Genomic DNA, 110,238 nt, shown 5'->3' on the forward strand with positions numbered 1-110,238 from the left:
GGTGGTGGCTTCAGTCTTAGCCATGGTTCAGTTCCTCCACCTTCTTGCCACGCTTGGCGGCAATCTTCGCCGGCGAGTGCATGTCGCCCAGGCCCTTGAGCGTGGCGCGAACGAGGTTGATGGGGTTGCGCGAACCGACGGCCTTGGCCAGCACGTTCTTCACGCCAACCGCTTCCAGGACAGCGCGCATCGCGCCGCCGGCGATCACGCCGGTACCTTCGGAAGCCGGCTGCATGAACACGCGGGCTGCGCCGTGGCCGGCCTTGACCGAGTGCCACAGGGTGCCGTTGTTCAGGTCGACGTTGTTCATGCTCTTGCGGGCATATTCCATCGACTTCTGGATGGCGACCGGCACTTCGCGTGCCTTGCCGTAACCGAAACCGACCTTGCCGTTGCCGTCGCCCACCACCGTCAGTGCGGTGAAGGTGAACTGGCGACCGCCCTTGACGGTCTTGCTGACGCGGTTGACCGCGATCAGCTTCTCGATCATGCCATCGTCGATCTCTTCGCGGTTGCGGTCGCGATCACGACCCCGCGGTGCACGTTGTTCTTCTGCCATTTCGAATACTCGTTAGTTGAAAGGATTTGCGGCGTGGCCGCTTATGGTTGTGATTTACCGCGGGTGTTTCGCCAGCCCGGGAACCCGAAGCCGCGCCCGACACAGACCCGTGTCGGCGGGGAAAGTTCTGGGTGGGGCCGAGGCCCCACCCATTCAAGCTTAGAACTGCAGGCCGCCCTCGCGAGCGGCATCGGCCAGCGCCTTGATGCGACCGTGGTAGCGGTAGCCCGAGCGGTCGAATGCGACCTTCTCGATACCCGCAGCCTTGGCCTTCTCGGCGATCGCGCGACCAACCTTGATGGCAGCGTCGGAGTTCTTGCCGTTCTTCAGGCCTTCCTTGACGTCGGCCTGGACGGTCGAAGCCGAAGCCAGGACCTTGGAACCGTCGGCGGTGAAGACCTGGGCGTACAGGTGCTGACCGGTGCGCAGCACCGTCAGGCGCGGCACGCCGAGTTCGCGGATGTGCGAACGGGTGGACTTGGCGCGGCGCAGGCGAGCAATGTTCTTGTTCATTTCTATGTCTCCGAAAGCTGAAGGACCGATTAGGCCTTCTTGGCTTCCTTGCGGATGATGACTTCGCCGGCGTACTTCACGCCCTTGCCCTTGTACGGCTCCGGCGGACGGAAGCCGCGGATCTTGGCCGCAACTTCACCGACGCGCTGCTTGTCCGCGCCCTGGACCAGGATCTCGGTCTGGGTCGGGGTGGCGATGGTGATGCCTTCCGGGGCCTGGAACAGGACCGGGTGGGAGAAACCGAGCGACAGGCTCAGGTCCTTGCCCTGCATGGCGGCACGGTAACCGACGCCGACCAGCTCGAGCTTGCGCTCGAAGCCTTCCGACACGCCCTTCACCAGGTTGGCGAGGATGGCGCGCAGGGTACCGGTCAGCGGGATCAGCGCGGCGTCTTCGGTCGAGAACACGGCGTGGCCGTCTTCAACCTTGACTGCGATGGCGGCGGGCTTGGCGACCGACAGGGTGCCCTTCGGGCCCTTGGCGCTGATCGACTCAGCCTGGATGTTCAGCTCGACGCCCTTCGGGAGGGCAACCGGCTTCTTGGCAACTCGGGACATGTCTATTCCTCCCTTAAGCCACGAAGCACAGGACTTCACCGCCGACGCCCTGCTGGCGCGCCTGCGCATCGGTCATGATGCCCTTCGAGGTGGAGATGATGGCGATGCCGAGGCCGCCCAGGACCTTGGGCAGCTCGGACTTGCCGCGGTACTGGCGCAGGCCCGAACGGGAGAAGCGCTCAAGGCGCTCGATCACCGGCTTGCCTTCGTAGTACTTCAGCGAGATTTCGAGTTCGGACTTGCCGGCGCTGACCGGGGTCACGCGCGAATCAAGAATGTAGCCTTCGTCCTTGAGGACCTTGGCGATCGCGATCTTGATGTTGGACGACGGCATCTTCACCGTCTGCTTGCGAACAGCGGCCGCATTCTTGATGCGGACCAGCATGTCGGCGATGGGATCAGTCATGCTCATGATTAATTACCTATGAGTAGCACCGATATCCGCGGGATTGCGAATTCAGTTGTATGCCCGTGAGGGCGGCGGAACATTCAGCAAATACGGGCCGAAATGGGGTAAACCCACAAACGACCGGCACCCCGCCCTTCCGGCCGGAGTGCCTTGGAACGAGCGAGCCGGCAAGTCTAGCAGACTTGCCGGCGCGTTTTGTTACCAGCTGGCCTTGCGCAGACCCGGAACGTCGCCGTTCATGGTCGCCTTGCGCAGCATGTTGCGGCCGAGGCCGAACTTGCGGTAGACGCCACGCGGACGGCCCGAGAGCACGCAACGGGTGCGCTGGCGGCTCGGCGAGGAGTCACGCGGCAGCTTCTGCAGCTTGACCACTGCATCCATCTTGTCCTCGTACGAGGCAGTCTGGCTGGAGATGATCTTCTTCAGTGCTTCGCGCTTGCTGCCGTGCTGCTTGGCAAGCTTGGCCCGCTTGATCTCGCGGTTGACCATGGAGGTCTTAGCCATTGTGTCAGTCCTATTGGATCAGTTGCGGAACGGGAAGCGGAACGCTTCCAGCAGTGCCTTGGCTTCGGCGTCGGTCTTCGCGGTCGTGGTGATCGCGATGTCCATGCCGCGCAGGGCGTCGACCTGGTCGAAGTCGATTTCCGGGAAGATGATCTGTTCCTTCACGCCCATGTTGTAGTTGCCACGGCCGTCGAACGAACGACCGGACACGCCGCGGAAGTCACGCACGCGGGGCAGCGAGATGTTGATCAGGCGGTCCAGGAACTCGAACATCTGGGCGCGGCGCAGCGTCACCTTGCAACCGATCGGCCAACCATCGCGGATCTTGAACGAAGCCACCGACACGCGGGACTTGGTCACGATCGGCTTCTGGCCAGCGATCTTGGTCAGGTCGGCAACGGCGTTTTCCAGGATCTTCTTGTTGGTCGCGGCTTCGCCGACGCCCATGTTGATCGTGATCTTGGAAAGGCGCGGCACTTCCATCGGGTTCTTGTAACCGAACTTCTTGGTCAGCGACGGGACGACTTCGTCCTTGTAGAACTTTTCAAGCCGGGTGGTCATATCAGCATTCCTTAGGCGTCAACCGCCTCACCGCTGGAGCGGAACACACGCAGTTTGCGTCCATCCTCCAGCACCTTGAAACCGATGCGCTCGCCCTTGCCAGTGGCAGGGTTGAAAAGCATCACGTTGGAAATGTGGATCGGCGCTTCGCGCTCGACCACGCCGCCAGGCTGTCCAGCCTGCGGGTTCGGCTTGGTGTGGCGCTTGACGATGTTGATGTTCGACACGACGACCTTCTCGCCGAGTACGCGCACAACGTCGCCCTTCTTGCCCTTGTCCTTGCCGGCGGTGACGATCACCTGATCGCCCTTGCGGATACGGTTCATATAAATTCCTCCGCTCAGAGCACTTCAGGAGCGAGCGAGACGATCTTCATGAACTTCTCGGTACGCAGCTCACGGGTCACAGGCCCGAAGATGCGGGTACCGATCGGTTCCTGCTTGTTGTTCAGGAGCACGGCGGCATTGCCGTCGAAGCGGATCAGCGAACCGTCCGGGCGACGAACGCCCTTGCGGGTGCGGACCACGACGGCGTCATAGACGTCGCCCTTCTTGACCTTGCCACGCGGGATCGCGTCCTTCACGGTGACCTTGATGATGTCGCCGATGCCGGCGTAACGGCGCTTGGAGCCGCCGAGCACCTTAATGCACATCACTTCCTTGGCACCGGAATTGTCGGCGACGTCGAGGTAGCTTTGCATCTGGATCATGGTTCAGCCTCCTCTTATTCGGCCGCGCGGCTGACGATTTCAACCACGCTCCAGTTCTTGGTCTTGGACATCGGAGCAATCTCCTTCACTCGCACGATATCGCCTTCCTTGCAGGCGTTATCGGCGTCATGGGCGTGGAGCTTGGTCGAGCGACGGATGTACTTGCCGTACAGCGCGTGCTTGACCTGGCGCTCGACGAGCACGGTGACGGTCTTGTCCATCTTGTTGCTGACGACCCGGCCTTCAACCGTGCGCAGCGCCTTGTCTGTATTGTTGTCGGTCATTGCAGGGTCCTTACTTCTTCTCGCCGAGCAGCATGTTGACGCGAGCGATCTCGCGGCGCACACGGCGTGCATCGTGGGTCTTGGCGAGCTGGCCAGTGGCCTTCTGCATGCGGAGGGCGAAGCCCTCCTTGTGCAGCTCGACCAGGTGGGCCTTCAGTTCGTCGGCCGACTTCTCGCGAAGTTGCTTGAGTTCCATTAGCGCACCGTCCGGGTAACGAAAGTGGTGGTCACCGAGAGCTTGGCGGCGGCCAGACGGAACGCTTCACGCGCCACGTCTTCTGCAACACCTTCGATCTCGTAAATCATGCGACCAGGCTGGATCTGTGCGACCCAGTACTCGACGTTGCCCTTACCGGAGCCCATTCGGACTTCGATCGGCTTCTTGGTGATCGGCTTGTCGGGGAACACGCGGATCCACATCTTGCCGCCACGCTTGACGTAACGGCTGATGGAACGACGTGCTGCCTCGATCTGGCGCGCGGTCAGCTGACCGTGCGCCGTAGCCTTAAGGCCGTATTCGCCGAAGCTGACGGCATTGCCGTTCCAGCTCAGGCCCTCATTGCGGCCCTTGTGTACCTTGCGGTACTTGGTTCGCTTGGGTTGCAACATGGCGGATTACCTCTGTTCGCGGGCCGAACGGCCCGGACGGTCGCTGCGATCACCGCGGTCACCACGGTCACCGCGATCGCTGCGCGGCGAATCGTCCTGCTTTTCCTGGCCGACCTGGGAGAAATCGAAGATCTCGCCCTTGTAGACCCATACCTTGATGCCGATGATGCCGTAGGTCGTCTTGGCTTCAGCGAAGCCATAGTCGATGTCGGCACGCAGCGTGTGAAGCGGAACGCGACCTTCGCGGTACCACTCCGAACGCGCGATCTCGGCGCCATTCAGACGGCCGGCGACGTTGACCTTGATGCCGAGGGCACCCAGGCGCATCGCGTTGCCGACAGCGCGCTTCATCGCGCGGCGGAACATGATGCGGCGCTCCAGCTGCTGGGCGATCGACTCGGCGACCAGCTGCGCGTCGAGTTCCGGCTTGCGGACCTCGGTCACGTTGATGTGCGCCGGAACGCCCATCACCGTGCTCACTTCCTTGCGCAGCTTTTCGATATCCTCACCACGCTTGCCGATCACCACGCCCGGACGGGCGGTGTGGATCGTCACGCGGGCGTTGTTCGCCGGACGCTCGATGAAGATCTTGGAGATGCCGGCCTGAGCCAGCTTCTTGCGCAGCAGGTCGCGGACCTTGAGGTCCGCCGCCAGGAACTCGGCGTACTGCTTCTTGTTGGCAAACCACTTGGAATTCCAATCCTTGGAGATGCCAAGGCGGATGCCAGTCGGATGTACTTTATGACCCATTGTCTGACTCCGCCTTACTTGCCCGCGCCAACAACCACAGTGATGTGGCTGGTGCGCTTGAGGATGCGGGTGCCGCGGCCCTTTGCACGCGCCATGAAGCGCTTCAGTGCGGGACCTTCGTCAACCATGATGGTCTTGACCTTGAGCTCGTCGATGTCGGCGCCCTGGTTGTTCTCGGCATTGGCGATGGCGGACTCGACGACCTTGCGGATCATCTGGGCAGCCTTCTTGTCCGAGAACTTCAGCAGGTTGATGGCGCGTTCGGCCGAGAGACCACGAACCTGGTCAGCGACCAGACGGGCCTTCTGCGGGGAGATGCGCGCGGTGCGCAGGATGGCTTTCGCTTCCATGGTCATCTCCTTACTTGCCCGACTTCTTGTCGCCGCCGTGACCCTTGAAGGTACGGGTCAGGGCGAACTCGCCAAGCTTGTGGCCAACCATGTTCTCGTTGACGAGCACCGGAATATGGTTCTTGCCGTTGTGCACGGCGATGGTGAAACCCACCATCTCCGGCAGGATCATCGAACGACGCGACCAGGTCTTGATCGGCTTCTTGTTGTTACCCGCGGTCTCGACCTTCTTGATCAGATGGTGGTCGACGAACGGGCCTTTCTTCAGTGAACGTGCCATGGCCGATTAGCTCCTGCGATCGCGCACGATGAACTGCTGGGTGCGCTTGTTCTTGCGGGTCTTGTAACCCTTGGTCGGAACACCCCACGGGGTGACCGGGTGCGGGTTGCCCTGACCAGCCTTGGCCTCACCACCGCCGTGCGGATGGTCGACCGGGTTCATGGCCGCACCGCGAACGGTCGGACGGACGCCGCGCCAGCGCTTGGCGCCAGCCTTGCCCAGCTTCTCGAGGTTGTGCTCGTCGTTGCCGACTTCGCCGATGGTGGCGCGGCACTCGGCCGGCACCTTGCGCATTTCGCCGGAGCGAAGACGCAGCGTGGCGTAGCCCTGCTCGCGAGCGATCAGCTGCACGCCAGCGCCTGCGGCGCGGGCCAGCTGGGCGCCCTTGCCCGGCTTCATCTCGATGCAATGCACGGTGGAACCGACCGGGATGTTGGTCAGCGGCAGCGTGTTGCCGACCTTGATCGGGGCGTCACGGCCCGCGATCACCTGGTCACCGTCCTTCAGGCCCTTGGGGGCGATGATGTAACGGCGCTCACCGTCGACGTAGCACAGCAGCGCGATGTGAGCGGTGCGGTTCGGGTCGTATTCGATGCGCTCGACACGCGCCGGAATGCCTTCCTTGTCGCGCTTGAAGTCGATGATGCGGTAATGCTGCTTGTGACCACCGCCGACGTGGCGGGTGGTGATCCGGCCGTGGTGGTTACGACCGCCGGTCTTGCCCTGCTTCTCGACGAGCGCCGCGTGCGGCGCGCCCTTGTGCAGGCCCGGGGTCACCACGCGAACCGCGCTGCGGCGGCCGGGGGAGGTGGGCTTGAAAGTCATCAATGCCATGGGTCTTTCCTCAGGCCTTGGCCATCACGTCGATCGACTGGCCTTCGGCCAGCGTCACGTACGCCTTGCGCCAGTCGCCGCGGCTGCCAGAGCGGAACTTGAAGGACTTGTTCTTGCCCTTCACGTTGACCACGTTGACTGCCTCGACCTTGACTTCGAACAGCTTTTCCACGGCGACCTTGATGTCGGCCTTGGTAGCGTCCGTCGCGACTTCGAAGACGTATTGGTTGGAAACTTCCTGCAGACGTGCGGTCTTTTCGGACACGCGCGGCGCACGGATGATGTTGTAGAGCTTGGCCTCGTTCATGCCAGCCACTCCTCGATCTTCTTGACGGCGTCAGCGGTGACCACGACCGAATCGGCGCCGACGAGGCTGACCGGATCCAGGCCCTGGACGTCACGCACTTCGACGTACGGCAGGTTGCGAGCCGAGAGATACAGGTTCTCGGAAGCGTCCTCGGTGACGATCAGCGGACGACGACCGACTTCCAGGCCCTTGAGCTTGGCGATCAGGCCCTGCGTCTTCGGCGCGTCGAGGTCGAACGACTCGACGACCATGATGCGGCCCTGGCGATTGAGCTCGGACAGGATCGCGGCCATCGCGGCGCGGTACATCTTGCGGTTGACCTTCTGCGCGAAGCTGCGCGGCTTGGCCGCGAAGGTCACGCCGCCGCCGACGAAGATCGGAGCCGTCAGCGCGCCATGACGCGCACCGCCGCCCTTCTGCTTCTTCGACTTCTTGGTGGTGCCGTTGACTTCCGAACGGGTCTTCTGCGCCTTGGTACCGGCACGACCGGCATTGCGGTAGGCAACGACCACCTGGTGGACCAGGTCTTCGCTGAATTCGCGGCCGAAGATCGCGTCGGAGACCGACAGCGTCTTGGTGCTGTTATTGATGGCGAGTTCCATCGTCATCTCTCCTTATGCCTTGCTCGAGGGACGCACGATGACGTCGCCGCCCGGCGCGCCCGGCACCGCACCCTTGATCGCGATCAGGCCACGCTCTGCGTCGACCTTGACCACTTCCAGGCGCTGCGTGCTCTGGGTAACCGCGCCCATGTGGCCGGCCATCTTCTTGCCCGGGAACACACGGCCCGGCGTCTGGCGCTGGCCGATGGAGCCCGGCGAGCGGTGCGACAGCGAGTTACCGTGCGTCGCGTCGCCCATGGTGAAGTTCCAGCGCTTGATCGTGCCCTGGAAGCCCTTGCCCTTGGTGACGCCCTGGACATCGACCAGCTGGCCGGCTTCGAAGATGTCGGCCTTGATCTCGCCGCCGATTTCGAAACCGTTGATCTGGTCGTCTTCAACACGCAGTTCCCACAGGCCACGACCGGCTTCAACCTTCGCCTTGGCGAGGTGACCGGCTTCGGGCTTGTTGATGAGCGCAGCGCGGCGCACACCGACAGTCACCTGCACGGCGCTGTAGCCGTCGGTTTCCTGGGTCTTGATCTGGGTGATCCGGTTCGGGGTGGCCTCGATGAGGGTCACGGGAACCGACTTGCCGTCTTCAGTGAAGAAGCGGCTCATGCCGGCCTTGCGACCGACGATGCCCAACGAATATTTCTTCGCGGTCATGGTGGTGGCCTCAGGTCAGCTTGATCTGCACGTCAACGCCAGCCGCGAGCTCGAGCTTCATCAGCGCGTCCACGGTCTTGTCGTTGGGGTCAACGATGTCCAGCACGCGCTTGTGCGTGCGGGTCTCGTACTGGTCACGCGCATCCTTGTCGGCATGCGGCGAAACGAGGATGGTGTAACGCTCGATCTTGGTCGGCAGCGGGATCGGGCCGCGCACTTGCGCGCCGGTCCGCTTGGCCGTCTCGACGATCTCGCTGGCCGAGCGGTCGATCAGGCGATGATCGTACGCTTTGAGCCGGATTCGGATCTTTTGGTCCGCCATGACGGAATTCCTTACGTTAAAAGAGCGACGGGCCGGCTTCTGGGTGTGCCGAACCCCTGGAATACGCAAACACCCCGGAGCTGCACCCTCGCTCCGGAGCTTCCCTGCCTCAAAAAACAAGGCAGACCGGTTTCCCGATCCGCCCAGACGGTGGAGTAGAACGCACGAAGCGCCCCGTTTAGCGTTCCTTGGAAGCCCGAGGGCCCAGAACGTACGGAGCGTTGCCGTGCGACATGTCCATGTCTGGCGAATACGAGGCGCGTCCTGCACCTCATTTCGCTGGTTGCGGGGCCTTCTTGAAGGAAGGTCCGCAGTGGTCGTGCATTCTAACCGGATATCCACAGGTTGTGCAAGCACGAACCGGGAACCCGGGAGAAGGGGGCATTCAGCCCCCCCTCCCCTGCCGCTATGCCAGCCGGGGTATTACTTGATGATCTTCGCCACGACGCCGGCGCCGACGGTGCGGCCGCCTTCGCGGATTGCGAAGCGCAGGCCTTCGTCCATCGCGACCGGGTTGATCAGTGAGACGACCATCTTGATGTTGTCGCCCGGCATGACCATCTCGACGCCTTCCGGCAGCGTCACTGCGCCGGTGATGTCGGTCGTGCGGAAGTAGAACTGCGGACGGTAGCCCTTGAAGAACGGGGTGTGACGGCCGCCCTCGTCCTTCGACAGCACGTACACCTCGGCTTCGAACTCGGTGTGCGGGGTGATCGAACCCGGCTTGCACAGCACCTGGCCGCGCTCGACGTCGTCACGCTTGGTGCCGCGCAGCAGCAGACCGGCGTTGTCGCCTGCCTGACCCTGGTCGAGCAGCTTGCGGAACATCTCGACGCCGGTGACGGTCGTCTTCTGGGTCGGACGGATACCGACGATTTCGATTTCGTCGCCGACCTTGATGATGCCGCGCTCGATACGGCCGGTCACCACGGTGCCGCGGCCCGAGATCGAGAACACGTCTTCCACCGGCATCAGGAACGCCTTGTCGACGTCACGCTGCGGCTCCGGGATGAAGGTGTCGAGCGCGTCGACCAGCTTCAGGATCGCCGGCACGCCGATTTCCGACTGGTCGCCTTCCAGCGCCAGACGGGCCGAACCGTGGATGATCGGGGTGTCGTCGCCCGGGAAGTCGTACTTCGACAGCAGCTCACGGACTTCCATCTCGACCAGCTCGAGCAGCTCGGCGTCGTCGACCATGTCGGCCTTGTTCAGGAACACGACGATGTACGGCACGCCGACCTGGCGCGACAGCAGGATGTGCTCGCGCGTCTGCGGCATCGGGCCGTCAGCGGCCGAGCACACCAGGATCGCGCCGTCCATCTGCGCCGCACCCGTGATCATGTTCTTCACGTAGTCGGCGTGGCCCGGGCAGTCCACGTGTGCGTAGTGGCGGTTCGGGCTCTCGTACTCGACGTGTGCGGTCGAGATCGTGATGCCGCGAGCCTTCTCTTCCGGCGCCGCGTCGATCGCGTCGTACGCCTTGAACTCGCCACCGAAACGCTCCGCGCCCACCTTCGTCAGTGCCGCCGTCAGCGTCGTCTTGCCGTGGTCGACGTGACCGATCGTGCCCACGTTCACGTGCGGCTTGGTGCGCTCAAACTTACCCTTGGCCATGATTGTCTCTCTTTAAAGTTTATTGCTTGTTCTGTGGTAACGAGGCGCCGGCGAGGGCCGGCGCCACGGGGACTTCAATTAACCGCCCTTCTTCATCACCGCATCGGCGATGTTGTTCGGGGCTTCGGCGTAATGGTCGAACTCCATCGTGAACGTCGCGCGACCCTGGGTCAGCGAACGGATCGTGGTGGCGTAACCGAACATCTCACCCAGCGGCACCATCGCGTTGATGGTCTTGCCCGACGGCGTGTCGTCCTGGCCCTGGAGCAGGCCGCGACGACGGCTCAGGTCGCCCATCACGTCGCCGACGTACTCTTCCGGCGTCACGACTTCGACCTTCATCATCGGCTCGAGCAGGACCGGATCGGCCTTGCGGAAGCCTTCCTTGAACGCCATCGACGAGGCGAGCTTGAACGCCATTTCCGACGAGTCGACGTCGTGGTAGGAACCGAACACGAGCTTGACCTTCACGCCCACGACCGGGAAGCCGGCCAGCGGACCGCTGGTGATCGTCTCGCGCAGGCCCTTCTCGACCGCCGGGATGAACTCCTTCGGAATCACGCCGCCGGTGATGTCGTTGACGAACAGGAAATCGTTCTCGACATCCTCGTTGGCACGATCGGCTTCGTTCATCGGCGACAGCTCGATGACGACGTGGCCGTACTGGCCCTTACCGCCCGACTGCTTGGCGTGCTTGTAGTCCGACTTGACGTCCGACTTGCGGATGGTCTCGCGGTACGCCACCTGCGGCTTGCCGACATTGGCCTCGACATTGAACTCGCGACGCATGCGGTCGACGATGATGTCCAGGTGCAACTCGCCCATGCCGGCGATGATGGTCTGGCCCGACTCTTCGTCCGTGCGAACGCGGAACGAGGGATCTTCCTGCGCCAGACGGCCCAGGGCCATGCCCATCTTTTCCTGGTCGGACTTGGTCTTCGGTTCGACCGCCATCGAGATGACGGGCTCCGGGAAGATCATGCGCTCGAGGGTGATGACGTGATCCTGCGCGCACAGCGTGTCGCCGGTGGTCACGTCCTTCAGGCCCACGGCCGCGGCGATGTCGCCGGCGCGGACTTCCTTGATCTCGTCACGCTGGTTGGCGTGCATCTGCAGGATGCGGCCCACGCGCTCCTTCTTCGACTTGACCGGGTTGTACACCTGGTCGCCGGAGTTGAGCACGCCCGAGTAGACGCGGAAGAAGGTCAGCGAACCGACGAACGGGTCGGTCATGATCTTGAAGGCAAGCGCGGAGAACGGCTCGGTGTCGAGCGCCTTGCGGGTGTCTTCCTTCTCGTCTTCGTCGATGCCCTGGACCGGCGGACGGTCGGCCGGCGACGGCAGCAGGTTGATCACGCCGTCGAGCATGGCCTGCACGCCCTTGTTCTTGAAGGCCGAGCCGCAGAAGACAGGCACGATCTCGACGCGCAGCGTGCGCTCGCGCAGACCAGCAACGATCTCCACTTCGCTCAGCTCGCCTTCGTTGAGGTACTTGTCCATCAGCTCTTCGGACGCTTCGGCGGCGGCTTCGATCATGAAGCTGCGCGCTGCCTCGGCCTTGGCCTGCAGGTCCGCCGGGATCTCGCGGTACTCGAACACGGTGCCCTGCGAGGCGACATCCCAGTGGATGGCCTTCATCTTGAGCAGGTCGACCACGCCTTCGAAGCCGTCTTCGGCGCCGATCGGCACCTGCATCGGCACGGCGTAGGCGCCCAGGCGCGAACGCAGCTGCTCAACGACCTTGTCGAAGTTGGCGCCGGTACGGTCCATCTTGTTGACGAATGCCATGCGCGGCACCGAGTACTTGTTGGCCTGACGCCACACGGTCTCGGACTGCGGCTGCACGCCACCGACGGCGCACAGCACGAACACCGCACCGTCGAGCACGCGCAGCGAACGCTCGACTTCGATGGTGAAGTCGACGTGGCCAGGGGTGTCGATGATGTTGAAGCGGTGCTCAGGCAAGGACTTGTCCATGCCCTTCCAGAACGCGGTCGTAGCGGCCGACGTAATGGTGATGCCGCGCTCCTGCTCCTGTTCCATCCAGTCCATCGTCGCTGCACCTTCGTGCACTTCGCCGATCTTGTGGCTGACACCGGTGTAGAACAGGATGCGTTCGGACGTGGTGGTCTTGCCGGCATCGATGTGGGCCATGATGCCGAAGTTGCGGTAACGCTCGATGGGAGTGGTGCGAGCCACGGGACCCTCTCGTAAGTTTTCGAATTCCAGATGGCCGGACGCCGCCTCAAAGGCGGCCTCCGGTTCGCATGGCGGCTTTCTCGCCGCCGCGGCAGCACATGTCGTGCTGCTGAGTGGGACGACCCCCTATATGGGGGCGCCCGGCTCAGATCACCAGCGGTAGTGGGCGAACGCCTTGTTCGCTTCCGCCATGCGGTGGGTTTCTTCGCGCTTCTTGATGGCGCCGCCGCGGCTTTCCGAGGCGTCGATCAGTTCGGCAGCGAGCTTGCGCGGCATGGTGTTCTCGCCGCGCTTGCGCGCCGACTCGATCAGCCAGCGCATTGCCAGCGCCATGCGACGCGAAGCACGGACTTCGACCGGCACCTGGTAGGTGGCACCGCCGACGCGACGCGACTTCACTTCGACCGCAGGCGAAACGTTGCCCAGTGCCTTCTCGACGAGCTCGAGGGCATTGGGGTTCTTCTCGCTGATGACATCCATCGCGCCGTAGACGATCTTCTCGGCGACCGACTTCTTGCCGCTCTGCATGACCATGTTGATGAAACGGGCGATCGTCTCGCTGCCGTGCTTGGGGTCCGGCAGGACCGAACGCTGAGGGGTGGAACCTTTACGCGACATGGTGCGTACCTATTCTCGTGATTCTTGTACGGAGACCGAAACGGTCGTCCGGCTTAGGACTTCGGACGCTTGGCGCCGTACTTGGAGCGGCTCTGGCGACGCTTGGCGACACCGGCGGCATCGAGCGAGCCACGCACGGTGTGGTAGCGCACGCCCGGCAGGTCCTTGACGCGACCGCCGCGGATCAGCACGACCGAGTGCTCCTGAAGGTTGTGGCCTTCGCCGCCGATGTACGAGATGACCTCGTAACCGTTGGTCAGGCGCACCTTGGCGACCTTACGCAGAGCCGAGTTCGGCTTCTTCGGGGTCGTGGTGTACACGCGGGTGCAAACGCCACGACGCTGCGGGCAGTTCGCGAGCGCCGGCGAGGCACTCTTGTAGGTGGTCGCCTGCCGCGGCTTGCGGACCAGCTGATTGATCGTCGCCATCTGGAACTCTTTGAAGAAGGCCTGGATTGGCCTTTCGTGGAAAAACGAACGGCACGCCGGGGCAACCCGGCATACCGAGACGAAAAAGTATAGCCCGCGTCCGACGTCACCGTCAACGCGAGCTAAACCGTGTGTTCCGCCCGGGCCGCCGAAGGCAGCCTGCGAGGTCGGAACTTCACTGCGATCCCGCCCATCCTGGGCCGAACACGAGGCGCATCCTGCATCCTCATTTCGTGATCTGGACGACCCCACGAGGGGGCTGTCGGTATTTCCGTAATTGTAACCGGATTTGCCGCGCCAATCCAAGCCGGCCAGGCCAATCCGGGGTGGGAACAGGGCGGGAAATTCCCGCCCTGCCCCGTCTGCTGCTTACGAGGCGCTCGAGTCGCCTTCGACCTCGGCCACTTCCGCGGCGACCGGCTCGATCGCCGAAGCGACCGGTGCCGACAGCGCTTCCATTTCCGAGTCGGTCAGGCCCGACGCGTTCTTGCGACGCAGCGTGTGGTACGCCAGACCGGTACCGGCCGGGATCAGGCGACCGACGATCACGTTCTCCTTCAGGCCGCGCAGACCGTCACGGGTGCCGCGGACGGCAGCCTCGGTCAGGACGCGGGTGGTCTCCTGGAAGGAGGCCGCCGAGATGAACGACTCGGTCGCCAGCGAGGCCTTGGTGATGCCCAGCAGGACCGGCTCGTAGCCGGCAAGGATCTCGTTGCGACCGGCCAGGCGGGCGTTCTCTTCGATGAGACGCTGACGCTCGACCTGCTCGCCGTTGAGGAACTTGCTGTCGCCCTGGTCGGTGATCTCGACCTTGCGCAGCATCTGGCGAACGATCACCTCGATGTGCTTGTCGTTGATCTTCACGCCCTGCAGGCGGTAGACGTCCTGGATTTCCTTGGTCAGGTACACGGCCAGCGGCTCGACACCAAGCAGGCGCAGGATGTCCTGCGGGCTCGGCTCGCCGTCCACCACGGTCTCGCCCTTCTCCACGTGCTCGCCTTCGAACACGATGATCTGGCGGTACTTGGGGATCAGCTCTTCGTGCTCGTTGCCGTCGGTGTCCTTGATGATCAGGCGCTGCTTGCCCTTGGTGTCCTTACCGAAGGAGACGATGCCCGAACGCTCGGCCCAGGACCGCCGGGTCCTTGGGCTTGCGCGCTTCGAACAGGTCGGCAACGCGCGGCAGACCACCGGTGATGTCGCGGGTCTTGGACGCTTCCTGCGGGATCTTGGCGACCACGTCGCCCACGCCGACCGGCGCGCCGTCCTGCAGGTTGACGATCGAGCGCGGCGGCAGCAGGTACTGCGCCGGCAGGTCGGTACCCGGAATCGACAGGTCCTTGCCGTTCTTGTCGACGATGCGGACGATCGGACGCAGGTCCTTGCCCTGCGAACCGCGACGCTTCGGATCGGTGATCTCGCGCGAGGCCAGGCCGGTCAGTTCGTCGGTCTTCTCGATCACGGTCACGCCATCGACGAAGTCGATGAAGCGAACGAAACCGGCGACTTCCGAAACGATCGGGTGGTTATGCGGATCCCAGCTGGCCACGGTCTGGCCGGCCTTGATCGAAGCGCCGTCCTTGACGTTGACGGTGGCGCCGTACGGCAGCTTGTAGCGCTCGCGCTCACGGCCATGGCCGTCGAGCACCGACAACTCGCCCGAACGCGACACCGCGACCAGGTGGCCGCCGGCGTGATCGACGTGCTTGAGGTTGTTGAACTTGATGCTACCGGTGGTCTTGACCGTGACGTTGTCGATGGCGGCGGCACGCGATGCGGCACCACCGATGTGGAACGTACGCATGGTCAGCTGCGTACCCGGCTCACCGATCGACTGCGCGGCGACAACGCCGACCGCTTCGCCGTGGTTGACCAGGTGACCGCGACCGAGGTCGCGACCGTAGCAGTGGGCGCAGACACCGAACGAGCTGCGGCAGGTGATCGTCGAACGGACCTTGATCGACTGCACGCTGGCGTCGTCGAGCTTCTGCACCCAACCCTCGTCGAGCAGGGTGTTGCGGGTGACGATCGGCTCTTCGTCGTTGCCCGGCAGGAACACGTCCTCGGCCACGACGCGACCCAGCACGCGGTCGCGCAGCGGCTCGACCACGTCGCCGCCTTCCACGATCGGAGTCATGGTCAGGCCTTCCAGCGTGCCGCAATCGTCCTCGGTGATCACCACGTCCTGCGCCACGTCGACGAGGCGACGGGTCAGGTAACCGGAGTTCGCCGTCTTCAGCGCGGTATCGGCCAGGCCCTTACGGGCACCGTGGGTCGAGATGAAGTACTGGAGAACGTTCAGGCCTTCGCGGAAGTTCGCGGTGATGGGCGTCTCGATGATCGAGCCGTCCGGCTTGGCCATCAGGCCGCGCATACCTGCGAGCTGACGGATCTGGGCCTGCGAACCACGGGCGCCGGAGTCGGCCATGATGTAGATCGAGTTCATCGACTTCTGGTCGATGGTCTCGCCCTTGGCGTTGAGCACCTTCTCGGTGCCGATCGCGTCCATCATCGCCTTGGCCACGCGCTCGTTCGTGCGCGACCAGATGTCGACGACCTTGTTGTAACGCTCGCCGGCGGTGACCAGGCCCGACTGGTACTGCTCCTGGATTTCCAGGACCTCGGCTTCCGCCTCGGCCAGGATGCCCTTCTTCTCGACCGGGATCAGCATGTCGTCGATGCCGATGGAGACGCCGGCGCGGGTCGCGTAGGCGAAGCCGGTGTACATCAGCTTGTCGGCGAACACGACCGTGTCCTTCAGGCCGAGCATGCGGTAGCAGGAGTTGATCAGTCGGCTGATGTTCTTCTTGGTCAGCTCGACGTTGGCCAGCGCGAACGGCAGGCCCTCCGGCAGGATCTCGCGCAGCAGGGCGCGACCCACGGTCGTGTCGACGATCGAGGTCTTCTGCTCACTGGTGCCGTCGTCGTTGTTCACCGTCTCGGTGATGCGGACCTTGCACTTGGCGTGCAGCTGCACGACGCGGTTGTCGTAGGCGCGCTTGACTTCGGCGACGTTGGCGAACGCCATGCCCTCGCCTGCCTTGTTCTCAAGGCCGCGGGTCATGTAGTACAGGCCCAGAACGACGTCCTGCGACGGCACGATGATCGGCTCGCCGTTGGCCGGCGACAGGATGTTGTTGGACGCCATCATCAGCGCACGCGCTTCCAGCTGGGCTTCCAGCGAGAGCGGCACGTGGACGGCCATCTGGTCACCGTCGAAGTCGGCGTTGAACGCGGTGCAGACCAGCGGGTGCAGCTGGATCGCCTTGCCTTCGATCAGCACCGGCTCGAACGCCTGAATGCCCAGGCGGTGCAGCGTCGGTGCGCGGTTCAGCAGGACCGGATGCTCGCGGATCACCTCTTCGAGGATGTCCCACACCTCGGCCTCTTCGCGCTCGACGAGCTTCTTGGCGGCCTTGATGGTGGTGGCCAGGCCACGGCGCTGCAGCTTGGCGAAGATGAAGGGCTTGAACAGCTCGAGCGCCATCTTCTTCGGCAGGCCGCACTCGTGCAGGCGCAGCGTCGGGCCGACCACGATGACCGAACGGCCCGAGTAGTCGACGCGCTTGCCCAGCAGGTTCTGGCGGAAACGACCCTGCTTGCCCTTGATCATGTCGGCGAGCGACTTGAGCGGGCGCTTGTTGGTGCCGGTGATGGCACGGCCGCGACGGCCGTTGTCCATCAGCGCGTCAACCGACTCCTGCAGCATGCGCTTCTCGTTGCGCACGATGATGTCGGGCGCATTGAGTTCGAGCAGGCGACGCAGGCGGTTGTTGCGGTTGATGACGCGGCGGTACAGGTCATTGAGGTCGGAGGTCGCGAAGCGGCCGCCGTCCAGCGGAACCAGCGGACGCAGGTCCGGCGGCAGCACCGGCAGCACGGTCATGACCATCCACTCCGGGCGGTTGCCCGACTCGAGGAAGGCTTCGACCAGCTTGATGCGCTTGGTGAGGCGCTTGAGCTTGGTTTCGCTGTTGGTCGAGGAGATCTCTTCCTTCAGCTGGACCATCTCCGACTGCAGGTCGATCGTGCGCAGCAGCTCGTAAACGGCCTCGGCGCCCATGGCGGCCTCGAAGTCGTCGCCGTGCTCCTGGCGCGCCTGCAGGAACTGCTCTTCGGTCAGCAGGTTGCCGCGCTCGAGCGCGGTCAGGCCCGGCTCGGTGACGACGTACGCTTCGAAGTACAGGATGCGCTCGATGTCACGCAGGGTCATGTCCAGCATCAGGCCGATGCGCGAGGGCAGCGACTTGAGGAACCAGATGTGCGCGACCGGCGAAGCCAGGTCGATGTGGCCCATGCGCTCGCGACGGACCTTGGCCAGGGTGACCTCGGTGCCGCACTTCTCGCAGACGACGCCGCGGTGCTTCATGCGCTTGTACTTGCCGCACAGGCACTCGTAGTCCTTGATCGGACCGAAGATGGCGGCGCAGAACAGGCCGTCACGCTCGGGCTTGAACGTGCGGTAGTTGATCGTTTCCGGCTTCTTCACTTCGCCGAACGACCACGAACGGATCAGGTCGGGCGAAGCCAGCGCGATCTTGATCGCATCGAAGTCGATGGTCTGTCGCTGCTGGTTGAACAGATTCAGAAGGTCTTTCATGGTTTTCTCCGGGAATCGGGAATAGAGATCGGGGAAGCGTCAGATCGGGCTTCTGGGCGGGAGCCGGTCGCTTGCGCGATGGCCGGCTCCCTTCCGGACTGCCCTGAGTTTCCTCAGTTCTCTTCCAGCTCCATGTTGATCGCGAGCGAGCGGATTTCCTTCACAAGCACGTTGAAGGACTCCGGCATGCCGGCGACCATTTCGTACTCGCCGTCGACGATGTTCTTGTACATCTGGTTGCGGCCCTGCACGTCGTCGGACTTCACCGTCAGCATTTCCTGCAGGGTGTAGGCCGCGCCGTAGGCTTCCAGCGCCCAGACTTCCATCTCACCGAAGCGCTGGCCACCGAACTGCGCCTTGCCGCCCAGCGGCTGCTGGGTGACGAGCGAGTACGGACCAGTGGAACGGGCGTGCATCTTGTCGTCGACCAGGTGGTTCAGCTTCAGCATGTGCATGTAGCCGACCGTGACCGGACGCTCGAACGACTCACCGGTGCGACCGTCGAACAGCATGGTCTGGCCGCTGGTGGGCAGGTCGGCGAGCTCGAGCATGCGCTTGATCTCCGACTCGGCGGCACCGTCGAACACCGGGGTTGCCATCGGCACGCCATCGCACAGGTTCTTGGCGAGCGTCAGCAGCTCCTCGTCGCTGAACTGGGTCAGGTCGACGCGGTCACCGGCGATCTTGGTGTCGTGGTTGTAGATGTCGTCGAGGAACTGACGCAGCTCGGAGACCTTCTGCTGTGCTTCCAGCATGCGCTGGATCTTCTGGCCCAGGCCCTTTGCGGCCCAGCCCAGATGCACTTCGAGGATCTGGCCGATGTTCATACGCGACGGCACGCCCAGCGGATTGAGCACGATGTCGACGGTCTGGCCGTCGGCGGCGTACGGCATGTCCTGCACCGGCACGATGGTCGACACGACACCCTTGTTGCCGTGGCGGCCGGCCATCTTGTCGCCCGGCTGGATGCGGCGCTTCACCGCGAGGAACACCTTCACCATCTTCAGCACGCCCGGTGCGAGGTCATCGCCCTGGGTGATCTTGCCGCGCTTGTCGGCGAAGCGCTTCTCGAACTCGGCCTTGTGGACCTCGATCTGCTTCTGCGCGCGCTCGATGGCTTCGACCGCTTCCTCGTCCTTCATGCGCAGGGTGAACCAGTCCTTGCGGGACAGGCCTTCCAGCACGAGCGAGGTGACGGTGTCGCCCTTCTTCAGGCCACCGCCGCCGTTGGCGACGCGACCGATCAGCTGAGTGCGCAGGCGGTCATAGATGGCCGCTTCGAGGATGCGGTACTGGTCGTCGAAGTCCTTCTTGACGCGACGGATCTCGTATTCCTCGATCTGGCGCGCGCGCTTGTCCTTCTCGATGCCGTCGCGGGTGAAGACCTGCACGTCGATGACGGTGCCGTCCATGCCCGGCGGAACGCGCAGCGAGCTGTCCTTAACGTCGGAGGCCTTCTCGCCGAAGATCGCGCGAAGCAGCTTCTCTTCCGGGGTCAGCTGCGACTCGCCCTTCGGCGTGACCTTGCCGACCAGGATGTCGCCGGCACGCACTTCGGCGCCGATGTAGACCACGCCCGACTCGTCGAGGCGGTTGAGGGCCTGCTCGGAGACGTTCGGGATGTCGGCGGAGATTTCCTCCGGTCCCAGCTTGGTGTCGCGGGCGACGCAGGTCAGCTCTTCGATGTGGATCGTGGTGTAACGATCCTGCTCGACCACGCGCTCGGAGAGCAGGATCGAGTCCTCGAAGTTGTAGCCGTTCCACGGCATGAACGCGACCAGCATGTTCTGGCCGAGCGCGAGCTCGCCGATGTCGGTCGACGGACCGTCCGCCAGCACGTCGCCGCGCGCAACCACGTCACCGACGTTCACCAGCGGACGCTGGTTGATGCAGGTGTTCTGGTTGGAGCGGGTGTACTTGATCAGGGTGTAGATGTCGACGCCGGCATCGGTCTCGCCAACGATTTCCTTCTCGTTGACCTTGACCACGATGCGGCCTGCGTCGATCTGCTCGATCACGCCACCACGACGGGCATTGACGGTCACGCCCGAGTCACGCGCCACGGCGCGCTCGATGCCGGTACCGACCAGCGGCTTCTGCGCACGCAGCGTCGGCACGGCCTGGCGCTGCATGTTGGCGCCCATCAGTGCGCGGTTGGCGTCGTCGTGCTCGAGGAACGGCACCAGGGCCGCAGCGACCGACACGGTCTGCATCGGCGAGACGTCCATGAAGTGGATCTCGCTCGGCGGACGCAGCATCGACTCGCCCTCGTAACGGCAGGCGACGAACTGGGCGGTGATGTTGTTGTCGTCGTCGGTCGGTGCATTGGCCTGGGCGATGACGTACTCGTTCTCTTCGATCGCCGACAGGTACTCGACGGCGTCGGTGACGCGGCCGTCGATGACCTTGCGGTACGGCGTCTCGAGGAAGCCGTAGCGGTTGGTGCGGGCGAACACGGCGAGCGAGTTGATCAGGCCGATGTTCGGGCCTTCCGGCGTCTCGATGGTGCAGACGCGGCCGTAGTGGGTCGGGTGGACGTCGCGGACTTCGAAGCCGGCGCGCTCACGGGTCAGGCCGCCAGGGCCTAGGGCCGAGACGCGACGCTTGTGGGTGACTTCCGACAGCGGGTTGTTCTGGTCCATGAACTGCGACAGCTGCGAGGAGCCGAAGAACTCCTTGATCGCGGCGGCCACCGGCTTGGCGTTGATCAGCTCCTGCGGGGTCAGGCCTTCGGACTCGGCCATCGACAGGCGCTCCTTGACCGCGCGCTCGACGCGGACCAGGCCGACGCGGAACACGTTCTCGGCCATTTCGCCGACCGAACGCACGCGACGGTTGCCCAGGTGGTCGATGTCGTCGACGGTGCCGCGACCGTTGCGGATCTCGGTCAGCACACGGATCACGTCGAGGATGTCGGACGTGGCGCCGTTGGCGTTGCGCAGGCGCACCGACTCCTCGTCCTTGCGCTCGGCAAAGTACTTGGCGTCATAGAGCACCGAAGCGCCCTCGGTTTCCTTGCGGCCGAGGCGACGGTTGAACTTCATCCGGCCCACGGCCGACAGGTCGTAGCGCTCGAAGGTGAAGAACAGGTTGTGGAACAGGTTCTGCGCGGCGTCCTTGGTCGGCGGCTCGCCCGGACGCATCATGCGGTAGATCTCGACCAGCGCTTCCAGCTGCGTCTTCGACGGATCGATGCGCAGGGTGTTGGACAGGTAGGCGCCACGATCGAGGTCGTTCACCCACAGGGTGCCGACCGCGTCGATGCCGGCCTTGCGGAACGAGGCCAGCTGGTCTTCGTTGATCTCGTCGTTGGCCGTGGCCAGCAGTTCGCCGGTCTTCGAGTCGACGACGTCGTGCGACAGGATGCGGCCCACCAGGTAGCTGTCCGGCACGGCCAGGGCGGCAATACCCGAGGCCTCCAGTTGCTTGACGTGGCGCGCGGTGATGCGCTTGCCGGCCTCGACGATGATCTTGTCGCCGTCGGCCAGGTCGAAGTCGAGCGTTTCACCGCGCAGGCGCTCGGAGACCAGCTCCCACTGCACGCCCTCGGGCATGATGTGGAAGGTGTTGATCTCGAAGAACTCGCGCAGCATTTCTTCGTTGTTGTAGCCCAGTGCGCGCAGCAGCACGGTCACCGGCAGCTTGCGGCGACGGTCGATACGGGTGAACAGCGCATCCTTCGGGTCGAACTCGAAGTCGAGCCAGGAACCGCGGTAAGGAATGATGCGGGCGCTGTACAGCAGCTTGCCCGAGCTGTGGGTCTTGCCGCGGTCGTGGTCGAAGAACACGCCCGGGCTGCGGTGCAGCTGCGAGACGATGACGCGCTCGGTGCCGTTGACGATGAAGGTGCCGTTGTCGGTCATGAGCGGAATCTCGCCCATGTAGACCTCCTGCTCCTTCACGTACTTGATGGCCTTGGTCGACGACTCACGGTCGTAGATCACCAGGCGCACGGTCACGCGCAGCGGGGCGCCGTAGGAGAGGCCGCGGTTACGGCACTCGCGCTCATCGAACGGCGGATCGCCCAGCTTGTAGCCGACGTATTCCAGCGCGGCATTGCCGCTGTAGCTGGCGATCGGGAACACCGACTTCAGGGCCGCGTGCAGGCCGCGGTCGGCGCGCTTGGCCGGATCGATGTTTTCCTGCAGGAACTCGCGGTACGAGTCGACCTGGATGGCCAGCAGGAAGGGAATTTCGAGGATGGATTTGCGCTTGCCGAAATCCTTGCGAATTCGCTTCTTTTCGGTGAACGAGTAGATGGCCTTGGAGGCCGTCGTCATGGAAGCTGTGGTCATGGTGAGCTACCGCCTCGGAGATTTTCGGTGGTTCGCCTGCGCGGCAAACCGGGGGATCAAAATTGCCAGTGGGAAGTCGCTGGTATTGCCGGCACCAGCACGCCTTCTCCCGCTACTTCCGACTGTCAACTCGTTGGGTAACGCTTGTTTCCGCCGCCCCTTGAAGGCATCCCTTCAAGAACGGCCAAAGGCCGGGGACTTTCGTCCCCAGCCTCAGGTGGTCGCCAGTACTACGCTCTTAACCAAGAGCCGGCGACACAAGTACTGAATTACTTCAGCTCGACCGATGCGCCGGCAGCCTCGAGGTCCTTCTTGAACTTCTCGGCGTCGTCCTTCGAGACGGCTTCCTTGACGGTCTGCGGAGCACCCTCGACGAGGTCCTTCGCTTCCTTCAGGCCCAGGCCGGTGATGGCGCGGACGGCCTTGATGACTTCGACCTTCTTCTCGCCGGCAGCCTTCAGGATGACGTTGAACTCGGTCTGCTCTTCGACGACGGCGGCGGCAACGGCCGGGCCGGCAGCGACGACCGGAGCGGCGGCGGAGACGCCGAACTTCTCTTCGATCGCCTTGACCAGCTCCATCACCTCGAGAAGGGTCTTCTCGGCAATGGCGTCGACGATCTGTTCGTTGGACAGGGACATGTTATTAACCTCTGGAAATTGATCTTACGAATCGATTAGTAAAGCGAGCTTCGAAACGGGTCGGCGGGACGTTAGATAACGTGTTACGCCGGTTCCGCCACTGCTTCGGCTTCGGCGTCGGCAACATCGCCACCGCCCTGCTTGTCGGCCACTGCCTTGACGGCGCGGGCGAACATCGTTGCCGGCTCGTTGAGGACGCGGGCCAGCATGGCCAGAGCCTGTTCGAGGGTCGGCAGCGAAGCGAGGACTTCGACGTGGCTGGCCGGATAAACCTGGCCACCCATCGCGACGACCTTGGCCTGCAGCTTGTCGTTACCCTTGGCGAATTCCTTGATCAGACGACCGGCAGCGCCGGGTTCTTCCATCGAGAATGCGTACAGCAGCGGACCGGTGAGCACGTCTTTCGCGCACTCGTACTCGGTACCGACGACGGCGCGCGAAGCCAGGGTGTTCTTGACAACTTTCAAGAAAACGCCGGTTTCACGAGCCTTCTTGCGCATCGCGGTCATCTGACTGACCGTGGTGCCCGCGTACTCGACAGCAATCAAGGAGTGGGCCTTGGCGGCGACTTCTGCCAGCTCGGCTACTACTTCTTGCTTCTGGGACAGATTGAGAGCCATTGCACTCCTCCAAATGAACTCCGCTTACGGCTCCTGCCGCTTGCGGTCCTGGGCGATACCGTCCCTGGCATCGGGGATGCGCGAACATCCCGGTGGTGGCCACTCCAGAAAGATTTCCAGAAGGCACCATCTACGCAGGCTGACCCGAACGAGTCCGGATTAAGCAGCCCCGCTTCCACCGACGGCGATTCCTTGCCATGTCGAGCATCCATGCCCGTCGCCGGTAGGCGCTGACCGCACCTGCGGTCTTTGACGGCTATCGCTTCGAACCCGAAGGTCTTGGCGATGCCCTCAAAATTTTGTCTCCGGCGTGTTCCCCGGAGACGTGTTTCTTACTGACGCTCGCGCAAGCGCGAGCGCCTTGCATCACTTGAGCGTCAGCGTGCCCTCGTCCACGGCAACGCCGGGGCCCATGGTGGTGCTGATCGAGATCTTCTGCAGGTACTGGCCCTTGGCGGACGACGGCTTGGCCTTGATCAGGTCGAGCAGCAGCGCGGTCAGGTTTTCCTTCAGCGAGGCGTCTTCGAAGGAAGCCTTGCCGATGGTGCAGTGGATGATGCCGGCCTTGTCGGTGCGGTAACGCACCTGGCCGCCCTTGGCGTTCTTGACGGCTTCGGCCGGGTTCGGCGAAACGGTGCCGACCTTCGGGTTCGGCATCAGGCCACGCGGGCCGAGCACCTGGCCCAGCTTACCGACGACGCGCATGGCGTCCGGGGTGGCGATGACGACGTCGTAGTTCAGGTCGCCGGCCATCATCTTCTCGGCCAGGTCGTCCATGCCCACGGCTTCGGCGCCAGCGGCGATGGCTTCGTCAGCCTTCGCACCGGCGGGGGCGAACACCGCCACGCGCACCGACTTGCCGGTACCGGCCGGCAGCACGGTCGAACCGCGAACCTGCTGGTCGGACTTCTTCGCGTCCACGCCCAGGCGCACGGCAACGTCGACGGACTCGACGAACTTGGCCTTGGTGGCGGTCTTCACGATCTTGAGTGCGTCGTCGATGGCGTAGGTCTTGCCCGGGACAACTGCGGCCTTGATGGCCTTTTCGCGCTTGGTCATTGCCATGTCTTAACCCTCCACCACCAGACCCATGCTGCGGGCCGAACCCGCAATCGTCTTGACCGCTGCATCCAGGTCGGCTGCCGTGAGGTCAGCTTCCTTCTGCTTGGCAATCGCTTCGAGCTGGGCGCGGGTGACCTTGCCCACCTTCTCGGTGTTCGGGCGCTTGGAGCCCGAGGCGATGCCGGCGGCCTTCTTCAGCAGCACCGAAGCCGGGGTCGACTTGGTGATGAAGGTGAAGGTACGGTCCGAGTACGCGGTGATGATGACCGGCGTCGGCAGACCCGGCTCGAGCTTGGAGGTCGCGGCGTTGAATGCCTTGCAGAACTCCATGATGTTCAGGCCGCGCTGGCCCAGGGCCGGGCCGACGGGCGGCGACGGGTTGGCCTGGCCGGCCTTGACCTGCAACTTGATGTAACCGACTACTTTCTTAGCCATTTCTCTCTCTCCGGGTGCAAACGCCTGGACTTCAGGCTCCCCATCGCGCCGGGAAAATCACGTGTCCCGACATCACGTTGTTAGTAACTTGTTCTGCAGCACGCCAACGGCCGCCATGCGGCGGCCGGGGCTTCTGGATCGCGCTAAAAGCGGCGAGCCAGCAAGTATATCAGCAATTTAGCGCCGGAAGCCAGGCTCCGGCGCCGAGCCGGGTCAGGCCTTCTCGACCTGCCCGAATTCCAGCTCGACCGGGGTCGAGCGGCCGAAGATGAGCACGGCCACGCGCAGGCGGCTCTTCTCGTAGTTGATCTCTTCGACCACGCCGTTGAAGTCGTTGAACGGGCCGTCGATGACCCGGACCATCTCGCCCGGCTCGAACAGCACCTTGGGCTTGGGCTTCTCGACGCCTTCCTGCACGCGCTGCAGGATCATGTCGGCCTCGTGGTCGGCGATCGGCAGCGGGCGGTCGGCGGTGCCGCCGATGAAGCCCATCACCTTCGGGGTCTCCTTGACCAGGTGCCAGCTCTCGTTGTCCATGCGCGGGATGCCCGCTTCGTCATGGGTCGCGATCTGGACCAGGACATAGCCCGGGAAGAACTTGCGCTCGGAACGACGCTTCTGGCCGGAGCGCATTTCCACGACTTCTTCGGTCGGGACCAGCACTTCGCCGAAACGCTCCTGCATGCCGTCGCGAACGATACGGTCACGCAGCGCCTGTGCCACGGACTTCTCGAAGCCCGAGTAGGCATGTACCACGTACCAACGCTTATGCACTTCGCTCATTTCTTCAGCGCCCCAGCAGGAACTTGACTGCGGCCTGGATCACCACGTCGAAACCGGCCAGGATCAGGCTCAGCACGGCGACGGCAATCATGACCACCCAGGTGGTGCGCATGGCTTCCTGGCGGGTCGGCCAGACAACCTTGCGCAGCTCGAAGCGCGATTCAGACAGGAATTCGCGGGTTTGCAGGCCCTTGGAGCTGGTCAGGAACACACCGGCACCCAGGACCAGGCCGCCAGCGACGGCCAGGGCGCGCAGCGCGCCGGCCCACTGGTCGAAGTAGATGTAGGCGGCCACGCCCGCAGCGACCAGCAGCACGGCAAGTGCGTACTTGACGATGTCGCCGGCGGAGGAGGATCCGTGTTGTTCGACCTTGCTGTTCATCCGATCCATCGCGCAGCGGTGAGGCCACGTCTGTAGGTGGTACGACCCGACCACGGATGACCGGGGCTGTGCGGAAGCGCCCGCATGTAGTGGCACGCCAGGAGGGACTCGAACCCCCAACCTGCGGTTTTGGAGACCGCTGCTCTGCCAATTGAGCTACTGGCGTACATCGATAAAGCTTAACGGATTTGCCTGAAGCGGGGTTGGACCCGGATTCAGCACCGAAGTTCAGACTCCCTTAGACGGCGACGGCGAGCCGCTGCCGACTCGCCGGGAAGTCCACAACATCTACGGCTAAACGAACAAATCCGGGCGCGCTCTCGCGCGCCCGGATCAAATCATTACTTGATGATCTTCGCCACGACGCCGGCGCCGACGGTGCGGCCGCCTTCGCGGATTGCGAAGCGCAGGCCTTCGTCCATCGCGACCGGGTTGATCAGTGAGACGACCATCTTGATGTTGTCGCCCGGCATGACCATCTCGACGCCTTCCGGCAGCGTCACTGCGCCGGTGATGTCGGTCGTGCGGAAGTAGAACTGCGGACGGTAGCCCTTGAAGAACGGGGTGTGACGGCCGCCCTCGTCCTTCGACAGCACGTACACCTCGGCTTCGAACTCGGTGTGCGGGGTGATCGAACCCGGCTTGCACAGCACCTGGCCGCGCTCGACGTCGTCACGCTTGGTGCCGCGCAGCAGCAGACCGGCGTTGTCGCCTGCCTGACCCTGGTCGAGCAGCTTGCGGAACATCTCGACGCCGGTGACGGTCGTCTTCTGGGTCGGACGGATACCGACGATTTCGATTTCGTCGCCGACCTTGATGATGCCGCGCTCGATACGGCCGGTCACCACGGTGCCGCGGCCCGAGATCGAGAACACGTCTTCCACCGGCATCAGGAACGCCTTGTCGACGTCACGCTGCGGCTCCGGGATGAAGGTGTCGAGCGCGTCGACCAGCTTCAGGATCGCCGGCACGCCGATTTCCGACTGGTCGCCTTCCAGCGCCAGACGGGCCGAACCGTGGATGATCGGGGTGTCGTCGCCCGGGAAGTCGTACTTCGACAGCAGCTCACGGACTTCCATCTCGACCAGCTCGAGCAGCTCGGCGTCGTCGACCATGTCGGCCTTGTTCAGGAACACGACGATGTACGGCACGCCGACCTGGCGCGACAGCAGGATGTGCTCGCGCGTCTGCGGCATCGGGCCGTCAGCGGCCGAGCACACCAGGATCGCGCCGTCCATCTGCGCCGCACCCGTGATCATGTTCTTCACGTAGTCGGCGTGGCCCGGGCAGTCCACGTGTGCGTAGTGGCGGTTCGGGCTCTCGTACTCGACGTGTGCGGTCGAGATCGTGATGCCGCGAGCCTTCTCTTCCGGCGCCGCGTCGATCGCGTCGTACGCCTTGAACTCGCCACCGAAACGCTCCGCGCCCACCTTCGTCAGTGCCGCCGTCAGCGTCGTCTTGCCGTGGTCGACGTGACCGATCGTGCCCACGTTCACGTGCGGCTTGGTGCGCTCAAACTTACCCTTGGCCATGACAGTCGACTCTCGCTTGTAGGACGGAATTACGTTGGTGGATCGCTTGTAGTGGTGCTCACGAAAGGAATCGAACCTTCGACCTCCTCCTTACCAAGGAGGTGCTCTACCGACTGAGCTACGTGAGCAGATTGTGCCTAGCAGGTGGGACGTCGCGGCGTTCAATGGAGCGGGAGACGGGAATCGAACCCGCACCATCAGCTTGGAAGGCTGAGGTTCTACCGTTGAACTACTCCCGCGCCGGAACCTACCTGCTTGGGTACTGCGCCGATGGTTGGTAACGCCACCGGTTTGTTGCCTGTTGCTACCGCTTGTTCACTGCCGACCTTGCGACCGGATGAATCTGGTGGAGGGAGGTGGATTCGAACCACCGAAGGCGTAAGCCAGCAGATTTACAGTCTGCCCCCGTTGGCCGCTTGGGTATCCCTCCAAAAGAGCCAGCAATTTTGGGACCGACCGACGAGGTTGTCAACGATGTTTACACATCTATTTTCAACATAGCGGCAAAATCTCATCAAAACGCTGCCCGCAAGCCCGAAGGCGAGCGGACGGACACTCAGACGTTGAAGCGGAAGTGCAGCACGTCGCCTTCCTGGACGCGGTATTCCTTGCCTTCCAGGCGCAGGCGACCGGCGTCGCGGGCACCGGACTCGCCTTTGTACTTGATGTAGTCGTCATACGCGATGGTTTCGGCGCGGATGAAGCCCTTTTCAAAGTCGGTGTGGATCACCGCGGCGGCCTGCGGCGCGGTCGAACCGGACTTCACCGTCCAGGCGCGGACTTCCTTCACGCCGGCGGTGAAGTAGGTCTGCAGGCCCAGCAGCTTGTAGGCGGCGCGGATCACCCGGTTCAGGCCCGGCTCGTCGAGGCCAAGGTCGGTCAGGAAGGCGTCGCGGTCGGCGTCCTCGAGCTGGCTGAGCTCCTCCTCGATCGCCGCGCACACCGGCACCACCTCGGCGCCCTCGCCCACCGCGCGCTCGCGCACGCGTCCAGGTGCGGGTTGTCGTGGAAACCGTCCTCGAGGACGTTGGCGACGTACATGACCGGTTTGAGGGTCAGCAGGAACAGGTCGCGCACCTGCAGGCGGTCGTCTTCCGACAGGCCCAGCGCGCGCGCCGGCTTGCCCGAATCCAGCCCGGCGCGGACACGGCCCAGCACCTCGACGCGGATCTTGGCGTCCTTGTCGCCGGTCTTGGCGGTGCGCTCGGCGCGCTGCAGGGCCTTTTCGACCGATTCCAGGTCGGCCCAGGGCCAGCTCGGTATCGATCGTCTCGATGTCGGCGATCGGGTCGACCTTGTTGTTGACGTGGATGACGTCCGGATTCTCGAAGCAGCGCACCACGTGGGTGATCGCGTCGACCTCGCGGATATGGGCCAGGAACTTGTTACCCAGGCCCTCGCCGCTGGCGGCACCGGCGACCAGGCCGGCGATGTCGACGAACTCGACCGCGGTGGGGATGCACTTCTGCGGCTTGACGATCTCTGACAGCGCGATCAGGCGCGGATCGGGCACCGGCACCACGCCGACGTTGGGTTCGATCGTGCAGAACGGGAAGTTGGCCGCCGCGATGCCGGCCTTGGTCAGGGCGTTGAAGAGGGTCGACTTGCCGACGTTAGGCAGGCCGACGATGCCGCATTTGATGCCCATGACGCTTTCTCGCTCTGTTGCAGTACCGGCAGCGCCGGCACCAGGAATGGGGGTGGAACTCAGGCCCGCGGCGTGTGCAGCCGCTTCATGGCCTCGTTGAAGTCGCCGGTGACCGCCAGGGGCAGTACGTCCTGGGCGTCGTCGATGGCGCGCAGGATCATCGCCTCGTCGGCGCTGCCGGGACGGCCCAGCACCCAGGAGGTGACGCGATCCTTGTGGCCCGGATGGCCAATGCCGATGCGCAGGCGGTGGTACTTGCCGTGGCCGAGCAGCTGGCTGATGTCGCGCAGGCCGTTCTGGCCGCCATGACCACCGTCGAACTTGATGCGGGCGACGCCGGCGTCGAGGTCGAGCTCATCGTGGCAGACCAGCATCTGCTCCGGCTCGATCTTCCAGTAGCGCAGGGCCGCGGTGACGGACTTGCCGGACAGGTTCATGAAAGTGGCCGGCTTGAGCAGCCAGACCGGCTGGCCGGCGATGTCGACCTTGCAGGTCTCGCCGAACAGCTTGGATTCCAGACCAAAGCGGCCGCCCAGGCGTGAAGCCAGGGCGTCCACAAACCAGAACCCGGCGTTGTGCCGGGTCCGGAGGTGTTCGGCTCCGGGATTTCCCAGGCCGACAATGAGGCGCAGACCAGCAGCCATCAGAGAATCTCACGCAGTGGCCTGCCCGCGGTTGCGGGCAGGCGCACGGGACGTGATTACTTCTCGTCCTTCTTGGCGGCCTTGGTCGCCGGCACTTCGGCCGGGGTCTCTTCCGAGGTTTCCTCGGATTCGACGCGACCGTGCTTGGCCATCACGACGGCAACGTCGTGTTCCTTGCCCAGCTTCAGTTCCGGCAGCTCGACGCCCTTGGGCAGCTTGATGTCCGACAGGTGCACCACGTCGCCGACGGCCAGCTTGGCCAGGTCGACTTCGATGAACTCCGGCAGGTCCTTGGGCAGGCAGCTGACGGTGACTTCGTTGAGCTCGTGGGTGATGACCACGTCGGCGGCCTTGCCGGCCGGCGAGCTGTCCTGGTTGAGGAAGTGCAGCGGCACGGCAGCCTTCAGCGCCTGGTTCAGATCAACGCGCTGGAAGTCCAGGTGCATGATGATCTGCTTGAACGGATGGCGCTGCATGTCACGCAGCAGGACCGGCTCGGCCTTGCCGTCGATCTCGAGGGTCAGGATCGAGGAGTAGAACCACTCGTTCTGCTGGGCCAGCCAGGTCTTCTCGTGGTCGAGCTGGATGGGCTGCGGCGCGGACTTGCCGCCGTAGACGATGGCCGGGATGCTGGCGGCATGACGAAGACGGCGGCTCGCACCCTTCCCTTCGACGCTGCGGCCAGTGGCCTTGAGGATGTGTTCAGACATTTGGATTACTCACTTTTACTGCTATGAACCCGTCTCGCGACGGGGATGAACGCTCACCCGCGACCAGGTGAGCGGCGTTTGCGGCAACGACCGGAGCCGTCGCCGCGAATTCTTAGTCCACGTACAACGAGCTGACCGATTCACCGAAGGCAACGCGGCGGATCGTTTCAGCCAACAGCTCGGCAACGCTGAGCTGGCGGATCTTGTTGCAGGCCTTGGCCGCGTCCGACAGGCGGATGGTGTCGGTCACCACCAGCTCGTCGAGCTGCGACTTGGTCACGTTGTCGATCGCCGCGCCCGACAGCACCGGGTGGGTGCAGTAGGCGGCGACCTTGACCGCGCCGCGCTGCTTGAGGGCAGCGGCGGCAGCGCACAACGTGCCGGCGGTGTCGACGATGTCGTCGACCAGGACGCAGGTCTTGCCTTCGACGTCACCGATGATGTTCATCACCGTGGAGACGTTGGCGCGCGGGCGGCGCTTGTCGATGATCGCCAGGTCGGCATCGTCGAGGCGCTTGGCGATCGCGCGGGCGCGGACCACGCCACCCACGTCAGGCGAGACCACCACCATGTTGTCGGTGCCGTGCGCGCGCCAGATGTCGGCGAGCAGCAGCGGCGAGGCATACACGTTGTCGACCGGGATATCGAAGAAACCCTGGATCTGGTCGGCGTGCAGGTCGACCGTCAACACGCGATCGGTACCGACCGCGCTGAACATCTTTGCCGCCACCTTGGCGGTGATCGGCACGCGCGAGGAACGCGGGCGGCGATCCTGGCGGGCGTAACCGAAGTACGGCACCACCGCGGTCACGCTGGCCACCGAGGCGCGCTTGAGCGCATCCACCAGCACCAGCAGTTCCATGAAATTCTCGGCCGTGGGCGCGTTCGTCGGCTGGATCACGAACACTTCCTGGCGGCGCACGTTCTCTTCGATCTCGACCTGCACCTCGCCGTCCGAGAAACGGCTGACGAGAGCCTTGCCCAGGCGGATGCCGAGCTCCTTGCACACCGCGTCGGCCAGCGGGCGGTTGGCATTGCCGCTGAAAATCAGCAGGTTCCGATCGTTTTGCACAGTGCTCTCCGCTTCGCTCTGACCGTGGCGGTTATCCGGGGGCGTCCGCACCGGAAAGGCCGCTGCGGTCCGCAATGAATTGGCAGGGGCGGTAGGATTCGAACCTACGGATGCCAGGATCAAAACCTGGTGCCTTGGGCCTCTTGGCGACGCCCCTGCATGAGGTACATGAGGTCCATTCCGGCGGGGACTGCAGCAGGAATGAGCCGGAGCCTGATTCGGCCGCTACTCGCTCCCCGCTCCTTCCCACCTGCTTCGCGCCTCCAGCAGCGGCGAGCGCGAGGCTCCCGTTGCCAGCCAGGCCCGAAGACCCTGCGGTAGTGCCACCAGTGCCGCCTCGGCGTCCTCGCGTGATGCGAATTCGACGAAACAGCCGCTGCCAGACCCGGTCAGGCGCGGCGAGCCGATCTGCGAAAGTGCTGCAAACACCGCCTCTACGGCGGGTTCGCGCACGCGCAATACCGGCTCGAACGCATTCCCGAGCGGCACACCCGAAACGAAGTCCGCTATTGTCGCGGGCGCGGCATCACGCGTCAATTCAGGGGCACGGAACAACGCTGCGGTCGGCGCGTGCACGCCGGGGTCGGCCAGCACGTACCAGGCCGGCGCCAGATCGATCGGGGTGAGCTTCTCCCCCACCCCTTCGGCCCAGGCATCGCGACCGCGGACGAACACCGGCACGTCGGCACCGAGCTGCAGCCCCAGGGCGGCCAGGCGGTCCTCGCCGAGCGCGGTGCCCCAAAGGGCATCGAGTGCGACCATAACGGTCGCCGCATCGGACGAACCACCGCCGAACCCGCCGCCCGACGGGATGCGCTTTTCGACGACGATGTCGGCACCATACGGGCTGTTAGATTCCAATTGCAGCAACTTGGCGGCGCGGACCGTGAGGTCGTCGGCCTCGGCCACGCCTGGCGCGCTGGCGCCATGGCGGCGGATCTGGCCGTCGTCACGGACCCGCAACCGGATCGAGTCGCCCCAGTCGAGCAAGCGGAACACCGTCTGCAGGAGGTGGTAGCCATCGTCTCGACGCCCGGTGATACGGAGGAACAGGTTCAGCTTGGCGGGGGCCGGCCACAGCGACCACCCAGCCTGGTTCCCAACTTCAGACATCGCCGAACTCATTGCCTCATGACTCACTGGGGCGCGCCGAGCGACCACTGATCGACGATCAGGCGGACCTTGGCCTGGCCGCGCGTGGCCACCAGCCGGGCCGGCATGACCGGGCCAGCCGAGGCCGGCTGCCACTCCTGGTATTCGATCAGCCAGCCGGCCTGTTGCAGGCGCGACGGCAGGTTGCCGGCGCCGTACTCGACCTTCGCCGGGCCGTACTCGGCCGAGGTCGCACCGATGCCACGCACCCAGTCCGAGAGCGCGCGCACGGGGATGTCCCAGCCGGTCGTTGCCTGCAGCATGGATTCGACGTCCGCGCTCTCGCGCGTCCCGCCTTCGACACCCTCCAGGCGCGCACCGGCTGCGTCGCCGCTGAGGCGCCAGCTCTGGCGGGTCACCGGGGCGCTCAGCGAGATCGCATAGCGGCCCTGCGTCTGTTGCCAGTCGATGCGGCCGCTGCCGCCCTGCTTGCCGTTGGAGACGGCAATGCGGCCCGACAGCGACCACTCGCCGACATCACCGCGGCGCTGGTCGTTGGCCTGCGCCTGGACCGGGTCGACCGGCACGGCCGGGGCGCGGGTCGGGCTCGACACGCAGCCGGCCAGCACCGTCATGGACAACGCGGCCACACACAACGAGTAGCGGATCTTCATGCGCCGGTCTTCTCCAGCGCGCGCTTGAGCGAGCGGTTGTCCGGATCGAGCTTGCGCGACTGGTCGAAGTACTTGCGTGCTTCATCCTTGCGACCGGTCACCCACAACACTTCCGCAAGGTGCGCGGCGATCTCGGCGTCCTTCTGCAAGGTCAGGGCGCGGCGCAGTTCGACCAGTGCCTCCTCGTTGCGACCGAGTCGATAGAGCACCCAGCCGTAACTGTCGATGATCGCGGGATTGTCGGGTTCGGCGGTGCGCGCGCGTTCGATCAGCTGCAGGGCTTCCTGGTAGCGCGTGGTGCGGTCTGCCAGGGTGTAGCCCAGCGCGTTGAGCGCGGCGACGTTGTCCGGTTCGGCCACCAGGATCTTGCGCAGGTCGGCTTCGGCACGCGCGACATCGTCATGACGCTCCCAGCCCAGGGCGCGCGCGTAGAGAACTTCCGGATCGTCGGGGAATGCCGCCAGGCCGCGCGCGTAGGCGTCGAGTTCGCCGGGCTGGTCCTTGTCCTTCTCGCGCAGCGCCGCCTCCAGCAGGTAGGCATCGCGACGGGATTCGTCGTCGGCGGCAGCATCGGCCTGCAGTTCGCGCAGCAGCTTGTAGGCCTCGGCGTCGCGGTTGAGCTCGTGCAGCACGTTGGCGCTGCGCAGGCGCGCCGTCCAGCGCTGTTCGCCACCAGGCACACCGCCGTACCAGTCCAGCGCTTCGTCGAAGCGGTCGAGGAACTCGGCCATCTGGCCCAGCAGCAGGCGTCGCTGCGGGTCGGGCTTGGACGCGCTGGTGCGAAGCTCTTCGTACAACCGCGTCAGCGACTGCTTGTCCTCGCTCTGGGCCAGCAATGCCGCGCGCAGTGCATAGGTCTGGTCGTCCTGCGGCCCCTTGGCGAGCACCGCTTCGGCCGCGGGGTAATCGCCCAGGCGGTGGTATTCGTCGGCCAGGGCGCGGCGCAGATCACGGTCGTCACCGGCCTGCTCCGACAGCGATGCCAGCAGCTTGCGGGCCTCGTCGTCCTTGCCTGCCTCGCGCAGCTGGCTGGCGCGCAGCAGACCGACGCGGGCCTCACCCGGGAAGCGTTCGACCACTTCGGCGACGATGCGCTCGACCAGCTCGGGCTGTTCCAGGCCCTGCGCCAGCCCGCCAAAGGCCAGCCAGGCCGGCAGCTTGTTGGGGATGCTGCCGTCCTTGACCAGTCGCTCGAGCAGGCGCGCCGATTGCTTTGGGTCGCGCGCACCACCGCTGAGCACCCCCAGCGCCTGGCGCCAGCCGCTGTCGCCCGGCGCCTGCAGCAACTGCTTGAGGTACTTGCGGGCGGCACGTTCGTCGCCGCGGCGGATCGCCAGGACGGCTTCGGCCGCCGCCAGGTTCAGGCCTTCGCCTCCCTGCTGGCGCCACAGCGCCAGAGCCTCGGCGGCGCGCTTGTCGTCCTTGGCGAGCAGGGCGATGCGGGTCGCGCGTTCGGCCAGGGCGACATCGTCGGCGGCGCGGGCGGCGTCCAGGTAGGACTTGGCGGCCTCGTCCAGCCGCCCCGACTGCAGGGCGAACTCACCGGCCAGCAGCGGCTCGAGCGAGGCCTCGGTGGGGTCGGTGACGGGGCCGGGCTTTGCCACTTTCTCCGCGGCCGCCAGCGGTCCGGCGGCCAGCAGGGCGACAAGAATGAAACAGTACGTGCGCAAGGCAACGGGCATCGATCAAGCCTGCAGGTCAACCTGGAGGGGACGGGGCCGGTAGAATGTCGGCCTCCGCGGTAGCCAGCAGCTTATCGCAAGCACCTGAACGGAAGAGGCCCCAGTCGGCGAAGTCCGGCGCGTTGAAATGAGTTTGTTCGTACTAGGCATCAACCACCAGACCGCGCCGGTCAGCCTGCGCGAGCGTGTCGCGTTCTCGGCCGATACCGTGCCGGCAGCGCTCGATGCGCTGCGCGCATTGCCACAGGTCAGCGAGGTCGCCCTGCTGTCGACCTGCAACCGCACCGAGCTGTATGCCGTGGCCGACGACGACGGCCAGGCACTGGCCGACTGGCTGGCCACGCACCCGGACGAAGTCGGCGACCTGCACGCCTACCTCTATCGCCATCGCGATGCCGATGCGGTTCGCCATCTGTTCCGCGTCGCCACCGGGCTGGATTCACTGGTCCTGGGCGAGCCGCAGATCCTCGGCCAGGTAAAGGACGCCTGGGCCAGTGCGCGCCATGCCGGCAGCCTGGGCAACCAGCTCGACCGCCTGTTCCAGCACGCCTTCACCACCGCCAAGCGCGCGCGTACCGACACCCGCATCGGCGCCAACCCGGTGTCGGTGGCGTCGGCTGCCGTTCGCCTGGCGCAGGAATCCTTCGCCCGCCTCGAGGACTCGACCGTGCTGCTGATCGGCGCCGGCGAAACCATCGAGCTGGCCGCGCGCCACCTCGTGCAGGCGCGGGCAAAACGCCTGCTGGTCGCCAACCGCACGCTGGCCCACGCGCAGGAACTGGCCACCCGCCACGGCGGCGTCGCCCTGCCCCTGAGCGAGCTCGACAAGCACCTGGGCGAGGCCGACGTGGTCATTTCCGCCACGGCCAGCCGCGATCCGATCCTGCGCAAGGCCAATGTCGCCGCCGCGCTGGCGACGCGCCGGCACCGGCCGATGCTGCTGCTCGACCTGGCCGTGCCGCGCGACATCGGCGCCGACGTCGCCGAGCTCAAGGACGTGTTCCTGTACACCGTCGACGACCTGGAACGGGCGATCGAGGACAATCGCCGCAGCCGTCGCGAAGCGGCGACCGAAGCCGAGGCCATCGTCGAGATGCAGGTGGCGCGCTTCACCGAGACCATCGCTGCCAGCACTCGCACCGCGCCGCTCAAGCGCCTGCGCGCGCACGGCGAGTCGGCCAAGGCCGACGTGCTGGCCAGGGCGCAGCAGCAGCTGGCCGCCGGCCAGGACCCGCAGGAAGTGCTGAACTTCCTCGCCCACACGCTCACCAACCGCCTGCTGCATGCGCCGACGGTGGCATTGCGTGAGGCGGCGCTGACCGGAAACATCGAACTGGCACGCGCTGCCGAGAAGCTGTTCCCCGAGAACGACGAACCCGGTGCCGGGAAGAACGAGCAGCGCGAAGGCTAGCGACCTGAAGTCGAACAGGCCGTTCCGGCCGTCGCACCGCCTGCTCACTTCCTCCACACCCGGTTCGCCCATGACTCCCACCCTGCGCCGCAAGCTCGAAGCCCTCGTCGAACGCCGCGAAGAACTCGAGCGGCTGTTGTCCGACCCGGGTGTCATCGGCGATGCCGAGCGCTTCCGCAGGTTCTCGCGCGAATTCTCGCAGCTCGAGCCGGTGGCCCATGCGCTGTCCGCCGAGGCGCAGGCAAAGCGCGACCTGGCCGCGGCCGAGGGCATGCGCGGCGACCCGGAACTGGCCGAGCTGGCGGAAGAGGAAATCGCCGCCGCCCATGCGCGCCTGCAACAGCTCGAGATCGAACTGCTCGCCCACCTCGTGCCGAAGGACCCGCGCGACGACGGCGACATCTACCTGGAAGTGCGCGCCGGCACCGGCGGCGACGAAGCGGCGATCTTCGCCGGCGACCTGTTCCGCATGTACGCGCGTTACGCCGAGCGACAGGGCTGGAAGGTGGAAATCGAATCCAGCAGCCCCGGCGAGCACGGCGGCTTCAAGGAAGTCATCGCGCGCGTGGAGGGACGCGGCGCGTATTCGCGCCTGAAGTTTGAATCGGGCACGCACCGCGTGCAGCGCGTGCCGGCAACGGAATCGCAGGGACGCATCCACACCTCGGCGGCGACGGTGGCGATCATCCCGGTCGAGGCCGAAGGCGAGCCGATCGAGATCAATCCGGCCGACCTGAGGGTCGACACCTTCCGCTCCAGCGGCGCCGGCGGCCAGCACGTCAACAAGACCGAATCGGCGATCCGCATCACCCACGTGCCCAGCGGCGTGGTCGTGGAAAGCCAGACCGAACGCAGCCAGCACGCCAACCGCGACAAGGCGATGAAGCGGCTGGCGGCGATCCTCGCCGAAGCGCAGGCGGCCAAGGCCGCTGCCGCGCAGGCCTCGATCCGCAAGCTGCAGGTCGGCAGCGGCGACCGCAGCCAGCGCATCCGCACCTACAACTTCCCGCAGGGCCGCATCACCGACCACCGCGTCGAAGGGCTCACGCTGTACGACCTGCCCAACGTGATCGAGGGCGACCTGCAGGAACTGGTCGACCGCCTGCAGCACGAACACCAGGCCGACGAACTGGCGCGGCTGACGCACGACGCCTGAGGCCGGCGCCGCGCCCGGGAAGGGTTGTCTACAATCGGCCCACCCCATGAGCACGGAACCGCCATGTCCCTAGAGATCAGGCGCGCCACGCTGAGCGACCTCGACCAGCTTGCACCGCTGTTCGATGCCTACCGCATGTTCTACGAGCAACCGCAGGATGCGGCGCTGGCACGCGCGTTCCTGCACGAGCGCATCGAGCGCGACCAGTCCGTCGTGCTGCTGGCCGTGATCGACGGTGCGGCAGTCGGCTTCACCCAGCTCTACCCGACGTTCTCGTCGGTGCGCGCGGCACGCGTGTGGGTTCTCAACGATCTGTATGTCGATCGGAGCGCGCGCCGGCAGGGTGTGGCGCAGGCATTGCTGACGGCCGCGGCGATGTTCGCGCGCGACGACCGCGCGATCCGCCTCGAACTGGAAACCACGCCGGACAACCGCGACGCCCAGGCGCTGTACGAATCCGGTGGCTGGCAGCTGTACGACGGCACGCTTCGCTATCACCTGTCGCTGGTCTGATCCGTGCACAACGATCCGCGCATCGAACTGCGTCGCGAGCTCGAGCGAAACCCCGGCGATGCCTATGCCTGGATCCTGCTGGCCGAGCATGAGCTCGACCGCGGCGATGCCGCCGCCGGCGCGATGGCCGCGCAACGCGCACTCGCACTGAGGCCCGGACATCCCGAGGCGTTGGCGCGACTGGGTCGCGCGCAGTGGATGCAGGGCCAGCGCGACGATGCCGTCGCCAGCCTGCGCGCGGCCGCTGCGAACGCCCCCGACCATCCCGGCATCGCCGTCTGGCTGGGCCATGCACTGGAAGACACCGGCGAGGCCGAGGCCGCATCGCAGGCCTACGCGCGTGCGCACGCGCTGGCGCCGGCCGAACCGCAACTGGCCGCCTACCTCCTGGCCTGGCGGCGCAAGCTGTGCGACTGGCGCGACTTGGACGCGCTCGCGCGCCAGGTCCGCGATGCGGTCAACAACGCAACCGCATCGGTCGAACCGTTCGCCTTCCTGAGCGAGGACGCCACCGCAGCCGAACAGCTGCGCTGCGCGCGCCTTCGCGCCAGTGTCGTGGCCGCATCCGTGCGCCCGTTGCCGGCGTCGCAGGCCACAGCGACCGGACCGATCCGGGTCGGCTTCCTCTCCAATGGTTTCGGCGCGCATCCAACCGGTCTGCTGACGGCGGCGATGTTCGAACAGCTCAAGGCCGATACCGATATCGAGATCCATCAGTTCGCGCTCAACAGCGACGACGGCAGCCCGATCCGGCAGCGTCTCCACGCCGCCGCGCATACCTTGCACGATGTATCGATGCGCGCGCACGCACAGGTCGCGACGGCCATCCGCGCAGCCCGCATCGACGTCCTGTTCGACCTGCGCGGCTGGGGCGGCGGTGGCACGCCGGAAGTGCTGGCGATGCGACCGGCGCCGGTGCAGGTGAACTGGCTGGCCTACCCGGGCACGTCCGGCGCACCGTGGATCGACCACGTGCTGGCCGATCGCTTCGTGCTTCCGGAATCGATGGCGCAGGACTTCAGCGAGAACGTGGTCTGGCTGCCGCGCTGCTTCCAGCCGTCCGACACGACGCGTTCACTCCCGGCGCCACCGTCGCGCGCGCAATGCGGCCTGCCCGAACGCGGTGACAACGGCGAAGGCGTGGTGTTCTGCTGCTTCAACAACAGCTACAAGCTCAACCCGCGCAGCGTGATGCGCGCGTTGGCAGTGCTGCGCGACGTCCCGGGCAGCGTGCTGTGGCTGCTGTCCGGGCCGGGCCATGCCGATGCACGCCTGGCCGATGTCGCGCGCATGCAGGGAGTCGATCCTGCCCGACTGATATTCATGCCCAAGCAACCGCACGCCGAGTACCTGGCGCGCCTGCAGCACGCCGACCTGTTCCTCGACACCGAGCCGTACAACGCCCACACCACGGCATCGGATGCCCTGTGGGCTGGCTGCCCAGTGCTGACGCGACCTGGGGAAACGTTTGCGGCGCGCGTTGCCGGCAGCCTCAATCACCACCTGGGCATGGCGGAGATGAATGTCGGCGACGATGCGGCGTTTGTTGCGCGTGCGGTTTCGCTGGGGAGGGATCCGGACGCACTGGCTGCGCTTAAGGGGGAGCTGGTTCGTCGGCGCGGCGAGAGCGGGCTGTTCGATATGGGTGGGTTCGCGGGTGATTTTGCTGATGCTGTGCGGTCGATGGCTGGACGCGGGTAGGAAGGTCCGCTTGCCGCAGTGAAGCAACGTCCATGGGTTCCCGCTTTCGCGGGAATGACGAGCCAGAAACGAAGACCAGGCAACGAATTGCCGGAGCGTCGTCCGCCGGGTCGGGGATTGCGCAGCAGTGGGCCATGGATGGCCCACGCCCCGCATCAGACAGGATGTCTGACTAAGGGGCGGAGCAATCCCCGGCCCGGCGGACGACGCCCCTCCGCAGACGGCACGCCAGACCACGCCCACCCGCAAGCGGCAGCGCGTAAGACAACGCTGCACTGCCATCACACAGGCAATCGGTTAGGCTCGCCGCCATGACTGCACAACGCGACCTCATCCCCCTGAATCTTTGCGTGCTGACCGTCTCGGACACGCGCACCCTGGCCGAAGACAGCTCCGGCGACTACCTCGTGCAATCGCTGACCGCCGACGGCCATCGCCTGGCCGACCGCCAGCTGCTGCCCGACGACCGCTACCGCATGCGCGCCGTCGTATCGCAATGGATCGCCGACGAAGGCGTCGACGGCATCCTCGTCACCGGTGGCACCGGCTTCACCGGACGCGACTCCACCCCCGAAGCCCTGCTGCCGCTGCTCGACAAACAGATGCCTGGCTTCGGCGAACTGTTCCGCGCGATCAGCTTCGACGAGATCGGCACATCGACCGTGCAATCGCGCGCCTTCGCCGGCCTGGCCAACGGCACGTTCGTGTTCGCCCTGCCCGGCTCGACCTCGGCCTGCCGCACCGCCTGGGAAAAGATCATCCGCAACCAGCTCGACGCGCGCACCACGCCCTGCAACCTCGCCACGCTGCGACCGCGCCTCAGGGAACGCTGACCACCAGACCCGCAAACCCGCGCAACAGGTTCAACCACCGGAGCCAGAACATGCCGTTGGACACCACCCTGCAACTGCTCGCCAGGGCCCGCGGCCTGAGCGCGGCCGACATCGCCACCGCCATTCCCCGCGCCGGCGTCGCCACCGTCAGCGCCTGGCTGCGTGGCGAGAAGATGCCCGGCAAGCAACAGCTCGACGCACTGGCGCGCGCCTTCGGCGTACCGGCCGGCGCACTGCTCGCCGAACTGGCCAGCACGCTCGACCCGGCACGCACCCAGGGCGAGCACGACCTGCTCGACGCCTATCGTGCCCTCACCACCCGCCAGCAAGGCGCACTGCTCGAAGTCGCGCGCAGCATGGCCGGCACCGAAAGCGCCAAGCGACGCCGCAGGAGCAAGTGATGGCCGACATCAAGCGCAAGGACTACGAAGCCCAGCTGGAACCGCTGCAGGTGGAGCTGGCGAACATGGCGCGCTGGCTCAAGCACAACGGACGGCGCCTGGTGGTGCTGTTTGAAGGCCGCGACACCGCCGGCAAGGGCGGCGCGATCAGCGCGATCGCCGAACACCTCAACCCGCGCCAGTGCCAGATCGTCGCCCTGCCCAAGCCGAACGAACGCGAAAGCGGCCAGTGGTACTTCCAGCGCTACGTGCCCTACCTTCCCGCGGCCGGCGAGATCGCCCTGTTCGACCGCAGCTGGTACAACCGCGCCGGCGTCGAGCAGGTGATGGGATTTGCCAAGGATGCCCAGGTCAAGGCGTTCCTGCGCCAGACCCCGACCTTCGAGAAGCTCCTGGTCGACGACGGCATCCTGCTGTTCAAGTACTGGTTGTGCTGCGACCAGGACGAACAGGAACAACGCTTCCTCGAACGGCTCGACGACCCGCTCAAGCGCTGGAAGCTGTCACCGATCGACTTCGAGGCGCGCAAGCACTACGACGATTACACGCGAGCGCGCGAGGCCATGCTCAAGGCCACCCATAGCAAGCATGCACCGTGGACGCTGGTCGACTTCAACGACCAGAAGCGCGGGCGCCTGACGCTGATCCGCGACCTGCTCGACCGGCTACCGGACACGCATGTCGGCGAGCAGCCGATCGTGTTCGAACCGCTGGCCGGCAAGCCGAAGAAGGAGCGCTACGACGTGGTCAAGCCGATCCGGAACGTGAAGCGCTAGCGCCACGTCGTCAGGTCACGAAGAAACCTTCGCCCGCTTCATCGTCGAGCGCGGCCAGACGCTCGAGGTCGTCGACCCGCGCCATCTCGGGCCCCTGCCGCAACCAGGCGGCCAGCCGATCGAGCGCCACGTCGTCGCCGGCGGCAAGCACTTCGACGCGGCCATCGGGCAGGTTGCGGGCGAAACCGCGCAAGCCCAGCGCCAGCGCCTGGTCGCGGGCGGAGGCGCGGAAGAACACGCCCTGCACGCGACCGCTGACGATGAAGCGCGCGGCGCTCATGACTTCTTCGCGGCGTCCGCGGGCTGCGCCTGCGGACCACCGGCCTTGGCGATGGCCGACTCGATGTCGTGCGCGGTGACCGGGCCGAGGAACTTGTCGGCAACCTTGCCGTCGGGGCCGATCAGGTAGGTCATCGGCAGCCCGCGCGGGGTCTCGAAGGCCGCCGGCGGATCGAAGGTGTCGACGATCGCGATCGGGTACGACACCGGGTGCTTGGTCAGGAAGGCGCGCATGTCGGCCGGCTCGATCTCCTCGTAGGCCAGGCCCAGCACTTCGATGTGCTCACGCATCGCGTCGAGTGCGGACAGCTCCGGCATTTCCTTCAGGCACGGCTTGCACCAGGTCGCCCAGAAGTTGACCACGACCCATTTGCCGCGATGGGCGGACAGGTCGTAGGCCTTGCCGTCGACCGTGGCGATCTTCAGCTCGGGCGTGTCGGAAGGCGCCGCCGGCTTGGCCGGCTCGGCCGGTGCCGCGGGAGCAGCAGGGGCTGCCTCCGGCTTCGCCGGTGCCTGCGCTTCCGGTGCGGGTGCGGGCTTCTGGCAACCGGCCAGGAGCAGCACGACCAGGGCCGTCGCCGCGCATGCCTTTGCACCGACGGAGACAGGATTGGAAAGCAGGCGGCTCGACATCGGACTAGACCTCTTCGGAATGAATGGTGGACGCGCGGCGCTTGAGCAGCTCGCGCAACGGGATGCGCAGCTCGTCGAGCACCGAAATGGCGGAACGACCCAGGGCGTCATCGCGGCAGGGCAGCACCGCCTCGGCGATCGGGATGCGCAGGTTGCAGGCTTCGTAGAGTTCGGCCAGGGTCAGCTCGTCGAGGTCGCGGGTCAGCAGCCATTCGCCGTCTTCGGCGCGGCGCACCACGTTGATCTCGTCGAGCTGGGCGAGCATCTGCTGCACCAGCGCGTCGGTCAGCATCGGCTCGAGCTGCTCGATGTCGACGATGTGCAGGCCGTTGCCCTTCCTGCGCGCCTCGTTGAAGCGCCCGAGCAGGCGCAGCAGACCGTAGATTTCATGCCCCAGCGGCAAGCGCATGCTCGCAGGCTGGTAGCGGAACGCCGACATCGACGAGGCCAGCGACGCGCCAAGCAGGATCGCGACCCAGCTCAGGTAGATCCACAGCAGGAAGATCGGCACGAAGGCGAGCGTGCCGTAGATCTTCGAGTACGAGCCGAAGTTGCCCAGGTACAGGCCGATGCCCCACTTCACGAACTCGAAGCCGAACGTCGCCAGCATCGCGCCGGCAATGGCGTGGCGCCACTGGATCGTGCGGTGCGGCACCACGCGGTAGATCGCGGCGAAGGCCAGCAGCTCGATGGCGATCGGCGTCAGGCGCAGCATCAGCTTCTGCAGGATGTGGCCGGCCTCGGTTTCGAACATCGACATGGCGAAGAATCGCGCCGAGATCGCCAGGCTCGCCGCGGCCATCAGCGCGCCCAACGTCAGCACGGTCCAGTAGACGAGGAAGCGGCCTACCTTTGGCCGCCCGGTCTTCACCCGCCAGATCCGGTTGAACGTCGCTTCTACGCCGTTGAGGGTGATCAGCAGCGACACCACCAGGGCGATCACGCCGGCGGCGGTGAGTTGTCCGGCGTTGGCCGAGAACTGCTTGAGATAGGACTCGACCGAACGTGCCGCGCTGGGCACGAAGTTGGAGAAGATGTAGTCGCTGAGCCGGTCGCTCCATTCGCCGAAGACCGGGAACGCCGACAGCACCCCGAACACCACCATCGACAGCGGCACCAGCGCGAACACGGTCGTGTACGACAGCGCGCCGGCGGCCTGGAACAGGTTGTCGTCGAGGAAGCGTTTGGCGAGGAAGCGGAAGAAGGTGCCCGCACGTGCACGGTCACGCGCGCGCTCGCTCCAGCGGTTCAAGGTGTTCAGTGGCTCCATCGGGCGGAGGGTAACCGATGCGCGGGGAGCGCGGGGTCACGGGCCAGGCCATCTGGCGGGCGCTGCCACCGTAGTGTGCGCACATCCACTATCCTTCCCGCCTTACGGGATGCCCGCCTGACGAAGCAATGCGATGACCGAGATTCTGGTGCTCTATTACAGCCGCGGCGGTTCGGTGGCGCGTCTGGCGCGGCATATCGCGCGCGGCATCGGCGAGGTCGAGGGCGTCGGCGCGCGCATCCGCACCGTGCCGCCGGTGGCGGCGGTGACGCAGACCGCGGCGCCGCCGGTGCCCGAGGACGGCGCGCCGTACGTCGAAGCGCGCGACCTGGTCGAGTGCGCGGGCATCGCGCTAGGCAGCCCCACCCGCTTCGGCAACATGGCCGCTCCCGTCAAGCATTGGTTCGACGGCCTCGGCGCGGAATGGGCCAGCGGAACGCTGGTCGGCAAGCCGGCGGCGGTGTTCACCTCCACCGCCACCATGCACGGCGGCCAGGAATCGACCCTGCTGACGATGATGGTGCCGCTGCTGCACCACGGCTGCATCCTGATGGGCATCCCCTATACCGAGCCGGCACTGACCAGCACGCGCAGCGGCGGCACGCCGTACGGCGCCAGCCACGTCGCCGGCAGCGGCGACGACCCGCAGCCCAGCGACGAGGAAGCGCAGCTCGCGCGTGCCCTCGGCCGGCGCCTGGCGACGCTGGTCGCGAAGGTGGCCGCATGAGCGCGCGGCAGGTGCTGGTCGCCGCGCTGCTGGCGCTGGCGGCGTTGTTCGTGGCCTGGTTTGCGCCACAGCCCTCGGCGCGGGTCGCCGTGGCGGTGTTCGCGCTGCCGCCGGTACTGCTGGCGGCCGTGGCACTGCGGGGTAGCCGAAAGGCCGCATTCTGGGCCGGCGTGTTCGCGCTGGGCTGGTTCAGCCATGGCGTGATGGTGGCCTGGTCGCGTCCGGGCGAACGCGGCTATGCCATCGCCGAGATCGTGCTGGCACTGGTGATCATCCTGGCCGGCAACCTGCCCGGGCTGCGGGCGCGGTTCGCGCGCAAGCGCTGACCGTATAATTGGGCCAACTCTCAAAAGCGCGCGTACCAACGATGGATCAGCTCTGCATCGTCACCACCGGCGGCACGATCGACAAGATCTACTTCGACGACAAGTCGGACTACCAGATCGGCGAGCCGCAGATCGGCGGGATCCTGCGCGAGCTGGGCGTGGCCTTCCAGTTCAACGTGATCCCGATCCTGCGCAAGGATTCGCTGCACATCACCGCCGAGGATCGCCAGCTGATCCGCGCAACCATCGCCGCGCAACCGGCGCGCCACGTGCTGATCACCCACGGCACCGACACCATGGTGGAAACCGCCAAGGTGCTGTCGAGCCTGGGCGACAAGGTGATCGTGCTGACCGGCGCGCTGAGCCCGGCCCGGTTCCGCGGCTCCGACGCGGAGTTCAATGTAGGTTGCGCCGTCGGTGCGGTGCAGTCGCTGCCGCCGGGCGTCTACATCGCCATGAACGGCCGCATCTGGGATCCGACCAAGGTGCGTAAGAACGTCGCAGCCAATCGCTTCGAAGCGGACTGATCGCTGGTCGCAGGCACCGGAACCAAAAAAAGCCCCGGCAATGCCGGGGCTTTGTTTTTTGCTGACGGCGGATCAGATCAGAACGTGACGCTCCAGCTGTTGATGTAGCCGGTGTCGCCGCCGGCGTTGTCGTTGACGCGCAGCTTCCACGTGCCGTTGAGCGGTTCGCTGGAAAGATTCAGCGTGACCGTCTTGTTGACGTTGTCGGCACTGCCGCCGGTGCGGTTGTGGATGTTGTAGAGCGAACCATCCGGCGCAACCAGGTCCACCTTCAGGTCGCCCTGGTAGGTGTGGACGATGGCGACCGTCACCGAAGCATTGCTCGGAGCGTTGCCGGTGCGGCCCGACACCGTGACCGGACTGTCGACGGTGGCGTTGTCGCTGATCGTGAAGTCGGCGGTGTTGCTGTAGGTCTGCGTGCCGCCGCCACCGGTGGTGTAGCTGCCGGTCAGCGACAGGCCCGAGTACGCCGCATAGCCACGCACCAGCACGTAGTACTTGCCGGTCTGGGCGGTGGCGATGTTGCAGGTCTCGGCGTTGCTGCTGCCTTCGGACTTGCAGTCGAACGAGGTCGTGGTCGGCGCGCTGCCGAACTTGACGTACAGGTCGGCATCACCCGTACCACCGGTGGTGACGAACTTCAGGCCGCTGGCGCCGGCCGGCACGTCGAGCGAGTACAGCTTGTCGCTGCCGGCGGCACCGCTGACGCCGGTCACGGCGACGCCGTTGGTCAACGGCGTGGCGGTCGGCGGCGGCGTGGTGCCGTTGGTGGCATCCACCACGGCCTTGGCGTTGAGGATGCCAGGGCCGATCGGCTGCGACGGCGTCGACGGGAACGCGGTGACGTTGCCCTTGATCAGCGTCTCGACCTGCGCCGGCGTCTTCGGCGTGGTCGCCACCGACTGTATCAGCGCCACCACGCCGGCGACGTGCGGGGTCGCCATCGAGGTGCCGTTGTACGACGCGTAGGTTTCGCTGCCCGGCGTGGTCGCACCGGTGTTGAGCGTGGACAGGATGTTCGAACCCGGCGCGGCGATGTCGATCAGCGAACCGTAGTTGGAGAAGCTCGAACGTGCGCCGGTGCTGGTGATCGAAGCCACCGCGATGACGTTGTTGCAGTTCGCCGGCGAAGCATTGGAGACGTTGGTGTTGTCGTTGCCGGCGGCGATGACCAGCGTGGTGCCGCGACCGACCGCGCCATTGATCGCGGTCTGGGTGGTGGTGCCGCAGGCGCCGCTGCCGCCGAGGCTGAGGTTGATCACTTCGGCCGGATTGGCATTGGCCGGAACACCGCTGACGGTGCCGCCGGAAGCCCAGGTGATCGCGTCGGCGATGTCAGAGTCGTAACCGCCGCAGGTGCCGAGCACGCGCACCGGGACGATCTTGGCGCCGTAGGCGACGCCGGCAACGCCCTTGGCGTTGTTGGTCACCGCGGCAATGGTGCCGGCGACGTGCGTACCGTGCCAGCTGGAACCCTGCGCGGCATGGGAGCCACCGCACTGGTTGGCGCTGACCCAGTCGCCCGGATCGCTGGCATCGCTGTCGCGGCCGTTGCCATCGTTCGACACCGCGGTGTCGATGATGAAGTCGTAGCCCGGCAGGATGTTGGCGTTGAGATCGCTGTGGTTGGTGATGCCGGTGTCGAGCACCGCGACCACCGCACCGCTGCCGTTGGTGACGTCCCAGGCCTGGTTGGCCTTGACGCCGTAGGTGCCCGAATAGCCCCACTGCTCGCTGTAGCGCGTGTCATTGGGGGTCAGCAGCGGCTTGTTGAGCTTGTCGACTTCGACGTACTCGACGCTCGGATCGGCGGCGATCTGGCGCATCAGCGTCTCGGCCTCGACACGGTCGAGCTTGCGCGCGGCGCGCACCACGTCGGCACCGGTGGCGATGCGGCGGATGTGGGTCAGGCCCACGGCCTTGCCGGCATTGCCGAGCGCACTGCGCATGGTGGCGGCGTTGGTCTGGGCGGCACTGCCGTCCTTGTACTTGACGATGAAACGGTCGTTGCCGGTGTCGGCCTGCAGGCCGGAAAGGTTGACGCGGGCCTGCTGCGCAAGAGCGGGAGCGGCGAAGCCGGTGGAGATGGCCAGAACGGTAGCCACGGAGAGTGCGTGCATGCGGATGCGACGCGATTGACGATCGGACATCGGATGGAACCCCCAAAGTCATGAACTTCGTAATGGTCGGGTCCGGCCTGCCGATGAGGGTCACGTCGCCGCGAGCAGCAGCTCGCTGAGGATCACCACGCCGGTGCCGGGCACGTTCGGCGGTGCACCACGTCGAGGTGGCGACCGTTTGATGCCTGGAGAGCAGCCCCCTCCGCTCTCAAACCAGCTCAACGCAGCACTACCGCGCTCCCCTACCGCTGATCGAATGAACAGGGTTGGCAAAGTGAGGGAAATGAGCAGCCCGTCGCGTTCAGGTTTGGGAGGGCCCGATTCAGCTGAGAAAGCCCACGTCCATGGATCCCCGCCTTCGCGGGGATGACGGTTTGCGGGGCGGGATGCCTGGGGATTGCGTGGGGTGGCTCGGGCAGTGCCGAAGACCGGGTAATGAAATGCCGGAGCGTCGTCCGACGGGCCGGGGATTGCGCAGCAGTGGGCCATGGATGGCCCACGCCCCGCATCAGACAGGATGTCTGACTAAGGGGCGGAGCAATCCCCGGCACGGCGGGCGGCGCCAATCCGACGCCGACGCCCTGCTAAGGCCGTTACGCCAGAAAAGCGATCAGAACATCCCGGTTTCGAGACGCGCCGCTTCCGACATCATGTTGCGGTTCCACGGCGGATCGAAGACCAGATCGACGTCGGCCTCGGCCACGGTCGGGATCATCTCCAGCTTGTCGCGCACGTCGGCCACCAGGATGTCGCCCATGCCACAGGCCGGCGCGGTGAGGGTCATGCGCACCTCGACACGACGCTTGCCCGGCTGCTCCGGATGCGGCTGGATGCTGGCCTCGTAGACCAGCCCCAGGTCGACCACGTTGATCGGAATCTCCGGGTCGAAGCACGTGCGCAACTGGCGCCAGACCAGTTGCTCGACCGCCTCGTCATCGGCGCCCTCGGGCAACTCCAACGGCTCTGGCGGCTCCTTGCCGATGGCGTCGGCGTCCCGTCCCGCGACGCGGAACAGATTGCCTTCGACGAACACGGTGTAGCTGCCGCCAAGGCCCTGGGTGATATAGCCAATGCTGCCCGCGGGCAACGTCAACTGTTCTCCCTCGGGGACCATGACAACGGCGCAATCGCGCTCGAAACGGACGGGTTCGCTGCTGCGGGAATACATGCCGGAAAGATTGGGGTGCCGTGGCGTGGCACAAGGCCGGCAATTCTACCGGTGTGCGACCCCCAGCATGCGCACCGCCCGTGGCGGCCCGGCTATGCTGTTGCATTGACCGTCCCCCGAGTAGTCGATGACCCCACCCGCCCCGCCTGCCCGCCGCGCCTCGTGGTTTTCGTGGTTGCTACTGCTGCTGGGCGCCTGCGGGTTTGCCGCGGTGTGGGTGCTGCTGAGCCTGTACACCGGCCGCCAGAACGGCTGGATGGCGGTGCTGGGCGCGCTGGATATCGCCCTGATGCTGCGCCTGGGCGGCTGGCGCCCCGGATTTGGACGGCTGCTGGCGGGCGTGCTCGGCACCTCCGCGATAGTGATTGCCGCCAACTGGTTCATCACCGCCACCCAGCTCGGCGCCATGCTCGGCCTGCCGCCGTGGGAATCGGCGGTACGCCTGGGCATCCACCACGCCTGGATCCTGGTGCAACTGGCCAACGGTGTTGCCGACCTGGTCTGGATCACGGTCGGCCTGATCGCCGCGGCCCTGCTCTCGCGCTGAGATTTCCTAGACGGACTCGTCCAGGCAGGTCTCGAACAGCGCCACTGCCTCGTTGATCTCGGCCACCGACAAGGCACCGAAGCCCAGCAACAGACCGGCACGGTCGGGCGGGTCCAAGTAGTAGGGACGGATCGGATACAGCCCCAGCCCGAGGCTGCGGGCGCGCGCGATGAAGGCATCGCCCTGCTCGGCGTTGCGCCCCTTGAGCCACACCACCAGGTGCATGCCGGCGCGCGAGTCGTTGATCTGCAGCCGACCGTTGCTGCAGCGCTTGAGCCCGTTGAGCAGGGCCGCGCGCCGCTCCTTCAGGGTTTTCCAGGTGCGGCGCAGGTGCCGCTCGAAACCGCCATCGCCGATGAAGCGCGCCAGCGCCGCCTGCTCGATGCCGCACGAACCGAAATCGTCCTGCCACTTGGCGTTGACGAAGTCGCCACGCAGGCCCGGCGGCACCACCGCATAGCCCAGGCGCAAGGACGGGAACATCACCTTCGAGAACGTGCCGACGTAGATCACCCGTGCGCTGTCGTCCAGCGAGCGCAGCGCTGCCAACGGCCGCGCGTCGTAGCGGAATTCGCCGTCGTAATCGTCTTCCAGGATCCAGCTGCCGTTGCGCCGCGCGTAGTCGATCAACGCCAGGCGGCGCTGCAGCGACAGCACCGCGCCGCTGGGGAACTGGTGCGACGGCGTCACGCAGACCAGCTTCGGCGCCGGCAGCGGCAGGTCGTCGCAGATCAGTCCCTGCGCGTCGACGCCGACGGTGCGCACGTTGGCGCCGTGGATTTGCAGCGCCTCGCGCATCGCCGAGTAATGCGGCTCTTCGAGCACGACCTCGTCGCCCGGATCGAGCAGGACGCGTGCGGTAAGCGCGACGGCCTGCTGCGTGCCGTGGACGATCACCACGTCCTCGGGCTGGGCCTGCACGCCGCGACGCCGGCCCAGGTAGTCGCAGACCGCTTCGCGCAGCGCCAGCAGCCCCTGCGAGGGCGGATAGGTCGGCGAGGTATAGGCCGCGGCGTGCGCCAGTTCGCGCGACCAGGCGCTGGTCAGCGCCGGATTGGTCAGCGGCACGCCGTACTGGAAGGCATAGCGGATGCCAGGAATGTTGCGGCCCGGGATGCGCAGGTGGTCGTGGATGACGCGCGCACGCCGCGCAAACTGCGACTGCGCCGGCAGTGGCGCGTCGACGCCGTGGATCGGCCTGGCCGACTGCACCGGTGGCGTCACGTAACTGCCCGATCCCACGCGTCCATCGACGAAACCTTCGGCGCGCAACTGGTCATAGGCGGCGAGCACCGTATTGCGCGAGACGCCCAGTTCACGTGCCAGCTGCCGCGTGGCCGGCAGGCGCGCGCCTTGGCTGACGCGCCCGGCGAAGACGGCACTCTTGAGGGCGCGGGTCAGCTGCGCGTGCAGTGGACCGCGTCCGTCGAGTTGCAGGTGCATGGCCGGCCTCCTGGAGGGCGTGGCGGATTGGCCCCATTCAAGCCCGATGAATTGGACCTTGCCAGTGCCACTTTGCCACGGCTCCATAGGGCCAATCCCGTGCGAATGGACACCAGCCATGAAAGCGCCCGCCCGTGACCCCGCCTCCGCCACCTCAGTTGCGTGGGAGCGCCCCGCCGCCTGGGCCTGGATCCTGATCGGCGGGCTGACCGTCGGCGCCTTCGACCTGCTGTTCGCGATGATCTGGTGGGCGCCGCTGGGCGCCTCCCCGATCCGCATTCCGCAATCGGTCGCCGCGTGGATCATCGGCCGCGATGCCGCCTTTGCCGGAGGCGCGGCGACGGCGCTGTTCGGCGCGGCGCTGCACTTCTACCTGATGACCGCGATCGTGGCGATCTACCACGTCGCCAGCCGCGGGCGCCCGTGGCTGCTCGAGCATCCGCTGCGCAACGGCGCGATCTACGGCGCGCTGTGCTACGTGCTGATCCACGTCATCGCCGTGCCGATGTTCTCGGCCGCGCCGCCACGGCGCTTCCTGCTGGACTGGTCGATCGCCTGCCTGCTCGCGCACATGCTGCTGGTCGGCGTTCCCTGCGCGCTGTTCGCGCGCAGGTGGCACACCGCCCAGTAGTCACGCCTCACGGCGGCGACGGTTCGTCCGTTGCCGCGTCACCGTCGAGCGCCGGGCCTGGACGGCTGGCAGTCGGCTTCGCGAGCATCGCGCCGACTTCCGCCGACATGCTGCGCACGTGCACGTCCTGCTGCGGGAATGGCATCTCGATGCCGGCCTCGCGCAGCGCCGCGTGCACGCGCGTCATCAGCTCGCTGCGGATGTTGGTCCAGTTCTCGAAGTCGTAGGTCCAGGCGCGGATCGCGAAGTTGAGCGAGCTGGCGCCCAGGCCGGTAAACAGCACCACAGGCACCGGCGTGCGCGCCACGTGCGGCGTATCGGTGGTCACCTTCGTCAGCAGCGCGATCACCTGCGAAGGCTCGGAGCCGTAGCCCACGCCCAGGTCGATGTCGATGCGCCGGCTCATGTCGAGCAGGGTCCAGTTGGTCAGCTTCTCCGACAGCAGCGTGCCGTTGGGCACCACCACGTCGGCGCCGTCGAAGGTCTTGATGGTGGTGGCGCGCATGCCGATCTCGCGCACGCGGCCTGCGGTACCGGTGATCTCGACCACGTCGCCGGGCTGGATCGGCCGCTCGAACATCAGGATCAGGCCGGAGACGAAGTTGTTGACCACGTTCTGCAGGCCGAAGCCGATGCCGACGCCGAGCGCGCCGAACAGGAACGCCAGCTGCCCGATCTTGAAGCCGGCAGCGGCCAGGGCCACGACCAGGCCGATCAGCAGCAGCGCGTAGTAGCTCAGCGAGGCCACCGAATTGCCGACGCCGCGCGGCAGCGACATCTTCGACAGGACCTGCTCTTCCAGCAGGAAGCGGACGATGCGGGCGGTCCAGAAGGCGATGAACACCGAGACCGCGAACACCAGGATGTGGCCGAGGCTGATGGATATCTCGCCGAACTTGACCGCGTACGTCAGCACCGACTCGACGACTGCATACACCGGCCGGAAGATGCGGAAGCGGCTCATCGCGAAGGCGATCCAACCCAGCACCGCGGCAATCTTCAGCAGCTTGTTGAATCCCTGCAGGATCGGCGCGGCGTGCTCCCTGGCGATACGGAAGCGCGAGGCGCTACGGCGCGCGATGAGCAGTTGCAGCAGCGTGTTGAACACGTTGATGCCGGCATACAGCACCAGGCCCAGGTAGCCGCTGTCCACCACGCCGGCGGTCAGCATTTCCGCCAGCGAGACGTTGCCGACGATGTTCGACACGGCCGACGCCGCCAGCAGCACGGTAGCGCCCCAGGCGATCGCGTGGATGATCCTGCTGATTCGCGCCGCCGGATCATCCACGGCCAGCGGTTTGCGCGAACGCCACAGCAGCCACAGCATCAATGCCATCGCCAGCAGCGTCAGGCCCAGGTAGTACCAGCGGTACATCAGCTCGCTGGCGAGGAAGACGAAGCCCAGGCGCTCGAGCAGGTACAGGCCGGTGGCGACGAACGGCCAGAATCCGAGCAGCCGCTTGCTGGCGGGCGGCAGCAAGCGCAGCACCGGCACCAGTGCCACCAGCATCGCGACCTGGTGCGCCAGCAGCGGCGCATCGGGTTCGAACACCAGTACGCCCATCATCGACAGCAGGATCCATGACGAGATCGGCCGGCGCAGGACCCGATTGGAGGCTTCGCTTTCCAGTCCCGTGGGCGCCTGTTTGCGCGAACGGAAACTCAGCCAGACCAGCAGCGGCAGCAACAGGATCTGCAGCCAGTGCAATGCGCGCTGGTTGCCCAGGTCGGCCGCGCTGTACTGGCTGACGAAACGACTCTCGATCTCCAGGCCGGTGCGAATCGAATCGAGTGCCGACTCGCTCCCTTCCTGGCCTCGTTGCACTGCCCACAGCGGCGGTGCATCCAGGCGGATCAGGCGACTGTCGATGTAATCGATGGCCTGGCTGACGGCCTTCTGCCCGGCCTGGATCCGCGCCTCCACCGAGTTTCCTCGGCGGCCCAGTGCGATCTGTTTTTCCAGCGGCGCCGACAGTGCCTGCTCGGCCTGCTTGAGCTTGGCGACGACCGACTCGATGCGGTTGTCGAGCGCGCTGGCGAGGCTGCCGGCCTGCGCGGCGACCTTGGTCGCGTCCCAGTCGGCGCGGCGGCTCGCGAGCTCGGCGGCGTCGTCGCTGGAGGGCGCGCTGGCCTGGCGCAGGTCGGACTGCCAGCGTGCGTACTGGCGGGCATCGAACTTCCAGTGCCGATCCAGGCTTTCCAGGCGCATCACCGGCAGCGTGCGCATGTCCTTGGAGACGAACAGCTTGGCCTTCTCGTTCACCGAGCGCTCGATCGTCGCCAGGCGCGGAGCCAGATCCCGGGTCAGGTCCGAAGTCGACGCCCTCAGGATCACGTCCTGGGCGAAGCGCTCGTCATCGTCGGCGCGATTGGGGATGTCGGCGACCGGAATGGCCGTGGGTCCCTTGTCCTTGGCCTCGACCAGGGTCGGTGCGGTCTGCGCCGATGCCGCAGGAATGGTGAGCATGCCCGACAGGCACAGGACGAACGCAAGCAGGGCGGAAATACGCGACATCGTGGCTCCAGGCCGTCTGACGAGTCCGCTGCCTTGCACCTTCCAGGGCAGCTGAGACACGAATACTGCGGCAGAGCAAACCCCAGTGGCGCGGGATCGTCAACGCATCGCGGCCTGGTGGGTCACACGTTCACGTTGTCATCACGGCCTTGACGTCTCATCGGTTTGGTATCCGGGAACCTTTTGCCCGCTGCTGCGTCTGCGCAACTGAAAGCGACCCGCGATCCGGAGACAGCAACCACCATGGCCCCCGCCGGCACCCTGAGATCGATCGACTACGCTTCGCTGGCTGACGTCGAGCTTGCGGCGCTGGTGCAGCGCGGCGACCGCGAGGCGTTCCGCCAGATCATGCGGCGCTGCAACCAGCGTGTGTTCCGCATGGCCCGCAGCCTGGTGGGAAACGATGCCGAAGCCGAGGACGTCGTCCAGGAAGCCTACCTGCACGCCTTCGAGCACATCGCGACGTTTCGCGGCGAGTCCTCCCTGACCACGTGGTTGACCCGGATCGTCCTCAACGGCGCCCAGAGCCGGCTTCGGCAACGCCGCAAGACGGTCGAACTCGACCAGATCGATGCCATCCACAACGCCGGAGACCGTGTCGTGCCATTTCCTTCCAGGTCCGGCAACGAGGACCCCGCGGCGGCGGCATCGCGCGAACAGGTGCGTCGCTTGCTCGAGCATGCGGTGGACGGCTTGCCCGAACCCTTCCGCGTCGTCTTCATCCTGCGCGACATCGAAGGCTGTTCGGTCGAGGAGACCGCGAGCAGTCTGGCACTGCGCGCCGAAACCGTGAAGACGCGCCTGCATCGCGCCCGGCGCCTGCTGCGCGCCGCATTGAACGACACCCTTGCGGCCACGCTTTCGGACGCGTTCCCGTTCCTGGGATCGCGCTGCGAACAGATGACCGCAAGGGTGATGGCAAGACTCGAGGGCGCCACCGCGCCCGAACACCCGTCCACCGACTGAAGAGGATCGCGTCATGTTGAAAGCAGCCCTGATCGTGTTTGCAATCGCCGCCATGGGCGGCCTGTTCCTCGCGTCGCATGTACTGCGTGGTCGGCTGGCGCCCTGGGTGGTCTCGGTCATGCACGCGTTGCTCGGTGCCACCGGACTGGTGCTGGTGATCATGGGCGTCGGGCAAGGTGGCGCACCGGCACTGGCGACCGGGGCGTTGGCGATACTTGGCCTGGCCGCGCTGGGTGGTTTCTATCTCGCTTCGATCCACCTGCGCGGCAAAGTCGCGCCCAAGGCGGTCGTGTTCGTCCACGCCGGCGTGGCCGTCACCGGCTTCCTGGTGCTGTTGAGCGCGGTGATTGCGCGGTAAGGCATTCGGCGCCCCCCTCGCCCGTTCACTGTAATTGGCTCCGTTGATCCACGGAGGAGTGGCTCTCCAAACTGCTGTTTCAGACCGATAGCGTGGTGCCATTGGCGCGTGATCGAGCGCGCCGCACCAGCGAGACCGTCATGGCCCTGCGCTATCACGCACTTTCCGCTTCGTCGCCGTTGCCGATCGCGGGCGACGAACAATGGCTCCGGCTGACCGTGGCCAGCGACGAGGGCCTGCGCTTGCCGCGCGACTGGATCTCGCTGCTGCTGCCATTGCGCGGTGATCTGCAACTGCAGGGTAGCGATTGCCAGTGGCTGCTTCGCAACGGCCAGGGGCAGCTGTGGTGCGCAGGGCCAATTTCGGCGCAGGGTGCGCACGGTTCGCTGTGGCTGTGCCTGGCCGGCCATCCCGCCGCCTGGGCGCAGCACTTCGGCAATGCCCGGGCGATGCACGAACAGCTTCCGTGGCAGCACACGACGCCGCGCCTGCTGCGCCGGCAACTGCTGCGCGTTGCTCGCGGGCTTCGTGACGGCCAAGCCCCTGCGGACGAGGTACTGTCCACGCTGCTGGGCGATCAGCAACTGGCCATCGCCGCGCGCCTGCCACGCTGTCGCGGTCGCAACAGGTCGCACCGGCGCCAGACCCTGCTGCGCCTGCTGCACGTGCGCCATCTGGTGCGCTGCCATGTCGATGCCGACGACGAATCGGACGCGGCGATCGACCTCGCCTGGCTGGCCGATCGCGCCCACTACTCGTCGGGCCACCTGATTCGCATCCACCGCGAAGTCTTCGGCGAGACACCATCGGAGTACCTGGCACGACTGCGCAGTGCGCGGGCCTGGCGACTGGTGCGCGAAACGGCGATGCCGGTGGGCGAGATCACGCAGGCACTCGGCTTCGAGAGCCAGAGCGCGTTCTGCCGCGCGTTCAAGCACACCTTCGGCATGACCGCGACGCAGGCGCGCCGCAGCCATGCACCTTCACTGCAGACATCCTCAAATCACGACACTGCCACCGAGGCGACCCCATGCGCGGCCTGAGCCTCTCCATCGAACCATCGACGCGGCGCGCACTGACCTGGATGCTGCTGGGCGGCCTGTGCGCCGGCACGCTCGACATCCTGTTCGCCACCGGCTTCTGGGCGCTGCGTGGCGTTGCTCCTGAGCGGATCCTGCAGAGCGTCGCCGCCGGCGTGCTCGGCAAGGCCAGCTTCAGCGGCGGCAGTGCGAGCGCGATGCTGGGCCTGTGCCTGCATTACCTGATCGCCATCGCCATGGCCGCCGCCTACGCCATGGCCGCGCGCGATGTGACTGCCCTGCTGCAGCGCCCATGGCGTTACGGCGCGGTGTACGGACTGGCACTGTTCGCGCTGATGAGTTTCGTCGTCGTGCCGCTGTCGGCCGCGCCCCGCAGCGGTGCGCCGCAGCCGCTGTGGATCGCATCCAGTGTGGTCGCCCACATCGTCCTGGTCGGCTGGCCGTGCGCCTGGTTCGCTCGGCGCGCCTGGCTGGGCGCATGGGGATCGCCGCCCCTGGCGACGATGCTCGAACGCCCCGGCTGATCCCTCCTCGCTTCACGCCCGGCGCGAACTGATGCTGGCGTCAGCGGAGACCGGGCGCGCCCCGGCCCCGCCCCAAACGCAACGGAGACTGCAATGAACCCCATCGCTCCCGGCCTGCTCGTCCTGCTCACCCTGGCCACCGCACCGGCTTACGCGCACGGCAACAAGTGCAAGAAGATCCACGCCGACCTGGTCGAGGTCTCGTCAACGCAAGGCTGCAATCCCGGCCTGGCCACGTGTTTCCTTGGCGAAGTCGACGGCAATCACGGCCTGCGCGGCGTCACCCACTTCAACGGCGACAGCGGTGCCGCCGGCCCGGCGACGTCGCCCGGTTTCATTTCCTATAGCGGCCCGTTCGAGTACCGCCTCGAGAAGGGCACGCTGACCATGCGCGAAACCGGCGTCACCACCCCGGGTCCGGCCGCGGGCGTGGTCACGGCGTACCAGAAGATCGTCGCCGGCACGGGCGAGTTCGCAGGTGCCACCGGCTACTTCTTTGTCAGTGGCCTGAAGGACGGCCACGGCATGATCGACACCTTCATCAACGGCGAGATCTGTTTCCAGAACTGATCCGCCCAGCAAGGGTCTTCCCTCACCCCAACCCTCTCCCGTGCACGGGAGGGGGTCTTTTTTTTCAGGATTGATCCAGCCCGTGCGAGCCTAGTGCCCGCCGCCGTCCAACGCCTTCAACTCACTCACCAGTGCGCTGGCCATCTCGGCACCATCGCCATAAAGCATGCGCGTGTTGTCCTGGTAGAACAGCGCATTCTCGATGCCGGCGAAACCGGTGCCCTTGCCGCGCTTGATGACGATCGTGTTCTTCGAGTTGGTCACGTCGAGGATCGGCATGCCGTAGATCGGCGACGCCGGATCGGTCTTGGCCACCGGATTGACCACGTCGTTGGCACCAATCACCAGCGACACATCGGTGTTGGCGAACTCCGGATTGATGTCGTCCATGTCGGCGATCAGATCGTATGGCACACCGGCCTCGGCCAGCAGCACGTTCATGTGGCCCGGCATGCGCCCGGCCACCGGATGGATCGCGAACTTCACCTTGACCCCGCGCTCCATCAACTTCTGGCTGAGTTCCCAGATCTTGTGCTGCGCCTGCGCCACCGCCATGCCGTAACCCGGCACGATCACCACGCGCTCGGCGTAGGCCATCATCGCCGCGACATCGCCGGCCTCGATCGGCTTCTGCGTACCGCTGATCTCCTGCGCCTGCCCGCCGCCACCGAAGCTGGAGAACAGCACCCCGTGGATCGGGCGGTTCATCGCCTTGGCCATCAACTGCGTCAGCAACGTACCGGCCGCGCCGACCATGGTGCCGGCGATGATCAGCGCCTCGTTGCCGAGTACATAACCTTCAAACGCCACCGCCAGACCGGTCAGCGCGTTGTACAGCGAGATCACCACCGGCATGTCGGCGCCGCCGATCGGCAGCGTCATCAGCACGCCCAGCGAAAGCGCCAGCATAAAGAAAGCGATGATCGCCGACGTGCTCAAGGTATGGATGGCGATGCCGCCCATCACGATCATCGCCACGAACACGGCCAGGTTGAACAACTGCTGCCCCGGGAACACCACGCGCTTGTCCAGGCGCCCATCGAGCTTGGCCCAGGCAATCACCGAACCCGACAGCGACACCGCGCCGATCGCAGCACCAAGCACGGCCAGCACCAGTGACGTCATCGACGGCGCCTTGCCCTCCCCGGAGAAACGCAGCAACTCGACCGCACCGATCGCCGCCGCAGAACCGCCGCCCATGCCGTTGTAGAGCGCGACCATCTGCGGCATGTCGGTGATGGCGACCTTCTTGCCCGACACCCATGCCAGGCCCGTGCCAATGCCGAGCGCCAGCACGATCAGCGCCAGGTTGTGCAGGCCCGGCAGCAGGAATGTCGCCACCGTGGCGATGACCATGCCCAGTCCGGCCCAGCGGATGCCGCTGCGCGCGGTGACCGGCGAGGCCATGCGCTGCAGGCCCAGCAGGAACAAAGTGGCAGCAACTAGATAACTGGCGGCGGCGATCCAGGCGAAGGTGTTCTGCATCGCGCCGCTCATGCCTTGCCTCCGCTCTTGGCGGAGCCGGGCTTGCGGCTGGCCTTGAACATTTCCAGCATGCGCTCGGTGACGACGTAGCCGCCTGCGGCGTTGCCGGCGCCCAGCAGCACGGCGACAAAGCCAATCGCCTTCTCCAGCGTCGTGTCGGCATGGCCGAGCACGACCATGGCGCCGATCAGGACGATGCCGTGGATGAAGTTGGATCCGGACATCAGCGGCGTGTGCAGGATCACCGGCACCCGCGAGATGATCACGTGGCCGGCGATCGCCGCCAGCATGAAGATGTACAGCGCTACCAAACCGTCGCCCATCATCCGTACCCCATCCCGATGTCTCCCGCATCATAACCGTGGATGAACGCGGCGCCAGCGTCGTTTGCCGACGGCTGTCAACCGGAGCGGCCGCCGGGCGTTGTCTCCCCCGAAGGACGGGCCAAGACGGGTCCGCCAGACCGGGATGGACCGCAATGAGGCATGACGCACTGAAACGCACGGACCCGGACCACCGCGGCTGCCTCGCCGATCGTCGGCATTAAGCCAGGCCCCGTATGCTGCGACGCGTGAGCCGCGAACCCGACGACGACGTGCTGGCCGCCACCCCGGCGCAGGCACATGTGCACGCTGCCTCCAGCGCGGAGGCGGTCGCGCGCGTGCCGGCGTCGCTGGAGGAGTTCCTCGCCGGCGTCGGCACCCGGGCGTTCCGCTTCGCCGAAATGGGGCTGCGCCAGCGCGACGATGCCCTCGATGCCGTGCAGGACGCGATGATGAAGATGCTGTCCTATCGCGAACGCCCCGCCGAGGAATGGACGCCGCTGTTCTGGAGCATCCTGCGCAGCCGGATAGTGGATGTGCAGCGCCGGCGCACGTTCCGTCTGCGCTGGCTGATGCCGACACCGGAGCGGGACGACAGCACGCTGGACTGGGCCGATGACGGCCCCGACCCGTCGCGCACGTTCGACGGCCGCGAGGCCTACTCGAAGCTGTCCGAGGCGATGGCGAAGCTGCCGCGCCGGCAGCGCGAGGCCTTCAGCCTGCGCATCCTGGAAGAACTCGACGTCGCCACGACCGCGCGGGCGATGGGTTGCAGCGAAGGCGCGGTCAAGACACACCTGTCGCGCGCACGCGAAGCGTTGCAGCGACAACTGGAGGACTGGCGATGAGCCACCACGAGCAAGACGATCACTCTTTCGACCAGGCCATGCGCCGGTTGCACGCGCAGGCCGTTGACCAGGTCTCGCCGTCGACGCGCGCGCGCTTGCGTGTCGCCCGCCAGGCAGCGACCACCCCCGCGGCGACGCGCGAGCATCGCCGCGGCCCGGGCTGGGTGCTGGCAACCGGCTTCGCCGCGGTGTCCGCACTGGCAATCGGCCTGATGCTGCGGCCGTCGCCGCAGGCGCCTGCCGCCACCTCGCCTGCGCCCGCGGTGGCCGCGGCGACAACCACCGCCGCCTACGACGCCGACACGGGCCTGGCCACGCTCGACGAAAACCCCGACCTCTACCTCTGGCTGGCCTCGAACGACGATGCCATGCCTGCTTTGGACCCGTGACATGCGGAGTAACGACATGCGTACCGCTTCGCCCGCTTTTAGACTGACGACAAGCGCCCGACTGACGCGCGCGGCCGCTGTAGTGGCGCTGCTGGTCGCTGCCTCGCCGGTGTTCGCAACGGACCCGCCGAAAGAGGTGGCCACCGCGCCGGCCAAGTCGCTTCCGGCATGGGAACAGCTCACCCCGGCCCAGCGCGAACAGCTCATCGCCCCCGTGCGCGAGCGCTGGAACAACCAGCCCGAGGAGCGCCAGCGCATGCTCGACCGCGCCGAGCGCTGGCAGCAGATGACACCCGAGCAGCGCAAGCAGGCCCGCCACGGCATGAAGCGCTGGGAGCACATGAGCCCGGAACAGCGTGAGCAGATGCGGGCCCTGTACGCCAAGATGCGCGGCATGGACGAGACACAGCGCGCCGCGCTCAAGACGCAGTTCCGGGCGATGACGCCCGAGCAGCGTCGCGCCTGGGTGCAGGCCAACCCTGCCCCGCCCGAGAAGGACGGACCGCCGCAGCGCTGAGCCACCGGCCCCGACACGCTTCGTCGGGGCTGATGCCCCCACACAGTCGCCAACGGGCGCGCTCGTGCTCTAGGATGCAGCGATCAGGTTCTGGAGCGGAGCATGGCGGGCATCACCATTGGCGTTGCAAGCGAAACCGCAACCGGCGAACGCCGTGTCGCAGTGACCCCGGAAACCTGCAAGAAACTCGTCGCCCGCGGCGCGCGTGTGCGCGTGCAGCGTGGCGCCGGCCGCGCGGCCAGCTTCGACGACCAGGCTTACGCCGACGCGGGCGCCGAACTCGCCGACGATGCCGCTTCGGCCTGGAACGACGCCGACGTGGTGCTGTGCGTGCAACCGCCGGCTGCGCAATCACTCAACGCATTGCGCCAGGGCACCGTCCTGGTCGGACTGCTCGCACCGCAGGGCGATGCCGCCCGCGGCGAAGCGATCGCCGCGCGCGGACTGCTCGCCTTCCCGCTCGAGCGACTGCCGCGCACCACGCGCGCGCAGGCGATGGACGTGCTCAGTTCACAGGCCGGCATGGCCGGTTACAAGGCGGTGCTGATCTCCGCGCAGCTGGCACCGCGCTTCTTCCCGATGCTGACCACCGCCGCGGGCACGATCCGTCCGTCGAAGGTGCTGATCGTCGGCGCCGGCGTCGCCGGCCTGCAGGCGGTGGCGACGGCCAAGCGCCTGGGCGCGCAGGTCGAAGGCTTCGACGTGCGTCCGGAGACGCGCGAACAGATCGAATCGCTGGGCGGCAAGTTCCTCGACCTGGGCGTCAGCGCCGCCGGCGAAGGCGGTTACGCACGCGCCCTCACCGACGAGGAGCGCGCCGAACAGCAGCGCCGCCTCGGCGAGCACCTCAAGGGCATCGACGTGATCGTCTGCACGGCCGCAGTGCCGGGCCGTCCCGCGCCGAAGATCATCACCGCGGCGATGGTGGCCGGAATGAAGCCCGGCAGCGTGATCGTCGACCTCGCCGCCGAGACCGGCGGCAACTGCGAGCTGACCCGCCCGGGCGAAACGATCGAGAGCAACGGCGTGACCGTCGCCGGCCCGCTCAACCTCGCCAGTAGCGGCGCGGTTCATGCCAGCGAGATGTATGCACGCAACGTGCTCAACTTCGTCAGCCTGTTCGTGACCGAAGAGGCCTCACGCGAAGGCCGCCTTGCGATCGACTGGAACGACGAGTTGCTGGCGCGCACGGTGTGGCCGGAGCGCGCGGCGCCGCAGGCGTAGCGCCACGTCCTCATCCCGGCGAAGGCCGGGATCCATCTTGACGTTGACGTTGGTCGGGGTTCTTGGCTTCGGAGCGGCGTCGTCCGCAGGGGCGGGGAGTGCTCCGTCCCGCAGACGACATCCTGTCTTTATGCGGGACGCGGGACATCCATGTCCCGCTGCTCCGCACTCCCCGCCCCTGCGGCCAACGCTCTGGCGATTGGCTGCACGGTCTTCGTTGAACTGAAGGCGACGAGCAACGACGTCTGGGTTCCCGCCTGCGCGGGAATGACGGGCACACCTCACCGTCATCCCCGCGAAGGCGGGGATCCATGGACGTTGGCTTTGGCTTTGGCTTTGGCTTTGGCTTTGGCTTCGGCTTTGACTCTGCCCTGCGCCCTGGAGGTGAGCATCACAGCCAGCAGCAGTCCCAGACCCGGAGGACGCCGCACAGGACGTGCGGCGTTTTTCTAAGGGACAAGGATGTCCCTTAGAAAAATCCCCTCGACCACTCCGGTCGTAGGACTGGGTTGCCAAGGAGGCAATTTCTTTTTGGTTACTTTTTCTTTGGGCCAGCAAAGAAAAAGTGACCCGCCGCTTCAGTGGCGGAAGCTGTTGATGTTGCTTCGCAACTGAATCCCGGCGTTCGCCGGGACGACGGACTGATCAGCGCGCTACCGGCGCCCGATCCAGGTGACGACGTACCTGCCGCATCGCCTCGTCAAAGGCGGTGCGCTCGGCACCGATCGTCAGGCGCCCGGCACTGGCCAGCGATGCCAGTTCCTCCGGCGAGATCACCAGCATGCGGATGCCGCGGCGGTTGACCAGCAGGAAGCGCGAGGTCAGCGGACTGACCCAGGCGATCTTGGCCGCAACCGACTCACCCTGCACATCGGTCAAGCGCACCCAGTCGCCCACTTCCAGGGTGCGCATGCGCTCGGCCAGGATCTGGTCATGCGTCATCGTATCGGTGCCACCGGCCAGCCACAGCTTGCGCTCGCTCTCGCTGACGTCGTCCTCGGGCATCGTCAGCGGCGGCGACGGACGGCGGCTGCGCGGCGTATCCGGCGTCGCCAGGGCACGTACCAGGCCGGCCATGCCGTGCTGCGCGGCGCTGTCGTCGAGGCCGGAGCTGGCCAGGCATTCGACGATTGCCGGCTGCAGCGCCAACAGCTGGTCGGCCAGTTCGCGGCCGCGGTTCTGCCCGGCCATCCGGTCGGCCATCAACAACGCATCGCCCAGGGCAATCGCCTCGGCGTGACGGCGCGGATCGGCTCCGTCGCGCAACAACGTCTGGACGACGTGGTGGCGCCACGGCATGGCCAGGAAGTCGGCCACGGCCTGGGTCAGTTCGGGTTCTGCCAGGCGCTCGCTGAGCGCCGACTCGGCCTGCTCGCGTGCCGCACCCAGCCGTTCGCGGCCGTAGGTGGCCTTGGCGGCGCGCTGCTCCTGCAGCTCGATGCGGCGGCGCTGCTGCGCCAGCAATGCGTCGAGCTCGGCATGCGCCAGCTCGAACACGGCCAGGTCTTCGTTGTATTCGGCGACGATGCGCTGCGAGATTTCGGTGGCACGGTCGAGCAGTTCGCGATCCTGCGCGGTCTCGGCGTCGTTACCTTCGCAGGCTTCGGTGATCGCATCGAGCAGGCGGCGTGCAGGATGCTCGCGCTTGACGAACACGCCGTTGTCGGTGAGCGCGACCTTGACGTAGGGCAGCACCAGCCGCGCATACAGGCGGCGGGCGCGGTCCTGCAGCGCGTTGTGCTGGAACAGCGAGTCGAACAGCAGTGCGACCAGGTCGATCGCGTCTTCTTCCTCGGAGCTGAAGCAGGCCTGCTCGGGGTTGAGACCGAGGCGGCGGGCGCCGTCCTGGAGGTGGTCGCGGATCGTCTCGCCGAGCCTGCCCGACACCGCCAGCGCGCGTGCAAACGCGTCCGGCGGCTCGGCCTGCAAGAGCGAGGCGACGCTGAGGATTTCGTCCACCCGCATCTCGCGACGCGGACCGGCGTTGCGTGCCGTCGCCGTACCCAGCGCCGGACCGGCTTCGTCCTTGGGCAGGCTTTCGCGCCAGGCGTGGAGCTGGGAGCGCAATTCGGCCAGTTCACCGGCCATCGCCGCGATGTCCTGGTTGGACATCGGGGTCGACAGGGTCCGGCCAAAATTTCCCGCACCGGAAGCATGCGTGAACGGCGCGGCGACACCAAGACCGCCGAAACCGTCGCCGGCCCCGCCAAAGCCCGGCGGCGGCGCATAGCCGTCGCGTCGCGGTGCTTCGGCACGCGGACTGGCCGGTGCCGGTGCCGCACTGCCGTAGCCGGAGGTCGCCAGCAGCGTGTTGACGCGTGCGTAAAGCTCGCCCAGCACGCGCACCAGCTCTGTTTCGTAATGACGGAACAGGCGGGCGCGCAGGGTGTCTGGGACCTGCGCTTCAAGGAAGGTCTGGGCAAAGGCCGTGACCAGGCGGTCCGGGCCGATGGGGTTGACACCCACCGGCACCCGCATCGCCTCGGAGAGGGTCTGCAGGCGGCTTTGCAGGGTGTCCAGCGGACGGGCGAACCGCGCCACCAGGGCCTCGTTCAGGCGGCCGCTGGCCAGCTCGTATTCCAGCTGCTGCTCGTCGACCAGGCGCAGCTGGACCTCGCCACCGCTGCGGATGCGCAGCGCGCGGAAGTCGTCGAAGCCCTGGGCGACCTGCTGCCGGTAGCGCATGACATGCGAGGCCTGCTGCTGGCGCAGCATCCACAGCGCCGCCTGCTCTTCGTAGAAGTTGTTCTTGCCGTCGGTCTTGAGCGAGGCGAGCTTGAGCGCATCCTCGATCGGGACGTAAAGCGTGCCCGGCAGCCCGCCGAGCGCTTCCAGCGCCTGACGCTTGATCTCCTCAAGCATGCGCATCGGATCGGTACGCGTAGCTTGAGCGACGCCGTGCGGATAGCCGGACACTGCTTGTTCCCCTGTTGCGTGGACCGAACCTGCCGTGCGCCGGCAGTTGGTAGGCGCATAGTGGCAAGATACGACCTCGCCTTGCAGGCCCACTTTGAGCAATTGTGACTGATGTCGCGAAACACTTCTGACCCGTCCCAGGGAATTCGACCTGGCCCTGGCCACCCTGGATGCCCGCCGCTCGGTCCCGCCCAAGCAGCTCGGCGAGCCCGGACCCGATCCGGACACGCTCATGCGCCTGTTGCGCTCGGCCGTGCGCGTTCCCGACCACGGCAAGCGCGTGCCGTTCCGCTTCATCAGCTTCAGCGGCGAAGCCCGCCACGCCTTCGGCGAGCGCCTGGCGCAACGCAGTCGCCAGCGCGATCCCGACGCGAGCGACGCGGTCATAGAGAAGGACCGGCTGCGATTCTCACACGCCCCCCTCTGGTGGTGGCGGTAATCGGCCGCCTCGGGCCGGACGAGAAGATTCCCGAGTCCGAACGCTTCTCGAGCGCTTCGTGCGTGTGCTTCGCCCTGCTCCAGGCCGCGCAGGCGCTGGGCTATGGCGCGATCTGGCTGACCGGATGGCTGGCCTATGACGCGCAGGTCGCGCAATGGCTGGGCCTGGCCGAGCATGAGCGCGTGGTCGGATTCGTCCATATCGGCACGCCGAAGCTGGACGCGCCCGAGCGCGAGCGCCCGGATCCGGCCGAACTGCTCAGCGCGTGGTCGCCGACATGAGCGCATCAGCAACGCGCGCTGGAACGCTATATCTGGTCGATGCCAGCATGTACGTGTTCCGCGCCTGGCATTCGATGCCCAACGAGTTCCACGACGCCGACGGCTGGCCGACCAATGCCGTGCACGGCTTCGCCCGCTTCCTCCTCGAGCTGATCGATCGCGAGCGGCCGCAGCACATCGCCATCGCTTTCGATGAAGCGCTGGACTCATGCTTCCGCAACGAGCTGTACCCGGCCTACAAGGCCAACCGCGAGTCGGCGCCGGAAGAACTCAAGCGCCAGTTCGTGCATTGCAAGGCGCTGTGCGTCGCGCTCGGCCTGCCCGTGCTGTCGCACGGCCAGTACGAAGCCGACGACCTGATCGGCAGCGCCGTGCATGCCGCGCGCGGCAACGGCTTCCGTTCGGTGATCGTCTCCGCCGACAAGGACCTGTCGCAGCTGCTGGGCGACCACGACGAACAATGGGATTTCGCCCGCGGCCAGCGCTGGGGCGCGGCCGGCGTGCCCGAACGCCACGGCGTGCAGGCGCGGCAGATCGCCGATTACCTGGCGCTGACCGGCGACGCGGTCGACAACATCCCCGGCGTGCCCGGCATCGGCGCCAAGACCGCGGCGGCGCTGCTGGCCCACTTCGACACGCTCGATGCCCTGCTGGCGCGGGTGGAGGAAGTGCCGTACCTGCGCCTGCGCGGTGCCGCCAGCGCGGCGGCCAAGCTGCGCCAGCACCGCGAGCAGGCGTTGCTGTGTCGGCAACTGACCACGATCGCGCTGGATGCGCCGCTGGGCGACATCAGCCTGCATTTCGCCCGCGGCAACGGCGACGGCGCCGGGCTGGGCGCGCTGTGCGAGGCGGTGCGCTTCGGTCCGATGACACGGCGACGGCTGTACCAGTCGGCCGGCCTGGACTTCGCGGCGTCACAGTCCCCGGCATAGCATTCAGGCAAACACGACAGGTACGTCATGAACGAACAGGCACAAGAACCGCTGGAGACCCTGTACGAAGGTCCGTGGCTGCGCATGCGCAGGCGTGGTCGGTGGGAGTACGTCGAGCGCACGCATGGCGACGGCATGGCGGTGATCGTCATCGCGGTGACGCCGGACGACAAGGTCCTGTTCGTCGAGCAGTACCGGATCCCGCTGGGCGCGCGCACGATCGAGATGCCGGCGGGCCTGGTCGGCGACGACCACGCCACCGACACGCTGGAAGCGGCGGCGCGGCGCGAACTCATCGAGGAGACCGGCTGGTCGGCGCAGCGCGTCGACGTTCTGCTGGTCGGCCCCACCTCGGCCGGCATGAGCAACGAACGCATCGCCTTCGTCCGCGCACGCGAGCTGAGCAAGGTCGGCAGCGGCGGCGGCGTCGACAACGAAGACATCACCGTGCACGAAGTCCCGCGCGCGCAGGCGCCGGCTTGGCTGATGCAGAAGCAGCGCGAGGGCTACGAGCTGGACCTCAAGTTGTGGGCGGGGCTGTGGATGATCGAGCACAACCCGGACGGGTCGGCGGCCGACTGACCGCCGTCCCTCATCCCTCAGTCCCGCATCTCCTCCAGCTCCATCCCCTTGGTCTCGCGCACCGAAGTCAGCACGAACACCAGCGAACCCAGCGCGAACAGCGCATACAGGCCATAGGCGAACGACAGCCCGATCTCGGCCAGCGACGGGAAGCTGCTGGTGATGACGAAGTTGGCGATCCACTGCGCCGAAGCGGCCACCGCCAATGCAATCGCGCGGATGCGGTTGGGGAACATCTCGCCCAGCAGCACCCACACCATCGGACCCCAGCTCATACCGAAGAACACCACGTAGGCATTGGCGGCGACCAGCGCGACCATGCCCCACGGCTCAGGCAGGCTTAGATCGGCACCGCTGCCGGTCGCCTGCGAGAAGCACCACGCCATCAGCGCCAGCGTCACCGCCATGCCGGCAGAGCCAATCGTCAGCAGCGGCTTGCGCCCGATCTTGTCGACCAGGGCGATCGCAACCAGCGTGACCAGCACGTTCACCACCGAGGTGACCACGGTGATCGTGAACGAGTCGGCCTCGCTGAAGCCCACCGAATGCCATAGCGTCGACGAGTAATAGAAGATCACGTTGATGCCGACGAACTGCTGGAACACCGACAGCGCGATGCCTATCCACACCACCGGCAGCAAACCGGCGCGCGGGCCGCGCAGGTCCTTCAGCGTGGGACGGTATTCCGAACGCAGGCTGTGCTGGATGTCGGCGACCTTCTGGTCCAGCGCGGCCTCGCTGTTGAGGCCCAGGACCTGCCGCAACACATCGCGCGCTTCGCGCGGGCGACCGCGTGCGACCAGGTGGCGCGGCGATTCGGGCACGCCCAGCACCAGTGCGCCGTAAACCAGCGCCGGCACCACCGCGACCAGGAACATCCAGCGCCACGCTTCCAGCCCGAACCACAACTTCGCCGCTGCGCCACCGGCGATGCCGGCGAGCCATGCATCGCTGAGCAGCGCCATGAAGATGCCGAGCACGATCGCCAGCTGTTGCAGCGAACCCAGGCGCCCGCGCACCGCCGCCGGCGACACTTCGGCGATGTAGGTCGGTGCGATCACCGAAGCCACGCCGACGCCGATGCCACCGACCACGCGCCAGAACACCAGGTCCCACACGCCGAACACCAGGCCGGAGCCCAGCGCGCTGATCGCCAGCAGGAACGCCGCCACCTGCATCGTCCGCACGCGACCGAAGCGGTCGGCCAACGGGCCTGCGTACCAGGCGCCCAGCGCCGATCCCAATAGCGCGCAGGACACCGCGAAACCGGTCTGTGCCGCACCGAGTCCGAAGCCGCCGCGGATGGCATCGACGGCACCGTTGATGACCGCGGTGTCGAAACCGAACAGGAAGCCACCCAGCGCAGCGGCGGCGGAGATCAATACGACCCGTGCTGTGACGTGTTGTTGCTCGGACTCGGCAATCGCGCTCATTCGTATCCCCCGGGCCGCCTGGTGGCGGCGTCCGGGCGATTCTGCGCGAGGCGGGGGCGGACTGTCCTTGAATACGTATGCAGGGACAACTCCCGCCCCGCTGCTCCGTCAGGCGAAGCGGTCGGTCGCCGTCACCAGCGCATCCACGTTCTCCGCCTCGAACGCCGAATGCCCCGAGGCCGGCGTGATCACCAGCTCGCCCTTCGGCCAGACCTTCTTCAGGTCCCACGCATTGGCGACCGGGCAGACCACGTCGTAGCGACCGTGCACGACCACGCCGGGGATGTCGGCGATGCGGTGCGCGTCGCGCAGCAGCTGGTCGTCGACCTCGAAGAAGCCGCTGTTGACGAAGTAATGGTTCTCGATCCGCGCGAAGGCGAGTGCGAACTGCGGATCCTCGTGGCTGGCGGCGAAATCCGGATCCACGTGCAGGAAACTGGTCGCGCCTTCCCACACGCTCCACGCCTTTGCCGCGGCCAGGCGCGTGGCTTCGTCGGACGAGGTCAGACGGCGGTGGAAGGCGCTGATCAGGTCGTGGCGCTCGACCACGGGGATCGCCGCCAGGTAGTGCTCCCAGGCATCCGGGAACAGGCGCGAGGCGCCTTCCTGGTAGAACCATTCCAGTTCCCAGCGCCGCAGCATGAAGATGCCGCGCAGCACCAGCTCGGTCACGCGCTGCGGATGGGTCTGCGCATAGGCCAGCGCCAGCGTCGAACCCCACGAGCCGCCGAACACCTGCCACTTGTCGATGCCCAGCTTGCCGCGCAGCTTTTCGATGTCGGCGACCAGGTCCCACGTGGTGTTGTCGACCAGGTCGGCGTGCGGCGTCGAGCGGCCGCTGCCGCGCTGGTCGAACAGCACGATGCGGTACTTGGCCGGGTCGTGGAAGCGTCGCATCTTCGGGCTGCAGCCCGCGCCGGGACCGCCGTGCAGCAGCACCACCGGCTTGCCGTCAGGGTTGCCGCACTGCTCGAAGTAGAGCGTATGGCGGCCGTCGACCTGCAGGGTGCCGCTGTCGAAGGGTTCGATCTCGGGATAGAGCGTGCGCATCAGGGGGGCCTCGCGTGAGGGGAGCAATTCCGGGGTGGGCAATTCTAGGCTGTGGGAGCGAGCTTGCTCGCGAAGGCGTTTCGATGGCGGCAGCGTTCGTCGCGAGCAAGCTCGCTCCTAGATGGGCCACTGACCCAGCGTCACCCGATCGCGCTGCTCCCAGTCGGTCGCGGTCTGGACCTGCTCGAACCCCGCCGCGGTCATCAGCCGGCGCACTGCTGCGCCCTGCTCCCAGCCGTGTTCGATCAGCAACCATCCGCCCGGCTGCAGGCAGCTCGGCGAATCGGCAACGATGCGCCGTATCGCATCGAGACCGTCGCGCCCAGACGCCAGCGCCGAGCGCGGCTCGAATCGCAGGTCGCCCTGCTCCAGATGGACATCGTCGTCGGCGATATAGGGCGGATTGCTGGCGATCAGCGCGAAACGCTCGCCCGCCAGCGGCGCCAGCCAGTCGCCATGGCGGAACTCGATGCGCGCCAGGCCGAGCACGCGTGCGTTTTCGCGCGCCACCAGCAGCGCCTGTTCGCTGACATCGACCGCCACCACCTGCGCCTGCGGACGCTCGTGCGCCAGCGCCAGCGCGATCGCGCCGGTGCCCGTGCCCAGGTCGGCGATCCGCAGCGGCTGGCCGGGCGGCAGGCGTTCGAGCGCCAGCTCGACCAGACGCTCGGTTTCCGGGCGAGGAATCAGGGTCGCAGGGCTCACCAGCAGGTCGAAGCGCCAGAAACCGCGCTGGCCCAGCAGGTAGGCGACCGGCTCGCCGGCCTGGCGTCGCGCCAGCAGGCGTTCGAACTCGGCCACGCGATCAGGCGCGGGCGCGTCGTCGCCATGGACGTACAGCCAGGTCTGCGACACCCCCAGGGCATGGGCGAGCAGGCGCTCGGCCTCGGCCCGGGCCTCGTCGCCAGGAAGCCGGCCGGCCGCCTCAAGCAGGAGCCGGGCCACGCTGGTGCGCTCTGCCGGGCCGGCTGAATGGGGTGGTCTGCTCATGCCGGCATTGTCGCGTGCGGCACCCGCCAGCGCGAGCCAGGTCGCCTTGACCCGGGCGGAAACATCCGCACCTCAAGATGGATAAGCGCCGCCTATCCGCTGGAGCACCGATAGGCAACGCCTATTAAATCAATTCCATCAATCAACTTGATGGATTAACGCGCGATCCCTAATCTTTGCCCATCGCTTCCACCCACCCCGCATAAGGAATCCCCTGATGTCGCTGATCAACACCCAAGTTCTTCCGTTCAAGGCCACTGCCTACAAGAACGGCGAGTTCGTCGAAGTGACCGACGCCACCCTGAAGGGCAAGTGGTCCGTGGTGTTCTTCTACCCGGCCGACTTCACCTTCGTCTGCCCGACCGAGCTGGGCGACCTGGCTGACAACTACGCCGAGTTCCAGAAGCTGGGCGTGGAGATCTACGGCGTGTCGACCGACACCCACTTCACCCACAAGGCCTGGCACGACACCTCCGACACGATCAAGAAGATCCAGTACCCGCTGATCGGCGATCCGACCGGCGTCATCACCCGCAACTTCGGCGTGATGATCGAAGAAGCCGGCCTGGCCGACCGCGGCACCTTCGTGATCGATCCGGACGGCAAGATCCAGATCGTCGAGATCAATGCCGGTGGCATCGGCCGTGACGCGTCCGAGCTGCTGCGCAAGGTCAAGGCTGCCCAGTACGTTGCCTCCCATCCGGGCGAGGTCTGCCCGGCCAAGTGGCACGAGGGCGAGAAGACCCTGAAGCCGTCGCTGGACCTGGTCGGCAAGATCTAAAGCCGTTCCGATGCCCCTCTCCCGCGCGGGAGAGGGGTTGGGGTAAGGGCCTGCCCTCCCCTGTCCGCCCCCGCGGACCCGGCCGGCCAGATGCCCGCCAGTTTCCTTTTTGGATGTCGCGACGTTCGGGCAGTTCTCCCTCCCTCCCTGCCCGGGCGCTCGCGGCGTTCATCTGACAATCGATGGAGCCGTCCCCCATGTTGGATGCCGATCTCAAGACCCAGTTGCAGGCGTACCTGGAAAAGGTCACGCAGCCGATCGAGCTGGTCGCTTCGCTCGATGACGGCGAAAAGTCGCGCGAGCTCGAGGCCCTGCTGCAGGACGTCGCCTCGCTGTCCGACAAGATTTCCTATGCGCGCCGCGATGACGATGCGCGCAAGCCCTCGTTCGCGATCAACCGCGTCGGCACCGATGTCGGTGTGCGCTTCGCGGGCATCCCGATGGGCCACGAATTCACTTCGCTGGTGCTGGCCCTGCTGCAGGTCGGCGGCCACCCGTCGAAGGCCGCGCCGGAGCTGCTCGAGCAGGTCCGCGACCTCGAAGGCGAGTACGTGTTCGAGACGTTCATGTCGCTCTCGTGCCAGAGCTGCCCGGATACGGTGCAGGCGCTGAACCTGATGAGCGTGATCAACCCCAATATCCGCCACGTCGCCATCGACGGCGCGCTCTACCAGGACGAAGTCGAGCAGCGCCAGGTGATGTCGGTGCCGACCGTGTTCCTCAATGGCCAGCCGTTCGACCAGGGTCGCATGACCATCGAGCAGGTACTGGCCAAGCTCGACACAGGCGCTTCGCAGCGCGATGCCGAGAAGATCAGCGCCAAGGATGCTTTTGACGTTCTCGTCGTCGGCGGCGGCCCGGCCGGCGCAGCAGCGGCGATCTACGCCGCACGCAAGGGCATCCGCACCGGCATCGCAGGCGAGCGCTTCGGTGGACAGGTGCTCGACACCATGGCGATCGAGAACTTCATCTCGGTGACCTACACCGAGGGCCCGAAGCTGGCCAGCGCGCTGGAGCAGCACGTGCGCGAGTACGACGTCGACATCATGAACCTGCAGCGCGCGAGCAAGCTCATTCCGGCCAGCGAGCCGGGCGGCCTGATCGAAGTGCAGCTCGAGAATGGCGCATCGCTGAAGTCGCGCAGCGTGGTGCTGGCCACCGGCGCACGCTGGCGGCAGATGAACGTGCCCGGCGAAGAGCAGTACCGCAACAAGGGCGTGGCCTATTGCCCGCACTGCGACGGCCCGCTGTTCAAGGGCAAGCGCGTGGCGGTCATCGGCGGCGGCAACTCCGGCGTCGAGGCCGCTATCGACCTGGCCGGCATCGTCAGCCATGTCACCCTGATCGAGTTCGACAACCAGCTGCGCGCCGACGATGTCCTGCAGCGCAAGCTGCGCAGCCTCGCCAATGTCACCGTCGTCACCAGCGGCCAGACCACCGAAGTGCTCGGTGATGGCCAGAAGGTCAATGGCCTGGTCTACAAGGACCGCATCGGCGGCGATTCGCATCGCGTCGAGCTGGAAGGCGTCTTCGTGCAGATCGGCCTGCTGCCCAACAGCGAGTGGCTCAAGGGCACGGTGGCGCTGTCGCCGCGTGGCGAGATCGAAGTCGATGCCTACGGGCGCACCTCGATCCCGGGCGTGTTCGCCGCGGGCGACGTCACGACCGTGCCGTACAAGCAGATCGTGATCGCGATGGGTGAAGGCTCGAAGGCTGCGCTGAGCGCGTTCGACCATCTGATCCGTACCAGTGCACCGGCGGAGACCGCGGCTGCGGTCGCGGCCTGAACCGTCGTTCCCGCGCAAGCGGGAAGCCAAGGACGTTGCTTTCCGCTTGAGCAAAGGCGACGTCCATGGATCCCCGCCTTCGCGGGGATGACGGGACGCGTAGGGTCAAGGATTGAAATAGACGTTGTAGATGGAAGGCAGCACAACAAACCCGATCTGTCCGTCGCTCTGCAAGTTGGAGAACCACTCTTGAACCTGCGCGACCTCAAGTACCTGGTAGCCCTCGCCGACCACAAGCATTTCGGCCGCGCCGCCGCGGCCAGCTTCGTCAGCCAGCCGACGCTGTCGACGCAGATCAAGAAGCTCGAGGACGAACTCGGCGTCGCTCTGGTCGAACGCGCGCCACGAAGGGTGATGCTCACCCCGGTCGGGCGTGAAGTCGCCGAGCGCGCGCGCAAGGTCATCGCCGATGTCGAGCAGATGGCCGAGATTGCGCGGCGCAGCCAGGACCCCGAGGCCGGCACGGTGCGGTTGGGACTGTTCCCGACGCTGGGCCCTTACCTCCTCCCGCACGTGGTGGCGCCGCTGCGCCAGCGTTTCCCGCGCCTGGAACTGCTGCTGGTCGAAGAGAAGACCGACCAGATCCTGGCGCGTCTGCGCGACGGCCGCCTCGATGCCGGCCTGCTCGCACTGCCCATCCACGACGACCAGCTGCACGTGGAAGTGCTGTTCGACGAACCGTTCCTGCTGGCGGTGCCGCAACAGCACCCGATGGCCGACCAGGACTCGCTCGACATCAACGATCTCGACAACCAGCACCTGCTCCTGCTCGAGGAAGGCCACTGCCTGCGCGACCAGGCACTGGACGTGTGCCACATGGCCGGTGCCGGCGAACGCGACGGCTTCCGCGCCACCAGCCTGGAGACGCTGCGGCAGATGGTCGCCGCGGGCGTCGGCATCACCCTGCTGCCGATGCTGGCCGTGCAGCCGCCGGTGCCGGTCTCGTCCGACATCCACCTGTTGAGTTTCCGCGGCGAAGCACCGCACCGGCAGATCGCGATGGTCTGGCGTCGCAGCTCGGCGATGGGCGACTTCCTGATGCAGCTGGCCGGCGAGTTCCGCAAGTTGCCGGCCTCGTTGCTGGTGCCGCCGAAGACGCAGGTCGCGCAGGCGTTGTCGGTGTAGCAGTCACTCCAGCCCGGTCTGGCCCAGGCGATAGCGCGTGAGCACCGTTCCGGTCGCGAGCATGGCCGTGATGAGCAGGGTCGACACCACGTGCACGCGTGGATTGCTCGACAGCGCGCACGCCACCATCAACCCGATCCCCGTCACCTGCACCAGCCGGAACGGGATCAGCAGTGGTCGCAACCCCATCAGCGGTTCAATGACGATCCCCCACACGGCAGCCACGATCAGCATGCCGAAGAACACCTTGCGCGCGTCGTAATAGTGCTTCTTGACGTCGATGGTGCCGTCGATCAGCTCCGGCAGGAACGCGTGGCTGGCAATGCACAGCGTGGCCGGTCCGATCAGGACGAAGGCGAACTCGCCATAGGTCCAGTCGCGCTCCGCACGCATCGCCCAGAACGACCACCACATCTGGATGTGCAGGGCGATAAGCAAACCGATCCAGATGCTGTGCAGCCAATAGGGCGAGACGCGCTTGCGGATCTGGACCATGTTGCCGATGCCGGCGAACAGCTGGGTCATGCCCAGGCCCAGCACCAGGGACACCATCACCGACAGGTAATTGAATGCGTCCATCCGCCCCTACAGGCTGCCGAGCCGCAGTCAGGCTACCGGCCGGGCGCGTGGGCGGCGTGAATGCCGTGCCGTCCTAGTAACGAAGCAGCGCGTGCAGCGGGGTCGCGCCCGGCCAGCGCGAACGCCCCTGCAATGCTTCCAGCTCGATCAGCACGCTTGCGCCGACCAGTTCGGCGCCGAGCTTGAGCACCAGTTCCTGCGCCGCCGCAAGCGTGCCGCCGGTGGCCAGCACGTCGTCGACGATCAGGGTCCGCTCGCCCGGCCGCAGTGCGTCATTGCGTGCCTGCAAGCGGTCGCTGCCGTACTCGAGCTGGTAGGCGACCTCGACCAGCGGCGGCGGCAGCTTGCCCGGCTTGCGCAGGGGCACGAAGCCGGCGTGCAGCTTCTGCGCCAGCGCCGCACCGAAGATGAAGCCACGCGACTCGATCCCGCACACCGCCTGCACCTCGCTGCCCTGCCAGGGTTCGGCCAGTGCATCGATGCAGCGGGCAAAGCCGCCGGCGTCGGCGAGCAGCGGGGTGACATCGCGGAACACCACGCCCGGCTTGGGGAAGTCGGCGACTTCGCGGATCAGGGAGTCGAAGTAGGACATGGCAGGGCCAAAGTGGGGGGCGGGAGACGATACCCCATGCGCCCGGGACGGCAGCTCAGGCCGGCAGCAGGCCCGGCGGGAGGTCGGAGGCTTCCTCGCCGCCGTCCTCCGGCGGCTGGTTCAGCGGCAGCGCAGCGACTATTTCACTGGCTTCGGGCCAGACCACGTCCGGCACGCACACCAGGATCGTGCCGAACAGGGGCAATTCGCCCATTCCGCCCAGCAGCGCCTCGCCCTTGAGGAACACCGGGATCTCCTGGGCTTCCAGGGCATGGCGCACCAGGTGGGCGTCGATCAGGTTGGCGGCTTCGTAGACGACTTTCATGGGGGAATCCACGGTGAGGCTGTGGATCAGAATACGCCCGGCCCGGGACGCCGCGTACATGGGGCCCCGGCGCTCGCCGGGATGACGGGCTAAACTTCCCGGTCTTCCCCGCCCGTGCGATCCCGAATGTCCGCTACGCCCCACGCCAACGCCCCGACCGCCGCCCCGACCGCCGACGACTCCCTGGCAACCACCAAGCAGGACTTCATCCGGCAGATCGTTCGCGAGGACGTGGCCAGCGGCAAGCACCAGGCGATCAAGACCCGCTTCCCGCCCGAGCCCAACGGCTACCTGCACATCGGCCATGCCAAGGCGATCTGCCTGGACTTCGGCATCGCCCGCGAATTCGGCGGCGAGTGCAACCTGCGCCTGGACGACACCAACCCGGTCAAGGAAGACCCGGAATACGTGCGCGCCATCCAGGAGGACGTGCGCTGGCTCGGTTTCGAGTGGCACGACCTGCGCCACGCCTCCGATTATTTCGAAGTGATCTACCGCGCCGCCGAGAAGCTGGTGCGCCAGGGCGACGCCTTCGTCTGCGACCTGTCGGCCGACGAAGTGCGCGCCTACCGCGGCACGCTGACCGAGCCGGGCCGCAACTCGCCCTTCCGCGACCGCAGCGTCGATGAGAACCTCGACCTGCTGCGCCGCATGCGCGCCGGCGAATTCCCCGACGGCGCACGCACGCTGCGCGCGAAGATCGACATGGCCGCCGGCAACATGAACCTGCGCGACCCGGCGCTATACCGCATCAAGCACGTCGAGCACCAGAACACCGGCATGGACTGGCCGATCTACCCGATGTACGACTTCGCCCACTCGCTCAGCGACGCGGTCGAGGGCATCACCCATTCGCTGTGCACGCTGGAGTTCGAGGACCACCGCCCGCTCTACGACTGGTGCGTGGACAAGGTCGACCTGGCCAACTCGAAGGACCTGGTGCAGCCGCTGCTCGACAAGGGCCTGCCGTTCGAGGCCAGCAAGCCGCGCCAGATCGAATTCTCGCGCCTGAACTTCAACTACCTGGTGATGAGCAAGCGCAAGCTGATGGCGCTGGTGCAGGCCGGGCTGGTGGACGGCTGGGACGACCCGCGCATGCCGACGTTGCAGGGCATCCGCCGCCGCGGCTACACGCCGTCGGCGCTGCGCCTGATGGTCGACCGCGTCGGCATCAGCAAGCAGAACTCGCTGCTCGACATCTCCATCCTCGAAGGCGCCCTGCGCGACGACCTCGATGCCAGCGCATCGCGGCGCATGGCCGTGATCGACCCGCTCAAGCTGGTCATCACCAACCTGGATGCCGGTCATGAGGAATCGTTGACGTTCCCGAACCATCCCAAGGACGAGAGCGCCGGCGTGCGCACCATGCCGTTCTCCAACGAGCTGTGGATCGAGCGCGAGGACTTCGAGGAAGTGCCGCCGAAGGGCTTCAAGCGCCTGATCCCGGGCGGTGAAGTGCGCCTGCGCGGTGCCGGCATCTTCCGTTGCGACGAAGTGATCAAGGATGGCGACAAGGTCGTCGAGATCCGCGGCGTGCTCGATCCCGAATCGCGCCCCGGCATGGCCGGCGCCGACCGCAAGATCAAGGGCACGATCCACTGGGTCAGCGCGCGCCATGCCCTCGCCGCCGAGATCCGCCTGTACGACCGTCTCTTCAACGTCGCCGATCCGGACGACGACGAGGGCACCGGCAAGACCTACACCGACCACCTCAACCCGGATTCGCGTCGCACCGTCACCGGCTATGTCGAGCCGGCCGCCGCCGTGGCCAGTCCGGAGCAGTCGTTCCAGTTCGAGCGCATCGGCTACTTCGTCGCCGACCGCCACGACCACCGCAGCGACGCACCCGTGTTCAACCGCAGCGTCACCTTGCGTGACACCTGGACCACGAAATCCTGAGGAGAAAGGCCATGCTTCGCCTGTCGACGATGGTGATCGCCGTGCTGCTGATGCTGTGCGCATGTGCCGCACCGCCCGCTGACCCGGCCCAGGCGGCGACGCCGCAGCCCGCGGCAACGCCGGTGGCGCCAGCCGCGCCGCCAGCGCCCACGCCGGCTGCCGGCCCCGCTCCTGCGCAGTCGGTGGCAGCGCCTGCGGCCATCAAGATCGACCGCAGCTGCCGCAGCGACAACGACTGCGCGATCAAGGACGTCGGCAACTGCTGCGGCGCGATGCCGGCCTGCGTCAACGTCAACAGTCCGACCGATCCGCAGGGCGTCCAGGACGCCTGTGCAAAGAGCGGTCGCATGGGCGTGTGCGGTTTCAGGCAGATCGAGAGCTGCCAGTGCGTGCAGGGGCAATGCAAGGAACAGGCCTCTGCCCTCGAGCAGGGCCCGGAGCAGGTGCGCTGATGTTGTATGCCCAGGTCCACCTGACCCTGCCTGCGTGGGTGCACGAGGCGGTTGACGCCGACCGCGCCTACGTCGGCGACGAGGCCAAGGTCGCGTTGGCCATCGAGCTGTCGCGACTGAACATCGAGGCCGCCACCGGCGGCCCGTTCGGCGCGGCCGTGTTCGGTCCCGACGACCGCATCATCTCCATCGGCGTGAACCGCGTGCTGCCCCACAGCTGTTCGCTGGCGCATGCCGAAACCATGGCCTACATGCTGGCGCAGCAGCGCACGCAGCGTGCACGCCTCAATGAGGACGCCGATGGCCAGCGTGTCGGCCCGATCACGCTCGCCACGTCTTCGCAACCGTGCTGCCAGTGCTATGGCGCCACCGTGTGGGCAGGCGTCGACCGGCTGCTGATCGGCGCGCGCAGCGACGACGTCGAAGAGTTGACCGAGTTCGACGAAGGCCCACTGCCGGCCGACTGGGCCGGCGAACTCGAGCGTCGCGGAATACAGGTCGTGCGAGACATCCACCGCGGCGATGCGCGCGAGGTGCTGCGCACCTACGGCGAACTCGGCGGCGAGCGCTACTGAGTGAGCACCGACTCCCCCATCGCCGACGCCCTGCTCTGCTACTGCCGCCCCGGCTTCGAACCGGAACTGGCCGCCGAGCTGAGCGAGCGCGCCGCGCTGCTCGACCTGCCCGGCTATGCGCGCACGCAGCGCAACCAGGCCTACGTCGAATTCCTCGGCACCGATGCGGTCGCGCTGTCGCGGGCATTGCCGTACGACGATCTGATCTTCGCCCGGCAGAAGCTGTTGCGACTGGCCGATCTGCAGGGACTGGACCCGAGCGATCGCATCACGCCGATCATCAATGCACTGCATGCGGCCTACCCCGATGGCAGGCCGTCGGCCTATGGCGACGTATGGGTCGAGCATCCCGATTCCGACGAAGCCAAGCCGCTGGCCGGACTGGCGCGCAGCTTCGGCAACGCGCTGCGCCCGGCGCTGCGCAAGGCCGGCTGGCTGACCCGCATCGACGACCCGCGACGTCCGCGCCTGCACGTGATCTTCCTCGCAGGTGACCACGCCATGCTCGCGCAGGCGAGTCCGCGCGACGGCTCGCCGTGGCAGCTGGGCATTCCGCGCCTGCGCATGCACGCCGATGCGCCGAGTCGCTCCGCACTGAAGCTCGAGGAAGCACTGCTCACGCTGGTGCACGAGCACGAGCGCGAGAAACTGTTCCGCGACAACATGCGCGCCGCCGATCTCGGCGCGGCACCTGGCGGCTGGACCTGGGTGATGATGCGCCAGGGCCTGCGCGTGATCTCGATCGACAACGGACCGCTGCGTCCGGAACTGCTCGACAGCGGCCGGGTCGAGCACCTTCGCGCGGACGGTTTCCAGTGGCAACCCAAGGGCCCGCTGGACTGGATGGTCTGCGACATGGTCGAACAGCCGCGCCGCGTCGCCGAGCGCATGGCGACGTGGATCCGTGAAGGCTGGTGCAGGCACACCATCTTCAACCTGAAGCTGCCGATGAAGAAGCGCTGGGAAGAAACCCGGCTGTGCCTGGAGCTGTTCGAGCGGCAGGCGGAGAAACCGCTGACCATCCGCGCGCGCCAGCTCTACCACGATCGCGAGGAAATCACCGTCTTCGCGACACCGCAATGACGCCTTCCTCACCTGCGTGAACGTTGCGCATCGCGTGAACATGAAATTTATCGGCGGTTGATGATTGCGGGACTAGCGTCGCCCCTGCCTACAAGCACAGGGAGAGCAGACGATGAATTCCGCGAACGGCGTCACCTCGAACAGCAATACCAGCAAGGTCCTCGCTACGGCGCTGCTGGTCGCGCTCGCATCGACCGGCACGGCGATGGCGCAACGCACGCAGGCCAGCCCCGCCAAGTCGCAGCAGCAGGCCGAAGCCGCCGCGAAGGCGGCCACCGACAAGGCCAACGCCGCGCGCGAGAGTGCCGCCAGCGCCCGCGAAGCGACAGCGACCGCAGCCCCGGGCTACGGTCCCTCCGCGTCGCAGCACGCCAGCGATGCACAGGATGCGGCCAACCGCGCGGTCAATGCCGCCCATGACGCGCATGGTGCCCAGGATGTCGCCACCGTCGGCGCCAATCCGGCATCCGGCGCGGCCGAGGCGCGCGAGGCGGCATCAGTCGCCGGGGCGGCCAGCGCGCAGGCACAGCAGGCTGCCGATGCAGCCGTGCAGGCGGCGACACCACCTGCGCCGGCCGTTCCGGCTACGCCAGCCGTTCCGGCGATGGCCGCCAGCGCGCAGCAGCAGGTCAACGTGACCTCGAGTCCGCCGAATTCGACGCTGGCGGCGAAGGTCGATTTCGATTCGCTTGATGCCGACCGCGACGGCAACCTCAGTCGCACCGAAGTGGCGACCGACACCACGCTGGCGACCGACTTCGCCCGCATCGACGCCGATCACAACGGCCGCATCACCCGCAAGGAACTTGCCGGCGGCAAGTAAGGGCATGCCGCGCATGCGCACGCATTGAAGACGGGGGTATGCAAGCCATCCCTTCCCACGGACCGGGAAGGGATGGCGGAGACTGTCAAAGCCCGGCAGCGTGACGCCAGAAGGCGTGGGTCAGCGGCGGCAGCCGCCCGACCAGGCCCAGCAACGGCCCGCGCACCAGGGTGGGGACCATGGCATCGTTCGAGAACAGGCGGTTGATGCCGTCGAACGCATACGCCGATACAGCATTGGCACTTCGCTGCTGTCGCGCCCAGCGTGCCAGCCGTTGCGGCGAACCTGGATCGATGCCGCGCTGGTGCGCATTCGCCACGACAGCGCGCAGCGTCGTCACATCGCGCAGGCCGAGGTTGACGCCCTGCCCGGCCAGCGGGTGCACGGCGTGCGCGGCGTCGCCAATCACCGCAAGGCGCCCGGCGGCCTGGCTCTGCGCAAGCTGCAGGCGCAGTGGAAACGCCGCCCGCTTCGACACAGCAACCAACGAGCCAAGGCGTCCGGCGAATGCCGCCTCCAGTTCGCCGAGGAACATGCTCGCTTCGACCTGCAGCAGTCGCGCGGCCTTGTCGTCGGGCAAGGTCCAGACGATCGAGCTGGTGTGCGCGTCGCTGGCGAACGGCAGGAATGCCAGCGGGCCGGTCGGCAGGAAACGCTGCCAGCATGTCGCCTGGTGCGGCAGCTCGCTGCGGACGAAGGCGACCAGGCCGCGCTGGCCGTAGTCGTGCCGCGGCGCCTCGATTCCGGCCAAGGCGCGCAGTTTCGACTCGGCACCGTCGGCCGCCACGACCAGACGTGCGCGCAACGACAGTCCGCTCTGCAGTTCCACGCTCCCGCCCTGCTCGTCCTGCGCGAACGCGGTGACCGCGTCGGGGCAGTGCAACTGCACGCCCGCGGCTGGCAGTGCTTTCCACAAGCGATCGACCAGCAAGGCATGTTCGACGATCCAGCCCAGCTCGCGCCGGCCGAACGCGTCGGCATCGAACGCGAGCTCGCCACCGCCCGCCGCATCCCACACGCGCATCGAGCGATACGGCTGCGCGCGCGCATCGCGCACGCCCGACCAGGCTCCCAGGTCGTCGAGCAGCGCAGCATTGTCCGGCGCGAAGGCATAGACGCGCAGATCGATGGCGTCCGATTCGGTCGCTTCCGGCCGCCATGCCGGCGGTTCGCGCGCTTCGACCAGGGCCACGCGCAGGCCGTCGCGGGCAAACGCGAGTGCCGCCGCGGCACCGACGACGCCGGCACCGACCACGATCACATCAAGGCCACCGCGCCGGCTCATCGCGCCATCTCCCGGCACAAGGCGGGAACGTCACCGCGATAACCCATCGCACCGCCCACCAGGAACGACTGCGCCGATGGCAACCGGTCCACTGCGAACAGCCCAAGGCTGCGCAGCGGCCGCAGCAGTCGCGCCTCGTTGGAACTCAGCCGGGCCAGGCCGTCGGAGAAACCGGTGGTGCGCTCGCGATCCTCCCGGCGGCGTTCTACATACGCCGCGAGCAACGCGGGCGCACCACAATCGGCGCCAGGGTCGGCGCGGCGTGCGTGCTCGATCAGCTCGGCCAGGGTCAGCGCGTCGCGCAGCCCGAGGTTGAATCCCTGCGCGCCGATTGGATGGATGGTCTGGGCCGCATTGCCCATCAGCACGGCGCGCGCGGCGACGGTGCGCTGGGCCAGCACCCGGATCGCCGGGTGCGAACTGCGTGGACCACAGCCGAGAAAGCGTCCGGCACGCCAGCCGAATGCGTCCTGAGCGCGCGCCAGAAAACCGGCCTCGTCGAGTGCCGCGACCTGCGCTGCGTGCTCACTGGCAACGGCATGGATCAGGCCGTAATGGCGATCGCCGCGCGGCAACAACGCTGTCGGGCCTTCGTCACCGAGCCGCTCGTAGGCGGTGCCATCCGGCGGTCGTGCCGCGCGCACGCGGGTGACGAACAGGGTCTGGCCATAGTCGTGTTCGTCGATGCCGATGCCGAGCGCGTCGCGCACGCCACTGCGGGTTCCGTCGGCGGCGACCAGCAACTGCGCACGCAGCACCCGCTCGCCGCCATCACTGCCAGCGCCGCCATCGGCGACGCGTACCGCGCAGGCGGCACCGTCCGTCGGCGCCAGGCCGAGGAAGCGGGTCGGCCGATAGCGGCTCAGCCGCGGCAATTCGGCCAGGCGCGCTTCGAGCGCCTCGCCGAAATCACGCGCGACCACGACCCGGCCAAACTCGCTGCGACCGTAACGACGGGCCTCCAGCAGGCTGCGGCCGAAGTCGCCGCGGCGGCTGATGTGGATGCGCTCGATCGCGCCGCTGGGGGCGCGCAATTTCTGCAGCACGCCCAGGGCTGTCAGCGCATTGACCGTAGCCTCGGCAAAGCTGAGGTTGCGCTCGTCGAACACCGCCGGCAGCGCGCCGGCGGGGGCCGCTTCGATCAGGCCCACGTCCAGGCCGATGCGCTCGAGGGCGATGGCCAGGCTGGCGCCGACCAGGCCGCCACCGACGATGAGGACATCGTGAAGACCGGGCCGGGGCTGACCGGACGAACCGGTCGCGGCGGAGGATTCGGGGGCCGGGGAATTGGGGGGCAAAACAGGCATTGCGTTATGCTAGCGGTTCCTGAAGGCCGTTACCTTCCAAAGAATCCACCACGATGAATCGTCCTGCATCCGAGAAACTGTTCGCACCCGGCCCGCTGGTCCTCGCCGGCATGATCGTGGTCGCCGCGCTCACCCGCCTGCTGCCGCACCCGCCGAACTTCTCGCCGGTCGAGGCCATGGCCCTGTTTGGCGGTGCGTATTTCGCTTCCAGGCGCTGGGCGTTCTTCGTGCCGCTGGCCGGCATGTTCATCTCCGACATCGCCCTGGCCGCGATCAATGGTGGCCTGTATTCGACCTGGTTCGGCAGCGCCGGCATCTGGGTGGTCTACCTGTGCGTGGCCCTCACCACGGCGCTGGGCCTGAACCTGCGCGGCCGCGTCAGTGGTTCGCGCGTGCTTGGCTACTCGCTGGTCGGCTCGGTGCTGTTCTTCGTCGTCACCAACTTCGCTTCGTGGGCGTTCCAGGTGACCCCGACCTATCCGATGACCGCTGCCGGCCTGGGCGCCGCCTTCGTCGCCGGCATCCCGTTCTTCCAGTGGACCGTGCTGGGCACGCTGTTCTACGCCGCACTGCTGTTCGGTGGCTTCGCCCTGCTGCGCCAGCGCGTTCCGGCGTTGCGGATGCAGACGGTCTGACCGGCGGCTTTCGGTAACCGTGGGCAACCGCCTCAGCAAGATCTACACCCGCACCGGCGACGACGGCACCACCGGTCTGGGTGACGGCAGCCGCGTCGCCAAGGATTCGGCGCGCGTGGCAGCCTACGGCACGGTCGACGAGGCCAACTCCTGCATCGGCCTGGTGCTGGCGACCGACGTGCCCGAAGACATCCGTTCGCTGCTGACGACCGTGCAGCACCAGATGTTCGATCTCGGCGGCGAGCTGTGCATCCCCGGCCACGCCGCCATCTTCGATGCCGACATCGATCGCCTCGAGCAGCAGCTCGATGCATTCAACGAGCCGCTGCCTCCGCTGAAGGATTTCATCCTCCCCGGCGGTGGCGAAGCCGCGGCACGCTGCCATATCGCACGCACCGTCGTGCGCCGCGCCGAGCGCGAAACCGTCGCGCTGTCGCGGCTGGAGCCGGTTCGGCCCGAAGCGGTGCGCTATCTCAATCGCCTGTCCGATCTGCTGTTCGTGCTCGCGCGCGTGCTGGCGCGCGCCAGTGGCCACGGCGAAGTGCTGTGGAACCACGAGCGCCGCAAGGCCTGAGCGCGCAGAAGTCGGAGCCCGGCTGACATGCGCGTCTACAGCCACACGGCCTGCACCTTCCACGATCCCGGCCCCGGCCACGCCGAGCGCCCGCTGCGGCTGGTCGCCGTGACCGAAGCGCTGCGCGAGAACTTTCCCGGACTCGACTGGCAGGAGGCGCCGCGCGCAAGTCGCGGGCAGCTGCTGCGCGTCCACGACGATGCATTGCTGGCGCTGGTGCTCGACACCGCCGTCGATGGACCGATGGCGCTCGATCCGGACACGGTGCTGGCACCAGGCTCGGCCGAAGCCGCGCTGCGGGCGGCAGGCGCGGGCATCGCCGCGGTCGACGCGGTGATGCACGGCGAAGTACGCCGCGCGTTCTGCGCGGTCCGGCCGCCTCGACACCATGCCACTTCGGTGGTGGCCATGGGCTTCTGTCTGTTCAACAACATCGCCGTTGCCGCCGCCCATGCCTGCGACAAGCACGGGTTGTCGCGCGTGGCCGTTGTCGATTTCGACGTTCACCACGGCAACGGCACGCAGGCGATCTTCGATACCGACCCGCGGGTGATGTACCTGAGCTCGCACCAGATGCCGCTGTATCCGGACACTGGTTACGCCAACGAACGCGGCGTCGGCAACATCGTCAACGCACCGTTGCCACCGGCCTGCGGCAGTGACGGCTTCCGCCGCGCCTGGCGCGAGCAGCTGCTGCCGGCCCTGGATTCGTTCCGGCCGCAGATGCTCTTCATCTCCGCCGGCTTCGACGGACACAAGCGCGACCCGCTCGCCCAGCTGGAGCTGGAAACCGACGACTACGCCTGGATCACCCGCGAACTGGTCGCCGTCGCCAACCGCCATGGCAACGGCAGGGTCGTGTCGATGCTCGAAGGCGGCTATGACCTGTCGGCACTGCGCGAATGCAGCGTCGCGCACGTGGGCGCCCTGTCCGAGGGCCCCACCGCGCCTTGACGCGGAAATGAACAAGGATGGGAGCATGATGGCGCTCGCGTTGCCCGCTTGCAGTGGATACGGCAAGCTAGCGACCCGTTTCCCCACGCCAAGCGACGGTTCCCGAGTGCGCCAATCCCTACGCCTGCTCCCGTTGTCGCTGTGCATCGCGCTGGCCCTGCCCGCGCACGCCGCCGACGGCGACGGAGAGGATTGGGGCCTGTGTCCGATCGTGGACGCGGTGCCGTCCTTCGATGACGCGCCCGCTCCGATGGGCAACATGGCCACGCGTGGCCAGGAACCGACCGATATCGACGGTGGCCAGCTCGAGCGTTCGGCCAACGACCAGGACATCGTCGTCCAGGACAACGTCAAGCTCAATCGCGGCGACCAGTTCCTCGGCACCGACAAGCTCAGCTACAACGAGCAGACCGGCAAGTACAGCGCCATCGGCCACGTCCGCTACCAGGACTCGGGCATGCGCGTCACCGCGGCGCGCGCCGAGGGCGATCAGACGGCCGACCAGCACCGCATCGAGGACGTCCAGTACCAGCTGACCCAGCGCCGTGGCAACGGTGGCGCCGAGCGCATCGACCTCAATGGCCCCAAGGGCAGCCTGGTCGGTTCGACCTATTCCACCTGCGCGCCCGACCAGCGCGCGTGGGAACTTCGCGCGCATCGCATCGACATCGATACCGCCGAAGGCATGGGCGTGGCACGCAACGCCACCATCCGCATCGGCAAGGTGCCGGTGATGTACGTGCCGTGGTTCATGTTCCCGGTCGACGAGCGCCGCCGCACCGGCCTGCTGTATCCGCAGCTTTCGCTGTCGGGACGCAACGGTTTCGACTGGCGGCAGCCGGTCTACCTCAACCTTGCCCCGAACTACGATGCCACGCTCTTTCCGCGCTACATGAGCGACCGCGGCAGCCTGCTGGGCGCCGAGTTCCGCTGGCTTTATCCAAACGGCAGGGGCGAGGTTTATGGCAACTGGATGCCGAAGGACGACCTGCCCGGCAACGAGCCCGAGCGCTACCTCTACGATCTCAACGGCAATCCGATTCCGGGCGCCACGCTGCCCGAGGACAATCGCGGTCAGTTCGCCCTGACCGCCACCCACAACCTCAACAGCACCTGGTACGCCAACACCAACCTGGGCTGGGTCAGCGACACACATTACTTCGAGGATTTCAGCAGCAGCCTGTACGGCATTTCGAACTCCACGATCCGCAGCGATGCGGGCCTGTATGGTCGTGGCCGCTACTGGGAAGCGCAGCTGATGGCCGACCATTACCAGTTGGCCGACTACACCCTGACCGATGCCAGCCTGGCGTTCGATCGCCTGCCGCGTGCCTACGCGCACTGGGCGCAGCCGGTGGTCGGAAACTGGTTGCAGGCAGGTGTCGACACCGAAGCGGTGCGCTTCCAACACACCGAGTTCCTCGGCGGCTCACGCTTTGACCTGAAGCCCTACGTTGTCATGCCGCTCGAAGGCGCCGCCTGGTTCATCCGCCCCAAGCTGGCATGGCGCTACACCGCCTACCAGGCCGACGGCAGCGGTCTGCAGCGGGCCACCGAATTCGTCCGGCGTTATGGCGGCACGGTAACGCCCGAGCTGATCGAACAGTTCAGCGACAGCACCCAGAGCCGCAACATGCCGATCACCTCGGTTGACGCCGGACTCTACTTCGATCGCAACACCACGATCCGCGGCGACGGCTACCTCAATACGCTCGAGCCACGTATCTACTACCTGAACGTCCCCTACCGCGACCAGTCCGGCCTGTCGATCTACGACACCGGCGCGACCACGTTCAGCTGGGGCCAGCTGTTCCGCGACAACCGATATACCGGTGCCGACCGCCAGGCCGATGCCAACCAGCTCACCGCGGCCCTGACCACGCGCCTGATCAGCGAGGAAACCGGCCAGGAACGGCTGGCGGCGAGCCTGGGCCAGATCTTCTACTTCGACGACAGCAGGGTCACCCTGCCCAACGAGGCGCCGATCGAACAGGGCAAGTCGGCCTGGATCGCCGACGCCAGCATCAGCCCGAGCGACCGCTGGACGATCGCGGGCACGTACATGTGGAACCCGAAGTACCGCGCCGAGGACATGACCAGCTTCCGCGCCCGCTACATCTTCGACAACAACGGCGTGGTCAATTTCGGCTACCGCTACCGGCGCAACTCGGGCTTCCGCCCGGGGATCGACCCGCCGGAGAACCAGGACCTGCTCGAACAGGCCGATTTCTCGTTCCTGTACCCGATCAACCGCACCTGGAGCGTGGTCGGCCGCTACTACTACTCGATCCTCGACAAGAAGCAACTTGAGACGATCGCCGGTGTCCAATGGGAGAGCTGCTGCCTTGCCGCCCGACTGGTGGGCCGCCGCTACCTGCGCAATCGTGATGGTGAACTGGATACCCGGATCATGTTCGAGTTTGAACTCAAGGGCCTGGGCTCGGCCGGGCAGAACGTAGAGCGCGCCCTGCGCCGTGGTATCCTCGGTTACAACCGCGATGACCTCTATCTCGTGCCGCCAAGCTCCGCGGAGCGCCTGAACAACGGCGGCGGCCAAGTCGAATCAACTCCCGACCCGACCCTATGAAGAAACTATTCGCGTCCGCCCTTGCCGTCGCGGTGCTCTCCGGCACCCTGCCGCTGGCGACCGCAACGGCCCAGGAGCCCACCGGCTCGGTCCAGCCCATCGACGGCATCGCTGCCGTGGTCGACGAGGACGTGATCCTCAAGACCGAACTCGACCGCGCCGTTGCCAACATCCTCGGTCAGTACGCCGGCCGCGAGGCCCAGCTGCCGCCGCGCGAGGTGCTCGAGCGCCAGGTGCTCGAACGCCTGGTCCTGGTGAAGCTGCAGGTTGCCCGCGCAGCGGGTACCGGCGTGCGGGTCACCGACCAGGAAGTCGACCAGGCCATCGCCGGCATCGCCCAGCAGAACCGGGTCAGCCCCGAACAGCTGCGCCAGCAGCTGGCCCGCGAAGGCACCTCCTACAATGATTTCCGCAGCTCGATCCGCGATGAACTGCTGATCCAGCGCCTGCGCCAGCGCTTCGCGCAGAGCCGGGTCACGGTCAGCGACTCGGAAATCGACGCCGCCATGGCCGCCCAGGCCAACAGCGGCAACCAGTACCACCTGGCCCACATCCTGGTGCAGCTGCCCGAAGGCGCCACCGCCGAGCAGATCGCCGTCGCGCAGAAGAAGATCGAGGGCGTGAAGGCCCTGATCGAGAAGGGCGAGATGGACTTCGCCGCGGCCGCCGTGCGCTACTCCGACAGCCCGAACGCGCTGGAAGGCGGCGATCTGGGCTGGCGCAGCGTCGACGAGATCCCGCAGGCGTTCACCTCGATGATGCGCAGCATGAGCCCGGGCGATGTCACCGCACCGATCCGCGGCCCCAGCGGCTTCCAGCTGGTCAAGCTGGTCGAGACCCGCGACGCCTCGCAGGCGGCACCGGCCATGGTCACCCAGTACCAGGCCCGGCACATCCTGATCCGCGTCGACGACAAGACCGACGATGCCAAGGCCAAGGCCAAGGCCGCGACGCTGCAGGCCCGTCTGGCCGGCGGCGCCGACTTCGCCCTGCTGGCACAGGAAAACTCCGAGGACCCGAGCTCGCGCGGCAAGGGTGGCGAGCTGGGGTGGTTCACGCGCGACGAATTCGGCCCCGACTTCGGCGCGGCCCTGGCCGGGCTGCAGCAGGGCCAGGTGTCCGCTCCGGTGCGCACGCAGGCCGGCTGGCACCTCGTCAAGCTCGAGGGCACGCGCGAAACCAACGTGGGCGACAGCAACCGTCGCGCCCAGATCCAGGAAACCATTGGCCGTCGCAAGCTCGAGGACGAGTGGAACCGCTACCTGCGCGAGATGCGCGGCGAAGCCTTCGTTGACGTCCGCGTCGGCAAGGCCGCCGAGCCCGCCACCCCGGCCGCGGCGCCCGCCAGCGGCAGCTGAGTGATCCCGGGATGACCCCCGGGAACAACCATGCCCGGCTCGCCCTGGTGCCGGGCGAACCGGCAGGGGTCGGCCCCGAGTTGTGCGTGCGGCTGGCACAGCGGCCGCGCGACTATTCCCTGACCGCCTTCGCCGACGCACGCAGCCTGCGGGCTGCCGCCGCCGCGCTGGGCCTGCCACTGCAATTGCTGCCACCCGGGCAGCCGGCCCTCGGGCCCGGCGAACTGGCCCTGGTCGAGGTCACCAACGCCGTTGCCCCCGAGTTCGGCCATCCCGACCCGCGCAATGCGCAGGCGGTGATCGCTGCCCTGCTGCAGGCCGCGCAGGGCTGCCTCGATGGCACGTACGACGGCGTGGTCACCGGCCCCGTGCACAAGGCCGTGATCAACGAAGGCGGCATTGCCTACACGGGCACGACCGAACTGTTGGCGCAACAGGCCGGGAGTGAGGTGGTGATGATGCTGGCCAACGACGTCGTCCGCGTCGCCCTGGTCACCACCCACCTGCCCCTGCGTGCGGTCGCCGATGCCATCAGCGCGCGGGCGTTGACCCACACCCTGCTGACCACCCATGCGGCACTGCGCCACGATTTCGGCATTGCCGAGCCAGTGATCGCGGTGCTGGGCCTGAACCCGCATGCCGGCGAAGCCGGCCACCTCGGCCGCGAAGAGCTGGACATCATCGAACCGGCCATCGCCACGCTGCGCGCCCAGGGCCTGAGGCTGGTGGGTCCGCTGCCCGCCGATACCGCCTTCCTGCCGGCCAAGCTGCGCGGCTTCGACGCGGTGGTGGCGATGTACCACGACCAGGGATTGCCGGTGCTGAAGTACAGCGGCTTCGAACACGCGGTGAACCTCACCCTCGGCCTGCCCTACCCGCGCGTGGCAGTCGACCACGGCACCGCGCTGGAACTGGCGGGCCAGGGCGTGGCCGACGCTTCGAGCCTGATCGCCGCCGCCGATACCTGTGCCCGCATTGCCCGCATCCGGCGCAGCGCTTCGGGCACATCCTCAACGAGCACAATTTCCAAGGGCTCGCCCGCATGAGCACGCGCCACTTCACCGAGCCGGCAAAGAAGCACCTCGGCCAGCACTTCCTGCACGACCGCCGGATCATCGACATGATCGTGCAGGCGGTCGATCCCAAGCCGGGCGATCGCCTGGTCGAAATCGGTCCCGGCCAGGGCGCCATCACGTTTCCGCTGCTCGACCGCCATGGCGAGCTGACGGTGATCGAGTTCGATCGCGACCTGATCTTTCCGCTGACCGATGCCGCGCGCGCGCACGGCACGCTGGAAGTGATCCACCGCGACGTGCTCAGCGTCGACTTCAGCGCGATCGCGCGCAACAGTGGCGCCGGCGACGGAAAGATCCGACTGGTCGGCAACCTGCCCTACAACCTGTCCTCGCCGATCCTGTTCCATGCGCTGGACCATGCCACGGCCATCCACGACATGGTCTTCATGCTGCAGAAGGAAGTGGTCGACCGCATGGCCGCCGGGCCGGGCAGCAAGGTCTACGGACGCCTGGGCGTGATGCTGCAGGCCTACTGCCACGTGACGCCGCTGTTCGACGTACCGCCGGGCGCGTTCAAGCCGCCGCCGAAGGTGGATTCGGCCGTGGTGCGGCTGGTGCCGCGCGCACCGGAGACCATTGGCGTCGCCGATCCGGCCATGTTCACCGCAGTCGTGCGCGATGCGTTCGGGCAGCGTCGCAAGACCCTGCGCAATGCACTGTCGAAACTGTGCGATGCGGCCGCGATCGAGGCTGTCGGCGTACGCCCCGACGCGCGCGCCGAACAGATCGAGGTCGCCGATTTCGTGCGCCTGGCCAACTCGCTGGCAAAGGCGTAGCCGGCGCAATGCAGTGAACGGACCCGCAACGCGCATCGGCTGGACGTCGGCCATGCGCCTCCTGGCGCCCGCCTTCAACGGCTCGTGCACACAACGTTGACCAATTTTCGACGCCTCGCCCTACACTGTCGGCATGGAACGCAGTACCGATTACGCCGTCGACGTCTCCGTCGCCACCCGTTACCTCGATGACCAGTCCGAGCCTGGCCAGGACCGCTATGTCTTCGCCTACACGATCAGCATCCGCAATGCCGGCCGCGTGCCCGCGCGCCTGCTGAGCCGGCGCTGGCTGATCACCGACAGCAACGGCAAGGTCCAGGAGGTCGAGGGTGAGGGCGTGGTGGGCGAGCAGCCGTACCTGCGCCCCGGCGACGACTTCGAATACACCTCCGGTGCCGTGCTGGAAACCAGCCACGGCATGATGGAAGGCAGCTACCACATGCTCGCCGACGATGGCACGCAGTTTGATGCGCCGATTCCGGCCTTCAGCCTGTCCGTGCCGCGAACGTTGCACTGACCGGGCCCATCAGCACATGACCACCTGGGCCATCGGCGATCTGCAAGGCTGCTACGACGCGACGCAGCGTCTGCTGGAGAAGATCGCCTTCGATCCCGCGCGCGACCAGCTCTGGTTCTGCGGCGACCTGGTCAACCGCGGCGGCCAGTCGCTGGAAACCCTGCGGCTGGTGCACTCGCTGCGCGCCAACAGCGTGGTCGTGCTGGGCAACCATGACCTGTCGCTGCTGGCGATCGGCGAACGGCGCGAGGACGAGCAGCGCAAGGTCAACCAGGACCTGCAGCGCATCGTCCTCGCCGAAGACCGTGACGAACTGCTGACCTGGCTGCGCATGCAGAAGCTGGTCCACGCCGACCGCAAGCTGGGCTGGATGATGGTCCACGCCGCACTGGCGCCGCAGTGGTCGACGCAGATGGCCGAGCGCTTCGCCCGCGAGATCGAGGAGCGCCTGCACGGCGACCAGTTCCGCCGGCTGCTCAAGAACATGTACGGCGACAAGCCGGCCTGGCATCCCAAGCTGGCCGGCGTCGAGCGCCATCGCGCGATCATCAACGTGTTCACGCGCCTGCGTTACTGCACGCCGCGCGGCCGCATCTCGTTCGAGGACAAGGGCAGCCCCGGCACCCAGCCGGCCGGCCTGTATCCCTGGTACGAAGTGCCCGGGCGCGTGGAGCGCGACCTCAAGATCGTCTGCGGCCACTGGTCGACGCTGGGACTGTTCATCGGCCACGGCGTCCACGCCATCGACACCGGCGCGGTGTGGGGCGGCAAGCTCACCGCATTGCAGCTCGACACCGATGAGCTGCGCCTGGTCCAGGTAGCAGGGCGCGATGTGCCGGCGACGCCGCCGCGGCCGCGACCGCCGTACCACGCCGACGACCGCAATCGCCAGCGCCAGCAACGCCAGTCGCAGGGCGGCCAGCCGCGCCAGGGGCAACCGCGTGGCCCAGGGCAATGGCGGACAAGGAAGGCCGCGTCAGAACGAAACCGCTGCTCCTGCGCCGCCGGTGGAAACCGACCAGGACTGAGCGAGGGGTAGGCGCGAGCTTGCTCGCCCCTACGCAGTACCTTCAGGCGCGGATGTAGTCGACGAACTCGAACGCGCAGGCGTGTTTTGCATCCGCCTCGTGCCGTTCGCGCGCCACGACGCGCCACTGCCCCTCATCGATCACGGGGAAGAACGCGTCGGCACCCTCGACCACGGTGTCGACCAGGGTCAGGTGCATCTGCGTTGCCTGCTGCAGGCACTGCGCATAGACCTCGCCACCACCGATCACGCAAAGCGCCGGCACACCGGCGGCCTGCGCGATGCGCATGGCCTCGTCCAGCGACGCCACCGCCTGCATGCCCTCGAACGGCACCTGCCCCGAGCGCGTCAGCACCAGGTTGAGCCGCCCGGGCAACGCACGTCCGAGCGACTGCGCGGTCTTGCGTCCCATCAGCACCGGCTTGCCCAGCGTCAGCGCCTTGAAGCGCTTGAGGTCATCGGGCAGGCGCCACGGCAGGTCGTTGTCGCGACCGATGGCGCGATTGCGGTCGTGCGCGGCGATCAGGACAAGTTCCACCGGGACCGGCGACATCAGACCGCGACCGGCGCCTTGATCGCCGGCAGCGGGTCGTAGTGCTCGATCGCGATGTCGTCGTAGTGGAAGCCGAAGATGTCGCGCACGTCCGGGTTGAGCCGCAGCGTCGGCAGCGCGCGCGGCGTGCGCGACAGCTGCTCGCGCGCCTGCTCGAAATGGTTCGAGTACAGGTGCGCGTCGCCCAGCGTGTGGACGAAGTCGCCGACGCCCAGGCCGCACACCTGAGCAACCATGTGCGTCAGCAGCGCATAGCTGGCGATGTTGAACGGCACGCCGAGGAAGATGTCGCCGCTGCGCTGGTACAGCTGGCAGCTGAGCTTGCCGTTGGCGACGTAGAACTGGAACATCGTGTGGCACGGCATCAACGCCATGCGCGGCAGGTCGGCGACATTCCACGCCGAGACGATCAGGCGGCGCGAGTCGGGATTGCGCTTGATCTCCTCGACCACCCAGCGGATCTGGTCGATCTCGATGCCATCGGCACCGGCCCAGCGTCGCCACTGCTTGCCGTACACCGGACCCAACTCGCCGTCGGCGTCGGCCCATTCGTCCCAGATGCTGACCTTGTTGTCCTTCAGGTAGGCGATGTTGGTTTCGCCCTGCAGGAACCACAGCAACTCGTGCACGATCGAGCGCAGGTGCAGCTTCTTGGTGGTGACCAGCGGAAAGCCTTCGGCCAGGTCGAAGCGCATCTGCCAGCCGAACACGCTGCGCGTGCCGGTACCGGTGCGGTCGGCCTTGTCGCTGCCGTGGTCGAGTACATGGCGCAGCAGGTCGAGGTATTGCTTCATCTCATCGGTCCTCTGCTCAGCCCGCGTTCGGCGGCACGGCCAGCGGCTGCAGCGTCGGCTGGCGACGCGACCACCACAGCCAGAACAGGCCCAGCGCGATCAGCGGCAGGCTCAGCACCTGCCCCATCGTCAGCCAGCCGAAAGCGAGGTAGCCGATCTGCGGGTCGGGCACGCGGACGAACTCGATCAGGAAGCGGAAGCAGCCGTACAGCAGCGCGAACAGGCCCGACACCGCATAGCGCGGACGCGGTTTGCTGGAGAACCACCACAGCGCCAGGAACATCACCAGCCCTTCGAGCAGGGCCTGGTACAGCTGCGAGGGATGGCGCGCAAACCGCTCCAGTGCGCCGCTGGCGAACTGGCTGTGGATCTGCTCGCGGGTCCAGTTGCTGAACTCCGGCGCGCGCGGAAATACCACGCCCCAACCGGCATCGGTGTACTTGCCCCACAACTCGCCGCCGATGTAGTTGCCCAGGCGGCCGAAGCCCAGGCCCGGCGGCACCAGCGGCGCGATGAAATCGACGGTGTCGAACAGATGCAGGCGATGCCGGCGCGACCACCACCAGGCCGCGGCGACCACGCCGAGCAGGCCGCCGTGGAAGCTCATGCCACCTTCCCAGATGCGCAGCAGCATCAGCGGATCGCGCAGCAGGTCGTGGAAGGAATAGAAGAAGACGTAGCCCAGGCGCCCGCCCAGTACGACGCCGAGCATCGCGTAGAAGAGCAGGTCGCCGTAGGCCTGTTCGCTGACCCCGGGCAGGCGTCCGGCAGTGACGCGGCGTCGACCCAGCCACCATGCTGTGCCGAAGCCCAGCAGGTACATGATTCCGTACCAGTGCACCTGCAGCGGGCCGAGATGGAAGGCGATCGGATCGATCTGGTGCAGGACGATCATGCGGCGGTACGGCTCCGGGCTTCTGGATGGAGGACGTGAAGCGTGGCGCCTATTGTGCCCTCTCCGCCGCCCTAGAGGATGTACGGCAGGTCCGGCAGTTCGTTGCGGTCGTGCTGCCCTTCACCTCGCGGGAAATGCTCGACCAGCAGCGCCGAAAGCGCATCGATGCCGGCCATGACGCCAGCCTCGGCCTCGCCCGCCCGCAACCGCTCCTCGATCAGCTGGCACACACCGCGCCACTGCTCGGCACTGACGCGACCCTCGAAGCCGCGGTCGGCCACTATCTCGATGCGATGGTCGGCCAGCAGCAGATAGAGCAGGACACCGTTGTTGGCTTCGGTGTCCCACACGCGCAGCCGGGCGAACACTTCGGCCGCCTGCTCACGCGCCTCCACGCCGGACATCACCTGGCGCGGATGCAGGCTCGGGTCGACCGCGAAACAGATCTCGCCGGTATGGGCCAGCTCGCTGTCGGCAATGGCCTTGGCGATGCGCTGCAGGCTCTCGCCCGGGAAAAGGCGCTTGGCAGAGGGCGGGAACAGATGCTTGAACAGCCGCATGTCACCAGCTCCCGGAGGCACCACCGCCTCCGCTCATGCCACCGCCACCACCCCAGCCGCCACCGCCGCCGAAGCCCCCACCGCCACCGCCAAACCCGCCGCCACCGCCCCAGCCACCGAAGCCGCCATAACCGCGGTCACGCGCGTAGCGTCCCGACGGCAGACTGGCCAGCCCCATGAAGAAACCGATCGCCGCACCGATGCCGCCGACCAGGAACATCGACGAGATCAACCAGGCGATGCCGCCGGCGGCACCGGCCCCGATCACGCCGCGCAGCAGCGACGGCGCCCGGCCGAAGATGCCGCGCGCGACCTGGGCGACGATGAAGGCGACGAACAACGCGAACAGCCAGCCGCCGCCACCGTTGCCGCGCCCGGAACGGTGCTCGGCCATCGGCGCGGGCAAGGGCTCGCCGTCGATCAGCTTGACCAGCGCGCCGCTGGCATCGGTGATGCCGCCGGCATAGTCGCCGGCGCGGAATTTCGGCACCAGGTATTCCTGGATCACGCGCGCGGAGGTGGCATCGGGAATCGCGCCTTCCAGGCCGTAACCGACCTCGATGCGCACGCGACGGTCGTCCTTGGCGACCACCAGCAGGACACCGTCGTCGACGCCCTTGCGTCCCACCTTCCACTGATCGAAGGCACGCACCGCGTACTGGGCGATGTCCTCCGGCATCGTGGTCGGCACCACCAGCACCTGCAGCTGGCTGCCTTTACGCTGCTGCAATGCCAGCGCCTGCGCCTCGAGCTTCTGGCGAGTGGCAGCGTCTATCGTGCCGGTGGTGTCGACCACCGGCGAGGTCATCGCCGGGATCGCAGCCAGCTGCTGCGCCTGCACGGAAACGAGCGCGAACAGCAACCAGGTCACGAAGCTCGCGACCGGCACCCGCATGCGCCGCCAGATCACGGCAATGCTCCGCTACGCCTCACGCCGGTCTCAGCCGTTGGCCGGTGCCGGCTGTTGCTGAGGCTGCTGTTGCTGCGGCTGCGCCGGCTGGCCGAACTCGACCTTGGGCGCTTCCTGGATCTGCGCCTCGTTGTCGACCGAGAAGTTGGGCTTGGGCTTGTAGCCGAACATCATCGCGGTGAGGTTGGTCGGGAACTGGCGGATGTAGGTGTTGTAGTCCTGCACCGTGCCGATGTAACGCTGGCGCTCGACGGTGATGCGGTTCTCGGTGCCTTCCAGCTGGGCCTGCAGCTGCAGGAAGTTCTGGTCGGCCTTGAGTTGCGGGTAGTTCTCGCTGACGACCAGCAGGCGACCAATCGCGCTCTGCAGCTCGCCCTGCGCCTGCTGGAACTTCGCCAGCGACGCCGGATCGTCGGCGTTGACGTTGATGCTACCGACCTTCGAACGCGCCTCGGTGACCTGGGTCAGCACCTGCTGCTCGTGGCTGGCATAGCCCTTCACGGTCGCGACGAGGTTGGGCACCAGGTCGGCGCGGCGCTTGTAGACGTTGAGCACCTGCGACCAGGCCGCCTTAACGGCCTCGTCCTTCTGCTGGATGGTGTTGTATCCGCAGCCGCTGAGCGTGGCGGCCATGAGGACCAGGACGAGCGTTTGGATAAACCGGGTCATGACGCGCGACTCCTTCCGTGACGATGGCCGGCATTGCAGCATCTACGGGGGCGGCATGCAAACAGACAATGTCGGAATAACGAACGCGTAACCAAGCGCGGCCACAATCCCCGGCCCGGCGGACGACGCCCCAACGCAACCAGCAGTGCCAGCGGCCGCCAGCCGCCAGCCGGGTTACTCCGGCTGCAGGCGACGCTGCGCGCGTCGCTTCGCCCAGAGGTTCAGGCACTCGACCAGCGCCGAGAAACCCATCGCACCGTAGATGTAACCCTTCGGGATATGCACCTCGAAGCCATCGGCGATCAGGTACACACCGACCAGCACGATGAAGGCCAGCGCCAGCATCTTGATCGTCGGGTTGTGGTCGATGAAGTTGCCCAGCGGCTTGGATGCCAACAGCATCACCGCGACCGCGAGCAGGATCGCCGCGACCATCACCGGCGTGTGGTTGGCCATGCCGACCGCGGCAATGACCGAGTCGAGCGAGAACACGATGTCGATCACGGCGATCTGCGCGATCACGCCCATGAACGACGCGACCGGCTTGGTGTGGATGTCCTCGGCCTCACCCTCGCCGACGACCAGATCCTTGATCTCCATCGAACCCTTCACCAGCAGGAACGCGCCGCCGAGGATCAGCACCAGGTCGCGCACCGAAACGCCCTGGCCGAGGATGGTGAACAGATCGTGGGTGAGGCCGGCCAGCCAGGCCAGCGTCAGCAGCAAGGCAATACGCGTGATGCAGGCCACGGCAATGCCGAACTTGCGTGCCTTCTCGCGCTGCGTGTAGGGCAGCTTGCTGACCGCGATCGAAATGAAGACGAGGTTGTCGATACCGAGCACGATCTCGATGGCGCTCAAGGTAACGAGGGTGATCCATACCTGCGGATCGGTCAGCAGCTCAACAATCACTTGCGGTTTCCTGCACTTTGGCTTTTAAGAATCTGGTCGGGATACCCGTGGCGAACGACATGCCCTGATGGGCGCATTCACCACAGGCGGGGTACGACGATCGCACCCCAGGTCAGCAATACATTCATCATCAACACGAACACCGCGGCCGAGCCCATGTCCTTGGCCCGGCCCGCCAGCTCGTGGAACTCGGGACCGTAGCGCTCGATCACCGCCTCCACCGCCGAATTGAGCAACTCGATGCTCAGCACCAGCAGCATCGAACCGACCAGCAGCACTCGCTCCACCGCGGTCTGCCCCAGCCACCAGCCCAGCGGCGCCAGGACGACGAACAGGTACACCTCGAGCCGGAACGACGACTCGTGCAGCCAGGCCGCGCGCAGCCCCTGCATCGACCACCTGGCAGCCTTCAGGATGCGCGCGGGGCCGCGCGGCATGTGCCCAAACTCATCAGCCATGTCGGTCGCTCAGTCCGCGGAACGGGAAACAGCAGGGTTGGACCGCCTGCGATCGACCGGTTTGCCTGCGCCACCCTGAGGGGACTCCGGCGGCTCGCACAAGTGCTGGGACTGCTCGAAGTTCGACATGGATGGGGTCTGTAAGGGGTTCGAGGCGCGGCCCCGGGGCCGCGGCAGGGGGCCGATTTTGCCACAAGCCCCGTGCCCCTGCCCCGCGGACGCATGAACGGACCCGGCCATGCCCGCCTGACGCGTTTTTCGCGTGCCATTAGCGGTACCCGGCCTAACCTGACGGACCAGCCCGTCACCGCTCGCCCTCACCGGAGAACCGCCATGTCCCGTTGCGCTCTGCTGGCAAGGCTGGAGGCCAAACCGGGCAAGGAAGACCAGCTCGAACAGTTCCTCCGCAGCGCCCTGCCCCTGGCGGAGGCCGAACCGGGGACCCGCACCTGGTTCGCCCTCCGGTTCGGCCCCAGCAGCTTCGGCATCTACGACACGTTCGACACCGAAGCCGGCCGCCAGGCGCACCTGGATGGACCGATCGCGGCGGCGCTGATGGCGCGCGCGGACGAGCTGCTGTCGCAGCCGCCGCAGATCGACCGGGTCGACCTGCTGGCGAGCAAGCTGCCGCACTGACCGCCGCAGGCGGCCAGGGGGAAGGGGTCACTCTTCTTCGTGGATCGCCGTGCCGCGGCTGCCGTCCGTCCTGATCCAGCCGCGGAACATGCTGCCGCTGTTGAACGGCATGGCGATGTTGCCCTGGCGATCCATGGCGATGGCGCCGCCGTCGCCGCCGGCGGCCGGAACGATCCGGTTCACCACTTCTTCCGCGGCCGCCTGCAGTGAATCGCCGCGGTAGGCCACGCGCGCGCAGATGTCGTGCGCGACCGCATTGCGGATGTAGTACTCGCCCCAGCCCGTGCCGGACACACCACAGCCCTCGTCGGCCCAGGTGCCTGCACCAATGATCGGCGCATCGCCGACGCGGCCCCACTTCTTGTTGGTCATGCCGCCAGTGCTGGTGGCAGCGGCGATATGGCCCTGCGCATCGAGCGCGACCGCGCCGACGGTGCCGAAATAGGTCGGCGCATCGTCGAGTGAGCGACTGGCCTCGCGCTTGCCCTTGGCCGCTTCCTCGCGCTGCGCCTTCTCGAGTTGCTGGCGACGCTTGTCGGTGTCGAACCAGTTGTTGGGTACGCGGTCGATTTCCGGACGGGTGTCGGCGAACGCTTCGGCACCGGCGCCGGCGAGCATCACGTGCGGGCTGTGTTCCATGACGGTGCGCGCGAGCTTGATCGGGTTCTTGATCGTGGTGACACCGGCCACCGAGCCGGCGCGACGCGTATGCCCTTCCATGATCGCGGCGTCGAGCTCATGGCCACCCTTGGCGTTGAACACCGCGCCCTTGCCGGCATTGAATTGCGGCGCATCCTCCAGCACGACCACCACCGCGGTGACGGCGTCGAGCGCACTGCCGCCACGCTTGAGCACGGCATTGCCGGCATCGAGCGCGCGATTGAGCGCGGCGTGGTAGGCGCGACGCTCCGCTTCGGTGATCGAATCCTTCGGCACGAAGCCGGCACCGCCATGGATGACCAGTGCGGTCTTCGGCGCGGCGGGCTGGTCGGCGGCGTGGGCGTTGACGGTCATGGCAGACAGTGCGAGCAACGGGAGCGAGATCAGGATCGGCAGGCGCATGGGTCGGAGTCCGGCGAGGAAGCCAGAGCATACCGCCGAACAATCACGTCATCCCGGCGAACGCCGGGATCCATCTTGATCGTCCCAGCAGCAAATGGGTCCCGGCTTTCGCCGGGACGACGATCGGCCTACTGCTGCCGCAATGCCTCGATCGGATCCAGCTGCGAAGCCTTGCGCGCCGGGTAATAGCCGAAGAACAGCCCGGTCATGATCGAGAAGCTCGCCGCCAGCGCGATCACCTGCCCGTTCAAGGCCACCGGCAGCGAACCGAACTTGCCGACCAGCAATGCCCCGACGATGCCGATCGCGATTCCCAGCGCGCCACCGATCAGCGAGATCAGCATCGCCTCGGCCAGGAACTGCCGGCGCACGTCCGACGGGCCGGCACCGACCGCCATGCGCAGGCCGATCTCGCGGATGCGCTCGGTCACCGACACCAGCATGATGTTCATGATGCCGATGCCGCCGACGATCAGCGAGATCGTCGCCACCGCACCCAGCAACAGCGACATCAACCGCGTCGTCGCCGTGCGCGTGGCGACGATCTCTGAGATGTTGCGCACGTTGAAGTCGTCGTCCTCGCCGGGCTTGATGCGGTGGCGCTGGCGCAGCAGTGCCTCCACTTCGCCCTGCGCATAACTGAGGTCCTTGGCATCGGCCACGGTCAGCGCGATCTGCGTCACCGCACCGGCCGGCAGTCCCATCGCGCCCATAAGGCGCCGGCGCGCGGTCTGCAACGGCACCATCACCACGTCGTCCTGGTCCTGGCCGAAGCCGCCCTGGCCCTTGGGCTTGAGCGTGGCGACCACGGTGAACGGCACCCGCCCGAGGCGGATGGTCTGGCCCACGCCCGGTTCGTCGCCGAACAGCGTGCGCCGCACCGTCTCGCCCAGGATCACCACCTTGCCGGCGCTGGTGTAGTCCTGCGCGTCGAACCCGTCGCCGTTGGCGATGGCCCAGCCGTTGATGTCGAAGAAGTCCGGCTGCACGCCCTGCCAGCTGGTCGACGCGTTGTTTTCCGCGTACACGACCTGGGTGTTGCCGCGCAGCGCGCCGGCGACGAACTGCACTTCCGGGATCTCGCTGCGGATCGCCTCGACATCACCTTCGTTGAGGGTAAAGAAACTCGAGGCGCTCATGCGCGCGCCACCGCCGCCGGGGCCGCGACCGGCACCGGAGCTGATGTCCAGGCGCTGCGAGCCCAGGCCCGACACCATCTTGTCGATCTCGGCCTGCGTGCCCTGCCCCACCGACACCATCACGATCACCGCGGCGATGCCGATGATCACGCCCAGCGACGTCAGCGCGCTGCGCATCCAGTTGCCGCGCAGCGCGTAGATGGCAGTGCGCAGGATGTCGGAGAAGTTCATGCCGCGTCCTCCTGCGCATGCAGCTCGCCGTCGCGCATCACGTAGATGCGGTCGGCGTGCGCGGCGACTTCGGCGTCGTGGGTGATCAGCACGACGGTGTGGTTGTCATCGCGCAGGCGCTTGAACAGCGCCAGGATCTCCTCGCCGGTCTTGCTGTCGAGCGCGCCGGTGGGTTCGTCGGCCAGCAGGATCGGCGGCTGGTTGATCAGGGCGCGGGCGATCGCGACGCGTTGCTGCTGGCCACCGGAGAGCTCGCTGGGGCGATGGCCGACGCGCTCGCCCAGGCCGACCGCGACCAGCGCCGCGCGGGCACGCTCGAGGCGCTCATGCGGCGGCACCTGCGCGTACCCCAGCGGCATCGCCACGTTCTCCAGCGCGCTCATCCGCGGCAACAGGTTGAAGCCCTGGAAGACGAAACCGATCTTGTCCCGGCGCAGCACCGCGAGTTCTTCGGCGTCGAGCGTGGAGACGTCGACACCGTCGCATTCGTACGAACCGGCGCTGGGCGTGTCGAGGCAGCCGATCAGGTTCATCAGCGTCGACTTGCCCGAACCCGACGGCCCCATGATCGCCACGAACTCGCCGCGATCGATGCGCATGTCGACATCGCGCAGGGCCTGCACCTCGGCCTCGGTATGCGCCGAGTAGGTCTTGCACAGCCCGCGCGTGAGGATCACCGCCGGCGTTGTCGCAGCGCCGGCGCTCATTGCTGTGCCCGCTCGCCGGTCACCACCAGGTCGCCCTGCTTGAGCCCGCCGCCGGACACTTCGGTGCTGCTGCCATCGCTGGCGCCGATGCGCACCATCAGCATTTCCGGTTTGCCGCCGGCGAGGCGGTACAGAGGGGCGCGCTTGGCGTTGAGCAGGCCCGCCAGGGCGCCATCCCACTTCGCCTTCTGCGCGTCGTCGAGGCTGTTGCGGAACTGGGCGAAATCCTCGCGGAAGCGGTCGGCCATGCGCTGGCGCATCTGCGCCTGCATGTTGCCGCCGCCACTTCCGCCAGCAGTCACGACCATGCCGCCACCGCCGGGGCCACGGCCGCCACCACCGCCGCCGAACAGGCGGTTGCCGCCACCGGACTGTGCCGCCTGTGCCTGCCGTGCGGCCTGGCGCTCGCGCACCGCGGCGACGGCAGCATCGAATGCCGCCTGTTGCGAGGGGTTGAGCTTGAGCGTGGCTGCGGTGCGGGTGAGGTCGTCGATCACGCCGCTGCCGCCCTGGCGATTCGGCTGCGGTGCGGCCGTCGTGGCGCCGGCACCGGCGGCATCGTCGGCCGGCTTGAAGCGCAGCGCGGCGTTGGACACCTTGAGCACGTCGTCGCGGCGGCTGACTTCGATCTCGGCGTTGACGGTGAGACCGGGCAGCAGCGTGCCGTCGCTGTTGTCGACCGTCACCACCACCGGATAGGTCACGACGTTGTTGGTTGTAGTGGCCGACAGGCGCACCTGCTCGACGGTGCCGCGGAACTGGCGATCGGGGAACGCGTCGACGGTGAACGACACACCCTGGCCGGTGCGGACCTGGCCGATGTCGGCCTCGTCCACGGCCAGTTCGATCTTCATCTTCGCCAGGTCCTCGGCGATCTTGAACAGTTCCGGCGCCTGCAGGCTGGCGGCCACGGTCTGGCCCGGCTCGATGCTGCGCGTGAGCACCACGCCGTCGACCGGCGAGCGGATCACGGTGCGGTCGAGGTTGACCTGGGTGGTTTCGGTGGACGCGGTCTGCTGCTGGATCGACGCCTGCGCGGCGTTGACCTGCGCGCGTGCCTGGTCGAGTGCGGCGCGGGCCAAGTCGACGTCGCTGCGCGCAACCAGCTGGCGCGTGCCCAGGTCGGCCTTGCGCCTGTAGTCGAGCTCGGCATTGACCAGCGCCGCCTGCGCCTGCGACAGCGCGGCGCGGGCGTTGGCGATCTGGGCATTGCCCTGGGCGATCTGCGCCTGGTAGGTCTTGGGGTCGATGCGGGCGATGACCTGGCCGCGTTTCACCGGGTCGTTGAAATCGACCAGCACGTCGGTGACCTGGCCGGAAATCTGGCTGCCGACGGTGACGGTCGAGATAGCGCTGAGCGTGCCGGTCGAGGAAATGGCGACGCGGATGTCGCCCCGTTCCACCGGCGCGGTGCGGTAGGCACCGGTGGCGGCTTCGGCGTCGCGCTGGCGGAAGTACCACCAGCCGCCACCGGCCAGCGCGAGCACGACGGCAGCGGCGATGCCGCGACGGATCCATACGTTGGACTTGCGGGAGTGCGGCGACTGGACGGACTTGCGGGCTGCGCTCATTTGGCTCGATTCATGGGTTATGCCGGCACCAACGCCTGAAGTGGCGTTGCGTTGACAGCGCCTGTGCCAATTGGTTCAGCGCATTGTCACCCCTGGCCGGTCGTGCCGTCGCGTTGCCAGACGATTACTGGAACCGGATCACCGCCGTCGTGCCCTGCCCCGGCTCGCTGGCCAGGCTCACCGGCCAGCCGAAGCGTTCGCCCAGCCTGCGCACGATCGACAGGCCCATGCCTTTGCCGTCGCTTTCGGCAAACTCGGCGCGGAAGAACGGATCGAAGGCCTTGGCCAGCACTTCCGGCGACATGCCGATGCCGCTGTCGCGGATCACCACGCGATCGGGCATCACCCGCACTTCGATCTGTCCGCTACCAGTGAAGCGCACCGCGTTGCTCAGCAGGTTGCCGACCATGACCCGCAGCACGTGCGGCGGCGCCACCAGTCGCGGGCCACCCTCGTCATGGAACAGCACTTCCACCGGACGCCCGGCCAGCATCGGCCGGATCCGCTCGACTTCGCTGGCGACGATGTCGCGCACCTCGAACTCCTCGCTCTGCGGCGCCACGTCGGCTTCGCGGGCGAGGATCAGGAAGGCCTCGATCACCGACTCCATGTCGCGCCCGGCCTGCTGCACGCGCGCCAGCGATCGCTGCGCGCGCGGGCTGGTTTCCGGGTCGGCCAGCATCAGGTCGCTGGCCACGCGAATCACGGTGAGGGGCGTGCGCAGTTCGTGGCTGGCATCGCGGGTGAAGTTGCGCTCGCGGCGGACGAAATCGCTGACGCGCTCGGACAGACCGGTCAGCGCCTTCGACAGCTTGCGAACCTCGTCGCTGGCATCGGCCGGCAATCGCGCCGGCGCGATCGCGCTGGCATCAGGGTCGCGTGGATCCCAATGCGCGACCTGGTTGGCCAGCCAGCTCACCGGCGTGACCAGTCGCTTCGAGGTCCGGTAGGTCAACCAGATCAGCACGCCGCTGGTGACCAGCGACAGCAGCAGCGAGACCAGGCCGGTCATCAGCACCGACTGGTCGGCCATCCACGCCGAGAACACCAGGTACAGCGTTCCCTGCGGGCGGCGATCGACGTAGACCAGGCTGCGGCTGTCGGGCAGACGCTGCACGCCCGGACCCAGCCCATTGAGTTCGGCCGGCAGTTTCGGATTGGCCTGGCCCGGGATCACCACATAGCCGGACATCGTCGAACTGCTCGGCAGCCGATGGTTCGGATCGACCGCGTACGCCTTCCAGAAAGCCTGAGCCTCCTGGCGGACGCGCTCCTCGATCACTTCCTGCCGCACGATGACACCGGCGAGCAGGATGCCCACCGTGATCACGATGCTGCCGATCAAGGCCTGCGTCAGGAACGCAAGCTTGATCCTGCGCGGAAGTCCGTGCCGCATGGCGCTGCCGTCTTACTCGGGTGGCTGCGAGATGTCGGCAACGCGGTAGCCGGCACTCTGCACCGTGTGCAGCAGTTGCTTGTCGAACGGCTTGTCGATGGTCTTGCGCAGGTTGTACAGATGGCTGCGCAAGGTGTCCGAATCGGGCAGGCCGTTGCCCCAGATCTCGCGCTCGATTTCCTGGCGACTGACCACCCGCGGCGACTCGCGCATCAGGATCGTCAGCAGGCGCAGGCCAATCGGCGAAAGCTGCAGCTCGCTGCCGCCGCGGGTCACGCGCAGGCTGGCCGGATCGAGCACGAGGTCGGCGACCTTGAGCACCTCACCGCCAACCTGGCGACGCTCGCGCCGGATCAGCGCGCGCAGGCGCGCCTCCAGTTCCTGGATCGCGAACGGCTTGGTCAGGTAATCGTCGGCGCCTGCCCCCAGCCCCGTGAGCTTCTCGTCGAGCGTGTCGCGCGCGGTCAGCATCAGCACCGGCGTCGACTTGCGCGCTTCCTCGCGCAGCTTCTTGCACAACTCCACGCCATCCATGCGTGGCAGCATCAGATCCAGTACGACCACGTCATAATTGTTCTCGGTCGCCAGTCGGTAGCCGTCGAGTCCGTCGCTGGCATAGTCCACCTCGAAGCCACGGCCCTCCAGGTATTCGCCGACCATCTCCGAGATGTTGCGGTTGTCCTCCACGATCAGGACCAGACCGCCGTCCCTTGTGCCGGTACCCTGCATGCAAACCCCTCCAACCCTTCAGCTTTGTGAAGGCTGCCTTTGCGAGTGTGGATGTTTCGTGAAGGTGCTGTGCTTAAGCTGAACGAATTCTTTACGACGAAGATTTCCCATGCCTGCCGAACGCATTTACCCGATCCTGCTGCTGCTGGGATCCAACCTCTTCATGACCTTTGCCTGGTACGGGCACCTGAAGTACAAATCCACCCCCCTGGTCATGGCGATCATGGTCAGCTGGGGCATCGCCTTCTTCGAGTACTGCCTGATGGTGCCCGCCAACCGGCTCGGCAGTGCCGTCTACTCGGCGCCACAGCTCAAAGGCATGCAGGAAGTGATCACCCTGCTGGTCTTCGCCGGCTTCTCCGCCTGGTACCTGGGCGAGCCGCTCAAGTGGAACCACTGGGCCGGCTTTGCCCTGATCGCCGTGGCGGCCTGGCTGATCTTCCTGGATTGATTCCTGGACAGGCCAGTCGGAAAGCGGTGTTTCAGAACGGGATCTTGCCGCTGAGGATGTCCTTGAACATCACCCAGTCGCCAGCGAACGAATAGAACGGGTGGCGGAACGTGGCCGGGCGATTCTTCTCGAAGAAGAAATGCCCGACCCAGGCAAAGCCGTAACCGCACACCAGCGCCGCCAGCAACCACCAGCCATTGCGCTCGACGATGGCAAGCACCAGCAGCGCCAGCACCCCGCAACTGCCGATGAAATGCAGGCGCCGGCTGGTGCGATGACTGTGCTCGCCCAGGTAGTACGGGTAGAACTCGCGGAAGCTGGCAAAACGCGGCACGGTGTTCCTCCCAATGTCCCCATGTGGACCGGTGCGCATTGCGCCGCGGCGACAGCGCCGCCGGTCCGGACGTGATCGTGCACCCGCGCCGACGATGGAGCAAGCCGGTGTGGTTTGAGGGCGAATCGCGCTTTGCGACGAATCCGGCTTTGGGACGAATCCCGCTTTGGGACAGATCTGATGGTCCGTGTGCCGGCCAACCGGACAATGGCCCCCGGACAAGACGTCCCGATACATCGCTCCGGCGCCCTACCCGGCGCCTCCACCCAATACGCCGCCCCTGGCCCTCATCGCCCGGCCAGTGAGGTTGCGTGTGCGCCAGCGGAAGGTGCCAGTCACCGGACCTCCGCCATGTTTCACCGTCACCGCCGCCAGCCCCCTCCCTTCGCCCGTTCCAGCGCGCGCCGACAACGCTCGGCGTGGCGGGCCAGCCTGCATCTGGCAGGTGCGGGGATGGCGATCGTGCTGGCCGCCCAGGACAGCCCTGCCGCCTCGCACGTGCCGGCGGCGTTGCCCGGCGCAGCCACGATGGTCATCGCCTTGCCGCGGCCCGAACCGGTCGCGTTGTCGCACCAGCACACCTTCGAATTCAAATCGGCGAAACCGGGCATCTACCCGATGCGGCTGCCGCTGGACGCCATCCGGGTAACCTCCGGCTTTGGCCGTCGCACCGATCCTTTTCGTCGCCGTGCCGCGTTCCACAACGGCATCGATTTCGCCGCGCCGCCCGGCACCTCGGTGCACGCGACCGCCGACGGCATCGTCGCGCGCGCGACCTACAGCAAGGACTACGGCAACCTCGTCCTGATCGATCATGGCGACGGATGCAGCACGCTCTATGCGCACAACGAACGATTGCTGGTGCGCACGGGCGAGCCGATCCTGGCCGGGCAGCCGATCGCCCTGGTGGGATCGTCGGGGCGTTCGACCGGACCCCACCTGCACTTCGAGGTCCGCCAGGACGGTGTGCGCGTGGACCCGCAGGAGTACGTCGCCGGGTTGTGACCAGCCGGCAGTCGCGATGCCGCTGGCTAGGACTTCTCTGCCGCCTTGGCCCGGTCCCAATAGCGGTCCTGGGCTTCCAGCGACTGCCCGGCCAGCTCGGCGCCATCTGCTTCCGCCAGGGCCTCCATCGCGCGGAAGCGGCGTTCGAACTTCAGGTTGGCCCGGCGCATCGCGGCACCGACGTCGACCTTGGCGTGGCGCGCCAGATTGGCGCAGACGAACAGCACGTCGCCGATCTCGTCCTCGAGCCGGTCGCGCGCGGCGGCATCGTCCGGATCGGCGTCGAGCGCTGCAAACTCGACGCGCACTTCCTCGATCTCTTCGTGCAGTTTGGCGATCACCGGCGTCACGTCGGGCCAGTCGAAACCGACCCGCGCGGCGCGCTTCTGCAATTTCACCGCACGCTGCCACTCGGGCAGGCCACGGGCGATGCCTGCGAGCGCGGAGCGGTCCTGGTGGCCGCTGTCCTCGCGTTCGCGGCGCTTGTGTTCTTCCCAGGCTACCGTCTGCGCTTCGACGCCTTCGACTGCCGCATCGGCGAACACATGCGGATGCCTGCGCACCATCTTGTCGCTGATCGCGGCGACCACATCGGCGAATTCGAACTCGCCCTGCTCCTGCGCCATGCGCGCATGAAACACCACCTGCAGCAGCAGGTCGCCCAGTTCGTCCTTCAGGTCATCCAGGTCGCCGCGGTCGATCGCGTCGGCCACTTCGTAGGCTTCCTCGATCGTGTACGGCGCGATGCTGGCGAAATCCTGCTGCACGTCCCACGGGCAACCGCTTTGCGGGTCGCGCAGGCGCGCCATGATGGTGAGGAGACGGTCGATGTCGGACATGTCGGTCAGTTGCCCAGCCATTGCCGCCACGGCAGCGCGGGATCGCCCAGGGCGATGAAGTCACCGTTGAGGATGCCTTCGCGCTGGTTGTAGCGGAACGGACGTCCCTGCGGATCGAGCACCACGCCGCCGGCGCCTTCAAGCACGCACTGGCCGGCCGCGGTATCCCACTCGCTGGTGGGTCCGAAGCGCGGATAAACATCCAGCCGGCCATCTGCGAGCGTGCAGAACTTCAGCGACGAACCCAGCCCGATCGGCTCGACCTGGCCCATGCGCGCGATGAACGCCTCGGTGCGCGTGTCGCGATGAGAACGGCTGGCCGCCACACGCAATGGCGAGGTGGCCGGCGCGCGCGAACGCACCGCCTCGTCGCGGTTGCCTTCGCGGCGGAAGGCACCGAGCGTGGCGCCGCCGTGCCAGAGCACGCCGGTCACCGGCGCCTGCACCACGCCGAACACGGCAACGCCGTCTTCGATCAGGGCGATGTTGACGGTGAACTCGCCATTGCGCTTGACGAACTCGCGCGTGCCATCGAGCGGGTCGACCATCCACGAGCGCTGCCACTGCCGTCGCTGCGCGGTCGGAACTTCGTGCGCGGATTCCTCCGACAGCACCGGGATGTCAGGCGTCAGCCGCGCCAGGCCGTCGACGATGCAGCGGTGCGCGGCCAGGTCGGCGGCGGTCAACGGCGAATCGTCGTCCTTGTGCTGCACGGCGAAATCGCTGTCGTAGATGCCCAGGATCGCGGCGGCGGCATCGTGCGCCAGCGCGATCACGCCCTCGCGCAACTCGTGGGAAATCATGTCTGGTGCGTCCTCAGCCACTCGCGGGCAATGAAAAGGGCGGCGATGCTGCGGCCTTCGGAGAAGTCCTCGCGCA

At 66.8% G+C, this 110,238-nt stretch carries 118 protein-coding genes, 5 tRNA genes and 4 pseudogenes (2 of these 127 cut by a window edge); 45 read left to right on the forward strand and 82 right to left on the reverse strand.

What is annotated here, in order from left to right; all coding sequences use genetic code 11:
- The 45 genes and pseudogenes from rpmD to HIV01_RS08920 all read right to left on the reverse strand — a co-directional run.
- Positions 1–24: the 5' end (the start) of a 50S ribosomal protein L30 gene (rpmD, locus tag HIV01_RS08700; RefSeq protein ID WP_200606497.1), read on the reverse strand. 177 nt of this gene lie to the left of the window's left edge; the window shows 24 of its 201 coding nt (coding positions 1–24); it begins with the start codon at positions 22–24; the stop codon falls past the left edge of the window.
- Positions 17–559, reverse strand: a complete 543-nt coding sequence (gene rpsE / locus HIV01_RS08705; RefSeq protein ID WP_158733581.1) for a 30S ribosomal protein S5 — start codon at positions 557–559, stop codon at positions 17–19. Before rpsE ends, rpmD begins: the two co-directional genes overlap by 8 nt.
- A 159-nt stretch (positions 560–718) precedes the next feature.
- Complete coding sequence (gene rplR, locus HIV01_RS08710) at positions 719–1,078, reverse strand: 50S ribosomal protein L18 (protein WP_200608413.1); 360 nt, start codon at positions 1,076–1,078, stop codon at positions 719–721.
- A gap of 23 nt (positions 1,079–1,101) precedes the next feature.
- Positions 1,102–1,629, reverse strand: coding sequence for a 50S ribosomal protein L6 (rplF, locus tag HIV01_RS08715; protein WP_200606498.1), 528 nt, complete (start codon positions 1,627–1,629; stop codon positions 1,102–1,104).
- Between the two features lie 13 nt (positions 1,630–1,642).
- On the reverse strand, positions 1,643–2,041 hold the full coding sequence (rpsH, locus tag HIV01_RS08720; RefSeq protein WP_200606499.1) for a 30S ribosomal protein S8: 399 nt from the start codon (positions 2,039–2,041) through the stop codon (positions 1,643–1,645).
- 195 nt (positions 2,042–2,236) lie between these two features.
- The gene (rpsN, locus tag HIV01_RS08725; protein ID WP_158733584.1) at positions 2,237–2,542 is read right to left on the reverse strand and encodes a 30S ribosomal protein S14; all 306 of its coding nucleotides are present in this window, start codon (positions 2,540–2,542) and stop codon (positions 2,237–2,239) included.
- An 18-nt stretch (positions 2,543–2,560) separates the two neighbouring features.
- The gene (rplE, locus tag HIV01_RS08730) at positions 2,561–3,103 is read right to left on the reverse strand and encodes a 50S ribosomal protein L5 (RefSeq protein ID WP_200606500.1); all 543 of its coding nucleotides are present in this window, start codon (positions 3,101–3,103) and stop codon (positions 2,561–2,563) included.
- 11 nt (positions 3,104–3,114) lie between these two features.
- Positions 3,115–3,429 (reverse strand): 50S ribosomal protein L24, encoded by a 315-nt coding sequence (rplX, locus tag HIV01_RS08735; protein WP_158733586.1) that lies wholly within the window; start codon positions 3,427–3,429, stop codon positions 3,115–3,117.
- Positions 3,430–3,443: 14 nt separating this feature from the next.
- Positions 3,444–3,812 carry a 50S ribosomal protein L14 gene (gene rplN, locus HIV01_RS08740; protein ID WP_056136003.1) on the reverse strand — a complete coding sequence of 123 codons (369 nt, stop codon included), beginning with the start codon at positions 3,810–3,812 and terminating at the stop codon, positions 3,444–3,446.
- A 14-nt stretch (positions 3,813–3,826) separates the two neighbouring features.
- A complete protein-coding gene (gene rpsQ, locus HIV01_RS08745) occupies positions 3,827–4,096 on the reverse strand; it encodes a 30S ribosomal protein S17 (protein WP_158733587.1) in 270 nt (89 codons plus the stop codon).
- A 10-nt stretch (positions 4,097–4,106) separates the two neighbouring features.
- Positions 4,107–4,292: a 50S ribosomal protein L29 gene (gene rpmC, locus HIV01_RS08750; protein WP_057948548.1), complete on the reverse strand. Its 186-nt coding sequence runs from the start codon at positions 4,290–4,292 to the stop codon at positions 4,107–4,109.
- Positions 4,292–4,705: a 50S ribosomal protein L16 gene (rplP, locus tag HIV01_RS08755; protein ID WP_055902334.1), complete on the reverse strand. Its 414-nt coding sequence runs from the start codon at positions 4,703–4,705 to the stop codon at positions 4,292–4,294. The genes rpmC and rplP overlap by 1 nt, the downstream gene beginning before the upstream one ends.
- A gap of 6 nt (positions 4,706–4,711) precedes the next feature.
- On the reverse strand, positions 4,712–5,455 hold the full coding sequence (gene rpsC, locus HIV01_RS08760) for a 30S ribosomal protein S3 (protein ID WP_200606501.1): 744 nt from the start codon (positions 5,453–5,455) through the stop codon (positions 4,712–4,714).
- Positions 5,456–5,469: 14 nt separating this feature from the next.
- The gene (gene rplV / locus HIV01_RS08765) at positions 5,470–5,805 is read right to left on the reverse strand and encodes a 50S ribosomal protein L22 (protein WP_158733590.1); all 336 of its coding nucleotides are present in this window, start codon (positions 5,803–5,805) and stop codon (positions 5,470–5,472) included.
- Between the two features lie 10 nt (positions 5,806–5,815).
- On the reverse strand, positions 5,816–6,085 hold the full coding sequence (rpsS, locus tag HIV01_RS08770; RefSeq protein WP_200606502.1) for a 30S ribosomal protein S19: 270 nt from the start codon (positions 6,083–6,085) through the stop codon (positions 5,816–5,818).
- 6 nt (positions 6,086–6,091) lie between these two features.
- On the reverse strand, positions 6,092–6,919 hold the full coding sequence (rplB, locus tag HIV01_RS08775) for a 50S ribosomal protein L2 (RefSeq protein ID WP_200606503.1): 828 nt from the start codon (positions 6,917–6,919) through the stop codon (positions 6,092–6,094).
- A 10-nt stretch (positions 6,920–6,929) separates the two neighbouring features.
- A complete protein-coding gene (gene rplW, locus HIV01_RS08780; RefSeq protein WP_158733593.1) occupies positions 6,930–7,226 on the reverse strand; it encodes a 50S ribosomal protein L23 in 297 nt (98 codons plus the stop codon).
- The gene (gene rplD / locus HIV01_RS08785; RefSeq protein WP_200606504.1) at positions 7,223–7,828 is read right to left on the reverse strand and encodes a 50S ribosomal protein L4; all 606 of its coding nucleotides are present in this window, start codon (positions 7,826–7,828) and stop codon (positions 7,223–7,225) included. The genes rplW and rplD overlap by 4 nt, the downstream gene beginning before the upstream one ends.
- Before the next feature lie 12 nt (positions 7,829–7,840).
- The gene (gene rplC / locus HIV01_RS08790) at positions 7,841–8,494 is read right to left on the reverse strand and encodes a 50S ribosomal protein L3 (RefSeq protein ID WP_200606506.1); all 654 of its coding nucleotides are present in this window, start codon (positions 8,492–8,494) and stop codon (positions 7,841–7,843) included.
- 10 nt (positions 8,495–8,504) lie between these two features.
- A complete protein-coding gene (gene rpsJ, locus HIV01_RS08795) occupies positions 8,505–8,816 on the reverse strand; it encodes a 30S ribosomal protein S10 (protein WP_014161383.1) in 312 nt (103 codons plus the stop codon).
- 423 nt (positions 8,817–9,239) lie between these two features.
- On the reverse strand, positions 9,240–10,430 hold the full coding sequence (tuf, locus tag HIV01_RS08800; protein WP_200606508.1) for an elongation factor Tu: 1,191 nt from the start codon (positions 10,428–10,430) through the stop codon (positions 9,240–9,242).
- Positions 10,431–10,508: 78 nt separating this feature from the next.
- A complete protein-coding gene (gene fusA / locus HIV01_RS08805) occupies positions 10,509–12,629 on the reverse strand; it encodes an elongation factor G (RefSeq protein ID WP_200606510.1) in 2,121 nt (706 codons plus the stop codon).
- A 150-nt stretch (positions 12,630–12,779) separates the two neighbouring features.
- A complete protein-coding gene (gene rpsG / locus HIV01_RS08810) occupies positions 12,780–13,247 on the reverse strand; it encodes a 30S ribosomal protein S7 (protein ID WP_200606512.1) in 468 nt (155 codons plus the stop codon).
- Between the two features lie 53 nt (positions 13,248–13,300).
- Positions 13,301–13,675 carry a 30S ribosomal protein S12 gene (gene rpsL, locus HIV01_RS08815; protein ID WP_036115437.1) on the reverse strand — a complete coding sequence of 125 codons (375 nt, stop codon included), beginning with the start codon at positions 13,673–13,675 and terminating at the stop codon, positions 13,301–13,303.
- Positions 13,676–14,044: 369 nt separating this feature from the next.
- Positions 14,045–18,275: pseudogene (rpoC, locus tag HIV01_RS08820) on the reverse strand (DNA-directed RNA polymerase subunit beta').
- A 113-nt stretch (positions 18,276–18,388) separates the two neighbouring features.
- Positions 18,389–22,555 (reverse strand): DNA-directed RNA polymerase subunit beta, encoded by a 4,167-nt coding sequence (gene rpoB, locus HIV01_RS08825; protein ID WP_207527168.1) that lies wholly within the window; start codon positions 22,553–22,555, stop codon positions 18,389–18,391.
- Between the two features lie 284 nt (positions 22,556–22,839).
- Complete coding sequence (gene rplL / locus HIV01_RS08830; RefSeq protein WP_200606516.1) at positions 22,840–23,211, reverse strand: 50S ribosomal protein L7/L12; 372 nt, start codon at positions 23,209–23,211, stop codon at positions 22,840–22,842.
- Between the two features lie 83 nt (positions 23,212–23,294).
- Positions 23,295–23,831: a 50S ribosomal protein L10 gene (rplJ, locus tag HIV01_RS08835; RefSeq protein ID WP_158733601.1), complete on the reverse strand. Its 537-nt coding sequence runs from the start codon at positions 23,829–23,831 to the stop codon at positions 23,295–23,297.
- Between the two features lie 366 nt (positions 23,832–24,197).
- On the reverse strand, positions 24,198–24,896 hold the full coding sequence (gene rplA, locus HIV01_RS08840) for a 50S ribosomal protein L1 (RefSeq protein ID WP_207527150.1): 699 nt from the start codon (positions 24,894–24,896) through the stop codon (positions 24,198–24,200).
- Positions 24,897–24,899: 3 nt separating this feature from the next.
- A complete protein-coding gene (rplK, locus tag HIV01_RS08845; RefSeq protein ID WP_200606519.1) occupies positions 24,900–25,328 on the reverse strand; it encodes a 50S ribosomal protein L11 in 429 nt (142 codons plus the stop codon).
- A 213-nt stretch (positions 25,329–25,541) separates the two neighbouring features.
- Positions 25,542–26,111: a transcription termination/antitermination protein NusG gene (gene nusG, locus HIV01_RS08850; protein ID WP_200606520.1), complete on the reverse strand. Its 570-nt coding sequence runs from the start codon at positions 26,109–26,111 to the stop codon at positions 25,542–25,544.
- Positions 26,112–26,115: 4 nt separating this feature from the next.
- A complete protein-coding gene (secE, locus tag HIV01_RS08855; protein ID WP_158733605.1) occupies positions 26,116–26,493 on the reverse strand; it encodes a preprotein translocase subunit SecE in 378 nt (125 codons plus the stop codon).
- 90 nt (positions 26,494–26,583) lie between these two features.
- Positions 26,584–26,659, reverse strand: a tRNA-Trp gene (locus tag HIV01_RS08860).
- A 175-nt stretch (positions 26,660–26,834) separates the two neighbouring features.
- The gene (gene tuf / locus HIV01_RS08865) at positions 26,835–28,025 is read right to left on the reverse strand and encodes an elongation factor Tu (protein ID WP_200606508.1); all 1,191 of its coding nucleotides are present in this window, start codon (positions 28,023–28,025) and stop codon (positions 26,835–26,837) included.
- A 52-nt stretch (positions 28,026–28,077) separates the two neighbouring features.
- A tRNA-Thr gene (locus tag HIV01_RS08870) sits at positions 28,078–28,153 on the reverse strand.
- Between the two features lie 37 nt (positions 28,154–28,190).
- A tRNA-Gly gene (locus HIV01_RS08875) sits at positions 28,191–28,264 on the reverse strand.
- 105 nt (positions 28,265–28,369) lie between these two features.
- Positions 28,370–28,455 (reverse strand) — tRNA-Tyr (locus tag HIV01_RS08880).
- Positions 28,456–28,581: 126 nt separating this feature from the next.
- Positions 28,582–29,673 (reverse strand): annotated as a pseudogene (gene ychF, locus HIV01_RS08885) (redox-regulated ATPase YchF).
- Positions 29,674–29,732: 59 nt separating this feature from the next.
- The gene (gene pth / locus HIV01_RS08890) at positions 29,733–30,317 is read right to left on the reverse strand and encodes an aminoacyl-tRNA hydrolase (RefSeq protein ID WP_200606522.1); all 585 of its coding nucleotides are present in this window, start codon (positions 30,315–30,317) and stop codon (positions 29,733–29,735) included.
- 56 nt (positions 30,318–30,373) lie between these two features.
- Positions 30,374–31,027, reverse strand: a complete 654-nt coding sequence (locus tag HIV01_RS08895; protein WP_200606523.1) for a 50S ribosomal protein L25/general stress protein Ctc — start codon at positions 31,025–31,027, stop codon at positions 30,374–30,376.
- 112 nt (positions 31,028–31,139) lie between these two features.
- Positions 31,140–32,099, reverse strand: a complete 960-nt coding sequence (locus HIV01_RS08900) for a ribose-phosphate diphosphokinase (protein ID WP_158733609.1) — start codon at positions 32,097–32,099, stop codon at positions 31,140–31,142.
- 80 nt (positions 32,100–32,179) lie between these two features.
- Positions 32,180–32,256, reverse strand: a tRNA-Gln gene (locus HIV01_RS08905).
- Positions 32,257–32,324: 68 nt separating this feature from the next.
- Complete coding sequence (gene ispE / locus HIV01_RS08910; protein WP_200606524.1) at positions 32,325–33,212, reverse strand: 4-(cytidine 5'-diphospho)-2-C-methyl-D-erythritol kinase; 888 nt, start codon at positions 33,210–33,212, stop codon at positions 32,325–32,327.
- A 23-nt stretch (positions 33,213–33,235) separates the two neighbouring features.
- On the reverse strand, positions 33,236–33,865 hold the full coding sequence (lolB, locus tag HIV01_RS08915) for a lipoprotein insertase outer membrane protein LolB (RefSeq protein WP_200606526.1): 630 nt from the start codon (positions 33,863–33,865) through the stop codon (positions 33,236–33,238).
- A complete protein-coding gene (locus tag HIV01_RS08920) occupies positions 33,862–35,547 on the reverse strand; it encodes a tetratricopeptide repeat protein (RefSeq protein ID WP_200606528.1) in 1,686 nt (561 codons plus the stop codon). The genes lolB and HIV01_RS08920 overlap by 4 nt, the downstream gene beginning before the upstream one ends.
- Positions 35,548–35,674: 127 nt before the next feature.
- Between HIV01_RS08920 and hemA the strand changes: the two genes are divergently transcribed.
- From hemA to ppk2, 7 genes are all read left to right on the forward strand, one after another.
- Positions 35,675–36,958 (forward strand): glutamyl-tRNA reductase, encoded by a 1,284-nt coding sequence (gene hemA / locus HIV01_RS08925; protein WP_200606529.1) that lies wholly within the window; start codon positions 35,675–35,677, stop codon positions 36,956–36,958.
- 70 nt (positions 36,959–37,028) lie between these two features.
- Entirely contained in the window at positions 37,029–38,114 is a 1,086-nt protein-coding gene (gene prfA, locus HIV01_RS08930) for a peptide chain release factor 1 (protein WP_200606530.1), read from the forward strand.
- 63 nt (positions 38,115–38,177) lie between these two features.
- On the forward strand, positions 38,178–38,627 hold the full coding sequence (locus tag HIV01_RS08935) for a GNAT family N-acetyltransferase (RefSeq protein ID WP_200606531.1): 450 nt from the start codon (positions 38,178–38,180) through the stop codon (positions 38,625–38,627).
- A gap of 3 nt (positions 38,628–38,630) precedes the next feature.
- Entirely contained in the window at positions 38,631–40,328 is a 1,698-nt protein-coding gene (locus HIV01_RS08940) for an O-linked N-acetylglucosamine transferase, SPINDLY family protein (RefSeq protein WP_200606532.1), read from the forward strand.
- A 311-nt stretch (positions 40,329–40,639) separates the two neighbouring features.
- Positions 40,640–41,161 (forward strand): molybdenum cofactor biosynthesis protein B, encoded by a 522-nt coding sequence (moaB, locus tag HIV01_RS08945; RefSeq protein WP_200606533.1) that lies wholly within the window; start codon positions 40,640–40,642, stop codon positions 41,159–41,161.
- A gap of 50 nt (positions 41,162–41,211) precedes the next feature.
- Positions 41,212–41,562, forward strand: coding sequence for a helix-turn-helix domain-containing protein (locus HIV01_RS08950; protein ID WP_200606534.1), 351 nt, complete (start codon positions 41,212–41,214; stop codon positions 41,560–41,562).
- Positions 41,562–42,338 (forward strand): polyphosphate kinase 2, encoded by a 777-nt coding sequence (ppk2, locus tag HIV01_RS08955; protein WP_200606535.1) that lies wholly within the window; start codon positions 41,562–41,564, stop codon positions 42,336–42,338. Before HIV01_RS08950 ends, ppk2 begins: the two co-directional genes overlap by 1 nt.
- 10 nt (positions 42,339–42,348) lie before the next feature.
- Here the strand turns inward: ppk2 and HIV01_RS08960 are convergent, their stop codons facing one another.
- From HIV01_RS08960 to HIV01_RS08970, 3 genes are read right to left on the reverse strand one after another with little or no spacing between them, the layout of a single operon-like run.
- The gene (locus tag HIV01_RS08960) at positions 42,349–42,618 is read right to left on the reverse strand and encodes an acylphosphatase (protein WP_200606537.1); all 270 of its coding nucleotides are present in this window, start codon (positions 42,616–42,618) and stop codon (positions 42,349–42,351) included.
- On the reverse strand, positions 42,615–43,250 hold the full coding sequence (locus HIV01_RS08965) for a TlpA family protein disulfide reductase (protein ID WP_200606539.1): 636 nt from the start codon (positions 43,248–43,250) through the stop codon (positions 42,615–42,617). The genes HIV01_RS08960 and HIV01_RS08965 overlap by 4 nt, the downstream gene beginning before the upstream one ends.
- 4 nt (positions 43,251–43,254) lie before the next feature.
- A complete protein-coding gene (locus tag HIV01_RS08970) occupies positions 43,255–44,520 on the reverse strand; it encodes a YihY family inner membrane protein (protein ID WP_200606540.1) in 1,266 nt (421 codons plus the stop codon).
- Between the two features lie 133 nt (positions 44,521–44,653).
- Here HIV01_RS08970 and wrbA point away from each other — a divergent pair, with 133 nt between their 5' ends.
- Genes wrbA through HIV01_RS08985 form a run of 3 tightly spaced genes read left to right on the forward strand, consistent with a single transcriptional unit; the run spans position 44,654 to position 46,100 of the window.
- Complete coding sequence (gene wrbA / locus HIV01_RS08975; protein ID WP_200606541.1) at positions 44,654–45,247, forward strand: NAD(P)H:quinone oxidoreductase; 594 nt, start codon at positions 44,654–44,656, stop codon at positions 45,245–45,247.
- Positions 45,244–45,573 (forward strand): DUF2069 domain-containing protein, encoded by a 330-nt coding sequence (locus HIV01_RS08980; RefSeq protein WP_200606542.1) that lies wholly within the window; start codon positions 45,244–45,246, stop codon positions 45,571–45,573. The genes wrbA and HIV01_RS08980 overlap by 4 nt, the downstream gene beginning before the upstream one ends.
- A 41-nt stretch (positions 45,574–45,614) precedes the next feature.
- Positions 45,615–46,100, forward strand: coding sequence for an asparaginase domain-containing protein (locus HIV01_RS08985; RefSeq protein WP_158733624.1), 486 nt, complete (start codon positions 45,615–45,617; stop codon positions 46,098–46,100).
- 77 nt (positions 46,101–46,177) lie between these two features.
- On the opposite strand, the gene HIV01_RS18165 is transcribed toward HIV01_RS08985, so the two are convergent.
- The 3 genes and pseudogenes from HIV01_RS18165 to sufT form a co-directional block, all read right to left on the reverse strand.
- Positions 46,178–46,450 carry a proprotein convertase P-domain-containing protein gene (locus HIV01_RS18165; protein ID WP_245156989.1) on the reverse strand — a complete coding sequence of 91 codons (273 nt, stop codon included), beginning with the start codon at positions 46,448–46,450 and terminating at the stop codon, positions 46,178–46,180.
- A gap of 87 nt (positions 46,451–46,537) precedes the next feature.
- Positions 46,538–48,250, reverse strand: a pseudogene (locus HIV01_RS08990) (S8 family peptidase); the annotation flags it as partial.
- Positions 48,251–48,830: 580 nt separating this feature from the next.
- Positions 48,831–49,388 carry a putative Fe-S cluster assembly protein SufT gene (gene sufT, locus HIV01_RS08995; RefSeq protein WP_207527152.1) on the reverse strand — a complete coding sequence of 186 codons (558 nt, stop codon included), beginning with the start codon at positions 49,386–49,388 and terminating at the stop codon, positions 48,831–48,833.
- A gap of 127 nt (positions 49,389–49,515) precedes the next feature.
- Here sufT and HIV01_RS09000 point away from each other — a divergent pair, with 127 nt between their 5' ends.
- The gene (locus tag HIV01_RS09000) at positions 49,516–49,935 is read left to right on the forward strand and encodes a hypothetical protein (RefSeq protein WP_200606544.1); all 420 of its coding nucleotides are present in this window, start codon (positions 49,516–49,518) and stop codon (positions 49,933–49,935) included.
- Positions 49,936–49,941: 6 nt separating this feature from the next.
- On the opposite strand, the gene pdxR is transcribed toward HIV01_RS09000, so the two are convergent.
- Positions 49,942–51,378 (reverse strand): MocR-like pyridoxine biosynthesis transcription factor PdxR, encoded by a 1,437-nt coding sequence (gene pdxR, locus HIV01_RS09005; protein ID WP_200606545.1) that lies wholly within the window; start codon positions 51,376–51,378, stop codon positions 49,942–49,944.
- A gap of 118 nt (positions 51,379–51,496) precedes the next feature.
- Between pdxR and HIV01_RS09010 the strand changes: the two genes are divergently transcribed.
- Positions 51,497–52,009 carry a hypothetical protein gene (locus tag HIV01_RS09010; protein ID WP_200606547.1) on the forward strand — a complete coding sequence of 171 codons (513 nt, stop codon included), beginning with the start codon at positions 51,497–51,499 and terminating at the stop codon, positions 52,007–52,009.
- 7 nt (positions 52,010–52,016) lie between these two features.
- Here the strand turns inward: HIV01_RS09010 and HIV01_RS09015 are convergent, their stop codons facing one another.
- Positions 52,017–54,524, reverse strand: a complete 2,508-nt coding sequence (locus tag HIV01_RS09015) for a mechanosensitive ion channel family protein (RefSeq protein WP_200606549.1) — start codon at positions 54,522–54,524, stop codon at positions 52,017–52,019.
- A 243-nt stretch (positions 54,525–54,767) separates the two neighbouring features.
- Here HIV01_RS09015 and HIV01_RS09020 point away from each other — a divergent pair, with 243 nt between their 5' ends.
- The 5 genes from HIV01_RS09020 (at position 54,768) to HIV01_RS09040 (ending at position 57,982) form a co-directional block, all read left to right on the forward strand.
- Positions 54,768–55,490 carry an RNA polymerase sigma factor gene (locus HIV01_RS09020; RefSeq protein WP_200606551.1) on the forward strand — a complete coding sequence of 241 codons (723 nt, stop codon included), beginning with the start codon at positions 54,768–54,770 and terminating at the stop codon, positions 55,488–55,490.
- A 13-nt stretch (positions 55,491–55,503) separates the two neighbouring features.
- Positions 55,504–55,848, forward strand: coding sequence for a hypothetical protein (locus HIV01_RS09025; RefSeq protein ID WP_200606553.1), 345 nt, complete (start codon positions 55,504–55,506; stop codon positions 55,846–55,848).
- 140 nt (positions 55,849–55,988) lie between these two features.
- Entirely contained in the window at positions 55,989–56,891 is a 903-nt protein-coding gene (locus tag HIV01_RS09030) for a helix-turn-helix transcriptional regulator (RefSeq protein ID WP_207527153.1), read from the forward strand.
- Positions 56,879–57,412: a hypothetical protein gene (locus tag HIV01_RS09035; RefSeq protein ID WP_200606558.1), complete on the forward strand. Its 534-nt coding sequence runs from the start codon at positions 56,879–56,881 to the stop codon at positions 57,410–57,412. Before HIV01_RS09030 ends, HIV01_RS09035 begins: the two co-directional genes overlap by 13 nt.
- Positions 57,413–57,505: 93 nt before the next feature.
- The gene (locus HIV01_RS09040) at positions 57,506–57,982 is read left to right on the forward strand and encodes a hypothetical protein (protein WP_200606560.1); all 477 of its coding nucleotides are present in this window, start codon (positions 57,506–57,508) and stop codon (positions 57,980–57,982) included.
- A 90-nt stretch (positions 57,983–58,072) separates the two neighbouring features.
- On the opposite strand, the gene HIV01_RS09045 is transcribed toward HIV01_RS09040, so the two are convergent.
- Positions 58,073–59,479: an NAD(P)(+) transhydrogenase (Re/Si-specific) subunit beta gene (locus HIV01_RS09045; RefSeq protein WP_200606562.1), complete on the reverse strand. Its 1,407-nt coding sequence runs from the start codon at positions 59,477–59,479 to the stop codon at positions 58,073–58,075.
- Complete coding sequence (locus HIV01_RS09050) at positions 59,476–59,790, reverse strand: NAD(P) transhydrogenase subunit alpha part 2 (protein ID WP_200606563.1); 315 nt, start codon at positions 59,788–59,790, stop codon at positions 59,476–59,478. Before HIV01_RS09050 ends, HIV01_RS09045 begins: the two co-directional genes overlap by 4 nt.
- 272 nt (positions 59,791–60,062) lie before the next feature.
- Between HIV01_RS09050 and HIV01_RS09055 the strand changes: the two genes are divergently transcribed.
- The 4 genes from HIV01_RS09055 (at position 60,063) to HIV01_RS09070 (ending at position 62,768) form a co-directional block, all read left to right on the forward strand.
- Complete coding sequence (locus HIV01_RS09055) at positions 60,063–60,638, forward strand: RNA polymerase sigma factor (protein ID WP_245156990.1); 576 nt, start codon at positions 60,063–60,065, stop codon at positions 60,636–60,638.
- Positions 60,635–61,027 carry a hypothetical protein gene (locus HIV01_RS09060; protein ID WP_200606565.1) on the forward strand — a complete coding sequence of 131 codons (393 nt, stop codon included), beginning with the start codon at positions 60,635–60,637 and terminating at the stop codon, positions 61,025–61,027. The genes HIV01_RS09055 and HIV01_RS09060 overlap by 4 nt, the downstream gene beginning before the upstream one ends.
- Before the next feature lie 16 nt (positions 61,028–61,043).
- Positions 61,044–61,544: a DUF3106 domain-containing protein gene (locus HIV01_RS09065; protein ID WP_200606566.1), complete on the forward strand. Its 501-nt coding sequence runs from the start codon at positions 61,044–61,046 to the stop codon at positions 61,542–61,544.
- Between the two features lie 102 nt (positions 61,545–61,646).
- Positions 61,647–62,768 carry an NAD(P) transhydrogenase subunit alpha gene (locus HIV01_RS09070; RefSeq protein ID WP_200606567.1) on the forward strand — a complete coding sequence of 374 codons (1,122 nt, stop codon included), beginning with the start codon at positions 61,647–61,649 and terminating at the stop codon, positions 62,766–62,768.
- Positions 62,769–63,413: 645 nt separating this feature from the next.
- Here the strand turns inward: HIV01_RS09070 and HIV01_RS09075 are convergent.
- On the reverse strand, positions 63,414–65,684 hold the full coding sequence (locus HIV01_RS09075; protein WP_207527154.1) for a DUF1631 family protein: 2,271 nt from the start codon (positions 65,682–65,684) through the stop codon (positions 63,414–63,416).
- Between the two features lie 166 nt (positions 65,685–65,850).
- On the opposite strand from HIV01_RS09075, the gene HIV01_RS18335 reads away from it, so the two are divergent.
- The 4 genes and pseudogenes from HIV01_RS18335 to HIV01_RS09090 all read left to right on the forward strand — a co-directional run bounded on the left by HIV01_RS18335 (position 65,851) and on the right by HIV01_RS09090 (position 67,918).
- The gene (locus HIV01_RS18335) at positions 65,851–66,123 is read left to right on the forward strand and encodes a nitroreductase family protein (RefSeq protein ID WP_425600271.1); all 273 of its coding nucleotides are present in this window, start codon (positions 65,851–65,853) and stop codon (positions 66,121–66,123) included.
- Positions 66,024–66,404: pseudogene (locus tag HIV01_RS09080) on the forward strand (nitroreductase family protein); the annotation flags it as partial. The gene HIV01_RS18335 and the pseudogene HIV01_RS09080, both read left to right, overlap by 100 nt.
- Positions 66,401–67,336 carry a 5'-3' exonuclease gene (locus tag HIV01_RS09085; RefSeq protein ID WP_200606571.1) on the forward strand — a complete coding sequence of 312 codons (936 nt, stop codon included), beginning with the start codon at positions 66,401–66,403 and terminating at the stop codon, positions 67,334–67,336. The pseudogene HIV01_RS09080 and the gene HIV01_RS09085, both read left to right, overlap by 4 nt.
- Positions 67,337–67,363: 27 nt before the next feature.
- Positions 67,364–67,918: an NUDIX hydrolase gene (locus HIV01_RS09090; RefSeq protein WP_200606573.1), complete on the forward strand. Its 555-nt coding sequence runs from the start codon at positions 67,364–67,366 to the stop codon at positions 67,916–67,918.
- A 17-nt stretch (positions 67,919–67,935) separates the two neighbouring features.
- Here HIV01_RS09090 and HIV01_RS09095 read toward each other — a convergent pair whose 3' ends face one another.
- The 3 genes from HIV01_RS09095 to prmC all read right to left on the reverse strand — a co-directional run bounded on the left by HIV01_RS09095 (position 67,936) and on the right by prmC (position 71,391).
- Positions 67,936–69,351, reverse strand: a complete 1,416-nt coding sequence (locus HIV01_RS09095) for a sugar porter family MFS transporter (RefSeq protein ID WP_200606575.1) — start codon at positions 69,349–69,351, stop codon at positions 67,936–67,938.
- 108 nt (positions 69,352–69,459) lie between these two features.
- On the reverse strand, positions 69,460–70,401 hold the full coding sequence (gene pip, locus HIV01_RS09100) for a prolyl aminopeptidase (RefSeq protein WP_200606577.1): 942 nt from the start codon (positions 70,399–70,401) through the stop codon (positions 69,460–69,462).
- Between the two features lie 117 nt (positions 70,402–70,518).
- Positions 70,519–71,391, reverse strand: coding sequence for a peptide chain release factor N(5)-glutamine methyltransferase (prmC, locus tag HIV01_RS09105; RefSeq protein ID WP_200606579.1), 873 nt, complete (start codon positions 71,389–71,391; stop codon positions 70,519–70,521).
- Positions 71,392–71,608: 217 nt separating this feature from the next.
- On the opposite strand from prmC, the gene ahpC reads away from it, so the two are divergent.
- From ahpC to HIV01_RS09120, 3 genes are all read left to right on the forward strand, one after another.
- Positions 71,609–72,172, forward strand: coding sequence for an alkyl hydroperoxide reductase subunit C (gene ahpC / locus HIV01_RS09110; protein ID WP_200606581.1), 564 nt, complete (start codon positions 71,609–71,611; stop codon positions 72,170–72,172).
- Positions 72,173–72,369: 197 nt separating this feature from the next.
- Positions 72,370–73,959 carry an alkyl hydroperoxide reductase subunit F gene (gene ahpF, locus HIV01_RS09115; RefSeq protein ID WP_200606583.1) on the forward strand — a complete coding sequence of 530 codons (1,590 nt, stop codon included), beginning with the start codon at positions 72,370–72,372 and terminating at the stop codon, positions 73,957–73,959.
- A gap of 189 nt (positions 73,960–74,148) precedes the next feature.
- A complete protein-coding gene (locus tag HIV01_RS09120; protein WP_200606585.1) occupies positions 74,149–75,084 on the forward strand; it encodes a LysR substrate-binding domain-containing protein in 936 nt (311 codons plus the stop codon).
- A 3-nt stretch (positions 75,085–75,087) separates the two neighbouring features.
- Here the strand turns inward: HIV01_RS09120 and HIV01_RS09125 are convergent, their stop codons facing one another.
- The 3 genes from HIV01_RS09125 to HIV01_RS09135 all read right to left on the reverse strand — a co-directional run bounded on the left by HIV01_RS09125 (position 75,088) and on the right by HIV01_RS09135 (position 76,580).
- Positions 75,088–75,663 carry a hypothetical protein gene (locus HIV01_RS09125; protein WP_200606587.1) on the reverse strand — a complete coding sequence of 192 codons (576 nt, stop codon included), beginning with the start codon at positions 75,661–75,663 and terminating at the stop codon, positions 75,088–75,090.
- A 73-nt stretch (positions 75,664–75,736) separates the two neighbouring features.
- Positions 75,737–76,255 (reverse strand): adenine phosphoribosyltransferase, encoded by a 519-nt coding sequence (locus tag HIV01_RS09130; RefSeq protein ID WP_200606590.1) that lies wholly within the window; start codon positions 76,253–76,255, stop codon positions 75,737–75,739.
- Positions 76,256–76,310: 55 nt separating this feature from the next.
- The gene (locus HIV01_RS09135; protein ID WP_200606592.1) at positions 76,311–76,580 is read right to left on the reverse strand and encodes a putative signal transducing protein; all 270 of its coding nucleotides are present in this window, start codon (positions 76,578–76,580) and stop codon (positions 76,311–76,313) included.
- Positions 76,581–76,706: 126 nt separating this feature from the next.
- Between HIV01_RS09135 and HIV01_RS09140 the strand changes: the two genes are divergently transcribed.
- From HIV01_RS09140 to HIV01_RS09160, 5 genes are all read left to right on the forward strand, one after another.
- Positions 76,707–78,479, forward strand: a complete 1,773-nt coding sequence (locus HIV01_RS09140; protein WP_200606594.1) for a glutamine--tRNA ligase/YqeY domain fusion protein — start codon at positions 76,707–76,709, stop codon at positions 78,477–78,479.
- Between the two features lie 11 nt (positions 78,480–78,490).
- Complete coding sequence (locus tag HIV01_RS09145) at positions 78,491–78,931, forward strand: hypothetical protein (protein ID WP_200606596.1); 441 nt, start codon at positions 78,491–78,493, stop codon at positions 78,929–78,931.
- Positions 78,931–79,506 (forward strand): nucleoside deaminase, encoded by a 576-nt coding sequence (locus tag HIV01_RS09150; RefSeq protein ID WP_200606598.1) that lies wholly within the window; start codon positions 78,931–78,933, stop codon positions 79,504–79,506. Before HIV01_RS09145 ends, HIV01_RS09150 begins: the two co-directional genes overlap by 1 nt.
- A gap of 30 nt (positions 79,507–79,536) precedes the next feature.
- The gene (gene rlmM / locus HIV01_RS09155) at positions 79,537–80,589 is read left to right on the forward strand and encodes a 23S rRNA (cytidine(2498)-2'-O)-methyltransferase RlmM (RefSeq protein ID WP_200608417.1); all 1,053 of its coding nucleotides are present in this window, start codon (positions 79,537–79,539) and stop codon (positions 80,587–80,589) included.
- Between the two features lie 112 nt (positions 80,590–80,701).
- Positions 80,702–81,412: an EF-hand domain-containing protein gene (locus HIV01_RS09160; RefSeq protein ID WP_200606599.1), complete on the forward strand. Its 711-nt coding sequence runs from the start codon at positions 80,702–80,704 to the stop codon at positions 81,410–81,412.
- An 85-nt stretch (positions 81,413–81,497) separates the two neighbouring features.
- Here the strand turns inward: HIV01_RS09160 and HIV01_RS09165 are convergent, their stop codons facing one another.
- Both HIV01_RS09165 and ubiH read right to left on the reverse strand, forming a co-directional pair.
- Positions 81,498–82,697: an FAD-dependent oxidoreductase gene (locus HIV01_RS09165; protein WP_200606600.1), complete on the reverse strand. Its 1,200-nt coding sequence runs from the start codon at positions 82,695–82,697 to the stop codon at positions 81,498–81,500.
- Positions 82,694–84,004, reverse strand: a complete 1,311-nt coding sequence (gene ubiH / locus HIV01_RS09170) for a 2-octaprenyl-6-methoxyphenyl hydroxylase (RefSeq protein WP_200606601.1) — start codon at positions 84,002–84,004, stop codon at positions 82,694–82,696. The genes HIV01_RS09165 and ubiH overlap by 4 nt, the downstream gene beginning before the upstream one ends.
- Before the next feature lie 53 nt (positions 84,005–84,057).
- On the opposite strand from ubiH, the gene HIV01_RS09175 reads away from it, so the two are divergent.
- The 9 genes from HIV01_RS09175 (at position 84,058) to HIV01_RS09215 (ending at position 93,520) form a co-directional block, all read left to right on the forward strand.
- Positions 84,058–84,639: a DUF6580 family putative transport protein gene (locus HIV01_RS09175; RefSeq protein WP_200606602.1), complete on the forward strand. Its 582-nt coding sequence runs from the start codon at positions 84,058–84,060 to the stop codon at positions 84,637–84,639.
- A 19-nt stretch (positions 84,640–84,658) separates the two neighbouring features.
- Positions 84,659–85,213, forward strand: coding sequence for a cob(I)yrinic acid a,c-diamide adenosyltransferase (locus HIV01_RS09180; protein ID WP_200606603.1), 555 nt, complete (start codon positions 84,659–84,661; stop codon positions 85,211–85,213).
- Between the two features lie 27 nt (positions 85,214–85,240).
- Entirely contained in the window at positions 85,241–86,167 is a 927-nt protein-coding gene (locus HIV01_RS09185) for a histone deacetylase family protein (RefSeq protein WP_207527155.1), read from the forward strand.
- Between the two features lie 106 nt (positions 86,168–86,273).
- On the forward strand, positions 86,274–88,754 hold the full coding sequence (gene lptD / locus HIV01_RS09190; RefSeq protein ID WP_200606605.1) for an LPS assembly protein LptD: 2,481 nt from the start codon (positions 86,274–86,276) through the stop codon (positions 88,752–88,754).
- Complete coding sequence (locus HIV01_RS09195) at positions 88,751–90,112, forward strand: peptidylprolyl isomerase (RefSeq protein ID WP_200606607.1); 1,362 nt, start codon at positions 88,751–88,753, stop codon at positions 90,110–90,112. The genes lptD and HIV01_RS09195 overlap by 4 nt, the downstream gene beginning before the upstream one ends.
- Positions 90,113–90,123: 11 nt before the next feature.
- Positions 90,124–91,158 carry a 4-hydroxythreonine-4-phosphate dehydrogenase PdxA gene (gene pdxA, locus HIV01_RS09200; protein WP_200606609.1) on the forward strand — a complete coding sequence of 345 codons (1,035 nt, stop codon included), beginning with the start codon at positions 90,124–90,126 and terminating at the stop codon, positions 91,156–91,158.
- The gene (gene rsmA / locus HIV01_RS09205; RefSeq protein ID WP_200606610.1) at positions 91,155–91,964 is read left to right on the forward strand and encodes a 16S rRNA (adenine(1518)-N(6)/adenine(1519)-N(6))-dimethyltransferase RsmA; all 810 of its coding nucleotides are present in this window, start codon (positions 91,155–91,157) and stop codon (positions 91,962–91,964) included. Before pdxA ends, rsmA begins: the two co-directional genes overlap by 4 nt.
- Before the next feature lie 133 nt (positions 91,965–92,097).
- The gene (gene apaG, locus HIV01_RS09210; RefSeq protein WP_158734096.1) at positions 92,098–92,481 is read left to right on the forward strand and encodes a Co2+/Mg2+ efflux protein ApaG; all 384 of its coding nucleotides are present in this window, start codon (positions 92,098–92,100) and stop codon (positions 92,479–92,481) included.
- A 16-nt stretch (positions 92,482–92,497) separates the two neighbouring features.
- Positions 92,498–93,520, forward strand: a complete 1,023-nt coding sequence (locus HIV01_RS09215) for a symmetrical bis(5'-nucleosyl)-tetraphosphatase (RefSeq protein ID WP_207527156.1) — start codon at positions 92,498–92,500, stop codon at positions 93,518–93,520.
- 31 nt (positions 93,521–93,551) lie between these two features.
- Here HIV01_RS09215 and HIV01_RS09220 read toward each other — a convergent pair whose 3' ends face one another.
- The 8 genes from HIV01_RS09220 to HIV01_RS09255 all read right to left on the reverse strand — a co-directional run bounded on the left by HIV01_RS09220 (position 93,552) and on the right by HIV01_RS09255 (position 99,259).
- A complete protein-coding gene (locus HIV01_RS09220) occupies positions 93,552–94,046 on the reverse strand; it encodes a dihydrofolate reductase (protein ID WP_200608419.1) in 495 nt (164 codons plus the stop codon).
- A 14-nt stretch (positions 94,047–94,060) separates the two neighbouring features.
- Positions 94,061–94,855, reverse strand: coding sequence for a thymidylate synthase (locus tag HIV01_RS09225; protein ID WP_200606612.1), 795 nt, complete (start codon positions 94,853–94,855; stop codon positions 94,061–94,063).
- A gap of 16 nt (positions 94,856–94,871) precedes the next feature.
- Positions 94,872–95,750 carry a prolipoprotein diacylglyceryl transferase gene (lgt, locus tag HIV01_RS09230; protein WP_200606613.1) on the reverse strand — a complete coding sequence of 293 codons (879 nt, stop codon included), beginning with the start codon at positions 95,748–95,750 and terminating at the stop codon, positions 94,872–94,874.
- 71 nt (positions 95,751–95,821) lie between these two features.
- Positions 95,822–96,310 (reverse strand): TPM domain-containing protein, encoded by a 489-nt coding sequence (locus HIV01_RS09235; protein WP_200606614.1) that lies wholly within the window; start codon positions 96,308–96,310, stop codon positions 95,822–95,824.
- Between the two features lies 1 nt (position 96,311).
- Positions 96,312–97,205 carry a TPM domain-containing protein gene (locus tag HIV01_RS09240; protein WP_200608420.1) on the reverse strand — a complete coding sequence of 298 codons (894 nt, stop codon included), beginning with the start codon at positions 97,203–97,205 and terminating at the stop codon, positions 96,312–96,314.
- A gap of 45 nt (positions 97,206–97,250) precedes the next feature.
- On the reverse strand, positions 97,251–97,889 hold the full coding sequence (locus HIV01_RS09245; RefSeq protein ID WP_200606615.1) for a LemA family protein: 639 nt from the start codon (positions 97,887–97,889) through the stop codon (positions 97,251–97,253).
- Between the two features lie 174 nt (positions 97,890–98,063).
- On the reverse strand, positions 98,064–98,801 hold the full coding sequence (locus HIV01_RS09250; protein WP_200606616.1) for a TerC family protein: 738 nt from the start codon (positions 98,799–98,801) through the stop codon (positions 98,064–98,066).
- A gap of 77 nt (positions 98,802–98,878) precedes the next feature.
- Positions 98,879–99,259, reverse strand: a complete 381-nt coding sequence (locus tag HIV01_RS09255) for a diacylglycerol kinase (protein ID WP_200606617.1) — start codon at positions 99,257–99,259, stop codon at positions 98,879–98,881.
- Between the two features lie 333 nt (positions 99,260–99,592).
- Here HIV01_RS09255 and HIV01_RS09260 point away from each other — a divergent pair, with 333 nt between their 5' ends.
- Positions 99,593–99,895, forward strand: a complete 303-nt coding sequence (locus HIV01_RS09260; protein ID WP_200606619.1) for a putative quinol monooxygenase — start codon at positions 99,593–99,595, stop codon at positions 99,893–99,895.
- 27 nt (positions 99,896–99,922) lie between these two features.
- Here the strand turns inward: HIV01_RS09260 and HIV01_RS09265 are convergent, their stop codons facing one another.
- From HIV01_RS09265 to HIV01_RS09290, 6 genes are all read right to left on the reverse strand, one after another.
- Entirely contained in the window at positions 99,923–100,909 is a 987-nt protein-coding gene (locus HIV01_RS09265; protein WP_245156991.1) for an isoaspartyl peptidase/L-asparaginase family protein, read from the reverse strand.
- A gap of 176 nt (positions 100,910–101,085) precedes the next feature.
- Positions 101,086–102,327: an ABC transporter permease gene (locus HIV01_RS09270; RefSeq protein WP_200606622.1), complete on the reverse strand. Its 1,242-nt coding sequence runs from the start codon at positions 102,325–102,327 to the stop codon at positions 101,086–101,088.
- Positions 102,324–103,034 (reverse strand): ABC transporter ATP-binding protein, encoded by a 711-nt coding sequence (locus HIV01_RS09275; RefSeq protein WP_200606623.1) that lies wholly within the window; start codon positions 103,032–103,034, stop codon positions 102,324–102,326. Before HIV01_RS09275 ends, HIV01_RS09270 begins: the two co-directional genes overlap by 4 nt.
- Positions 103,031–104,605, reverse strand: a complete 1,575-nt coding sequence (locus HIV01_RS09280) for an efflux RND transporter periplasmic adaptor subunit (protein WP_200606624.1) — start codon at positions 104,603–104,605, stop codon at positions 103,031–103,033. Before HIV01_RS09280 ends, HIV01_RS09275 begins: the two co-directional genes overlap by 4 nt.
- 124 nt (positions 104,606–104,729) lie before the next feature.
- Complete coding sequence (locus HIV01_RS09285) at positions 104,730–106,001, reverse strand: sensor histidine kinase (RefSeq protein WP_200606625.1); 1,272 nt, start codon at positions 105,999–106,001, stop codon at positions 104,730–104,732.
- A 12-nt stretch (positions 106,002–106,013) separates the two neighbouring features.
- On the reverse strand, positions 106,014–106,730 hold the full coding sequence (locus HIV01_RS09290; RefSeq protein ID WP_158733290.1) for a response regulator transcription factor: 717 nt from the start codon (positions 106,728–106,730) through the stop codon (positions 106,014–106,016).
- A gap of 109 nt (positions 106,731–106,839) precedes the next feature.
- On the opposite strand from HIV01_RS09290, the gene HIV01_RS09295 reads away from it, so the two are divergent.
- Complete coding sequence (locus HIV01_RS09295; protein WP_200606626.1) at positions 106,840–107,181, forward strand: DMT family protein; 342 nt, start codon at positions 106,840–106,842, stop codon at positions 107,179–107,181.
- 31 nt (positions 107,182–107,212) lie between these two features.
- Here the strand turns inward: HIV01_RS09295 and HIV01_RS09300 are convergent, their stop codons facing one another.
- A complete protein-coding gene (locus HIV01_RS09300) occupies positions 107,213–107,515 on the reverse strand; it encodes an Mpo1-like protein (RefSeq protein ID WP_200606627.1) in 303 nt (100 codons plus the stop codon).
- Between the two features lie 453 nt (positions 107,516–107,968).
- On the opposite strand from HIV01_RS09300, the gene HIV01_RS09305 reads away from it, so the two are divergent.
- Positions 107,969–108,520: a M23 family metallopeptidase gene (locus HIV01_RS09305; protein WP_200606628.1), complete on the forward strand. Its 552-nt coding sequence runs from the start codon at positions 107,969–107,971 to the stop codon at positions 108,518–108,520.
- A gap of 26 nt (positions 108,521–108,546) precedes the next feature.
- Here HIV01_RS09305 and mazG read toward each other — a convergent pair whose 3' ends face one another.
- The 3 genes in view from mazG to nudE are tightly spaced (at most 5 nt apart) and all read right to left on the reverse strand, a layout consistent with a single transcriptional unit that may run on beyond the window.
- Positions 108,547–109,359: a nucleoside triphosphate pyrophosphohydrolase gene (gene mazG / locus HIV01_RS09310; RefSeq protein WP_245156759.1), complete on the reverse strand. Its 813-nt coding sequence runs from the start codon at positions 109,357–109,359 to the stop codon at positions 108,547–108,549.
- 5 nt (positions 109,360–109,364) lie between these two features.
- Complete coding sequence (gene cysQ / locus HIV01_RS09315; RefSeq protein WP_200606630.1) at positions 109,365–110,162, reverse strand: 3'(2'),5'-bisphosphate nucleotidase CysQ; 798 nt, start codon at positions 110,160–110,162, stop codon at positions 109,365–109,367.
- On the reverse strand, positions 110,159–110,238 hold the 3' portion of the coding sequence (gene nudE, locus HIV01_RS09320; protein ID WP_200606631.1) for an ADP compounds hydrolase NudE. 472 nt of this gene lie beyond the right edge of the window; the window shows 80 of its 552 coding nt (coding positions 473–552); its start codon lies off the right edge, out of view; it ends in the stop codon at positions 110,159–110,161. The genes cysQ and nudE overlap by 4 nt, the downstream gene beginning before the upstream one ends.

The organism is Lysobacter arenosi (genome assembly GCF_016613475.2).
In the GTDB taxonomy this organism is placed as follows: Bacteria; Pseudomonadota; Gammaproteobacteria; order Xanthomonadales; family Xanthomonadaceae; genus Lysobacter_J; species Lysobacter_J arenosi.

Coding starts and splice junctions, on each gene's coding strand:
- HIV01_RS09245 (WP_200606615.1), bottom strand. CDS start 97,889: ATGACCCGGTTTATCCAAACGCTCGTCCTGGTCCTCATGGCCGCCACG.
- ubiH (WP_200606601.1), bottom strand. CDS start 84,004: ATGCCTGTTTTGCCCCCCAATTCCCCGGCCCCCGAATCCTCCGCCGCG.
- rplJ (WP_158733601.1), bottom strand. CDS start 23,831: ATGGCTCTCAATCTGTCCCAGAAGCAAGAAGTAGTAGCCGAGCTGGCA.
- rpsG (WP_200606512.1), bottom strand. CDS start 13,247: ATGTCGCGTAAAGGTTCCACCCCTCAGCGTTCGGTCCTGCCGGACCCC.
- HIV01_RS09035 (WP_200606558.1), top strand. CDS start 56,879: ATGCGCGGCCTGAGCCTCTCCATCGAACCATCGACGCGGCGCGCACTG.
- HIV01_RS09175 (WP_200606602.1), top strand. CDS start 84,058: ATGAATCGTCCTGCATCCGAGAAACTGTTCGCACCCGGCCCGCTGGTC.
- HIV01_RS09065 (WP_200606566.1), top strand. CDS start 61,044: ATGCGTACCGCTTCGCCCGCTTTTAGACTGACGACAAGCGCCCGACTG.
- HIV01_RS09010 (WP_200606547.1), top strand. CDS start 51,497: ATGAAAGCGCCCGCCCGTGACCCCGCCTCCGCCACCTCAGTTGCGTGG.
- rpsS (WP_200606502.1), bottom strand. CDS start 6,085: ATGGCACGTTCACTGAAGAAAGGCCCGTTCGTCGACCACCATCTGATC.
- HIV01_RS09060 (WP_200606565.1), top strand. CDS start 60,635: ATGAGCCACCACGAGCAAGACGATCACTCTTTCGACCAGGCCATGCGC.
- HIV01_RS09085 (WP_200606571.1), top strand. CDS start 66,401: ATGAGCGCATCAGCAACGCGCGCTGGAACGCTATATCTGGTCGATGCC.
- HIV01_RS08895 (WP_200606523.1), bottom strand. CDS start 31,027: ATGTCTGAACACATCCTCAAGGCCACTGGCCGCAGCGTCGAAGGGAAG.
- ahpC (WP_200606581.1), top strand. CDS start 71,609: ATGTCGCTGATCAACACCCAAGTTCTTCCGTTCAAGGCCACTGCCTAC.
- rpoB (WP_207527168.1), bottom strand. CDS start 22,555: ATGACGACGGCCTCCAAGGCCATCTACTCGTTCACCGAAAAGAAGCGA.
- apaG (WP_158734096.1), top strand. CDS start 92,098: ATGGAACGCAGTACCGATTACGCCGTCGACGTCTCCGTCGCCACCCGT.
- pip (WP_200606577.1), bottom strand. CDS start 70,401: ATGCGCACGCTCTATCCCGAGATCGAACCCTTCGACAGCGGCACCCTG.
- tuf (WP_200606508.1), bottom strand. CDS start 10,430: ATGGCCAAGGGTAAGTTTGAGCGCACCAAGCCGCACGTGAACGTGGGC.
- hemA (WP_200606529.1), top strand. CDS start 35,675: ATGAGTTTGTTCGTACTAGGCATCAACCACCAGACCGCGCCGGTCAGC.
- HIV01_RS09095 (WP_200606575.1), bottom strand. CDS start 69,351: ATGAGCGCGATTGCCGAGTCCGAGCAACAACACGTCACAGCACGGGTC.
- rpsJ (WP_014161383.1), bottom strand. CDS start 8,816: ATGGCGGACCAAAAGATCCGAATCCGGCTCAAAGCGTACGATCATCGC.
- HIV01_RS08950 (WP_200606534.1), top strand. CDS start 41,212: ATGCCGTTGGACACCACCCTGCAACTGCTCGCCAGGGCCCGCGGCCTG.
- cysQ (WP_200606630.1), bottom strand. CDS start 110,162: ATGATTTCCCACGAGTTGCGCGAGGGCGTGATCGCGCTGGCGCACGAT.
- prfA (WP_200606530.1), top strand. CDS start 37,029: ATGACTCCCACCCTGCGCCGCAAGCTCGAAGCCCTCGTCGAACGCCGC.
- rpsL (WP_036115437.1), bottom strand. CDS start 13,675: ATGGCGACGATCAATCAGCTGGTCCGCAAGCCGCGGCAGGCGACCACC.
- HIV01_RS09285 (WP_200606625.1), bottom strand. CDS start 106,001: ATGCGGCACGGACTTCCGCGCAGGATCAAGCTTGCGTTCCTGACGCAG.
- HIV01_RS08965 (WP_200606539.1), bottom strand. CDS start 43,250: ATGTCGAGCCGCCTGCTTTCCAATCCTGTCTCCGTCGGTGCAAAGGCA.
- HIV01_RS09275 (WP_200606623.1), bottom strand. CDS start 103,034: ATGAGCGCCGGCGCTGCGACAACGCCGGCGGTGATCCTCACGCGCGGG.
- rplW (WP_158733593.1), bottom strand. CDS start 7,226: ATGAACGAGGCCAAGCTCTACAACATCATCCGTGCGCCGCGCGTGTCC.
- rplX (WP_158733586.1), bottom strand. CDS start 3,429: ATGAACCGTATCCGCAAGGGCGATCAGGTGATCGTCACCGCCGGCAAG.
- HIV01_RS09040 (WP_200606560.1), top strand. CDS start 57,506: ATGAACCCCATCGCTCCCGGCCTGCTCGTCCTGCTCACCCTGGCCACC.
- HIV01_RS09235 (WP_200606614.1), bottom strand. CDS start 96,310: ATGCGGCTGTTCAAGCATCTGTTCCCGCCCTCTGCCAAGCGCCTTTTC.
- lgt (WP_200606613.1), bottom strand. CDS start 95,750: ATGATCGTCCTGCACCAGATCGATCCGATCGCCTTCCATCTCGGCCCG.
- lolB (WP_200606526.1), bottom strand. CDS start 33,865: ATGAAGATCCGCTACTCGTTGTGTGTGGCCGCGTTGTCCATGACGGTG.
- secE (WP_158733605.1), bottom strand. CDS start 26,493: ATGAACAGCAAGGTCGAACAACACGGATCCTCCTCCGCCGGCGACATC.
- rpsQ (WP_158733587.1), bottom strand. CDS start 4,096: ATGACCGACAACAATACAGACAAGGCGCTGCGCACGGTTGAAGGCCGG.
- HIV01_RS09125 (WP_200606587.1), bottom strand. CDS start 75,663: ATGGACGCATTCAATTACCTGTCGGTGATGGTGTCCCTGGTGCTGGGC.
- HIV01_RS09000 (WP_200606544.1), top strand. CDS start 49,516: ATGACCCCACCCGCCCCGCCTGCCCGCCGCGCCTCGTGGTTTTCGTGG.
- HIV01_RS09290 (WP_158733290.1), bottom strand. CDS start 106,730: ATGCAGGGTACCGGCACAAGGGACGGCGGTCTGGTCCTGATCGTGGAG.
- HIV01_RS08935 (WP_200606531.1), top strand. CDS start 38,178: ATGTCCCTAGAGATCAGGCGCGCCACGCTGAGCGACCTCGACCAGCTT.
- HIV01_RS09150 (WP_200606598.1), top strand. CDS start 78,931: ATGTTGTATGCCCAGGTCCACCTGACCCTGCCTGCGTGGGTGCACGAG.
- rplC (WP_200606506.1), bottom strand. CDS start 8,494: ATGACCGCGAAGAAATATTCGTTGGGCATCGTCGGTCGCAAGGCCGGC.
- HIV01_RS09260 (WP_200606619.1), top strand. CDS start 99,593: ATGTCCCGTTGCGCTCTGCTGGCAAGGCTGGAGGCCAAACCGGGCAAG.
- HIV01_RS09195 (WP_200606607.1), top strand. CDS start 88,751: ATGAAGAAACTATTCGCGTCCGCCCTTGCCGTCGCGGTGCTCTCCGGC.
- HIV01_RS09140 (WP_200606594.1), top strand. CDS start 76,707: ATGTCCGCTACGCCCCACGCCAACGCCCCGACCGCCGCCCCGACCGCC.
- rplA (WP_207527150.1), bottom strand. CDS start 24,896: ATGGCAATGACCAAGCGCGAAAAGGCCATCAAGGCCGCAGTTGTCCCG.
- prmC (WP_200606579.1), bottom strand. CDS start 71,391: ATGAGCAGACCACCCCATTCAGCCGGCCCGGCAGAGCGCACCAGCGTG.
- HIV01_RS08960 (WP_200606537.1), bottom strand. CDS start 42,618: ATGAGCGCCGCGCGCTTCATCGTCAGCGGTCGCGTGCAGGGCGTGTTC.
- HIV01_RS09045 (WP_200606562.1), bottom strand. CDS start 59,479: ATGAGCGGCGCGATGCAGAACACCTTCGCCTGGATCGCCGCCGCCAGT.
- rplL (WP_200606516.1), bottom strand. CDS start 23,211: ATGTCCCTGTCCAACGAACAGATCGTCGACGCCATTGCCGAGAAGACC.
- pth (WP_200606522.1), bottom strand. CDS start 30,317: ATGGCTGCTGGTCTGCGCCTCATTGTCGGCCTGGGAAATCCCGGAGCC.
- HIV01_RS09015 (WP_200606549.1), bottom strand. CDS start 54,524: ATGTCGCGTATTTCCGCCCTGCTTGCGTTCGTCCTGTGCCTGTCGGGC.
- pdxR (WP_200606545.1), bottom strand. CDS start 51,378: ATGCACCTGCAACTCGACGGACGCGGTCCACTGCACGCGCAGCTGACC.
- HIV01_RS09185 (WP_207527155.1), top strand. CDS start 85,241: ATGCGCGTCTACAGCCACACGGCCTGCACCTTCCACGATCCCGGCCCC.
- HIV01_RS09240 (WP_200608420.1), bottom strand. CDS start 97,205: ATGCGGGTGCCGGTCGCGAGCTTCGTGACCTGGTTGCTGTTCGCGCTC.
- HIV01_RS09270 (WP_200606622.1), bottom strand. CDS start 102,327: ATGAACTTCTCCGACATCCTGCGCACTGCCATCTACGCGCTGCGCGGC.
- HIV01_RS09090 (WP_200606573.1), top strand. CDS start 67,364: ATGAACGAACAGGCACAAGAACCGCTGGAGACCCTGTACGAAGGTCCG.
- HIV01_RS09225 (WP_200606612.1), bottom strand. CDS start 94,855: ATGAAGCAATACCTCGACCTGCTGCGCCATGTACTCGACCACGGCAGC.
- pdxA (WP_200606609.1), top strand. CDS start 90,124: ATGACCCCCGGGAACAACCATGCCCGGCTCGCCCTGGTGCCGGGCGAA.
- wrbA (WP_200606541.1), top strand. CDS start 44,654: ATGACCGAGATTCTGGTGCTCTATTACAGCCGCGGCGGTTCGGTGGCG.
- rpsN (WP_158733584.1), bottom strand. CDS start 2,542: ATGGCTAAGACCTCCATGGTCAACCGCGAGATCAAGCGGGCCAAGCTT.
- HIV01_RS09025 (WP_200606553.1), top strand. CDS start 55,504: ATGTTGAAAGCAGCCCTGATCGTGTTTGCAATCGCCGCCATGGGCGGC.
- ahpF (WP_200606583.1), top strand. CDS start 72,370: ATGTTGGATGCCGATCTCAAGACCCAGTTGCAGGCGTACCTGGAAAAG.
- HIV01_RS08980 (WP_200606542.1), top strand. CDS start 45,244: ATGAGCGCGCGGCAGGTGCTGGTCGCCGCGCTGCTGGCGCTGGCGGCG.
- rplN (WP_056136003.1), bottom strand. CDS start 3,812: ATGATCCAGATGCAAAGCTACCTCGACGTCGCCGACAATTCCGGTGCC.
- rpmC (WP_057948548.1), bottom strand. CDS start 4,292: ATGGAACTCAAGCAACTTCGCGAGAAGTCGGCCGACGAACTGAAGGCC.
- HIV01_RS09030 (WP_207527153.1), top strand. CDS start 55,989: ATGGCCCTGCGCTATCACGCACTTTCCGCTTCGTCGCCGTTGCCGATC.
- rplV (WP_158733590.1), bottom strand. CDS start 5,805: ATGGAAGCGAAAGCCATCCTGCGCACCGCGCGCATCTCCCCGCAGAAG.
- rpsH (WP_200606499.1), bottom strand. CDS start 2,041: ATGAGCATGACTGATCCCATCGCCGACATGCTGGTCCGCATCAAGAAT.
- ispE (WP_200606524.1), bottom strand. CDS start 33,212: ATGTCTGAAGTTGGGAACCAGGCTGGGTGGTCGCTGTGGCCGGCCCCC.
- rplK (WP_200606519.1), bottom strand. CDS start 25,328: ATGGCTAAGAAAGTAGTCGGTTACATCAAGTTGCAGGTCAAGGCCGGC.
- rplF (WP_200606498.1), bottom strand. CDS start 1,629: ATGTCCCGAGTTGCCAAGAAGCCGGTTGCCCTCCCGAAGGGCGTCGAG.
- HIV01_RS09050 (WP_200606563.1), bottom strand. CDS start 59,790: ATGGGCGACGGTTTGGTAGCGCTGTACATCTTCATGCTGGCGGCGATC.
- HIV01_RS09070 (WP_200606567.1), top strand. CDS start 61,647: ATGGCGGGCATCACCATTGGCGTTGCAAGCGAAACCGCAACCGGCGAA.
- HIV01_RS08920 (WP_200606528.1), bottom strand. CDS start 35,547: ATGCCCGTTGCCTTGCGCACGTACTGTTTCATTCTTGTCGCCCTGCTG.
- HIV01_RS08970 (WP_200606540.1), bottom strand. CDS start 44,520: ATGGAGCCACTGAACACCTTGAACCGCTGGAGCGAGCGCGCGCGTGAC.
- HIV01_RS09130 (WP_200606590.1), bottom strand. CDS start 76,255: ATGTCCTACTTCGACTCCCTGATCCGCGAAGTCGCCGACTTCCCCAAG.
- HIV01_RS09165 (WP_200606600.1), bottom strand. CDS start 82,697: ATGAGCCGGCGCGGTGGCCTTGATGTGATCGTGGTCGGTGCCGGCGTC.
- rsmA (WP_200606610.1), top strand. CDS start 91,155: ATGAGCACGCGCCACTTCACCGAGCCGGCAAAGAAGCACCTCGGCCAG.
- rplE (WP_200606500.1), bottom strand. CDS start 3,103: ATGACCACCCGGCTTGAAAAGTTCTACAAGGACGAAGTCGTCCCGTCG.
- HIV01_RS09145 (WP_200606596.1), top strand. CDS start 78,491: ATGCTTCGCCTGTCGACGATGGTGATCGCCGTGCTGCTGATGCTGTGC.
- rpsC (WP_200606501.1), bottom strand. CDS start 5,455: ATGGGTCATAAAGTACATCCGACTGGCATCCGCCTTGGCATCTCCAAG.
- HIV01_RS09255 (WP_200606617.1), bottom strand. CDS start 99,259: ATGGCTGATGAGTTTGGGCACATGCCGCGCGGCCCCGCGCGCATCCTG.
- mazG (WP_245156759.1), bottom strand. CDS start 109,359: ATGTCCGACATCGACCGTCTCCTCACCATCATGGCGCGCCTGCGCGAC.
- tuf (WP_200606508.1), bottom strand. CDS start 28,025: ATGGCCAAGGGTAAGTTTGAGCGCACCAAGCCGCACGTGAACGTGGGC.
- moaB (WP_200606533.1), top strand. CDS start 40,640: ATGACTGCACAACGCGACCTCATCCCCCTGAATCTTTGCGTGCTGACC.
- ppk2 (WP_200606535.1), top strand. CDS start 41,562: ATGGCCGACATCAAGCGCAAGGACTACGAAGCCCAGCTGGAACCGCTG.
- rplD (WP_200606504.1), bottom strand. CDS start 7,828: ATGGAACTCGCCATCAATAACAGCACCAAGACGCTGTCGGTCTCCGAC.
- HIV01_RS09160 (WP_200606599.1), top strand. CDS start 80,702: ATGAATTCCGCGAACGGCGTCACCTCGAACAGCAATACCAGCAAGGTC.
- rplP (WP_055902334.1), bottom strand. CDS start 4,705: ATGTTGCAACCCAAGCGAACCAAGTACCGCAAGGTACACAAGGGCCGC.
- HIV01_RS08985 (WP_158733624.1), top strand. CDS start 45,615: ATGGATCAGCTCTGCATCGTCACCACCGGCGGCACGATCGACAAGATC.
- HIV01_RS09265 (WP_245156991.1), bottom strand. CDS start 100,909: ATGACCGTCAACGCCCACGCCGCCGACCAGCCCGCCGCGCCGAAGACC.
- nusG (WP_200606520.1), bottom strand. CDS start 26,111: ATGAGCGAAGTGCATAAGCGTTGGTACGTGGTACATGCCTACTCGGGC.
- HIV01_RS09305 (WP_200606628.1), top strand. CDS start 107,969: ATGGCGATCGTGCTGGCCGCCCAGGACAGCCCTGCCGCCTCGCACGTG.
- HIV01_RS09020 (WP_200606551.1), top strand. CDS start 54,768: ATGGCCCCCGCCGGCACCCTGAGATCGATCGACTACGCTTCGCTGGCT.
- HIV01_RS09280 (WP_200606624.1), bottom strand. CDS start 104,605: ATGAGCGCAGCCCGCAAGTCCGTCCAGTCGCCGCACTCCCGCAAGTCC.
- rpsE (WP_158733581.1), bottom strand. CDS start 559: ATGGCAGAAGAACAACGTGCACCGCGGGGTCGTGATCGCGACCGCAAC.
- HIV01_RS09135 (WP_200606592.1), bottom strand. CDS start 76,580: ATGAAAGTCGTCTACGAAGCCGCCAACCTGATCGACGCCCACCTGGTG.
- rplB (WP_200606503.1), bottom strand. CDS start 6,919: ATGGCATTGATGACTTTCAAGCCCACCTCCCCCGGCCGCCGCAGCGCG.
- HIV01_RS09215 (WP_207527156.1), top strand. CDS start 92,498: ATGACCACCTGGGCCATCGGCGATCTGCAAGGCTGCTACGACGCGACG.
- sufT (WP_207527152.1), bottom strand. CDS start 49,388: ATGTATTCCCGCAGCAGCGAACCCGTCCGTTTCGAGCGCGATTGCGCC.
- HIV01_RS09295 (WP_200606626.1), top strand. CDS start 106,840: ATGCCTGCCGAACGCATTTACCCGATCCTGCTGCTGCTGGGATCCAAC.